This is a genomic window from Streptomyces hygroscopicus subsp. hygroscopicus (assembly GCF_030269125.1).
Classification (GTDB): Bacteria; Actinomycetota; Actinomycetes; order Streptomycetales; family Streptomycetaceae; genus Streptomyces; species Streptomyces hygroscopicus_C.
Window position 1 is genome coordinate 456992 of the sequence record NZ_BSSM01000003.1, and the last position, 113441, is coordinate 570432.

Sequence of the window (113441 nt, forward strand, 5' to 3'; positions counted from 1 at the left end):
CCGACCCCGACCGGGCCACCCCCGAACAGATCGACACCTGGCTGGAACGCATGCTTGCCGCCTGCGAGGAGGGCGCCCCCGGCCGGCTCCACCTGCACGCCGAGTACGACGCCACCTGGTACCAGCACGACATGCCGTTCACCCCGGCCCAGGCGGCCCGCTACGGCGGCGTCACCGCCGTGCACTCCTGGGTGTTCAACGGCACCGCCCAGCGCCACGGCCGTGCCTCCGTACCCAGCGAGCACCACGCCGCCTACCTGGTGGAACTCTCCAGGGCCTGGGCCGACGACCCGCACCGCCCGGTCTGGCTCCAGGAGGTCGGCGCCCCCGCCCCGCTGATCCCCGCCGAACACGCCGCCGCCTTCACCGAGGCGACCGTCGCGAACGCCCTGGACTGTCCCGACCTGTGGGGCATCACCTGGTGGTGCTCCCACGACGTCTCGCGGGACCTCGCCGACTTCCCCGAACTGGAATACTCCCTCGGCCTGCTGACCAACGACCGGCGGCCCAAGGACACCGCACGGGTCCTGGCCGACGCGGCCCGCCGGACCCACCCGGCCCCGGCACCCCGCACGACCGCCCTCGTCGTACCGGCCGACCCTGAGCAGCGCGCCTCGCTGGCTCCGGGCGGAACGGTGTACGACGCCTTCTTCCGGCTGACCGCCGACGGCGCCCGGCCCACCACGGTCCTCGACGTCCGCGCGGACGACAAGGATCATCTGCTGGCCCGCGGTATCACCGAGACCGTCACGGCCGAACAGACCCTCACCCCGCAGCACCGATGGAGCATCCCGCATGCATGACGACCGCACGCTGATCGAAGCCCGCCTCAAGCGTGTCCTGGACGAACGTATCCGCCCTGCCGTGTACCCCGAGTCCGTGCCGCTGGAGGTCGCGGTGTGGAACGCGCCGGGTGAGCCGGTCCCGGTCGAGGAGGGCCTGGCCGCCGAGGTGGAGCCGGTGGCGGTGGGCACCCGCTGGGGTGCTCCCTGGGGGACGAGCTGGTTCCGGGTGACCGGGGCCGTGCCGCAGGAGTGGGCCGGGAAGACGGTGGAGGCGATCCTCGACCTGGGTTTCGACGAGAACATGCCCGGTTTCCAGTGCGAGGGCCTGGTCTACCGCCCCGACGGGACCCCGGTGAAGGGGCTGAACCCGCGGAACCAGTGGGTACGGATCGGCACGCCGGTGGCAGGCGGGGAGGAGGTCCGCCTGCACATCGAGGCGGCCTCGAACCCGGTGATCCTGGACTACCATCCCTTCCTGCCGACGCGGCTGGGCGACAAGGAGACCGCCGGCAGCGAACCCCAGTACACCCTCACGCGCATGGATCTGGCCGTGTTCGACGAGACGGTGTGGCGGCTGGTGATGGACCTGGAGGTCCTGGGCGAGCTGATGGCGGAGCTGCCCGAGGACTCGGCCCGCCGCTACGACCTCCTGCGGGCGGTGGACCGCGCGCTGGACGCGGTGGACCTTCAGGACGTCAACGGCACCGCGGGCCGGGCCCGGGAACAGCTGGTCGGGGTGCTGTCGTCTCCCGCGGTGCCTTCGGCGCACCGGATCAGCGCTGTCGGGCACGCGCACATCGACTCCGCCTGGTTGTGGCCGTTGCGGGAGACGGTGCGGAAGGTGGCGCGGACGACGTCGAACATGACGGCGTTGCTGGAGGACGAGCCGGAGTTCGTCTTCGCGATGTCGCAGGCGCAGCAGTGGGCGTGGGTGCGGGACCACCGGCCCGAGGTGTGGGCGCGGGTGAAGGAGGCCGTGGCGGAGGGGCGGTTCGTGCCGGCCGGTGGCATGTGGGTCGAGTCCGACACCAATATGCCCGGGTCGGAGGCCATGGCGCGGCAGTTCGTGCACGGCAAGCGGTTCTTCCTCGACGAGTTCGGGGTGGAGAACGAGGAGGCGTGGCTGCCGGACACGTTCGGGTTCGCGGCCGGGTTGCCGCAGATCATCAAGGCCGCGGGGTCGAAGTGGCTGCTGACGCAGAAGATCTCCTGGTCGCAGACGAACAAGTTCCCCCACCACACGTTCCAGTGGGAGGGCATCGACGGGACCCGGATCTTCACCCACTTCCCGCCGGTGGACACCTACAACTGCTCGATGAAGGGCAGTGAGATCGCCCACGCGGCGAAGAACTTCAAGGACAAGGGGCGTGCCCGGCACTCCCTGGCCCCGACCGGCTGGGGTGACGGGGGTGGCGGCACCACGCGGGAGATGGTCGCCAAGGCCGCCCGGATGCGGGATCTGGAGGGCTCGGCGCAGGTGGTGTGGGAGACCCCGGGGGCGTTCTTCGAGAAGGCCCAGGCGGAGTATCCCGAGCCGCCGGTGTGGGTGGGTGAGCTGTACCTGGAGCTGCACCGGGCCACCCTGACCAGCCAGGCCAAGACCAAGCAGGGCAACAGGCGCAGCGAACACCTGCTGCGCGAAGCGGAGTTGTGGGCCGCCACCGCCGCGGTGCGGGCCGGGTACGCCTATCCGTACGAGGAGCTGGACCGGATCTGGAAGACGGTGCTGCTGCACCAGTTCCACGACATCCTGCCCGGCTCGTCCATCGCCTGGGTGCACCGCGAGGCACGGGCGACGTACGAGCGGATCGCCCGGGAGCTGACCGCGATCATCGAGGGCGCCCAGCGGGCGCTGGCCGGTGAGGGCAGCACCGAGCTGGTCTTCAACTCCGCCCCGCACGAGCGGGCGGGTGTGGTCGCGGGCGGTGCCGCCGCGCCGTCTCTCACGGGCCGCACACAGCTCGCCTCCCGCGAGGACGGCGGCTTCGTCCTGGACAACGGCCTGCTGCGGATCGGGATCGACGCCCGGGGTCTGGTGGTCTCCGCCTACGACCTGAGCGCCGAGCGCGAGACCATCGCCCCGGACCGGGCGGCGAACCTCCTCCAGCTCCACCCCGACTTCCCCAATATGTGGGACGCGTGGGACGTGGACGAGTTCTACCGCAACACCGTCACCGACCTCACCGGCACCGAGTCGCTCACGCCCGGCGAGGACGGCACCTCCGTGCAGGTCGTGCGGGCCTTCGGCGACTCCCGGGTGACCCAGGTGCTGTCCCTGCCGCCGGGTGAACGGCGACTGGTGGTGGACACCGAGGTCGACTGGCACGAGACGGAGAAGTTCCTCAAGCTCGCCTTCCCGCTCGACCTGCACGCCGAACGCTACGCCTCCGAGACCCAGTACGGCCACGCCTACCGGCCCACCCACACCAACACCTCGTGGGAAGCGGCCAAGTTCGAGGCCTGCAACCACCGCTTCCTTCACCTGGAGGAACCGGGCTGGGGGGTCGCCGTCGTCAACGACTCCACCTACGGTCACGACGTCACCCGGACCGTCCGCACCCACGGCGACCAGGGCACCACCACCACGGTCCGTGTCTCGCTGCTGCGTGCCCCGCGCTTCCCCGACCCCGAGACCGACCAGGGCGTCCACCGCTTCCGCCACGCCCTCGTCCCCGGCGCGTCGATCGGCGACGCGGTCCGCGAGGGCTGGCGGATCAACCTCCCCGAACGCCGCACGACCGGCGCCCAGGACGTCGCCCCGCTGGTCACCGTCGACGACGACGCCGTCGTCATCACCGCGGTCAAACTCGCCGACGACGGCAGCGGAGACGTCGTCGTCCGCTTCCACGAAGCCCACGGCAGCCGGGTCCGCGCCACCCTGACGGCCGGATTCGAGGTCGCCGACCTCGCCGTGACCGACCTGCTGGAGCGGCCCCTCGCGGACGCGAGCACCCCGCACCGCGACGGCGATCGGATCACCGTACGCCTGCGCCCGTTCGAGCTGGTGACACTGCGCCTGCGGCGGGCGTGACCGCGGGACCGTGAGGGGGAGCGGGCCCGGCACCGGGCCCGCTCCCCTGGGGAGGGTGACGCCGGGAAGCTTCGGGGGAAGAGCCCCCGAGGGCGCCCTCACGGCAACGGCACCATCCAGCCGGAGACCGACCATCACTCGGCCAATATCGAGTCACTGGGGTCGCGTCGACTGTGTCACATCCTATATTTCCGCTGACACATGAGTCGGCTGACCTTGACTGTCCCCGACTCACCCCAGTGCTTCCCTATCGGAGGTTCCTGTGCCCAACCTGAAGAGAAGCCTCGCATCCGCCGCCGTGGCCGCCAGCGCCGTCGTCCTGGCGCTGGGACTGTCCGGCTCTCCCGCCTTCGCGGCGGTGGATCCCGGCACGCCCGGCTACCTCACGTTCTGGCAGGGCGGGTTCACCGGCCCCACTCTGGAGTACTCGCCGTCCCAAGTCGACACGTCGTGCGTGACCCTGCCGTTCTCAGTGCAGGCCGACCTGAACTACAGCTACCGGACCGCTCTCGTCTACGACGGCACCGGGTGCACCGGTTCCACGCTCACGCTGCCCGCGGGGGACCTGCACAGCTTCGGCGGGTTCGTCGGGAAGAGCTTCCGCTTCGCGAGCTGAGACGCTTCCGGCCGGACCTGTGGCACTCAGGGGCTGACAGTCACGTGTTCCCCTCTGTACAGTAAGTGCCTGTTGGGTTCCGGCTGGATAGTGTCTGATCATGACGACTACAGAAGACGAGTCGACCATCAGTGTCTTCTCCAAGGACTGCCTGTCCCGGCAGGTGCTCCTGGACGTGACCGGCCGATGGGGCATCCTCGTCCTGTCGGCCCTGTACGAGCGGCAGTGCAGGTTCAACGTACTGCGGCGCCGCATCGAGGGCATCAGCGAGAAGATGCTGTCGCAGACTCTGCTCACGCTCCGCAGGGACGGTCTGGTCAACCGGCACGTCGAGGCCACGATCCCCCCCAAGGTCACCTACAGCCTGTCCCCGCTCGGGACCACCGTGGCGAAACGGGCCGTCGAACTCGTCGCGCTGCTGGAGGCCGAGGTGGACCAGTTCGAGCGGGCCTGCGCGGCCTTCGAGGAGTGACCCCGGCAAGCCGCGTTCCCCCCGGATGCCAAGCACGTCGGCCTCATGGGCTGACAGACCGGAACGTGTCCGGCTTCCGCGTGCCGCGGGGCGGGAGCCTCCCCGCCCGACTCCGGAGGACAAGGCTTCGCCATGCCTTCCTCCCAGCACGCCGGGCTCTGCGCGAACCAGCGACGCCCTCGCCCGATCCGCAGTCCCGGCACCACCCGTCTGGCTCCTCGCCGAAGTGGTGGTGCCTTCCCGCCCGCCGTCCGGCCGCGGATCGATCGCTCCACGCGGATACTCGACGCCGGCCCCCACCGGCCCGCCCTGGCCGTGCCCCTTCCCCGCGGCAGACGGGTCACCCTTCGCCCGCGCCGGCTTCCTGACGGCATCCGCGGCCGGGCCCTGGGCGGCTCGATACGCGGCTCGGCTTCCCACGTTTGCCAGGGGGACCTCGACTCCCACGGCCCCACGCGCGGAACCACGTTGTACCGCGAGAGCGGGCAGGCCGTCCGGGGCCGGAAGGGCGCAGCCCGCGTGGACCACCCGTGAGCCGCGCTACGGGCCGACCGTCCGGCGGGCAGCCCTCCAGCGCCTTCCCGGGCCCTGTCCGCCGCTCCCGCCCTGCCCCGCCCTGCCCCGCCCTGCCCCGCGCCGCGTTCCCGCACCGCGTTCCCGCACCGCGGGACGCCGCCCGGTGCGCGTACCTGTCCATTCGGACGGCCCTGGGCCACCGGCCGCGCGCCCAGGCGAGACCCCTCGCTTATCGGTTGCCGGAAGTTTCATGGCACGGCAGGGTGGTTCCCCAGGGGGTCGTACCGCGTCACCGCCGACGGCCACCCGATCTCAGTTCACCTGGGACTCACCCAGCACGACCGAAGGAACACAGCATGGCCAGCGGCACGGTGAAGTGGTTCAACGCGGAGAAGGGCTTCGGATTCATCGAACAGGACGGCGGGCCGGACGTCTTCGCCCACTACTCGGCGATCTCCGGCACGGGCTTCCGTGAGCTCGTCGAGGGCGAGCGGGTCACGTTCGACGTCACCCAGGGCCAGAAGGGCCCGCAGGCGGAGAACATCATCCGGCCCTGACGCGCGACGCACCGGCCGATCCGGTGCCCGCGACGTACGGTCCGCGCACCCGGCGCCGGGGCGCGGACCGACGCGCCGAGTGGGCACGAAGCACCGAGTCAGCATCCACCATGTACAACCGGCACCTGAGTCACACGTGACAGTCACGTCTTGCCTCATCTTGACAGGTACGATCTTCACACTTCGAATGCGCGCTACGGCGCGCTCGTGCAAGGAGTCGTCCTGTGAGTTCAGTATCCGCGGCGGTCCCTCAGCCGGGGCGTACCAAAGCCTTTCTGCGGCTGGTGATGATCGAACACTCGGTGTTCGCGCTGCCCTTCGCCTACATCGCCACGCTGTCGGCGATGTACGAGCACGACGGCGGCGTCGACTGGGTGAAACTGCTGCTGGTCACCGTCTGCATGGTGGGCCTGCGCACCTTCGCCATGGCCGCGAACCGGATCATCGACCGTGAGATCGACGCCCGCAACCCGCGTACGGCCCACCGGGAACTGGTCACCGGTGCGATGTCCGTGCGGCACGCGTGGACGGGCGCGCTGGTGGCGGTCGTCGTCTTCCTCGGCGCCGCGGCCCTGCTGAACCCGCTGTGTCTGGCCCTGGCGCCCGTCGCCGTCGTCCCGATGGTGGTCTATCCGTACGCCAAGCGGTTCACCAACTTCCCGCAGGCGTTCCTGGGTCTGGCCCAGTCCATGGGTCCGGTCGGCGCCTGGCTCGCGGTCAGCGGCTCCTGGTCCTGGAAGGCGGTGATCCTCGGTCTCGCCGTCGGCATCTGGATCGGCGGCTTCGACCTGATCTACGCCTGCCAGGACGTCGAGACCGACCGGCGCGTCGGCGTCAAGTCGGTCCCGGCCCGCTTCGGCATCCCCGCGGCGATCTGGGGCGCGCGGGTGTGCCACACGATCACCACGGCCCTGTTCGTCTGGTTCGCCCTGGCCACCCACGCCGGCGCCTTCTTCTGGCTTGGCCTGCTGATCGTCGCTGGCGCGTTCGGCTACGAACACTCCATCGTCCGCCCGCACGACCTCTCCCGCCTCAACCGCGCCTTCTTCCAGGTCAACGGCTTCATCGGGATCGCGCTGTTCGTGTGCGCGCTGCTGGATCTGCTGGTGCGGGGCCTGTCCCCGCGCTGAGGAAAGACGGGGAGGCAGGCGGGGCGGTCACTCCCCGCCTCCCTCCTCGTCTCCGCCTTCCTCCCTGCCTTCGCCTTCTTCTCCGCCCTCGTCTTCGCCGAGCAGCGTCATGTGATCGGCGACGTACGCCACGGCGCTCGCGGGGTTCAGTTACAGCTCGTGCCCGAAGGGAAGGTCCGGAAGCAGGTCCTCCACCCGCACCCGCCGGTGTCGCAGCACGCCCACGCGGTCGAGCTGGGCCTGTGAGGACCGGACAGGCACCCATCCCGGGCCGTAGGCCAGGGCGTTCTCCGCCCTGCGGATGCCGACCGCGATATCGTCGGCCGTGCGCGCCGCCCGGACGGGCCGGCCGCTGCGGCCTCGGCCCGGGACGGCTCGGGGAGGGGTTCGGGTTCGGGTTCGGCGGCGTCCAGGCGCTCCAGCCCGAACAGGGCTATCAGAAAGGTCGACGGCTCGGCGCCCGCCGGAGTCCGGCCGGCGCGCGTGCGTACCGTCAGATCAGTCCGGAGCGGATGGCGAAGGACACGGCGTGGGAGCGGTTGCGCAGCCGGTGCCGTTTGATGACGCCGTAGAGCACGTTCTTGATGGTGCGCTCCGAGTAGCCGAGTTGGTTGCCGATGTCCTGCAGTTCATGGCCGTCCGCGACCAGTCGCAGCACCTTCGCCTCGCGCTCGGTGAGCCCGCCCGGGGTGAGGCCGCGCGGCACGAGCACCTCCCGGTAGGTGTACTGCATCTGGTCCATCAGCCGGCCCTGGAGGGCGGGCGGCAGGTCCGCGTGGCCGGCGCGGACCTGCCGCACCGTCTGGGTGAACGCCTCCCAGGTGAATCCGGCACGCGGCAGCACCGCCCGCACCCCCAGTTCGATGGCCTGGTGGAGGCTGGCCCGCCACTCCCCGCCGACCACGAGGACCAGGGCGCTCCGCTCGCCGGCGTGCGTGCGCAGCCGGGTCACGGCGCCGGTGTCGGGGCTGTGCAGCGACGCCACGGCGACCTCGGCCGTCCTGGCGTCGCCGGTCCACAGCAGATACGGGCACTGCTTGACGAAGCTGTCCAGGGCCAGTTCCGAGATGGCGTCACCGGTCGGCAGGACGCCGACCACCGGGCGGCTCGTCGCGGTTCGCTCCGGCCCGCCCGCGACCGCCGGGTCGGGACGGTCCGGGCGGGGCTGTTCGGCGGCGGATAAGCCGAGGTCGTCGACCGTCTCGTGCGACCGCGGCCGACCGCGGAGCGGTCCCGTCTCCCCCGCCTCGTCCGTCCTCACAGGTTCCCTGGTCACGCGTGCCGTTCGGCCCGCGTGACCGCGGCCACCGTGGGCTGTCTCCGCTTCACACGCGTGGGATGCGCGCATGCTGTCCTCCCTTCCGCGGAACCGGGGTGCGCTCCCGGCCGCCGGGCCGTCGGGCCGGCCGGCCGGAACGCTCACGCCCCGGTGGGTGCGGAGACGGGCCGGATGTTGTGGTTGCGGCGGAAGACGTTGTGCGGGTCGTAGGCTCGCTTGGCCGCGGCGAGCCGGCCGTACCGCTCGGTGCCGTACAGCCGCCGCACGTCCGCCTCGGCGGTGGCCTCGTCCGGGGCGACGAAGTTCACCACGTTGCGCGGGTCCGCCCACGGGGCCAGGGCCGCCGCGTACTTCGCCAGTTCCTCGTCCATGGCGGGCAGCTCGGCGGGGCCGGCGACACCGAAGGCGAAGCTGACGAACGGCAGTCCGCGCGAGGGCACCGCGTTGGCGGTCGCCGGCTCCCGGTCGAGGGCGCCGCCGAGGGCCCGCACCTCCACGGTCACCAGCCGGCAGCCGGATTCGGGGCCGACGGCGTCCACCAGCGCCTCCAGCGTCTCGGCGGAGAACTCGCGCAGGCCGAAGCCGGTCTCGACGTACGGCAGCGGATCGACCGGGTCGACGTGGACGGCGCCGATCTCCTGGACCGGGCGCGGGGCGAGGGAGTCCAGCACGGGGGTGCCGGCGGCCCGCAGCGGGGCGACCAGGGCCTCACCCGCGGCGGCGGTGCCGAGGTGGGAGAAGCGCACGTGCAGGACGAAGGCGCCGCGCAGCGGCTCGGGCAGGGCGTCGTCCTGGGGCAGCCGCTGCACCGCGAAGGACGTGCTCGCCGCCTCGGGCAGGGTCGGCGCCCAGGTGCGCCAGACCTCAAGCACCTCGGCCATGTCCTCGCCGCGGAACCACAGACCGCCGCCGTAGAATCCGGGTATCTCCACGGCGGTGAACTCGATGCGGGTGACCACTCCGAAGTTGCCCTTGCCGCCCAGCAGGGCCCAGAACAGCTCCGGTTCCTCGGTCGGGGTCACGGTGCGGATCACACCGTCGGCGGTGACGACCTCCATCCGGCGCACCCGGTCGGCCGCGTAGCCGTAGGCGCGGCCGAGCAGCGGGCTGAGGCCGCCGCCGAGGGTGTAGCCGACCACGCCGACGCCCGGGGCGGAGCCGGCCAGTGGCGCGAGGCCGACCTTGTCGGCGGCGGCGAGGGCCTCGTGCCAGCGCACTCCGGCCCCGACGACGAGGGTGCGGGCGATCTCGTCCACCTCAAGGCCCGTCAGGCGGGTGGTCGTGATCAGCAGGGTGTCCGCGCCGACCGACGGCACCACCTGGTGACCGGCGTTCTTGACCGCGACCGCGAGGCCGTGCCGGCCGGCGAAGGTGACGGCGTGGGCCACGTCCGCGGCGCTGGTGACACCGACGACGACGACGGGCGACGTCGGCTGGGCGAGGTTGTACGTGGCGCACTCGGCCGCGTAGGCGGCGTCGGACGGCTCCAGGACGGGGCCTGCGACCGCCATGCGCAGGTTCGTCACGTCGTCAGCGGTGAAGGGAGCACCAGCCGCAGCGGCAGCATTCTGGGACATCGCATCCATCTCGATCGTGGGGGTGGGCCCGCCCACGCAGCCCGGGGACTCGGACTGGACGGCGCATGGGTGGGCGGGGCGAGGTGATGCCTCCGGGGTCGGAACCACACTGCCCCCTGGACTTTAAACCCTTGAGACAACTTCTTGAGTAGCCGTGAGACGTTCAGTCAGCTTCCCAGCTGAGGGACTCAAGTAAGCAACTAACAAGCCTTTATGACACTCTCAGGCAAGAGGGAAACCTAACTTACTTTCACGACGACGGAGCGATCATGACATGTCCTCACGGACTGCGCCGCACCGCCCTGTTTGCCGGCGGCGCGGTTCTGGCAGCCCTGTTGACCGCCTGCGGAAGCAGCGGCAACGGTTCGTCGGCGGCACCGGGACCGGCCTCGGACACGGCCACGACGGGGTCTGCCGCGTCGTCCGCGGCAGGCACGGAAGCGCCGGTGGCGGGCGGCTCCTCCGCCGCCGGCGGCACACAGTCGTCCGCCGGCGCGTCCGCGGGTGGTTCCTCCGGCGGGCGGTGCCACACCTCCGAGCTGCGCGCCTCACTCGGCTCCGACGACCCGGGCGCGGGACAGGAGCACTACCCCTTGGTGCTCACCAACACTTCCGACCGCGTCTGCACCGTGACCGGCTATCCGGGAGCAGCGTTCACGGACGCGGCGGGCCGGCAACTGGGCCCCGATCCGTCCCGCACGCCCGGCGGGGTGTCACCGATCACCCTCGCTCCGGGCCTGAGCGCATGGTCGGGGCTCTCCTTCAGCAACCCCGGGGTCAGCGGCGCGAAGTCGGCCAAGGCCGCCTGGCTTCTGGTCACCCCGCCCAACGAGCGGGACTCCCTGCGGGTCCGGTGGACAGGCGGCGCCGTGCCGGTGGCCGGCACCGACACCCGGGCGTCCCTCACCGTGCTCGCGCCGGGCACGGGCGCTTGAAGAGACCTGTTCCCGAGTGAGGCCGGACGGGGCCGCGGATCGCGGCCGTGCGGTCTCGGACGCACGATGCGGTGCGGCCCGAGGCACCGGCCCCATCCGCTGGAGGGCATCTGTTGCCGACGTCACCGCCCTCACCGCTCCTGAGCACTGCCACGGCTTCGCGGGCACGTCGTCGCCCGGCCGGTACCTCCGGTGCCCCGGTCCGCCGCGCGGTTCCCGTCCGCTGACGCTCACGCGCCACAGCGGCTCTTCGCCGCCGCGTAAGTGCGCAGGAAGTGCGCCTCCGCCGTGGCCAGTCGGCGCAGTTCGTCGACACTGACGCTCTCGTCGACGGCGTGGATGTTCGCCTCGGGTTCGCTGAGGCCGATCAGCAGGATCTCGGCCCTCGGGTAGAGGTCGGCCAGGGCGTTGCACAGCGGAATGCCGCCGCCGAAGCCGCCGAGACGCACGGCCTGCCCGGGGTACGCCACGGCCATGGCCTCCTCCATGGCCCTGTACGCCGCGCCCGAGGTGTCGGCCCGGAACGGCTCGCCCTGCCCCAGCGGCTCGACCGACACACGCGCGCCCCACGGAGTGTGCCGCCTGATGTGCGCGGTCAGCAGCGAGGTCGCCGTCACCGCGTCCTGGCCCGGTGGCAGGCGCAGGCTGATCGCGGCGCGTGCCGTCGCGTGCAACGTCGGGGTCGCGCCCGCCACCGGTGGGCAGTCGATCCCCATCACGCCCACGGACGGGCGGGCCCAGAGCCGGTCGCCGACGCTGCCGGTGCCGGTCAGGCGCACGCCGTCGAGCAGACCGGCGTCCCGGCGGAAGTCGGCCTCGGGATAGTCCACGCCCGGCCAGGTGCCGTCGGCCGACAGTCCCCGCACCCGGGTCGCACCGTCGTCGCCGGTCAGCGAGTCGAGGATCTTCAGCAGCGCCAGCAGGGCGTCGGGCGCCGGCCCGCCGAACTGCCCGGAGTGCAGGTCGCCGCGCAGCGTCTCGACCCGGACGCGCAGCATGGTGATCCCGCGCAGCGCCGCCGTGACGGTCGGTACCCCGCAGCGGACGTTGCCCGCGTCGGCGACCAGCACGGCGTCGGCCGCCAGCAGTCCGGGATGGGCGCGTGCGTAGTCCTCGAGGCCCCCCGTGCCCTGTTCCTCGGAGCCCTCCACGATCACCTTCACGTTCACCGGCGGCCCGCCGTGCGCCCTGAGCGCGCGCAGCGCGAGCAGATGCATGAGCACCGCGCCCTTGCAGTCCGCCGCGCCGCGCCCGTACCAGCGACCGTCCCGTTCGGTCAGGGTGAAGGGGGGACTGGTCCACGCGGACTCGTCGAGGGCGGGCTGGACGTCGAAGTGGGCGTAGAGCAGGACGGTCGGCGTGCCCGGCGGGCCGGGCAGGAAACCGTACACCGACTGCCGGCCGTCGGACATGTCGACGACGCTGACGTCGGTGAACTCCTCGGCGCGCAGGGCGGCGGCGATCCACCGCGCGGCCCGCTCCGACTCACCGAGCGGGCTGACGTCGGGGTCCGCCACGGACCGGAACGCCACCAGTTCGGCGAGTTCCGTCCGTGCTGCCGGGATCATCGCGGCGATCGCGTCGGCGATCGGGTCCTGCTTCACGGAGACTCCTCTCACGCTGCTGACTCAACCCTTGGAACATATGACAGTTACCTGTGTCATGCGTCCTCTGTCCGGCCACTCGGAGGTGAGTTACTTTTGCCTCATGACACTGCTGACGACCTGGCCGGACACCGGTCCCGAGCTACTGATCCGCCGCACGTCCGACCCCGTCGAGATCGCCGCAGCCCTTGCGCCACTCGGTGTGCGCTTCGAGCGGTGGCCCGTGCGCAGGGACGTGCCGGACGACGCCGACACCGAGACGGTGCTCGCGGCGTACGGCCCCTGGATCGACCGGCTGAGCGCCGAGGATGCCTTCACCACGGTCGACGTTCTCGGCCTGCGTCCGGACGGCGACGACCCCGGACACCCCGCGAAGGCTCGGGCCGCACGCGAGAAGTTCCTGCGCGAACACACCCATGGCGACGACGAGGTCCGCTTCTTCGCCTCCGGCTCCGGCGTCTTCTACCTGCACATCGACGGCGAGGTGCACGCGGTGCTGTGCGAGCGGGGCGATCTGCTGGGCGTGCCGCGTGGCACCACCCACTGGTTCGACATGGGCACTCGCCCGTCGTTCACCGCGATCCGCTTCTTCCACCAGGCGGACGGCTGGGCCGGCGACTTCACCGGCTCCGCCATCGCCACTCTCTTCCCGGATCACGACGCGATCGTCGCCGGGAACGCCGCCGACGGGCCACGAACCGTGTGACGAGGTCCTCACCGGAACGCGCTCGTACGCCGCAGTCCGTACGACACCCCGCTCGCTGCGGTCTTCGGGAGGCAGCACATCGCTGTGACGGTGCCCCGGGCCTGGGTGTCCAGGCCCGGGGCACCGTCACAGCGGTGTTGCCGGTCGTCCGGCGCCCCGCCGGGGTTCAGCGCTCGCTGTCCAGCGTGGCCAGCAGGGGGGCGGCGTACCGCTCGCCGGACGCGGCGCCGGCCGGGACGGCCTCCTCGATCTCCTCCAGCGCCGCCGCGTCGAGGACCAGCGAGGCGCCGCCCAGCGACTCCGTCAGGCGCTCGCGGCGGCGGGCCCCGACGAGCGGCACGATGTCGTCGCCCTGGGCCGCGACCCAGGCGATGGCCACCTGGCTGGTGGTGGCGCCGAGGCGCTCGGCGACCCGGCCGAGGGCGTCCACCAGGCGCAGGTTGGCCTCCAGGTTCTCGCCCTGGAAGCGCGGCGAGTGGGCACGGAAGTCGTTGCCGCTCAGCTCGCGCGAGGGCGACCAGTGGCCGCTGAGCAGACCGCGGGAGAGAACGCCGTACGCGGTCAGGCCGATGCCCAGTTCCCGCAGGGTCGGGATGATCGACTCCTCGGGGCCGCGGGAGATCAGCGAGTACTCGATCTGCAGGTCGCTGATCGGGGCCACGGCGGCGGCCCGGCGGATGGTCTCGGCACCCAGTTCGGACAGGCCGATGTGGCGGATGTAGCCGGCCTGGCGCATCTCCTCCAGCGCCCCGATGGTCTCCTCGACCGGGATGGCCGGATTCAGCCGGGCCGGACGGTAGATGTCGATGTAGTCGGTCTCCAGGCGCCGCAGGGAGTAGGCGAGGCGGTCCTTGACGGCCTCCGGCGAGACGTCGTAAGGAACCGGCTGGAAGGCGCCGTCGGGGGTGCGGCGGGAGCCGAACTTCACGCTGAGCACCACGTCCTCGCGCCGCCGCTCGCGCAGGGCACGGGCGATGAGCATCTCGTTGGCGCCGGAGCCGTAGAAGTCGCCGGTGTCGATCAGGTTGACGCCCGCGTCGATCGCGGCGTGCAGCGTGGCGATGCTCTCCGCGTCGTCGGCCGGACCGTACAGGTCCGACATGCCCATGGCGCCCAGGCCGATGGCGGAGACCTCGGGGCCGGAGTTGCCGAGCTTGCGCCGGTTGACAGTCATGACGTTCTCCTCATGGGAAGCGTGGTGCGTTCAGGATTGGACGAAGGTGGGGTTCCTGGCGCGAGGAACGCGAGGCGGTTCAGATGCGGTCGAGCAGACGGGTGACGCCCATCCGGCGGGCCAGGCGCAGCCGCAGTTCCTCGGCGGCGCCGTTGATGATCTCGGCGCCGTAGTCGGAGCCGTCGGCGACCGTGCGGCGCGGCCGCCGGCCGACCGGGAGATCGACGACCCGGACCACCTCGTCGGCGACGATCTGCGGGTCGGCGCTGACGCCACCCACCATCATGCGCTCGGTGTCCTCGCCCATGGAGGCCAGGAAGGGCGCGATCTTCTCGTACGCGGCGGTGCGCTCGGTGTCGGCGGGGAAGGCGGCGTTGGCGAAGTGCGCCGTACCGTGGGTGAAGACGCCGGGCATCAGGACGGTGGTCTCGATGCCGTAGGCGGTGACCTCCCAGGCGGTCGACTCGGCGAAGGCGTCGAAGGCGGCCTTGGCGGCCGAGTACGGGGCGAGGAAGGGCGGGATGGCGCGAGTGGTTCCCGAGCCGATCCACAGCAGCAGGCCGGACTCCTGACGCCGCATCACCGGCAGGACGGCGCGGTTGACCCGCAGGGCGCCGACGGCGTTCACGTCGAAGGCGCGGATGACCTCCTCGGGGCTGAACGCCTCGGTCACACCGACCAGCAGGTGGGCGGCGTTGTGCACGACGACGTCGATTCCGCCGGCCTGCCGCACGACCTCCTCGACGGCGCCGGCGGCGGACTCCTCGGAGAGGACGTCGAGTTCGACCACGGTCAGCTCGCCCGGGACGTCCTCGGTCTGGGTGAGGAGGGCCTGTGCCTTCTCTGCGTTGCGGCCCCGGGGGTCGCGCATCGAGGCGAAGACGCGGTGGCCGGCTCGGGCGAGCGAGACGGACGAGAGGGCTCCCATACCGGTGCCGGCACCGGTGACCAGAACGGTGTGCGAGGTCTCAGCAGACATTGATCCTCCTCTTGGTCGAGGGCGCCGGCAGCCGGTCCTCGACGGACGGATTGGCGCTCACGAACTTGATACATCGACGATAACACAGCATCGATCACGGTCAAGCGTTATCATTGATTGCATGACAGTCATCGACACGACCCCGCAGCCGCGCGAGCGCATCCTGCGGGCAGCGGCGGACCTGCTGGCCCAAGGCGGACGGGAGGCGGTCTCCACCCGCTCCGTCAGCGCGGCCGCAGGAGTACAGGCACAGACGATCTACCGGCAGTTCGGCGACATGCAGGGACTGCTCGACGAGGTCGCCCGGCGTGGTCTGGAGACCTATCTCGCCGAGAAGCAGGCCAACCTCGCCTCCGGCGACCCGGTGGAGCAGCTGCGCCGCGGCTGGGACCTGCACGTGGCCTTCGGACTCGCCAACCCGGCCCTGTACCGGCTCCTCTACACCGACCACCGGCCCGGCGAGGGCGCCGCGGCGATGAACGAGGCCTACGGCATCCTGCTGCATCTGGTGACCCGGGTCGCCGAGTCCGGCCGGCTGCGCATGGGCGTCGAGGCGGCGGCCGAGATGATCCAGGCCACCGGCATCGGCGTCACGGTCACCCTGATCGGCGCCCAGGAGGCCGGGCGGCTCGCCGAGCACGAGGCCCTGTCGCCGAGCACGCGGGAGGCCGTACTCGGGGCCCTGGTCACGGAGGCGGAGCCCACCGCGCAGGCCGAGGACACGCGTGCCGCCCGCGGCGCCCGGCACGCCGTGGCACTGAAGGCCCTGCTCGACGAGGCCGGGGACGAGGGGAACTTCACCCCGGGCGAGCACCTGCTCCTCGCGGAGTGGCTGACCCGCCTCGCCTCCGGCACGCCGTCCGGCACCGACTAGCCCGCCCCTCGCCCGCGCCGGGGCGGAACCCCGGCGCGGGAACGAGCGCGGCCACTCCCCCACACCCGACCACCCAGCCGCCCCACCGAAGAACACGCGCCGCCGCCGCACAGCTTCGCGGCACCTCCGCACCCCGGCCGATCCGCACGACGCCACCCCGGTGCGACCGGCCGCCGGCGCCGGCCGTCCCGGCATCCGCCCGGCCGCGCCGGGCAAGGCCCCGTCCGGGCGGCCGCTCCCGGCCGGCCGCCTGTCCTGGTGCCCGCCGGATGCCTCCGCCGCCCCCGCTCGCCGGTCCTGTACCAGTCCGGCCCGGCGGCGTCCGGCGGGCCGGACACCCTGCGCACGCCCGGCCCCGGTCGCCCGCCCCCGCCGCTCGCCGGCGCAGCGACGGGTCACCGCTCGCTCCCCGCGGCCGTCGACGGCAGACCGGCGATGCGGTACGCGTCCGGTTCGTCCAGCGTCTCGTGTTCCAGCAGGGCGGCGGCCAGGGCGTCGAGCTGGTCCCGGTGGGCGCGCAGGGTGGTACGGGCCTCCTCGTAGCACTCCTCGACGATCCGGCACACCTCGGCGTCGATCACGTCCAGGGTGCGAGGCGCGGCCAGCAGGCCGTACGGCTGCCGGCTGTCGCCCGGCAGCGCCGACAGCCGGCCCACCCTCTCACTCATGCCCCAGCGCGACACCATGCCGCGCGCGATGCCGGTGACCTGCTCCAGGTCGTTCTCGGCACCGGTGGTGACGACCCCGAAGACGACCTCCTCGGCCGCCATACCGCCCAGCGCGCCGATGATCCGGCCGCGCAGGTACTCCGCGGTGTACGCGTACTTGTCCGTGTCCGGCGTGGACAGGGTCACCCCCAGAGCCCGGCCGCGCGGCACGATGGTGATCTTGCGGACCGGGTCGGCGCCCGGCTGGAGCATGCCCAGCAGCGCGTGCCCGCTCTCGTGGTACGCCGTCCGGCGCCGCTCCTCCAGTGGCATCACCAGCGGCCGTTCGGCACCCAGCTGCACCTTCTCCAGGGCCTCGGAGAGGTTCTTCTGCGTCACCCGGTCCTGCCCGTGCTTCACCGCGAGCAACGCCGCCTCGTTGGCGAGGTTCGCCAGCTCCGCGCCGGTCATCCCCGGAGTGGAGCGGGCGATCCGCGCGAGGTCGACGTCGGTGGCGAGCGGCATGGCACGGGTGTGGATGCGCAGGATGGCCTCACGGCCGCCCCGGTCCGGCGGTACCACGCTCACCACCCGGTCGAAACGCCCCGGCCGGGTCAGCGCCGCGTCCAGGACGTCCACCCGGTTGGTCGCGGCGATGACGATGACGCCCTCGGACCCCGAGAAACCGTCCATCTCCGTGAGGATCTGATTGAGCGTCTGCTCCCGTTCGTCGTGACCGCCCACGCTCGATCCGCCGCGCGCCCGGCCGATGGTGTCGATCTCGTCGATGAAGACGATCGACGGCGCCACCTTGCGCGCCTCGGCGAACAGCTCCCGCACCCGGGAGGCGCCCACACCCACGATCATCTCGATGAACTCCGAGGCCGAGGCCGAGAAGAACGGCACGCCGGCCTCTCCGGCCACCGCCCGCGCCAGCAGCGTCTTGCCCGTTCCGGGCGGGCCCGCCAGCAGCACACCGCGCGGCATCTTCGCGCCGAGCCGCCGGTAGGCGTCGGGGTTCTTCAAGAAGGCGACGACGTCGTTGAGTTCGCCCTCCACCTCGTCGATGCCGGCCACGTCAGCGAAGGTCGTGCGCCCGCCGTCGGGCCGCATTCCGACGGGTTTGGGCGGCTTGCGGCCGAGCACACCGCCGAGGCCCCCGCCCAGGCCGCCGCCCATGCGCCGGGCGACGAACACCCATACCGCGATCAGCAGCACCGTCGGCAGCAGCGACACCAGCAGGGTTTCCCCGAGGCCCGGCCCCTGCGCGAGGGGCTCGGCGGCCACCGCCACCTTCTGCCGGGTGATCTCGGACCACAGCTGCGCGTCGTCGGCGAAGGCCGGCTTGTAGGTCTTGAAGTGCGTGTACGTGCCGCCCTTGCCGCCTCCGGGCACCTCACCCGGCTTCTTCAGGGTCCCCTGGATCTCGGAACCCCGGGAGTAGACGCTCGCGACGTTGCCCGCGTCCAGCTGCTGGGTGAAGACGGTGTAGTCGACCGAGGTCGTGCCGTCCCCGCGCACACCGCTGTACAGGAAGCCGAACGCGGCGTAGACGAGGACGAGGACGAGGAGCTGGACCAGGCAGCCGCGCCCCGCCCCGCGTCCGTCCGGGGAGGGTGACGATCCGCCCGGCACTCCTTCGGTGCGCCAGTCCTGCCGAGGATCGTGACGCGGCGGAACGGGATCGGTCATGGGGCTTCTTCTCCTCGGAGAGCGACGTGTCAAGAACACGGGGAACCGCCTGGTCACAGAAGTCGGTTGGCGCGGCGGACCATGGCCAGGGACACCACTCCCAGCGCCAGGGCGAGCGCGCCGCAGATCGTCCCGTCCAGGACGGCGGGACGGCCCGGGTGCCGGCCCACCACCCACGGCGACGCGCCCGTCCAGAAACCGATCACCACGAGCGCGCCGCTCATACTGGTCATCCGCTCCGGGGCCACCGTGAAGCCCAGCGCCAGGAGGCAGACGGCGCCACCCACGATCAGGGCGTGCACCGCGAGATCACCGCTCCGCGCGGCGAAGTGCAGGATCCACGGGGAAGCGGCGTAGAACAGCCCGACCAGGAAGACCGGCCCGTTCACCAGGGCCACGTCGTGCGCCCCGAGCACACGGGCGTAGCGCCCACGCATCTCGAAGGCGTCCGGGTGGTCCGCCATGTCGTCCTTGCGATGCGGGTAGCCAGACATCCGAGGTCTCCTCACTGCTGTCCGGGACCTCATGCTGTCGTGCAAGCAGCGGAACGAACATCACACATTCACGCGATAAGGCACTCCTCCGCGTATCTCACATGCGGGAGCAAGTGACATCACTTCTGTCATAGATCACGCTTATGAGCTGATACAGGGAGACCCTCTACCAGCGCTCCTCGCTCTGATGGATGTTTCCTATATGACTACTTCTCTCAGCCCTGTAACCCAGGCATCGCAGCCCCGCCATGCCCCCCGGCGGCTCCTGCCGGAGCTGGACCGGCCCTCGGACATGTTCCGCAACCTCGGTCCCAACTGGTATGCCTCGGTTATGGGTACCGGCATCGTCGCCAACGCCGCCGCAGTCCTGCCCTTCCACGTGACCGGCCTGCGCGTGTTCGGCACGGTGGTCTGGGCCCTCGCCTCCGCGATCCTCGTGGCACTGACCGCGGCTTGGGCCGTGCACTGGACCCGGCACCGCGACCTCGCCCGCCGCCACGCCCACAACCCGGTGATGGCCCACTTCTGGGGCGCACCCGCGATGGCCCTCATGACCGTCGGCGCGGGCACCCTCACCCTGGGCCGGCAGTGGATCGGCATGCAGCCGGCCGTGCGCATCGACGCCGTGCTGTGGACCGCCGGCACCCTGCTCGGCCTGGTCACCAGCGTGTGGATCCCCTATCTCGCCATGACCGAGCACGAGGTGCGGGAGGACTCCGCCTTCGGCGGCTGGCTGATGCCGGTCGTCCCGCCGATGGTCTCGGCGGCCACCGGCGCGGCCCTGGTCCCGCACGTGCCCGCGGGCCAGGAAAGGCTGACCCTGCTGCTCGCCTGCTACGCCATGTTCGGCATCAGCCTGTTCACCAGCATCGTCATCATCACCCAGGTATGGGGCCGGCTGGTGCACCACAAGCTCGGGGCGGCGGCGATGGTTCCCACGCTGTGGATCGTGCTCGGCCCGCTGGGCCAGTCGGTGACGGCGGCGAACGCGCTCGGTGTGGTGGCCCACGACGCCCTGCCGGCCCCGTACGCGACCGGTGCCGCCGTCTTCGGAATCGTCTATGGCCTGCCCACCTGGGGCTTCGCGATGATGTGGCTGATGCTCGCCGCCCGCCTGACCCTGCGGACCATGCGCCGGCACATGCCCTTCGCGCTGACCTGGTGGAGCTTCACCTTCCCCGTCGGCACCTGCGTCACCGGCACCTGTGCGCTGGCCGTCCGGCTGCACTCGGACGCCCTCGACGTCGCGGCATGCGCCCTGTACGTCCTGCTGCTCACCGCATGGGCGGTCGTCGCCCTGCGCACTCTGCGCGGCAGTTTCCGCGGGACCCTGTTCCTGCCGCAGGCTCCGGCACCCGCCGTCGGCCGGTGACGGCAAAGGAAGGCGCGGCGGCCGGACCCGCGACGACGGGTGCCCCGGCCGCCGCGCCGTCGTGTGTGTGGGGGTCAGTCCGTACGCGGTACGCGCACCCTGCGCCCCCGCAACCAGCGGGCGTGTGAGATGGCGTCGTCGACACCGGGGTGCGGGCCGCGACCGTAACGCCGCGTGAAGCCGTAGACGGACTCCCCGGACATCTCCCAGCCCGCCGCGGTCAGGGCCGCCGCGGAGTCGGGCCGGGCGTCCCCGCTGAACAGCCCGCCGAGATGGACGCCCACCTTCTCCTCGGTGTCCGCGTACAGAGAGTTGTTGCGGATCTCGTCGGTCTCCTGACCTCGCAGGATCTCGTAGCCGACGACGCTGCCCTCGGCCGACAGGGCCGAGACGGTGGCGAGGAGGTCGCGTTCCACGGAAGCGGGCAAGTAGGGGATGACACCTTCGATCACCCACGCACTGGGCTGCCGCGGATCAAACCCGGCTTCCCGCAGCTTCCGGGCCCAGTTGGTCTCCAGATCCGCGGCCACGAACCGGTACGGCACCGCCGGCCTGGCGCCCGCGGCGGTGAGGACGTCCTGCTTGAAGTCGAACAGGTCGCACCGGTCGACCTCGAACACCGTGGTGCCGGGCGGCCAGTCCAGACGCAGGGCACGGGTGTCCAGCCCCGCGCCGAGCAGAACGAGCTGACGGATGCCGTCGTGGTGCGCGGCGTCTTGGAGGAAGTCGTCGAACACCCGGGTCCGCAAGGCGAAGTACTGCCCGCCGCGGCCCCACACGGGGTCGTCGTCGCCGTCCGGGACCTCCTCGATCGAGACGGGCAGCGGCACCGGTGTCTCGGCGGCCCGCACGAACACCTCGGCGTAAGGATCCTTGATCATGCCCTGCGGGTGCCGGGTCTCGATGGCCCGTGCCGCCGCCACCAGCAGCGCCGTGAGCGTGACGCCGGCGGAGAAGCGGAAGGGGCTTGCCCCGTCCTTCATGTGCGCTCCGTCTTCTCGTTCTCGGGCGTCGGCGGACCATCCGGCCCGTCGGCGGGCTTCGCGCCGTACCGCAGCCCGTCCAGCAGGACGGCCAGGGCGTGTTCGCGCTGGGTCCTGGTCAGCAACGGCGACACCCCGAGGGAGACCACGGTGCGCAGGAACTCGTCGACCGCCATGCCGCACCGGGTGGGCAGCGCCGCTCCGGTCCGCGTGATCAGGCCCTCGACGGCCTCGGACAGCGTCCGGCGGCACGGCGACAGGCACAGCGCCTCAGGGCTGAAGACCTCGCGCAGCGCGGCGTCCTCGGCGACGGTCCGTACGAACCGGTCCAGCCAGTCTTCCAGCCTCCGCCAGGCGTCCTCACCATCCGCGCCGTTCGCGCGGCCCGCCGCGGCCGCGCTGCCGCACAGGGCGTTGACCGTGTCGTTCACGTCGTCGGCGTAGACCGCCTCCAACAGACTCGTACGGGTCGGGAAGTTGCGGTAGAGGGTGGCGATCCCCACGCCGGCGCGTCGGGCCACCGCCTTCAGGGAGGCGTCCGTGCCGTTCTCCTGGAACTCCTCACGAGCCGCGGCGACCAGGGCGTCGTAGTTGCGAACGGCGTCCGTTCGGCGCGGGCGGCGCGACGGTGCCTCACCGGTGTCGGCGTGCACACGCTCGTCCACCGTCACAAGGTCCTCCTCACTGGTGTCCCGGCCTCGTCCGGCCGCGCGTAGCGGGCGTTCGCCCGGCAGGACCTGGGTGCGTCGCGACCGCCGCAGCCGAACGGCAGCCGCGACGCGGCTCGATGACGGACACGCCGGGACGGTGAGCACCCGGGCCGGCCCGCTCAGACAGCCGTGCCATACACCTTGCGAGCGTGCCGGGCATAGGCTTTCGGACCCACGACGGGCATCAGAAGCCGGGGGACGAGCGGCGCTGTCGACAGCATCAGCTTGACCGTCTCGTCATCGGCGAGCGAGGCGAGCATGCCGAAGACGATGGGCAGCTTGCTCTTGGGCAGCGCGTTGATCGCGTGGTCCCCCAGCTCGTGCCACTCCTTGGCCGTCACGTACTCGGGAACGATCGACAGGACGTCCTTCTCCTCGATGCCCAGATGCTCGGTGAGCACGAGGCCCAGTTGCTCCAGGGTGACGGCGAGCTGCTCACCGTTCTTACTGGTGGGCAGATCCCGCCAGAACGCGAGCCGTTCGGACGACTCGTTGAGCAGCGTCGCGATCTCCTCGTGCTGGGTCTCCAGCAGCCTCACCGTCTCCCCGAGCCGGTCGCCGGCGCGCTCCAGGAGCTTGGGCCACAGCAGTTCGTCCTCCCCCTTGTGGTGCAGGTGGAGGAACTCCTCGACGAGGTGCGCGTGGTCGGCGACGACGGCGGCACGCGCGCCGTCGCCCGAGGCCACTCCCCGAACCAACTCGGGCAGGCGCGCATAACTCTGCCGGAAGGCCTCGTGCACGACCAGCATGTCGCGGACGTCGGCACGGTCGGTCGAACTGTGAGGCATGTCGGAACTTTCTGGGAAGAACAGGAGAGCGCCGCGAGGCACGGGATGGCCGCGGGAGACACCCGGCGCGGCGGTTGTCGTACATAAGTGTACTGGAGGACGTCAATCCATATGCCAAGACTGGTGTTAAAGAGTGGTAGAGATTGACACACATCTGAGTCAGTTACTGAGAGAGGCAAGACATCCATGGCAGAACGTGATGCCGAGCAGCCCACCGCCGACATGGACCTCAGTGTCATGCCGGACCAGGTATGGGTGCACGATCAGGCACGCCTGGTCGCCGCGGCGACCGAGGCGGGCACGACAGACGCCATCGCGGTGGACTACGACGGCGCACACGCCCAGCTGGTGATCCTCACCACGCGGGGCGCGAAGACAGGACGGCAGCGGCAGACGCCGGTGATCCGGGTGGAGCACGGGGGCCGCTACGCGGCGGTCGCGTCCAAGGGTGGGGCGGCCACGAATCCCGCCTGGTACCACAACCTCCTCGCGCACCCCCAGGTGGAGGTCTGGGACGGCACCGAGCACCGGTCCTACCGGGCGCGGCGGACGACGGAGGCGGAGCGGCAGGAGTGGTGGAACCGTGCCGTGCGCGCCTGGCCCTCGTACGAGGACTACCGCTCCAAGACCGACCGGGTCATCCCGGTGCTGCTCCTGGAGCCCATGAACTAGCGGCCTACCGGGGCTCGTACCCTTGGGCAACCCGCTGACTGTACGTATCGCGTCCCTGCACACCCCGGCCCACGGTGCCTAAGCTCGGGTGGCGGTGACGTCGTCGCGGATCGGTCGCGGCGGCTTCGCCTGTTCCACTTGGGTCAGGCACTGTCGTAGGGGGCGTCCATGCACAGGCCAGTACGCTCAAGCGGCAACCCGACCGGTGGGTGCGGGCAGCGCTGCGGCTCTCCGTTGTCCGCATCCGCCGGTCTTCTGTGAACGCTTCTCCGACTTTGGCGTTATCCCGGTCAGGGCTTTTCCCGCCGGGCCCTCAGCGTGTTGTTGTACAGCCGGCGCAGGTGTTTTTCCGCGGCGCAGGGGTCCCCCGCCGCACACGGTCGGCAACGGTCCAGATGCCGCTGATATTCGCGATGAGCTGCTTCTTGCGCGCCGGAATCCATAGTCTGCGCATTCACTCTCTCCGCCTTCCGCCCAGCGACTGAAGCGACTGAAGCGACTGAGTTTCGAACAGATGCGCTCGACGGGCGGTCGTTCACCGTCCATCCCCCCAGGCACGCGCGTGTTACTTGACTACACATGACTCGGCGTGCGGGTCATGTTGACATAAACGTGTGATGCCGAACGGTCGTCTACGGGCACACCCTGGGGTGTTCAACGCGTCTCCTGGGGAGGAATCCGTGTCCGTGTCCCTCGTACAAGAGTCTGCCGGCAGCGAGCAGGGCCGACTCCTCCGGTTCGGCCGTCGCTGGGGGTGGCTCGCCGTCCTCCTGGTGGGCCTGCTGCTCTTCTGGCTCATCCACTCGGCACTGATCTCCACCCGCAATCCCAACCTGGTCCCCGCCCTGATCTTCTTCGGCGCGGCCCTGGTCCCGGCGGCCTTCGTCACGTTCGTCGCCGGCCGACGCCTGGACTTCGGGGTGAGCATGGGCGTCGTGGGGGCTACCGCGCTGGCCGGCGGGGCGATCGGCGTGACAACAGCCGGCTTCCTGGAGTACCGGACGCTCCGGCTGATGGACTTCCTCCCTATGGTCGCCGTGGGCCTGATCGAGGAGGCCGCGAAGCTCATCGTCCCCGTGGTCCTCGTATGCCTCATCCGTGCCCGGCATCCCGGAGACGGGCTGCTCGTCGGGGTGGCCTCCGGCGCCGGGTTCGCCGTGTTCGAGACGATGGGCTACGCCTTCGTCGAGCTGATCGAGTCCAACGGCGATCTGGCGGCCGTCGACCACCTGCTGGTGGTGCGGGGCCTGCTGAGCCCCGCGGCACACATGGCGTGGACCGGGATCACGTCCGCCGCCCTGTGGTCGGCCGCAGCGGCCCCGCGCGACCGGCGCAAGCGGGCGATCTGCGTCTTCGTCCTGGTGTACGCCATCGCGGTGGCGCTGCACACGGCGTGGGACAGCTTCGACAACGACACCGTCTACGTGATCCTGGCGGCCCTCAGTCTGTCCTTCCTCATCTACGCGACCCACCGCCTGGCCTCCCCGCGCGCGGCGCACGCCCGTACCCCCGTGTGGTCGTGACGGGCCCCGCCCGTGACGAAGCCCCGCCCGCGCTGCGCGGGCGGGGCCTTCACCGGAGGGTGGTGGAGTCGGTCAGCGGTGGCTCAGCAGTTCCGACTCCAGGATCGCGCGGGTCTTCTCGGTCCACGGCGCGGGCACGGCGGTCTCGGGATCGATCTTGACGATGACCCGCCGTCCCCGCGCGTGCGTGGCGCCCCGCGAATGGAACCGGAAGCCGAACTGCGCGCTCGTCCCGCCCAGGTGGTCGAGCCAGAACGTCACGTCGACCGGACCGATCCGGGTGACCGGCCGCTCGAAGGTGACGAGCAGTTCCCGCACCACCACGTTGACGTCGGGATGGCCCAGCGACATCCCCAGGCCCGCGAAGTACCGGGTGATCGCGCGCTCCAGCAGGGCGGCGAACCGCCCGTGGTAGAGCATGCCGAAGGCGTCCAGGTCGTCGAAGAACACCTCGACGGCCTCGGTGTGCTCGTAGGTATCCCCGTGCGGCGCCTGCGTGCCGGATGTGCCAGTCATGTCGCCCTCCGTTGCCTGTGTCCTCCAGGGCGGGTCAGCCCTGGCCGGTGATCTCGGACCAGGACCGGAAGACCGCGGCCTGTCCCTGTTTGCGTCCGCTCTCGTCCACCAGGTCCCACATGCAGACGTCCTCGATCCAGAACAGGCTGCCGTCCTTGCGGACTCTGCGGCCCCGGTAACCGTCCGCGAAGCCCTGCCGGTTCACCGCGGCGACGAACGCGTCGCGGTCTTCCTGGGCGTCGGGCGCGGCGGACAGGCGGGACGGCAGAGCGGCGAACTCCTCCGGCGTGTAGCCGAAGCAGCGCTGTGCGGTGCGGTTGGCGTAGACGAAGAGCGGGTCGTCCGCGGTGTCGTGTGCCAGCAGTCCGAAGGGTGCCTCCTCGTACAGCCAGCGGGCGGCCTCCGCCTCGTCCGCCCACGTCCCGGGGCACAGCGGACTGCCCACGAGGCGCTGGTGGCTGTCGAGCAGAAGCGCGGCGAACCGCGTGTCCCGGGCCCCGTGCACGTCAGTCTCAGGCATCGGCGTCCTGCACCCAGCTCATCAGCTTGCGCAGGTCCTTGCCGGTGGTCTCCAGCAGCAGCTGGGAGTCCTGCTGCTTGTACTCGTTGTACTTCTTCAGACCGCCGTGGTACTCGTCCATCCAGTTCCTGGCGAAGGAGCCGTCCTGGATCTCGGCCAGGACCTGCCTCATCTCGGCCTTGGTGGCGTCGGTGATGATGCGCGGACCGGTGACGTAGTCGCCCCACTCGGCGGTCTCCGAGATGGACCAGCGCATCTTCTCCAGGCCGCCCTCGTACATGAGGTCCACGATCAGCTTCATCTCGTGCAGGCACTCGAAGTACGCGATCTCCGGCTGGTAGCCGGCCTCGGTCAGGGTCTCGAAGCCCGCCTTGACCAGCCCGGTGAGACCACCGCACAGGACGGCCTGCTCGCCGAAGAGGTCGGTCTCGGTCTCCTCGGTGAAGGTGGTCTCGATGACGCCGGCGCGGGTGCCGCCGATGCCCTTCGCGTACGACAGGGCCAGCGCGAAGGCGCTGCCGGAGGCGTCCTGCTCGACGGCGACCAGGCACGGAACGCCGCGGCCCTCCTCGTACTGGCGGCGCACCAGGTGGCCCGGACCCTTGGGGGCGACCATGCAGACGTCCACACCGGCCGGGGGCTTGATGAAGCCGAAGCGGATGTTCAGGCCGTGGGCGAAGAACAGGGCGTCGCCGTCGTTCAGGTTCGGGGCGATGGACTCCTCGTAGACCTGGGCCTGGATCGGGTCCGGGACGAGGATCATGATGACGTCGGCCTCGGCCGCGGCTTCCGCGGGGGTGACGACACGCAGGCCCTCCTCCTCGGCCTTGACCTTGGACTTCGAGCCCTCGTGCAGACCGACACGCACGTCGACACCGGAGTCGCGCAGCGACAGGGCGTGCGCGTGACCCTGACTGCCGTAACCGATGACCGCGACCTTGCGGTTCTGGATGATGGACAGGTCGGCGTCAGCGTCGTAGAACAGCTCGGCCACTGGGTTCCTTTCACTGCCTCGCCAGGCGAGGCGAACATGTGCAGGGTGTTCTCCGCTCCCGGGCACCGGGGCGGGATCGTCTACGCGGCCGGCCGTATGTTGTGGTTGAGCCGGAACATGTTGGCCGGGTCGTAGACGCGTTTGAGGGCGGCGAGCCGGGCATAGCGCTCGGCGCCGTAGAGATCGCGGACATCGGCCTCGCTCGGGGCGTCGTCCGCGGACAGGAAGTTGACGAGGTGGTGCGGGGCCCGCCAGGGGGCCATGCCACGGGTGTACCTGCCGATGAACGCGCTCGCGGCGCGCAGTTGCACCGGCGAGCCGCTGCCCACCGCGAAGGTCATGTAGGGGGTGCCTCGGGAGGAGACCGCGTTGGGCCGGGCGGGCTCCCGGTCCAACGCGCCGCCCAGCGCCCGCACCTCCACGTTCTTCAGCGGGCAGCCCGAGTCGGGGCCGGTGAGTTCCACGAACCGGTCGAGGGTCGCGGCGGAGAACTCCCGCAGGGCGAAGCCCGCTTCGACGAGCGGCATGGCGCGCACCGGGTCCCTGTGGATCTCGCCTATCTCGGCGAAGGGCCGCTCGGCCAGCGTGTCGAGGACGGGCGTGGCGGCAGCCCGCAGCGGCTCGGCGATCCGGGCGCCCTCCGCGCCGTCGCCCAGATGCCCCAGTCGTATGTGCAGGACGAAGGCTCCGCGCAGAGGCTCGGGCAGCGCGGCGACATCCGGGAGCCGCTGAACGGAGAAGGAGGTGGTGGTGTCCTCGCCGAGGGCCGGTGTCAGGGCGCGCCACGCCTCGAGGACCGGTCGCATGTCCTCGCCGCGGAACCACAGGCCGCCGCCGTAGAAGCGCGGCACCGGGAAGACGTCGAACTCGATCCGGGTGACGACGCCGAAGTTGCCCTTGCCACCCAGCAGCGCCCAGAAGAGGTCCGGAGCGCTCTCGTACGTCACCTCGCGGACGGCGCCATCGGCGGTGACGACCTCCATCCAGCGCACGTGGTCGGCCGCGTAGCCGAGTCTGCGGCCGAGCAGCGGGCTCAGTCCGCCGCCCAGGGTGTAACCGACGACGCCGACATGCGGAGCGGAACCCACGATGGGTGCCAGTCCGACGCGGCCCGTGTGGGCGAGTACCTGGGCCCAGGTGACCCCGGCGCCCACCCGTACGGTGCGGCGCCCGGAGTCGAGGGATATCTCCTGGAGGCGGTTGGTGGTGATCAGCAGGGCGTCCTCGGCCGTCGGTAACACCATCTGATGGCCCTGGTTGCGCACCGCGACCGGCATGCCGAGACGGTCCGCGTGGCGTACGGCGGCAGCCACGTCGCGCGTGGACGCGGCACCGACGACGACGGCCGGAGTCAGTGCGCGGGAGAGGTTGAACGTCCGGCACTCCTGCCCGTAACCGATGTCGTCGGGCAGCAGCACGGGGCCTTCGACTGCAGCACGCAACGGGGCATGACCCGGCGCGGTCGGCGTCTCCGTACTGCTGCCGACGTTCGATCCGTTGTAGAGCATAGATTCACCACGAGTCGCCAGAGGGGGTCCGGAAGCCAAAGCCGCGCTGGCCGCTGGAACGGCGGTTTCCTCGCCACTTCCGAGGGGATGACGGAGTGAGGGCGCGGCATGCTTGCTTCCGCGAACGACCCTAGGCGATGCCGATGCGTGTTCAAACCAATTCCGGGTGGGTGTACGTAACGCGTACACTCACCTGTCGCCGCGCGAGGTCTTGCCGACGCTCAGGATGTCCTGGCGCTCACCGGCAGACATCCCGCCCCACACCCCGTACCGCTCCTTGTAGTCGAGGGCCATGGCGGCACACGCCTCGATCACCTCGCACCGGTCGCATATACGACGGGCCCGCTCTTCGCGCCTCTTGCGGTCGCGACCCTTCTCCCCCGAAGGGGAGAAGAAGACGGTACTGCTCATTCCACGGCAGGCAGCTCGCTCCTGCCATTCCCAGTCGGTCAGCAAGGGCAGCAGTCGGGTACGCATCTTCTTCCTCCTCTCCCTCCCCGCGCGGCTCGAACTACCTGCCGCTGTGCGGGGTTTCACTCCGTTTATGCTCCTTTCGGCGACCGTCCCGGTGCATCTGTCAGATGACTGACACTGCAACCACCCCAAGATTGTCATATCCATGACAATCTTGGGAGCTCCTGTTTTCGCTGGTGGGGAGGGGGACCACGCGCAGCGCACGCGCCAGAACGTGGTCCCCGTCAGGACTCGGAACGCGAACCTCAGCGGTCAGCGGGGAACCGCTCGCCGGAGGGGTCGTCACCCTCTCCACTGTCGTCCGCGTTCTGGTCCCCGTCCTTCTCCAGGCCCAGGTAGAACACCGAGTGCCCCTGCTTCAGCCGCTGGGCACTGCTCCGGGCGACCAGGCCTTCCAGCGTGGTACGCACCACGGTCGTCTTGATGACACGGTCCGGGTGCGCCTCGCTCAGCGCGGTCGCGATCTCCGCCGCGGAGCAGGGCTCCGACTGCTTGGCGAGGTACGCGCGGATCAGGGCCACCAGGGTCGGCGTCTGCTGCTTTCTCCGCGCGCCGCCGGCCGCGGAGGCAGCGGGCAGGTCGTAGCCCTGACCGGTCGCCGACACGGGGACCTGCTGGAGCGGGATGCCACTTTCCAGAGCCTGCTGCATGGTCGCGAGGACGGTGTGATCGTGCTGGAGAGTCAGCAGGCGGGACTGCAGTGCCTCGATCTCGTTTCGAACCTGATCCTGCTCTTGGACATTGCGTTCGAGGTCTTTTGTCAACTGTGAACTGTATTGTGTCAACAGCTCAGTGGTGGTCAGGCTGGCGTCAGGCATGCCGCAGACCCTCCTTGGTTCGGCTCTCGGACGAAGGCTCTATGTCGATGTGTGTCACGCGTTGCTGAGGGGGCGTGTCTCAGACGCTCCCCCAGATACTACGCCTTGTCCCATTGCCTGGCCGGTCCGGCGTCACGACCACTCTTGCACTGTCTCCACACCGACCGAAAGTGAACCCATGGCTTGCTTCGCGAAGTCACTTGACTTACTCGCGGTACATACGCCCCTGAGTTTTACTCACTCGGCCATTTGATCGAACTGTAGTGAGATCACTGGATGAGCTGTGCCAGCTTGTCCCAGTTCACCTCGGCCATCTCCCGGCCCCGCGGGACCAGCGCATAGGAACTGGCAAGCCACTGGGCGATGGGCTGGGCGGGCATCTCGAAGAACGCGGTGCGGCGGGTACGGGCGTTTGCCACCCGGACCCACAGAGCGCGCTGTCCCTCGCTGTGGGTCGGCCAAATCTCCACCTCGCCCTGACCCGATCGGGCGGTAAGCCCCTCGGTCATCAGCTCACGAGCGAACACCCAGCGCACCGGATACTCTCCATCGGAGTCGAGGATCATGGTGACGGCAAGGGGATCCGCGGAGTCGTACGAGAACTCACACGCTATCGGCACCGGAAAGCGCCGGCCGACCCAGTGGGTGATCTGGACGGTGATGCCGCACTTCGACATTTGAAACCTCCTGTAACCCGAGCGGATCGCGCGCCGTATCGTGCTGGAATTGCCCGACACAAAGTGGCGAATCGCTCCCTGGAAAACCACGGATTGCAGTGAGCCGCTTAATTCAGTGCAGAGGACGCAGCATCCTGCTGGGACGACGCGAAGCACCAACAGCCTCCACCAGACCGGTGAAAGCCAGGACAGAACCGGCTACGTAGGCCAGCTGGCCCAGGGATGAGAAGGGGAAAGCGGTCATGAAGAGGCCGCCGGAGACGATCACCGCGTTCAGCAGATCGTCGTACGCAACGACATGGCTGACCGAGGACGGCGTCATCGAGACGGCCATCGTGAAACCACGTAGGAGCAGTCCGAAACCCGTCCACAGCCCGAGAAGGAACACCGAGTCGGCATGGCCGCGGAAGAAGGAGACAGCCAGAAAGAGGACGACGAGCCCGCCGGCAGTCAGCAGCCAGCGCACGGGGCGCGGCACGTTCGCCTCCTGCGCGGAGGACAGCTGGAGCAGACCCTGCACGGCGAACTGCACACCGAAGACGATCCCCACGGTGGTCGGGGTCAGCCCTGGTGTCGCCAGGAGAGTGGTACCGACGCTCACCGAGATCAAGGCTCCGGCCAGCATCGAGGCAGGGCGGCCCACACGGATCCCGCGGACCACGCTCACCATCGCCCGGCGAGGAACAGACTGATCCTCGAACCGCGCAGTGTGCAGCTGTGCCATCTGTTCACTTCCCATTTCTCCGGGCCGGGTGCGGCCGGCACGTCCGGCAGTGCTCTCATCGACATACCGGCGTCATCGTCCTTGTCGCCGGACCGACCGGCCACCGTCCGCCGAGCGACGGTCACGTTCCGGTGTACGGCCGCCTCCAGTGTCGCGACGTCTTCGTGGCCGCGGCTGTAGTGCGGCCCGGACAACACGCGTGGGACATCCCGGCGGCCGGTCTGGGGAAGACCCCACAGTCACGCTGCGGGACCTGCGGAAACGCATGCCCTGGGAAACGTCTGTTCCCCTCAGTCGACGGGCCTGGAAATCCGGAGCGGGGGCATTCTGTGGGGTTGTCCCGACATCTGTCCTGGGGAACGCCCGGACCAGCTCTCAGGTGGTCTCGACAGCCAGAGCGGCGTGCGTGTGCCGACTATGTGGGATGACGCGGGAAGGCCGCCCTCCCGGCAGTGGGGATTGCGGTCTTGTGCCCGACCGGTCGGCGACGGAGTGTCGTGCGCCCCGTCGCCGACCGATCGGTTGCCGGCTCCCCCGGCACTGATGCCTTGCGGTTTCGCGCCCCGTCGGTCGCAGCGAACACGGACCCCTGGAGGTTGCCTTGAGCCAGGCGATTGACACCCTGTGGACGACGTCCAACGCCGTCGAGACGGTGACCTCGCTCCCCGTGCGCGGGCGCAGAACGGAACAGGAACGGCTCACCCAATGGGTACGCCGGCACGTCCACCGCAACGGTGGTGGGATCCTGTGGATCGAGGGAGCGGTCGGAGCCGGAAAGTCCCGTCTGCTGGCCTGTGCCGGGAACGAGGCGGCTCTGGCCGGAGCCCGAGTGCTCACCGGTGCCGCCGTGGCAGGCGGGCCGATGACTCCCCTCGCACCGCTGCTGGACGCACTCACCGTCGAGAGTGACGACCTCACCGAAGACCTGAGTACCCGTGCCCGCCAGGAACACGCCTCCTACCGGGTGTTGCGCGAAGTCGCCGCTCGGCTGCGCGAACTCACCCGTGACCGGCCGGTGGTGCTGCTCCTCGACGACGTACACGACTGCGACGATCTCACCGTGCTCGCGCTGCGCACCCTCAGCACACAGCTCGCCGGCCTTCCACTGCTGTGGGTGCTCACCTCGCGGGCGCACCCGGACCAACCGGCCGTACAGTCCTTGCGCCGCGACCTGTTCAGCCGGCAGGCCACCCAGCTCGAACTGCCCCCGCTCGCCCCAGAAGCCGTGCGGCAGATGACGCAGGACCTGCTGGGGCCACAGGCCGCCGCTGCCGGACCGTATCTGCGCTACCTCGACGGGCTGCCCGGAACGGTACGGCAGTTGTGTGCATACCTCCAGGACGTCTCCCCCACCGACCCATGCGGACCCGCGGGCCCGGCCGAAGTACGGGAGGTGCTGACCTGGCTGGTCACTCGCCGTCTCGACCAGCTCACCGGCGACGCGCGGGAGCTGGTACTGATCGCCTCGCTGCTGGGTGACTCCTTCACCGTGCAGCACCTGTCCCAGGTACTGGCCCGTCCCGAAGCCGCACTGCTCGCGCCCCTCAGCGAGGCTCTGGCCGCCCGGCTGCTGCACGCCGGAGACGACCGGCTGTCCTTCTCGCACGCCCCGCTGCGCGAGGCGGTCGCGGGCACCATCCCCCGGCCCGTCCGCCTGTCCGTCCGCAGGCGCTCGGTGGAGGTCCGGTTGAAGGCCGGCGTGCCGACGGTCTCAGTGGCCGCCGACCTGATCGGCGCCGTCGAACCCGGCGACGCCTGGGCGGCCCGGATCCTTCGGAACGCCGCACAGGAGCTTGCCTTCGTCGCGCCGGGCACCGCTGTCCGGTACCTCGCGCATGCCATGCAACTCATCGAGGACATATGCCCCGAGCGTCAGCGCCTGTCGGCAGAACTCCTTCCTCTGCTCTGGCAGACCGGCGAGATCGCCGAGGCGCGTGATCTGGCCCGCGAGGTGGTCCAGACGCCGCCCGACCCGGTGACCTACGCCCAGGTCTGCCTCGAACTCGCCCGTATGGGAAGCCAGTTCGTCGTTCAGCAGCCGGAGGCTCACGTTCGCCACGTCCATCGCCGTCGTGACGTTCCGGTCTCCCTGAAGGACCAGTTGCTGTCCATCACCATGCTCAACCGCCTGCTGACAGGCGAGGTCGAAGAAGCCGGCGGCGCCATCGCGGAATCCCTGATGCGCACGCGTGGTGTGCACCCGGTCGGCGAACTGACCCACCGCACCCTGCAGTCGATGAGTGCCGCCCACCGGCAGAACTGGGCGGATGCGGTCCGGCATGCGGAGGCGGCGGCAGCGGGCATCGCGCACCTCGATCCGGCTCAGGCAGCCGCGCTGCCCGAGGTCGCCCTCACCACGAGCTGGCGCGCCTCGCTCCTGAGCCTGTCCGGGAACGACCACGACGCCCGGGACCTGGCGGAAGACGGGCTCGAAGAGGCACAGCAGCACGGCCGGCAAGCGCTGCTGCCTTTGTGGCACACCGCCCATGCCCGGCTCCTGCTGGAAGCCGGGCGGTTGGCAGCGGTGAGTCGGGAGCTGGCAGCCGCTGAGGAAGTGATCAGGGCCACCGGCCTGGCCTTCACCGGAGAGGCGACAGCCCTGTACATCAGGGCGAACGTGGCCTTTCACACCGGCGACGACGCGGGCATCGACGCATGCGCCGCGCAGGCCGACGCCTTCCTGGAGAGTGGCACCCCACAACAGCGCCGCATCGGAGCATGGATCACCCTGCTCACGTCGGCCTACCGGGAGGAAAGACTGACTGACCGTCAACTCATCCTCGCCTTGCATCACTTGCGGCACGGCTTCCTCCATGCGGCTGTCGTCGACCCCGGAGACGCCGTGCTGCTCGTCCGGGCGGCGCTGGCCTCTGGCTTTCCCCAAGTCGCCTTGACAGCCGTCGAGTTCGCCGAGTATCGGTCACAACGCAACCCCGCCTTCCCTCTTTTCGCAGCCGCAGCGGCACATGCTCGTGGTCTCCTGGACGGGGACCCGGCTCGGCTCACGGACGCGGCCGAGGGATATGGGAGCACCCGGCCTCTGCTCGGGGCGCAGGCATGGGAGGACGCCGGGGCACTCCTGTCGGCAGGCAACGCCGCCGAAGCCCGAGCCTGCTTCGGGCGGGCGCTGGAGCAGTACGAGACATGTGGCGCGGAGCGGGACATCCGGCGCGCGCGCAGCCGACTGCGCAAGATGGGCATCAAGCCCGCCGCGGGGGCCGCCGCATCGGACGCCGGATGGCGCGGACTGACCCCGTCCGAGCTGGGCGTCGTGCGCCTGATCGCGCATGGGGCGACCAACCGGCAGGCAGCGGAACGATTGTTCCTGTCGCCACACACCGTGAACACGCATGTACGTCACGCCTTCGAGAAGCTGGGCATCCGCTCACGGGTCCAACTGGCTCGCCTTTATCTGCAGGAAGTCGACCAGCCTGCCGAGGTCGCCTCCTGACCAGCTCGGGGCGGGTCGGTGCACAAGCTGTCGGGTTATCCCCATGGGAGTCGTATGGGCAGCACTCGACCGACTTTGGAGCCGTCTCGACAGATCGCGGAACAGCACCTCAGCAGACTGTAGAACACCGTTCAGACAGGAAAGCGAGAACACCATGTCCCACCATCTCGACTCCCCCATCGCCCGCCAGGACCCCCGCCTGGACATCACGGATCTGTATGTGTTCCGAGGTGAGCAGGGCACCGTGTTCATCACGGATCACAGCCACTCCCTCGCCGGCGAGGACATCCCTCGGGGCCTGCACCCGGAGGGCAAGTACGAGTTCAAGATCGACACCAACAAGGACGCCGTCGAGGACGTCACCTATCGCTTCACCTTCGCTGACGCCGACGCGAACGGCGTGCAGACCTACGAGGTTCGCCGCCTGGCCGGGCCGGACGCCCATGACGGCTTCGCCGAGGGCACGGTCATCGGACACGGCCGCACCGGCGAGACCCTGAAGCTCCCGGGCGGAAGCCGCGCCTGGGTCGGCAAGGCCGGCGACCCCTTCTGGATCGAGCCCGACGTCCTGCACGCCGTCGGTCACGCCTTCCAGGACGGCACCACGGTGGATCTGTCCGCGTGGGACCCGAAGCAGGCGACGAACCTGTTCGCGGGCCACACCGTCTATTCGATCGTTCTGGAGATCGCCGACGAGGCACTGCTGCCGATCGCCGGTGCGGACCGCAAGATCGATGTGTGGGCTGTCGCGTACCTGGCCACCGACGCCGGCGGCTGGCGTCCGATCAACCGGGCCGGCCTGCCGATGATCCACCCGCTCTTCACCCAGTACAACGAGTCCCTCGGCGACCGTCTCAATGAGAACGGGCCGGCCGACGACGTCGAACTGTACGGAAAGGCACTCACCGAATCGGTGGCAGGAGTCGTCCGCGCCTACGGCACCTCCGACGACCCCGAGGCCTACGCTCACACCGTCGTGGACAGAATCCTCCCCAACGTGCTGCCCTACGTGGTCGGCACCACGGCGTCCTACGGGTTCGCCCAGTGGAACGGCCGTACGCTCACGGACAACGCCCCGGATGTCATGTTCTCCTTCGCGAGCAACACACCGCTGAGCCTGGGCATCGGCAAGGAATCGATCACGGCCAAGCCCTCGAAGACCTTCCCCTATGTGCCGCCCGCGGCGTGAGGGCTGACGACAACAAGCCGTGCGGGGCTGTTCGCAGGTCCGCACGGCTTTTCCATGACCGCTCCTCGGCACCCGGCAGCACGCATAGGCACGCACCCCGAAGAGGTACGACAATGTCCGCTCCCGTTCCGACGCTCGGCCCCCTCCCCTCCCCCAGTCGCATGTCCACGGTTCGGGGCGCGTTGACCAGAACGGAGTGGTCGCGGCTGGCAGGCGTCTTCGCCGTGGTCACCGCGCTGCACGTCATCGGGTGGGGCATCCTCCTCACCGTCGTGACACCCCACCACTTCACCGTGGGACAGAAGGGATTCGGTGCGGGCATCGGTGTCACCGCGTACGTCCTGGGAATGCGGCACGCCTTCGACGCCGACCACATCGCGGCCATCGACAACACCACGCGGAAGCTGATGGACTCCGACAGACGCCCCCTGTCAGTCGGCTTCTGGTTCTCCCTGGGGCACTCAAGCGTCGTCTTCGTCCTGTCCCTCCTCCTGGCCACCGGCGTCAAGGGACTCGCCGGCCCCCTCCAGAACGACAACTCCACACTGCACACGTTCGCCGGCTGGCTCGGCACCCTGGTCTCCGGTGCCTTTCTCTACGTCATCGCGATCATCAACCTGCTGGCCATGATGGGCATCTGGAAAGTCTTCCGTGGCATGCGCACCGGCCGGTACGACGAGAGCGAGCTGGAGGAGCAGCTCAACAGGCGGGGGCTCCTCAATCGTCTCCTCGGCCGGCTGATGAAGTCCATCACCAAGCCCTGGCAGATGTACCCGCTGGGTCTGCTCTTCGGCCTAGGCTTCGACACCGCCACCGAGATCGCCTTGCTCGTCCTCGCCGGCTCCGGCGCGGCCTCCGGGCTGCCCTGGTACGCCATCCTCTGCCTGCCGGTCCTCTTCGCCGCCGGTATGTCGCTGCTGGACACCATCGACGGCTCGTTCATGAACTTCGCCTACGAATGGGCGTTCTCCAAGCCCGTCCGCAAGGTCTACTACAACCTCACCATCACCGGCTTGTCCGTCGCCGTCGCCCTCGTCATCGGCTCCGTCGAACTCCTCGGCCTGCTCACCGACAAGATGAACCTGCACGGCGCCTTCTGGGACTGGATCTCCAGCCTTGACCTCAACACGGTCGGCTTCATCGTCGCCGGCCTGTTCTTCGCCACCTGGGCCATCGCCCTCGTCGTATGGAAGTTCGCCGATGTGGAAGCGCGATGGACGCAGGGCCTCACACACCGCCGCGTCACAGCGGAAGGAACCACCACCGGCCTAGTCCAGTGAAACTCCGGACCCTCTCTCCTCGGTCGAGGTGTCCCCGTCATCGTGGGAAAGCGCAGCATTGAACACCTCCACCAGTTGAGTCGGCATGCGATAGCCCTGCACCTTCCCGAAGCCAGGCCCCACAGGGACAACTGGCGCTGACATCCCACCAGGCCACCATCCCAAGCGGACTCCTCGCTCCAACGTCTGCTTCAACGCTCCGGCGTGACCTCGGAGACTGGCACCGGGACTATGACGCAGCGCCTCGGCGGATACGAAGCCTCCGCCTGCCACGGCACCCTGAACGATTCGACGAGCCCTTCCGGGCAACGCCTCATAGAAGCGTGCGGCACGCTCCACATCCCATTCGGTGTCCACTCGCACCTGCCCCGCATGCCTCGCCAGCAGTTGCAACAGGTCTCGCTGGAACTCCTCGCTGGGCTCCTTGACGGTCAGGACGATTTCCATCGCGCACGCCACTCCCGGTTTCTTCTCGTCTATTTACGTCTACTGTAACGGCTGCACAGACCAGGGGATGGGGCAACGGCAAGGAAACCAGGAGTTGAGCGAGGGGGAAGCGCCAGACCGAGAGTGGGATGCCAGAGCCTCCCCCGTGGGAGCCGCGGACCGAGCGTGCTATTACGGCGTAATAGTCAGGGCGTCCGCCAACACCTCCCACCCCACCATCTTGGTGCGGGGCGAGGGGATCTTTCTGACGAGCAGTGGTCGGTGCTGGAACCATTGCTGTGGCGGAACCTGCCGACGGACCACGGGCCGTGGCAGACGGTCTATACGCCGCAGACGCCCGGCGTGCCGGCCAGACACAGGAGGAACCGCCGAGCGGGAGCACGGCCTGGGCCAGTCCAGGGAGGCTTCCCCACCAAGATGCACCAAAGCGCGGGATCGGGTGCACGATCTCGGAGTCGGCCTCGGTCGCCGTCGTAGACAAAGGCGGCTATGAAGTCGTCCGCCGTGACGCCACCCGACAAGCACGAGGTCACCACCCCGACCAGCCGCAACATCGCCCGCAGCCACACCATCGGGTTGGCCGCCCGTCACCACCCCGGACGACCAACCCGAGACGAACGCCCGCTGCTCGCTATTACGTCGTAATAGCGACCTCATCATCCTGTCCAACAGCGCGGCGCGGGACACTGGTGCATAGGGGAGTGCACTGCGTCGAAGAGGCGGCCCGCACTAGAAGTATCCCGCGCCTGGGCTCCGCCACTCCGCTATTACGCCGTAATAACCGGGCACCCGTCACTCACACCCGAGATCCCGATCGGCGCGGCGCACTGCTGCGCCGACAGCTATTACGCCGTAATAGGCAGCAGTGTTCCGGTGGCGGGGTGCAGTGATCACATTTATCGTGCTGTCGGCAACGCCCCCAAATGTACCGCTTCCAGCGGATGGAAGGTGGCCCGCCCGGAAAGCGTCTGGCTCGTGGACGGGTGATCAGCGTGGAGGACTGGGCGGAGATCCGGCAGCTGCATCGGTCCGAGGGCATGCCGATCAGGGCGATCGCTCGGGACCTCACGGACGACGGTACGGCGGGCAGTGTGCAGTGACCGGCCGCCGAAGTATGACGGGGCGACGAAAGGATCGATCGTGGATGAGGTCGAGCCGAGGGTTAGGGAACTGCTCGATGTCTGGCAAGACATGACGACGACCGTGGTGGTGGGCGAGCAGATCGGAGGGCTGACGGTTCATGATCTCTGCGGTGTCCCGAGTACATGAGGTATGCCCAGGACGGTGGTCTGACCGGCGAGCGCCGGTTCTCCCATGAGAAGTTGCGGTTGGAGGCGGCCGAGTGCTTCCGGCACGGCGACGAGAACACGGTCATCGCGCACGACCTCGGGCAGCGTCCGGTCCGTGCAGCGCTGGCGCAAAGCCTGGTGATAGAGCGGGCCGAGAGCCCTGGCCTCGAAGAGCCCGGCCTCGCTGCCGCTGCTGAACGACGACCTGTTCGCCGTGCTGGAGCGTGAGCTGTTCAGGGATCCGGTGGCGCACGGCTGGCCGGGACCAGACCTGGACCCTGTCACGGATCAAGACGCTGATCGGGCGCCGGTTCCACAAGAGTTACACCGTGCAAGGAGTGACAGCCCTGCTCAAGCGGCACGGATGAAGCTGCCAGGTTCTCGCTCGCCGCGCGATCAAGCAGGACGAGAACATGGTGGCTGGCTGGGTGAAGGAGACCTGGCCACAGGTGGAAGGACCGTGGCGGCGCTCGACGCCTGTCTCGTCTTCGAGGACGAGGCCGGCTTCTCGATGACGCCGCCGACCACCCGCACCTGGTCCCGCCGCGACTACGCCCCCGTCATCCGCGTCAGAGGCCGCTCCCGCCGCCGCTCATCGGTCGCCGCCCTGGTCTGCTACAAGGCCGACGAACCCTCGATGCTGATCTACCGGCCCTGCCCCGATGCCCGGTCCGACGGACGCCCGGTATGCGCCGCAACATCGCCGATCCCGACGATCTGATCACCGCCGCCCGGCGCGGCCCACGCCACCTCCAGTACCGACACGACGTACTCGACGGCTGCTTCGCCGACACCGGCCTTCCCACACCATCGCGACCACATCACCCTCTAGAGGTCAGTAACCGGCTGGGGACGGTTCCGAAGGCTCTGGTCTGGGACAACGAGGGGGCGATCAGTTCCTGCCGGTGCAGCAGGCCCCGGGACTTCGCCGCGCTCACGGGACTGCTGGGGATCCAGATCGTTCAGTACCGGCCGGGTACCCGGGAGCGAAAGAGCTGAGCAAGCGGGCAAACAGCTATCGGGAGACCTCGTTCCTGCCGGGCCGTGTGTTCGCCTCGACATCCGTTTTCAACATCCAGCTGAAGGACTGGCTGCGGCCGGCGAACCGCGACACCTGCGGCTACTCGGTCCACCCCTTTTCCGTCGGCCGCCGGATCAAGGTCAAGGCCGGACTGGACGAGGTCCTTGTGTTCCGCGAGGGCACCGAGGTCGCCCGGCACCTCCGCTGCTGGGCCCGCCACCTGACCATCACCGACCCGGCCCACTCGGTGGCGAACCTCGGCGGCGAACCTACGACCGGACCTTCGGCGTCATCGAGGGCTGCCGGGCAAGGAGGAGATCGCATGACCACCACCACGGCCGCGTCGTCGGGCCGTGACGTCACCTCCGAACTCGCTACCTGACCCGGGGGACTGAAAGCTCCCGCGCTGCGGGAGTCAACGTCGAGGCCGGCCGAGCGGGCGAAAGCCGAGCAAGCTTCGATGAGTATCGTCTGGCCGCCTGCCTTCGGCGGGGGGCACTGCCCGCGACGCGCAGGAGCCGAGAGCCGCATCCACGCGGCCCGCTTCTCTTCCCGCAAGTCGCTGGAGGACCTGGACCTCGACTTTGACCTCGACCATCAGCGTTCGGTGAAACGGGAGACGAGCACCTCTCTGGGGAGCCTCGACTTCGTCGCCGACAAGGAGAACATCATCTTCCTCGACCCGCCCGGAGCGGAAAGACCCACCTGGCCACCGGCCTGGCACCCAGGCCTGGTCCGCCTCGCGGAGGCTCACGAGACCAGCCGCCTGGACGACGAGCCGGTACGGCTCGGCCGGATCCCATTGATCGTCGTCGACGAGGTCGGCTACATCCGAGAATGATGGACATCAACTAACAGACGGTCCACTTTTCGTCCGTTGCCTCCGGTCCACGATTGCGCTGCTACCAACAACCCGGGCACCCGTCACGCACACCCGAGGGCCCGATCGGCCCGGTGCACTGTTGCGCCGACAGCTATTACGCCGTAATAGGCAGCAGCGTCGCGGCCGTCGAGGCGGCGGGGAGAAGCCCACCTCCGTTTGCCGAGCTGGTGTTGCTGACGCACGCCGAACCACTGCTTCGTCCGCTCTACCTCCTGGCTGGGATGTGGGAGCCGCACTTCAGCACGTGCACACAGATCCGCCACTCCTCGGACGTCCCCGAACCAGTCCTCGCATCGTCGAGACGGGCGGCGCCCAAGCTGCAGTAGCGATGGTCATCGATCACCTGCTGGCACACTGCGTCCCGGCCTTCATCAGCAATGAAGAGGAAATGACCCGCCTACGCCCAGGCCAGTGGCCGGACCGGGGGAGCTCCGGCCTTCCCGGAAAGTTGTGGAGGGAGGCTATCGAGCGACTCCGGTACGACGAGGAGAGCGCGATCATCGCCCACGGCCTGCGGAGCAGCGTCCGGTCAGTGCAGCACTAGTGCACAAAGACTGGTCACTGAGCGCTGAGACTCATGGCCACGACAAGCCCGGCGCGGCTGCCGCTGGTGAGCGATGGTCTGTTCGCCATGCTGGCGCAGGAGTTGCACAAAGAGCCAACGATGCACGACTGGCCAGACCAGACCTGGGCTCTGTCGCGTCCCAAGGCCCTCATCAGACACCGATTCCACAAGAGCTACCCCGGGCAAGGTGTGGCCACCCCGCTCAAGCAGTACAACTGGAGCTGTGCTGCCAGGTCCCCGCGCACCAGGCGCTCAAGCACAACGAGGCAGAATGGCCGGTGGGGGAGAAGACGGTAAAGGCGACCTGGCCCGAGCGGGAAGGACCGTGGCGGTGCTCGGTGCCTGGCTCGTCTTCGAGGACGAGACCGGCTTCTCCATCAATCAGCTGACCACCCGCACTTGGTCCGCTGTGACCGCCCCCATGACTCGTACCCGAGGCCGCTCCCGCCGCCGCTTATCGGTCGCCGTCGTCGTCTGTCACAAGGCTGACCCAGCCTCCCGGCTGATCTACCGGCCCCCGCCCGGATGCCTACCCCCGACCATCGCAAAGCTTCTCCTGGAAGGACTACGGCGACCTGATCCAGACCGCGCACCGGACAGCTCGGCGGTCCGGTCGTGCTGGGCGGGACCGACGACCTGGTCACTGCGGTCCGGCGCGGCTTACATCAAATCCAGTCCAGCCCGACGTCTTCGACGGTTGCCTCATCGTGCTGACGGCGGCCTGCCGCAGGGGGCGAGGTCGGGGTGGGAGAGTAGTGCCGCCAAAGTAGCAGCGCCCGGCGAAGGAACGCCCACAGCCCACAGCCCGGGGGCCGCCGACGGATACCTCCGCACTTGAGAAGTGTCCGGCGTGTTACACTTATAGGCTTCCGTCTTGGTTGCGTTGACCAGCCAGAGGGGCGCCCCGGTACCCCAACCGTTGCTGCGCATGAACCTCGTCCCCCTACCACCGATTCATCTGTCCGTCTTCAGACAGCATCCCCTCGCCGGTATCAACTCCCGAGCGCGCCTGGAGGTTACGCATCCGGTGGGAGCTGGTGCGACATCAACGGGGACGCAGCGACTAAGCGACCGAAGCGACCCAGATCCAACATCTGTGCAGTGCATACACCTTGGCCGACCGGTGTGGGGGTTCAGTCGCTGCCCTTCAGTCGCTGCCCACCTCGGGTCGTGAGCCCGTCACCTCGCAGCGACTGAAGAACAGCGACCGGGAAAAGCGTTCAGTAGCTGGCTCAGTAGGGCAGAAAAGCCCAGGTCAGAGGGGGTGTGCTGGGCAGTGCAGCGACCGAAGCGACCGAAGGTCCCTATATATGAGGGGATTATGCGTGTGCGCGTGGGCGTCATAGATAGAAGGCTTCAGTCGCTACAGTCGCTAATTGGATCTGCCTACCCCATCTGACCTGCGGTTTTTTGAGCGACTCAACAGCAGCGACTGAAACTTCTCAGTCGCTGGCCCCACTGCCTCAGTCGCTTGGCGCCTCGGCGAGCACGCGAGCGTTCCCACGCGTCCGCGTCCCACGGGTGGGCATTCCATGCTCCCTGCGCTTACGTTCGCTAGTCTGTGTGCGTCACTGGGTAGCTTCGGTCGCTGGTAGGGGGTCTGTATGTCCGCTGAACTGGGCTTTTCAACCAGCGGCCCAAGCCAGGTGCGCCGGGAACGTTCAGTCGCTTCCTCCTCCCTCGCGACGGCCCGCTGGTGTGCCCGCCGGGGCTGGCCCGTACATCCGCTGGCTCCTGGCCGCAAGACACCGGCCGCCAACTGCGCGGCCTGCCGCGCCACTCCGCACACGGCTGCCGAATGCGTTTGTCTGCCTCTCGGTCGCTGGTGCCATGGCTTCCACGCAGCGACCCTCGACCAGCGCCGTATCGACCAGTGGTGGGGTACGAACCCGGACTTCGGTGTCGGAGTCGCCTGCGGGCCCGCCAACCTGGTGGTCATTGACATCGATGCCCACGCTGTCCAGCCGCCGGACCGCAATCGCATTCTCCCGGGTATCACCATCGGTGAGCAGATCGACCTCAGCGGGCTGTCGAACGGCTTCCATACCCTCGCGGTGCTCGCGGCGCTCCGGGACCAGGAGAGCCCCGCCGACGACGACACGACCCTGCGGGTGCGCACCCCGTCGGGCGGGATGCATGTCTGGTACCGGGCCGTGGACTACCGCCGCTGGCAGTGCTCGTCCGGGTCAAGCAAGGGACGCGCCCTCGCCTGGCAGGTGGACGTGCGTGCGCACGGCGGCTACATCGTGGCGCCGGGCACTGTGACCGACAAGGGCACGTACACTGCCATCGGCAGCGTCCGGGAACCGGCGGAACTGCCCAAGTGGCTGGCGCAGGAGCTCGAGCGGACCGGGCACCTGCCCGCACCCAACATCCCGGCGCCGCGTCCGGTACCGCCGAGGGCCCAGCAGGCGGTCCTGGCGGCGGGTGGGGCAGCGACCGGTGCCGAAAGGGCTCTGAAAGCCGTTCTGGCGCCCGTGTGGGCGTGTGGGCGGCTGGCGGAGGGCGCGGGCTTCTCGGAGGCCCTCAACCGCGCCGCGTACACCCTCGGAGGCCTGGTGGCGGCCGGACGTATGACGAAGGCGGAGGCCGAACACATCCTCACCGAGACCGCCGAGGCAGTCCGGCCTGGACAAAGCCGTCGGGCTGAACAGATCATCAGCAGCGGCCTCACGGCCGGCTCCAAACGGCCCCTGTACAACAGCGGGGGACACCTGTGACATCGTTGAGCAACCCGAAACTCTTCGACTTCGATCCCGCCGCGGTAGCGGCCCAGATCCGCAGTCAGGTCGCCGTGCCCCTGCCGGCACAGAACGACTCCGGTCGTGTCAGCGACCCGAGTGTCACCGCTGCGGGTCTGCTTCCTGACACCTTGTCGGACCGCGGCAACGCCAAACTGTTCGTGAAGCTGTATGCCAACGACTACCGGCATGTCCCGGGCATCGGCTGGTACAGGTGGGACACGACCCGCTGGCAGATCGACGAGGACGACACGGTCCTGTGGGCCGCCGGGGACCTGGCCGAGAACATCGCGCTCCAGGACCCGCGGGGTGCCTTCACGGCGGCCTCCCTGGTGCAGCACCGCAAGCGTTCGCTGTCCACGGCGGGCATCAACGCGATGCTGGCGCAGGCCAAGTCGGCCCCTGGCATGGTCCTGAACGCGGCGCGGCTGGATGCCGATCCCTACGCGCTGTGCACCCCGGACGGGATCGTGGACCTGAAGACGGGACTGATCAAGGCTCCCGATCCGAACAAGGACTTCCACTCCCGCTCCACCACGGTCGGCCCGCAGCACGTGGCCACCCCGAGGTGGAACCGGTTCCTGACCGACACCTTCGGCGACGACGCCGAAGGGACGGAGATGATCCAGTTCTTGCAGTTGTTGCTCGGTTATTCGGTCACCGGCGACGTCGGCGGCCAGGTGCTCCCGTTTCTCTTCGGATCAGGAAAAAACGGTAAGTCCGTCCTCCTGGACGTGTTGATGAGGCTTCTCGGGGATTATGCGGACGCAGCGCCGCCCGGATTTCTGATGGCGAGGCCCTACGAGGGACACCCGACCGATCTGGCCGAACTCCACGGACGCCGCGTCATCGTCTGTTCGGAAGTGAAACCCGGGGACAAGTTCGACGAGGCGCGGGTGAAGCTCCTGACGGGTGGTGACCGCATCAAGGCCCGGCGTATGCGCCAGGACTTCTTCAGTTTCCAGCCCACCCACAAGCTCTGGCTGCTCGGTAACCACCGTCCGGAGGTCGGGACGGGTGGCTTCGCCTTCTGGCGGCGTATGCGGCTCATCCCCTTCGAGCGGGTCGTCTCCGACGACCGGAAGATCGACAACCTGGCCGACATCCTGGTCACGGAGGAGGGCCCCGGCATCCTCGGCTGGTTGATCGACGGCGCGCGTGGCTATCTGAAGGGCTCCAGGGATCTGACGGGCCCGGAGCGGGTAAGGATTGCCACGAACGCCTACGCGGAGACGGAGGACCACACGGGCCGCTTCTTCGAGGAGTGCTGTGTCCTGGCTCCCGACCTGCGGGCCGAGCAGACGGGTCTCTACAAGGCGTACAAGGACTGGTGTCACAATGAGGGAGTGCCGCCCATGTCTTCTCGTGCCTTCGCCACCCGGGCCCGGGAGCTCGTCGGATTGGCGTCACCGAAGGAGATGATCCTGTCCAACCAGCGGAAGTACTACCCGGGTATCGGTCTGCTCACCGACGAGGAGAGGGAAGCCGTCGCATGAGCTCCTTGATCACCGAAGACGAGATCAGCCACGAGACGGCTCTCGTCTGGCTGGAGGACATCGCGCAGCTGGACTACGTTCGGCAGAGTCTCGACCGGCTGCCCACCCGGCGGGGGAAGCCGGCCTACCATCGTGACGGACGAATGGTGGGGTACGCCTGCCTGAGCATGGAGGCAAAGCCGTCACGCTCCTCGGGGACGTTCCGCCGCCGGGTGTTCTGGCTGCTCCCGCACGACCGCGACAGCGAACCGGAAGGTCTCTACGCCAAGGGAGCGCCCGCCGAGGCCGTGGACCCGCGCACCTTGTCGGCACGGGTCAAGGGCTACAAGACGGAACGCTCCGAAGGCGGGCCGCCCTCCAGTGCCATGCAGGAACTCGGGATAACTCTCCCGATTTGAGAGCGTGGTGTACGTACGGCGTCCTGTTTGGCGGAGCCGTCATCCGGGCCTGCGGCTTAGCATGCTCACCAAGAGGACCGAAGAACTTGATCCCGTTACGCCGGTCCCATGGTTCCTCCGGAGGAGATGCTCAATGGCACGGGCCACCGTCACCATCTACACGGATGATCTCACGGGGAAAACCGGCGACAACATCTCGGCGCATTCGTTCAGTGTCGACGGCGTCAGTTACGACATAGACCTGGCTCCGGAGAGCTATCAGCGACTTCTTGACACACTCGCACCCTTCGTCCAGGCAGCCCGCCGCCAGGGCGCTCCCAAAGGCCGCCGGACGCCGCAGCGCGGTGACACGTCGAAAGCCGCCCGGATCAGGGAATGGGCCCGGAAACAGGGCATCGAGGTCAACACCCGGGGCCTGGTCCGCCAGGACATCGTCGAGCGGTACGAGGCGGAGGCGGCCACGGCCGACCGGTAGGCCCTGTCACTCGGTGAGCGGTGACAGGGGACCGGATGGCTCAGCCCGGGTGGGCCTCGTCGGCCGAGGGCGGAGGCGCCGCCTGCCGTCCCTCACGCCGATCGGTACGCCAGTCCGTCACCGCCAGTGCGAGAGAGACCAGGACCGCGAGAATGCCGGCACTCACCGACAGGGCGACCGCGGCGGACGGGCCGTCGTGGTCACCCTTCACCAAGTAGTACAGCCCGGGAAGAACCGCCGTACCGACGGCCGCGCCCAGCCGCTGGCCGGTCTGGAGCGCGCCGCCCGCGACCCCCGCCATGCTGACCGGCACCTCGCGCAGGGTCATCGTCACATTGGGGGAGATGACGAAGCCACTGCCGATACCGCTCACCAGGAGCGCAGGCACCAGCGCCCAGATCGCTGTTCCCGGCGGTACCAGCCACAGCAGCAGCGCGACAGCCGTCAGGCCTGCCGTCACCGCGACCAGCCCCAGCACCGTCAGCAGCCTCCCCAGGCGTTCCACGAGACGGCTGGCCACCACCGCGGCCACCGTGCTGCCTATGGCGAACGGAGTCACCGCGAGGCCCGATTGCAAAGGGGAGTACCCCAGTGCGTCCTGGAAATAGAGCGCGAACACCAGCCAGATGCCGCTGAAACCCACGAAGTACACGGTGGCCAGCGCGGCTCCCGCCGCGTACCCGCGGACGCCACGGATCAACCGGGGTGCCACCAGGGGTTCCAGACCGCGTGCGGAGACCCGGTCCTCCCAGCGGGCGAAGCCGTAAAGCAGTAGCACACCGACGGGGAAAAGCCACCACAGCCGGCGCGGACCTCCGGAGTCGGCCTGTACGAGCGGCAGCATCAGCGCGAGGACACCGGTGCCCAGCAGACCGACGCCGGCGAGGTCCAGGTGTCCCCGGGTACCCGGGGACGACCGGGGCAGCAGCCGGCGGCCGAGGAGCACCGCCGCCACACCGATGGGGACGTTGACGTAGAAGATCCAGCGCCAGCCGTGTGTGCCTGTGGCCAGCGCGAGGATGACGCCGCCCGTAATGGGTCCGACAGCGCTGGAGATGCCCACCGTCGCGCTGAACAGACCGAAGGCCCGCGCCCGTTCCGAACCCGTGAACAGCTGCTGGATCAGGGCCGAGTTCTGTGGTGCCATGAAGCCGGCCGAGACTCCTTGGAGCAGCCGTGCGAGCACCACGAGACCGATGCTGGGGGCCGCGCCGACCGCCGCGCTGCACACCACGAAGGCCGACAGGGAGACGAGGAAGATGCGGCGTCGGCCGACGGCGTCTCCGAGCCGCCCGGCCACCACGAGGGCGAGCGCGAAGGTGAGCGCGTACCCCGACACGACCCATTGGACGGATGACGGTGTTGCGCCCAGGTCGCGCTGCACGGACGGCAGGGCCACGGACACGATCGTCACATCAAGCAGGATCATGAAACCGGCCACCAGCGTGACCCAGAGGGCGTGCCACCGTTTTGGGTCCTGGCCGGTGGCACGTTGTGCGTCCGGCTGGACGGTGGTGCGAAGCTGGGGACTCACCGCGACTCCTTTCGCCACTGTCCCGCAGTGTGTCCGCCCGGGGCAGGTGCGGGCATCGCACGAATATGTGCTTCGTCCGGTGGTGGCCGGGTGCGGTGCGTCCGGCGCGGACGCCGTCAAATGACGGATGCCCGTGCGCCGGGTCCCTGCCTACGTTGACGGGGTACGACGCAGTGCTCGCCGTGCTCCGTGGGAGGGGCCGGGTTGTCCAGGGAAGCGTGATCCCCGTCCACGGTGAGGCAGGCGGTCGCGCGGCAGGCTTCTTACGCCACGACCTCTCCGGCCGAAGAGACCGGCGGTAACCAGTCCGGCAGGTACGCACGTAAGCGCCGGACGCCCGCTGTCTCACCACGCCCGGACCCCTACGGAGACGTGCCGAGTGCGTGCGAAGGCCATTCGACACATGGTGAGGACGTGCCGGTCATGGGGAGAGCCGCGATCAACCGCAAGGTCGTCAGGGTGCGCCACGGGAATGTCTCGGTATGGGCGGACACGGTGGCCGTCGAAGAGCCGCTGGAGATCCGGCTGAACGGGGAGGCCCTGGCCATCACCATGCGCACCCCCGGCGACGACTTCGCGCTGGCGGCCGGTTTCCTGGTCAGCGAGGGGGTGCTCAGTTCGGTTGAGGACCTGCGGACCATCACCTACTGCGCCGGTGCCACGCAGGACGGACGCAACACGTACAACGTGGTGGACGTACGGACAGCCACCGGAGTCTCCGTCGAGCGGTTCACACTGCAACGCAACTTCTACACGACGTCCTCGTGCGGCCTGTGCGGCAAGGCAAGTCTCGATGCCGTACGGACCACCGCGCGCTGGCAGTTGTCCGACGATCCCGCCCTCGCCCTGTCCCCGGAACTGCTCGCGACCCTGCCGGACCGGCTGCGGGAGGGGCAGAAGGTGTTCTCGCGGACGGGCGGGCTGCACGCGGCAGGGCTCTTCGACGAGCGAGGTGTCCTGCTGGACCTCCAGGAGGACGTCGGCCGGCACAACGCCGTGGACAAGCTGGTCGGGCGGGCTTTTCAGAAGGGGCTGCTGCCGCTGTCCCGGGCCGTCCTGATGGTGTCGGGACGGGCGTCGTTCGAGCTGGTGCAGAAGGCCGTCATGGCCGGCATTCCGGTGCTCGCGGCGGTCTCCGCCCCGTCGTCCCTGGCGTGCGAGCTGGCTGGGGAGGCCGGGATGACGCTCGTGGGCTTCCTACGCGGCGACTCCATGAACATCTACAGTGGCGAACGGCGGGTTCTGCTCTGAAACCGACGTCGCGCACGGATCGCTCAACGGCGGCACCGTGGTCAGGACACTGCGACCGTCGAGGTACTGGATCGTCCAGGACGAGCAGAGCGAGCCACCCGTCGACTCGCCGCGGAGCACGAGGAATCGCAGAGCCTGGCGGTCGACCACGGTGACGCTCAGCCCGGCCACCGGGCCCGCGAACAACTCGTCGAAGTACTGACGCGCGTAGTGCGGGCCCGCGCTGTCGGTGCGGAAGAGCCGCTCGAAGGCGGCCGCGTCACGGTTCTGCACGGCCGCGGCCGCCTCACCGCGCAGCCGGGACACGGAGGTTGAACCACGCGGGGCGGGAGCACGTCCGTTCTGCTGCCCGATGCAGTAGCAGATCACCCCCAGCCATAGGCCGAAGACTGCGAATACGGCCCATGTCCACGGAGTTCTCGACACGCGGGGCATGCAGGTTTCTCTCGGTGCGGTGGGGGACAGGTGGATCGCATGAACAGGGCGGGTCGCCCTAGTACATGGGGAAGTCGTGATCGGGGCCGCGCTCGGCCTCCGACCGTGGCCCGAAGAAGCGCCGGTCGGACTCGGGAATCTCCACGTCGTTGATGCTGGCCTCACGCCGGCGCATCAGTCCGTTGTCGTCGAACTCCCACAGTTCGTTGCCGTAGCTGCGGAACCACCGGCCCTCGCGGTCGTGCCACTCGTACTGAAAACGCACGGCGATGCGGTTGGCGTCGTACGCCCACAGACTCTTGCGCAGGACGTAGTCCAGTTCGCGCTCCCACTTGGTGGTGAGGAACGCGATGATCGCCTCACGTCCCGTGACGAACTCGTCCCGGTTGCGCCATATCGAGTCCGGGGTGTAGGCGAGGGCGACCTTGCGCGGATCCCGGGTGTTCCAGGCGTCCTCGGCGGACTGGACCTTGGCCCAGGCGCTGTCGCGGTCGAACGGTGGGAACGGCGGACGCGATTCCGTCATGGCTGGTCTTCTCCTTCGGAGGGGGAGGGAGGCGGGTCGGATGGAGGGGGTCACCGGGCACCCTTCCCTTCCCTCACGAGTGCCCGGTGACCCAAGCCGCGGAAGCCCAGGTGTCCCCACTGTGCGCCGCGGCCGACGGTGGGTCAGGCCGCTGTCGGCGGCTGGCCGTGCGGTTGTCCGGAGGCCCGGGTGAGCCGGCCGTCCTCGGCGGGGAGCCGCCAGTCGGGCCGTATCCAGTGGCAGGTGTAGCCGCCGGGGTGCTTGCGCAGGTAGTCCTGGTGCTCCTCCTCGGCCGACCAGAAGGGGCCGGCCGGTACGACCTCGGTCACCACCTTGCCCGGCCACCGGCCGGAGAAGTCGACGTCGGCGATCGTCCGCAGAGCGGTTCGGCGCTGTTCCTCGCTCGTGTAGAAGACGGCCGAGCGGTAGCTGCGTCCGATGTCGTTGCCCTGCCGGTTCATGGTGGTCGGGTCGTGGAACTGGAAGAAGAACTCAAGGAGTTCGCGGTAGGTGAGCACCTCGGGGTCAAAGACGACCTCCACTGCCTCCGCGTGGTCACCGTGGTTGCGGTAGGTAGCGTTCGGCGTGTCACCGCCGGTGTAACCGACCTGGGTACGCAGGACACCGGGAAGGCCCCGCAGGAGTTCCTGGGCGCCCCAGAAACAGCCGCCGGCCAGAAGAGCGCGCTCAGTTGGCATGGTTGAACACCTTCGATCCCTCGCTCGTACTTGGTGACGACCGGCTGCCGGGTCGGGGAACGCTCCGGCAGCCGGACGCCTTCGCGCGGCCGACGCGATGGATTCCAGGATTCCTCGCGGACCAGCACCGTGCGATGGGGCAGGCCCTATGGGTGCCACGGCCTTCTCCTGGGGACATCCCCAGGAGGGGGATGGTAACCACACTTGACAATCATGCGGCCAGAGAAAGACACGTGACATCAATATCAGTCGTCCGAGTGTACGTATCACGTACACTCACCAAGTGATGTCTCGGCCCTATGCTTCATGCAACGGCGGAACGTCCGGACACCCCCCGTCCGGGTCGTTCCGCCGTCGCCGAGTTGCGGTGTTGTCGTGGGGGCAGCGCCCACCTCGGTGTGCGACGGGTCGGCGGACAGCGCCCCCGCGAGGTGTACATCTCGTGCTGTCCGGCGACTTGTCCCGTCCGTTGGTCCGTCTGCCGAGGGCGGCCGTGCCAGACGTTCTCCCGCGGGTACAGGTGCGCCGAGGCACACGAACGAGCGGGAAGAGGACGGCGGGACATGCACATCGATCTCACGGGCCGGACGGCTCTGGTCACCGGCTCCACCCAGGGCATCGGCGCCGCCATCACGAAGGAACTGGCGAGGGCCGGCGCACGGGTGGCCGTCAACGGCCGCGGCGAGCAGCGGGTCGAGGAGGCCGTCGACCGGCTGACCCGTGAGGTACCGGGGGCGGACCTGGTGCCGGCCGTCGCCGACGTGAGTACCGAGGAGGGCGCCGGTCGGCTCGCCGAAGTCCTTCCACAGGTCGACATCTTGGTCAACAACCTGGGCGTTTTCGGCTCCGCCGACCCCCTGGAGATCGACGACGCCGAGTGGCGGCGCTATTTCGAGGTCAACGTGCTGGCCGCGGTACGGCTCACCCGGATGTACCTGCCGTCGATGACCGAGCGCGGCTGGGGGCGCGTCCAGTACATCGCCAGTGACTCGGCCGTGGTCGTCCCCGCGGAGATGATTCACTACGGCATGACGAAGACGTCGCTGCTCGCGGTCAGCCGCGGCTTCGCCAAGAAGGCGGCCGGGACCGGGGTCACGGTCAACTCGGTGATCGCCGGACCCACCCGTACCGGGGGAGTGGAGGACTTCGTGTACGGGCTGGTCGACCGCTCGCTCCCCTGGGAGCAGGCGCAGCGCGTGTTCATGCGCGAGTACCGGCCGCAGTCCCTGCTGCAACGGCTGATCGAACCCGAGGAGATCGCCCACATGGTCGTCTACCTCAGTTCCCCGCAGGCATCGGCGACCACCGGCGGCGCGCTGCGTGTCGACGGTGGTTACGTGGACGCCATCCTGCCCTGAACCGAGCCGCCTGGGCGAGGGTTTGTGCAGGAGAAGCAGATGTCGGGCGGCCTAGGAAGGTGCGGCCTGGTCTTGTGCCGGTTGTCGCGGTATGTCTTGAAAGTCCGCGGCTGAGCAGAGGAGTTCCAGAGTGCAATCGATCCAGATGGTCCTGCCCGCCATCCTGGACAGCGTCTCGCAGGTCGTCTGGGTCGTCGATCACCAGGGGCGCATCCTCTACACCAATCCTGCGGGTGTGGCGGCGCTCGGCTATGACGACGCCGAGGAACTGGTGGGTCTGTCGAGCCACGAGACGCTGCACCCCCACCGGCCGGACGGCACCCCCTTCCCGGCTTCCGAGTGTCCGATGCTCCAACCGGCGACGACCGGAATCCCGGCTCACGGCAACGACGAGTGGTTCAAGCGGCGTGACGGCTCCTTCTTCCCCGCCTCCTGGTGGGCCGCTCCCATCGATCTGCGGGAAGGGCGAGGGGTCGTCTACTCGTTCTTCGACGCGACCGAGAACCGTGAGTTGGAACGAGCCCGGCGGGAACGGGACGCGGCCCGCATCCGTGCCGACGAGTCGCGTGCCGCGCAGCGCCGGATCATGCAGAGCATCGAATCGGTGCGCCGGCAGACCGCCCGTGATCTGCACGACGGGGCTCAGCAACGGCTGGTCAGCCTGCTGATCGGCCTGCGCCTGACCCGTGACCTGCTGCCGGACGCCGCTACCGACGCCGCCGCGCTCCTCGACCAGGCCGTCACCGACGCCCAGACCGCGATCGACGAGCTGCGCGAGCTCGCCTACGGCGTCTACCCTTCCGTTCTCCAGGCCAAGGGACTGATGGCGGCAGTGGAGTCCCTGGCCGAGCGCTGCGCCGTGCCGACGACCGTGGAGGGGGAGTACCTGCGCCGGCTGCCGGTCGAGGTCGAGTCGAACGCGTACTTCGTGATCGCGGAGGCACTGACCAACGCGGTGAAACACGCGGACGCCTCGCACATCCGCATACGGATCGAGCTGGGGGGTGTCCTGCGCATCGAGGTCGCCGACGACGGAATCGGAGGCGTGGCGCACGGAGCCGGCAGCGGTCTCACCGGCCTCGGCGACCGGGTGAGCGCTTTCGACGGGATTCTCGTCATCGACTCACCGCCGGGTCGGGGCACCTCGGTACGTGCGGAGATTCCCGTACCGGAATGAACCGCAAACCGTGGGGCTGCCCCTATGGCCCGGACCGCGCGACGCCGGGCATCCTGGATGACATGTCCGTCAACATCGTGGTCGTCGACGACGACCCTGGGTTCCGTCGCATCGCGAAGATGCTGCTGACGGCGCGCGGTATGCATGTCGTCGCCGAGTCGGAGGACGGCGTCTCGGCCCTGGCAGCGGTACGCGAACACCGGCCGGACGGTCTTCTGCTTGATCTGCACCTGCCTGATCACGACGGAGTGGCTGTCGCCCGCATGCTGCGGGCGGAGACACGGCCGCCGCGGATCGTGCTCACCTCCACCGAGCAGTCGTTCTGGTCGGCGGACGAACTGCGCCAGGCGGGGATCGAGTCCTTCATCGCCAAGGACCGGTTGTTCGACGCCGACCTGAAGGCGATCTTCGGTCCGACCGCCTGAACTCCGCGCGGCTCGGCTCTACTGCTTGAGATAGCGCAGCACGGCCAGCACCCGCCGATGCTGGCTGGACGTCGCCTGGCTGAGACCGAGCTTCATGAAGATCCCCGTCACATGGCGCTCCACGGCGGGTACGGTCACCACGAGCTTGCGGGCGATGCCGCTGTTGGAGTGTCCCTCGGCCATCAGCGCCAGCACCTCCCGTTCCTTGGGCGTCAGTGCCGCCAGCGGATCTTCCTTGCGCTTGCGCCCGACGAGAGTGGAGATCACGTCGGGGTCCAGCGCAGACCCGCCGGCCACCACCCGCTCCACGGCGTCGGTCAGGACCTGTGGGCTCGCGACCTTCTCCTTGAGGAGATAGCCCACGCCGCTGGGATCGTCACCGACCAGATCGAGCGCGTAGGAGGCGTCGAGGAACTGGGAGAGCACGATGACGGCGGTCTCCGGCTGCGCGCTGCGGATCTCCTGTGCGGCCTCCAGGCCGTCCGCCGCGAGGTTGGGCGGCATCTGGATGTCGGTGATCACGACGTCCGGGCGCTCTTCCTTGGCGACCCGCACCAGGTCCACCGCGTTGTCCACCGCCGCGATCACGGTGATGCCGGCGTTACGCAAAATGGTCGCGATGCCCTCGCGCACAATGGCCTGGTCTTCTCCGAGCACGGCTCGCAAGGGTTCACTCATGACAGCATCCTAGTCCGTGACGGTTCAACTGATGAGAGCAAGTGTGATGCGGATACGGCACTCATATGACGTCTGTACCAGTCAGGTCTTGCTCCACCCAGATGCACTTGCCGTCCGAGGTGTAGCGGGTACCCCAGCGGCGAGCCAGCGCCGCCGCGATGAACAGCCCCCTGCCGTTCTCCTCCTGGGTCCGGGCATGCCGCAGATGGGGCGCGGTCGCGGAACGGTCGGAGACCTCCACGGTCAGGCCGCTGTCCTTGATGAGCCGGACCTGCGGCGCCCCGGAGGCGTGCCGCAGCACGTTGGTGACCAGTTCGCTGACGATCGTCTCGGTCGCGAAGGAGTGATCGGCCAGCCCCCAGTCGGCCAGTTGTGCGCGAACCCGCCGTCGGGACGCGGCCACGTCGGCCGGTTCGCGGGAGCCCGTCCACGTGCTGACATTCTCGGCGGGGAGCCGGTGTGCCACCGCGGTGAGCACGGCGGCGCCCCGCTTGCGTGAGCCGCTCATCGTCCGGTACACGACGGAGTCGCAGGTGTTCCGGGCGTCGCCCGGCGCGGCTGCCGCCGCCTGTCTGAGCAGGGCGGCGGGATCGTCGTGCGGCGACTCGGGCAGGAGTGAGGCCGAGTAGAGCGTCAGCACGCTGCCCGGTTCCAGTCGCGTGCGGGCGACCTCGTAACCGGTGCCGCCGCCGAGCGCCGGGCCAGGGGGTACGGGCAGTTCGCGCACCCTGCCGTCGGGCGCCGTCACCAGCGGGGCGGGCCACCCGGCCGAGGCCACCGAAAGGTCACCGGAGACGGGGTCGTAGACGCAGTACTGGCAGCGGGCTCGCTCTGTCCGCAGTCCCATGTCCGGGTCGGCGTCCGTCGTCCCGGTCAGGGCCAGCCGCGGCACGACGTCGTCGAGATGGGCGAGTACCTCCTGCGGTGGCAGTTCCAGGGCCGCGAGTGTCGTCACCGCGGTCCGCAGCCGCCCCATGTCCACCGAGGCGTCCAGCCCCTGCTCGGGAACGTCCCCGATGACCAGCGCGACCCGGGCGCTCGACAGCGGCAGGACGTCGAACCACGCGGTCCGCCGGGGTTCCGGCAGCCAGAAGTGGGCCGTGCTCACCGCCGTCACCTCGGGCAGCGACCGGGGGAGCAGCCGCTGTTGCAGGGTGACCGCCGTGGTGTGCTCGCGCATGTACCTGCGCGCGTTCTCGACGTGCGCCGACGCCTTCGCCATGACCTGCTCGACCAGTGCGACGTCCTGCGTGTCGAAGGGCGCGGGATGCCGCGGCCCGCGGTAGAGACAGACCAGCCCCAGGACCCGGTGCTGGTGGGTGAGCGGGGCGACGATCAGCGAGTGGATATGTGCCGCGCGCAGCGCGCCCGCGCGCGCGGCGTCGTGCATGAGCCAGTCGGAGAGGGCGCCGGAGGGGTCGACCAGCCGGGGAGTGAGGTCGGTGAGTACCTGGGTGTAGGGAGTGGGGAAGACGAAGTTGCTGGGCTCTCCCACGGTGTAGACGCCGGCCAGCCCGCCGGGGGCGGCGAACGCCGTACGGCGCAGGGGGGTCGAGGCGTCGAGCGGCGCGCCAGGCGGATCCGCCCCGTGCAGGACCGCATCGACCAGGTCGACCGACACGGCATCGGCGAAGTCCTGGGTGAGGGTCGTGGCCACTTCCTGGCTGGTGCGGACCGCGCTGAGCGTTGTGCCGATCGCGCGGTGCGCCGCCGCCAGCAGCCGTTCCGCCGCGCGCGAGCGTGCCTCACTCGTCACGTCGTGGAAGAGCGTGGCAGCTCCGACCACCGTGGCGCCGTCGCGCAGGCACAGGGCGGTGACCCGGTGGACGCGGTGTCCGCCGCCCTTGGTCGGCACGCTCACGAAACGCTCGGCCACCTGCTCGGGGCCGTTCAGCACCTCGTGGAGCAGACGGCTCGTCGGCAGACTGGGGTCCAGGTCGGCCGCGGTGCGGTGCAGGACCTCGGAGGCGGGTCGACCCCGGATGCGCAGAGCGGCCGCGTTGCTGCGCAGCACGCGCAAGTCCGTGTCGTACAGCTCGATTCCGGCGGGCGCGTGCTCGAACGCCGAGCGTGCGTAGGCGGCTTGGGCGCGCGCGAACTCGGTGGTGGGCGCCGTTCCTGCGACGGCGACGTGCGTGTGCAACGTGTCGCGCCAGACGTCGAGTTGCAGCACCGCGGACGCGTCACAGCCCGCCCGGTCGAGCAGTTCGGCGAGGAAGAGGTGGGCGGGCGCTTTCCCGAGCCCGTCCCCCGGCAGCCCGCCTCGCGTCCCGACCGATCTCCCGTGCCCGTCGAAGGCGAAGGTCCGCTCCTGCGCGCCGGAGACGAAGGGCTGCTCGCGGGTCATGTCGAAGAACCTCCTCCGCCGGCCGTACGGTCCGGTGTGCGGTGTTTCCCTGGACCACGTCGCCCGGTCGGCGTCTCTCCACGGTGACCAGCACCGGAGTGTCGGGCAACCTGGTGCCCGCAGAATGAGACGGCGCCGCCCGCGCCTGGAGGCGCCTTCTTGGACCGCCTCGCCAAGCGCCTTCCAGGCCACCGTGGGCGACGTCATCCACCACGCAGGGACTCCGGCCCGTCGTCTGCCCGGCCGGTGTCATGCGTGCGTTTGTCATGCATATTTTCTCCACCGGTGACTCGTGGCCCGAGTAGCCTGGCGCACATGGACAGCGTCAACCAGCTCGGCCGCTTCCTGCGCGCCCGCAGGGCTGCCGTCTCCCCTCGGGAGGCGGGGCTGCCGGACGACGCCACGCGCCGTACCCCCGGACTCAAGCAGCAGGAGGCCGCCCGGCTGGCCGGCCTCAGCGAGGGGTACTACGCCCGCCTGGAACAGGGCAGGGAGAGATACCCCTCGGACCAGGTGCTCCAGGCCCTCGCCCACGCGCTGCGGCTGAATCCCGACGCCGTCCGGTACATGCGCGCTCTGGTCCGGGACCAGGGTGAGCCCGCCGTGCTGGACGCCGAGGTCTCCGCGCACGTGACCCGGCTGATCGACGCCTGGGAGACCACCCCCGCCCTGGTCCTCGGGTCCTGCCTCGACGTGCTCTGCGCCAACGCCCTCGGGCGTGCCCTGTACGGTCCGGTCCTGCCTCACGGGAACCTCGTTCGGTTCACCTTCCTCGACAGGGCGGCCCGCACCTTCTACCGGGACTGGCAGCTGGTCGCCGAGGCGGGCGTCGCCTGGCTCCGTGCCACGGCGGGCGCCTCCTCGAACCACCCCCGGCTGGCCGAACTGGTCGGGGAACTGTCCGCCGACGCCGAGTTCCACCGCTTGTGGTGCGGTTTCGACGTCCGGGACAAGACGAGCGACGTCAAGCGTCTGCACCATCCGCTCGTCGGCGATCTCAGTCTGGGCTACCAGATCTTCGACATCGACGGCGCTCCCGGACAGCATCTGTTCGTCTACCAGACGGAGCTGGGTTCCCCGAGCGAGCGGGCGCTGAGGCGGCTGCGGGAGCTGACCGCCGCGGGGTGAATCCTGCGCTGCCGCCTTACGCCTTCGACTGCCCGACTGTCGGGCCAACCCCACACAGGAATGTGGGCAGGCCACACATCCGCTGCACGGTCTGCCTGATGGTGGCCGGAAAGTGACCAAGGAAGACTTGGTCGTGCGCCGAGGGGCTCGGATCCAGCATCTTCCGGACCCTCCACTCGACGTTGTTATCGGTGCTCACGGAAAGCTGTTGTCGCCGATCCGTAGCTCTGTTATCGTTGTTCACGTCAAAGCGACAGCAGCGATGACGAAGCGCGAACGCGTGCCGAGCAGCTGCCACATCACTCGAAGGACTGGTTGATATGACGGACACCAACACCCGCGTCGCGCTGGTCACCGGCGGTACCGGTGGCATCGGCCTCACCGTGGTCGACCGCCTGGCGAAGGACGGCTACGCCGTCGCCGTCCACTACGTGGGCAACAAGGCCAAGGCGGACGAAGCGGTGGCGGCCATCAAGGCCCAGGGCGGCAAGGCCATCGCCGTCAGCGGCGACGTGGCCGACGAGGAGGCCATGGCAGCGGCCTTCGACGCCACCGAGGCGGAGTTCGGCGGTATCGACGTCGTGGTCAACACGGCGGGCATCATGCTCCTCTCGCCGATCGCCACGCTCAACCTGGACGACCTGGACCGCATGCACCGCACCAACATCCGCGGCACCTTCGTCGTCTCCCAGCAGGCGGCACGGCGGCTGCGTGGCGGCGGTGCCCTGATCAACCTCTCGTCGTCCCTCACCCGCCTGCAGTTCCCCACCTACGGCGCCTACGCCGCGAGCAAGGGCGCGGTCGAGGCGATGACCCTGGTCCTCGCCCGCGAGATGCGCGGCAAGGACATCACCGTCAACGCCGTCTCCCCCGGCCCGACCGCCACCCCGCTGTTCCTGGAGGGCAAGGACCAGGCGGCGCTCGACAACCTCGCCAAGGCGGCCCCGCTGGAGCGCATCGGCACCCCGGACGACATCGCCGAGGCCATCGTCTTCCTGGCCGGCCCGGCGCGCTGGATCAACGGCCAGACCATCTACGCCAACGGCGGCATCATCTGACCGAGGGCTTCCGCGCCTGACTCGCCGGCTCACCGGTACCCGACCGGCCGCCCCTGCCGGTCCCCGCGGAGCCGTCCGGCGAGTGCCGGCCGATCCCACCGGCTCCTGGTCCCACGGGCTCCTGCCTGCCGCCTCCCACGGCCGCCCCCGCCGGCCCGGGGCCGCGTCCCACCCCCTCCGCGCTCGCTCTCTCAGCGACGTCCTCCCTCACTTCCCTGACAAACCGCCTTCGCGGTCAAGGAGATTCCCATGAGCAACATCGTCGTCATCACCGGTGCTTCCAGCGGTTTCGGCGCCCTCACCGCCCGCGCCCTGGCCGACGCCGGCAACACCGTCTACGCCGGTATGCGCGAGACCGCCGGCCGGAACGCGCCGCAGGTGCAGGCGGCCGCCGACTACGCCGAGGAGCACGGAGCCGACCTGCGCTCCATCGAACTGGACGTCAACTCCGACGAGTCCGTCGACTCGGCGATCAAGCAGGTGATCGAGGAGCACGGCCGTATCGACGTCGTGATCCACAACGCCGGTCACATGGTCACCGGGCCCGCCGAGGCCTTCACACCGGAGCAGTTCGCCCAGCTGTACGACATCAACGTGCTCTCCACGCAGCGGGTCAACCGCGCTGTGCTGCCGCACCTGCGCGAGGCCGGCCGCGGCCTGGTCGTCTGGGTCTCCAGCTCCAGCGTCAAGGGTGGCACTCCGCCCTACCTCGCCCCGTACTTCGCCGCGAAGGCCGCGATGGACTCCCTCGCCGTCAGCTACGCCGGTGAGCTGGCCCGATGGGGCGTGGAGACCTCCATCGTGGTTCCCGGCTCCTTCACCAGTGGCACCAACCACTTCGCGCACTCGGGCCACCCGGCCGACGGCGCCGTCGAGGTGGAGTACGAGACCAAGTACCCGGGCCTGCTCCAGCAGGTCTCCCAGAAGCTGGCCGCGCTCGCCCCGGAGGGCGCCGAGGCATCGCTGGTCTCCGACGAGATCGCCCGCATCGTGGCCCTGCCCGAGGGCAAGCGTCCCTACCGCGTGCACATCGACCCGGCCAACGACGGCTCCGAGGAGGTCTCGAAGGTCGCCGACCGGATCCGCCGCGAGTTCCTCACCCGCATCGATCTGGCGGACCTGCTGACCGTTCACCCGGCCGGTGCGTGACGCCACGCACCGTTCCAGGCGAGGGGCCGCCCGGCTGGTCGGCCCCTCGCCCTTTTCCCTGCCTCAAGCGGCTAACCTGATGACAACTAGGTTACCCATGTCAACTACACTGCGTCCTACCTAAGACATGTTCTGGCGAGTATCCAAGTCAACTAGCTGCAGTATTGATAGGTACTGTACGTTGTTGCCAGGGGTACTCCATGTGGGATCAAGAAGCGGCGAAGGTGCGGCTGTTCGGCCGTGACGCGGAGCTGCGCGTGCTCGGCGTCTTCTTCTCCCGCGCCCGCCGAAAGGGGGGCGTACTGCTGCTCAGCGGGGAGGCGGGGGTCGGCAAAAGCCTTCTGCTGGATGCCGCGGAGGCCGGCGCGGAGGCTGTCGGCGCCCGAGTCATCCGGGTCACGGGCGTGCAGTTCGAGGCCGACGTCAGTTACGCGGTGCTCAACCAACTGCTGCTGCCTCTCGCCGCGGGCTTCGCCCGTCTCGGTGAGGACGAGCGCAACGCGCTGATGGTGGCGCTGGGCCTGCGGTCCGGGCGGGTGCCGGATCGCGCGGTCATCGCCCGCGTCTGTCTCGACGTCCTGCGGCACGAGGCGCGGCAGCGCCCGCTGCTGCTCATCGTGGACGACCTGCCGTGGATCGACCGGCCGACCACGATCGTCCTCGAACACCTTGCGCACCACCTCGCGGGCAGCCGGATCGGACTGCTCACAGCGTCCCGGACGGGCGAGGACAGCCGCTTCGACCCCACCGGTCTGCCCGCGCTGCGCGTGCTGCCGGTCGACGACGCGGCGGCCGACGCGCTGCTGCGCAGCGCCTTTCCCGAGATGGCGCTGCGGGTACGGCGGCGCATCCTCACCGAGGCCAGGGGCAATCCGCTCGCGCTGCTGGAACTCGCCGAGGCCCTCGACCCCACCCAGATGTCGGCCGGTGCCGCGCTCCCCGAGGTGCTGCCCCTCAGCGACGGCATCGAGGCGCTGTTCGCCTCACGCATCCGACAACTGCCCGAGTCCACCCGGGACGCCCTTCTGCTGGCGGCACTGGAGGGCAGCGGCGATCTAAGGCTGCTGCGCACCGCGACCGCGGACACCGAAACCACTGCGCTCCTCCCGGCGCAGACGGCGAAGCTGATCGAGGTCGACGGGACAGCCGGCCGGGTCCTGTTCCGCCACCCGCTGGTGCGTTCCGCCGTGGTCGAGTCCTCGACGAACGTGGAACGACGACGGGTGCACCGCAGGCTGGCCGACTTCTTCACCCGTGACACCGAGCGCCGGGCCTGGCACCTGGCGGAGTCGTCCGTGGAGCCCGACGAGGCAGTCGCGTCCCTCCTGGAGGAGGCGGCCCGCCGCAAGCTGCACCGAGGGGACGCCACTGGCGCGATCGCCGCCCTCACCCGGGCGGCGCATCTCAGTCCCCGTGCCGCCGACCGAGGCCGCCGGCTCGCCGAGGCCGCCTACCTCGGCGCTGACGTGACGGGCGAACTGGGCAGTGCCTCCCAGTTGCTCGACCAGGCCAGGACCTTCGACCCCGGCCTCGGGAGTTCCCTGCACGCCGCCGCGGCCGCCGCGTTCATCCTGATGAACGGGGACGGCGTCATCGAGACCGCCCACAGCCTGGTCGTCTCCGCCATCGAGAACGGCGACCACGGGTACGACGCCACCAACACCGACCTGACCGACGCCCTGTACACCCTGCTGCTCATCTGCTGGTGGGCCGGACGAGAGGAGTTCTGGGCGCCGGTGTTCGACGCCATCGACCGGCTTGTCCCGGCCCCACCGGAGATCATCCTGGTGATGAGCAAGGCGTTCCCGGACACGGCTCGGGCCACGGCGGAGACCCGGCGGCGGCTGACCGCGCTCATCGACCGCCAGAGCACCGAGTTCGATCCCGCCAGTATCGTCCGGGTCAACACCTCGGCCGTCTACATGGACCTGCTGGGCGGCTGCCGGGCCAGCGCCTGGCGGCTCATCGAGAGCGGCCGGGCGGGCGGCACCGTCCGCAGCAGCCTGGCCTGCCTGATGCATCTGTGCCTGGACGATTTCGCCACCGGCCGCTGGGAGGAGGGGCAGCGCCTCGCCGACGAAGGTCTCGCCCTCGCCAAGGCGCACGGCTACGACTTCATCAGCTACTACTTCCTCTTCCACGAGGCACTGCTCGCCGCGGTCCGCGGTGAGGACACCGCCATGCACAAGTGGGCCGACGAACTGACCCGCGTGACCACCCAGCGCCGGGCCTACGGCGCGGCCCGCTTCGCCCACCACGCCAGAACCCTGGGCGCGATCGGGCGGGGGGACTTCGAGGCCGCGTTCCACCATGCCTGCGACCTCAGCCCGGCCGGCACACTCGCCGCGTACACCCCGCACGCCCTGTGGGTGGCGCTCGACCTCGTGGAGGCCGCCCAGCGCACCAACCGGCGTGAGCAGGCCGAGGCCCACGTACGGGCCATGTGCGAGGCCGCCCTGTGGGAGGTGTCGCCTCGCCTGGGCATGCTCACGCTGGCCGCCCGCGCCCTCGTGGCCTCCGACGCGCAGGCCCCGGCGCTGTTCGAAGAGGCCGTCGGCGGCCCCGGCGCCCGGGACTGGCCGTTCGACTACGCACGTGTGTGCCTGCTGTACGGCGAACGCCTGCGCCGGGCGCGGGCGCCGATCGAGGCACGCCGACATCTGAACGCGGCCCTGGAGATCTTCGACGAACTGGGCGCGGCTCCGTGGATCGCACGCACCACTACTGAACTGCGCGCCGCCGGCCAGCCACAGCCGCACCCGGTCGTCCCCGCGGCCGCGGCCGCCGGGCTGACCGCGCAGGAGACCGAGATCGCGCTGCTGGCGGCGGAGGGCCTGACCAACAAACAGATCGGCGAGCGGCTGCTCCTCTCGCCCCGTACCGTCGGTTCCCACTTGTACCGCATCTTCCCCAAGCTCGGCATCACGTCTCGGGCGGCCCTGCGTGACGCCCTGTCCCGCTGAGCGGGGAACTGCCCGGGGGTACGCGGTTACGCGCGAGGGGCTGTCAAGCCCCGCACCCCCTTTGGCCGGAAGAGAAAAGAAGGCCCCTGATCTGGCCGGATTCTTACTGACGTCAAATGACGGATGCCTTGCGTGGGCGCCGGCTGCGACAGTCGTGTCATCAGCGGCGAAGAGGCCGGGCACCACGGATCAGCCGGGCAGCGGACGTGACCGACACGGGGACGGGGGCCGGATCGCGGTCGGGGAACACGCCTGATCCGTCGGGGCCGTGATCGAGGCACGTTCTCGGAATCCCTAGGGGAAGGGGCAGCGCGATGACGTCAATCGCTGATGATCTGGGAAACCTCCTTGACGTCATTCAGCAGCCGGCGTGGGCGGTGGACGCCGATCACCGGGTGTCCTACGCCAATCCACCGGTTGCCGATCTCATGGGCTACGAGCGTCCCTCCGACCTGCTGGGCAGTGACGGCAGGCCCGCCGAGCACCGCCGCGCCGGGGAACGGTGGCCCTCCTGCCCCCGCCGTCGCGGCACCCTGACCCACGCGGACGGCTCTCTTCTTCCGGTCGAGTGGTCCGTGATCTCCCTGGCCCGGCCGTGCGGCCTGGTCGCCGTGTACGTCTTCCACACCGGTGACGGCATCCCCACCGCCACCCGAGAGCCCAAGGTGGAAGAGACACAGCGGGCACTCGGCGCGCGGATCGGCGCCGGCCGGCAACGCGCCGCCGCGAACGCGCTCCAGCACGGTGCCCAGGAACGGCTGACGTCACTGCTGCTCGGCCTGAACCTGGCTCGCGAGCACCTCGGCGACGAAGCCGTCTCCTCCCGGGCGGCCACGCTGCTCGACGACGCGATCAGGGACGCCGAGGAGGCACTGGCCCAGGTGAGGGACGTCACGGCCGAGCTGTATCCGGGCCTGCTCCGGCTGCGCGGACTCCCGGCCGCGCTCGGCGCGCTCGCACAGCGGTGGCCGACGCCTGTCGGTATCGCCGGAAACCTGCGGGAACGGCTGCCGGACGCGGTGGAGATGCACACGTACTTCCTGGTCCGGGAAGCGCTCGACAGGGCGGTGCACGCGGCCCAGGCCAGCAGAGTGCAGGTCGTGACCGACCTCGATCTGGATCTGGTGGTCACCGTGGCGGACGACGGCGTCGCTGCCGACCCGAGACCGGACTCGGCGCACCTTGCGGCCATGGCCGACCGGGTGGCCGTACTGGGCGGGTCGCTCAGCGTGCGGCACGCGCCGGGGGAGGGCACCACCGTGTGTGCCGTCATACCCGTCCAGCCTCACAGCGACTTCTGAGCCTGCCCCCGTGATGGCACCCGTTTCAGGGAAACCTGCTTTCCCAAAGTGGCGTGGTTTCGCAGACGTCGACCCGTACGGGCAAGGAATTTCTCACTATGCCGTCAAATGACGGATGACCGGCAGCGGTGCTTTGGACAGGCTGGGTCCCGTGGTCGTCAGGAGAGCGAACGGAGCAGATGATGGACCAGCATCGTGAGCACGTGGCACGTCCGGCCGGCCCGACACCGAGCGGCGATCCTTCTGCCACGGTCCGTCATGAGATCTGGGTGTGGCTGGCCCCGGCCGGCACACTCCGTGTCCCCGTCCGGGCGCACCTCGACTACGACCGGTCCGATCCGCTGGCGGTGCGCGTCTCCTTCTTCCTTCCCCACCAGCGCCAGGTGACCTGGGTCTTCGCCCGGGACCTGCTCGCCGACGGACTCTACTTCCCCGTGGGTGCCGGGGACATCCACATGTCACCCGACGCCGCCTCGGCCGGCCGGAAGGCCCGCATCACCCTGAGCCCGCCCTCCGGCGCCGTGCTCATCGAGGTGCGCAAGTCCGCCGTCCGCGACTTCCTGCGGGCCACCGAACGGCTGGTGCCCCGCGGGCAGGAGGACATCGATGTCGACGCGTTCCTCAGGGAGTGCCTCGGCGACGACTGAACCGGCCGTACGCATGACGGGAGTGTTCCTCACACGTTCATGTGATGCGAGACCGGGCCGATGACACCAAGCTGGGCCTGAAATCGACGAAAGGTGTGTGTCATGTCGTTCGTTACGGTGGGGCAGGAGAACCACGGCTCGATCGAGCTGTACTACGAGGACCACGGCACCGGTCGCCCGGTGGTCCTGATCCACGGGTATCCGCTGAACGGGCATTCGTGGGAGAAGCAGGAGCGGGTGCTGCTGGAGGCCGGATACCGGGTCATCACGTACGACCGGCGGGGGTTCGGCCAGTCGAGTCAGCCGACCGTGGGGTACGACTACGACACCTTCGCGGCGGATCTCAAGGTGCTGCTGGAGCATCTCGACCTGCGGGACGTGGCGCTGGTGGGATTCTCGATGGGCACGGGGGAGGTGACGCGCTATCTGGGCCGTTACGGGTCCGAGCGGGTGTCGAAGGCGGCGCTGCTGGGGGCCATTCCTCCGTTCCTGCTGAAGACGGAGGACAATCCGGAGGGCGTGGACGCCTCGGTGTTCGAGGGGATCAAGGCGGCGATCCTGAAGGATCGTCCGGCGTATTTCAAGGACTTCCTCGACAACTTCTACAACGTGGACATGTACGCGGGGACGCGTATCAGTGACCAGGCGTGGCAGAACAGCTTCAATGTGGCCGTGGCGGCGTCGGCCTGGGCGGCGCACGCGTGTGTGGACACGTGGCTGACGGACTTCCGTGAGGACCTGCCGAAGATCGACGTGCCGACGCTGCTGGTGCACGGCGACGCGGACCGCATCCTGCCGTACGAGAACACGGCGAAGCGGCTTCCCGGGCTGATCGACGACCTGACGTTCGTCACCGTCGAGGGCGGCCCGCACAACATCGCCTGGACCCACCCCGAAGAAGTCAACAAGGCCCTGCTGGACTTCCTCGCCAAGTGAGCGCAGAGCCGGCCCCCTGGCCGGGGCACAGTGGTACCACCCGGTACCTGCTGACCCTCGCGGCCGGCGCGGCGAACGCCTTCGGATTCCTGGCCCTCGGCGTCTTCACCAGCGTCGTCACCGCCAATTCCGCGCTGCTCGGCCTGCGTCTGGGCAGCGCGGAACCGGCCACCGCCGGCTCCGTCGCCGTAGCCCTGCTCGGCTACCTCGTCGGAGCGGCGGCCGGGACAGTGGTGTCGGCGGGCCGGGGGCGCGTCCCCGGGTCGGGCATCCGGGGCGGGCTGCTCCTGGAAGTCTTGTCGTTGTGGCTCGTGACCGGCGGATGGCTGATCTGGCACGGGGCGCCGCACGGCGGCGGGCGCGTCCTGCTGCTGCTCCTCACCGCCATGGCGATGGGCTGCCAGAACGCCGGCGTCCGGGTCACCGCCGGCGGTGACGTCACCACGGCCTATCTGACCGGCCTGCTGACCTCGATCGTCACCGCGTTCGTCGGCCAGGGACGCCTGTCGGTCCGCAATGTCGGCGTCGTGCTCTCGCTGGTCGCCGGAGCGGCCGCCGAGGGTGCCGCGTACCGCTGGCTGCACACCGGAGCCCCGCTGGTGCCGGTTCTGCTCGTCACCGCCGCTCTGGCAGCCACGTGGGCGGGCTCGACGGCTCGCGTCACCGCCGTACCGGTGGAGCCCTGAACTCCACCGACTCGACCTCATCCGTCCCCGTGTCATCCCTCAGTCACGGACCTTCCAGGAAGAGAGCGCACGACATGACCGCATCCGAAGTCGACCCGACGCCGAATCCGCGGGACGGCGCCGTCGGCCGCTCAACCACCGGCGGAGACGGACCGGCCGACGACAAGCGGCCCCGCCACCGTTCCTATCACCACCCCGCAGCCGGCTGGGGCGCCGCCAAGAGCGTCGGCCGGGTGCTGATCAAGGAACGGGCGCTGTTCGACGGGCCCCGTGCCATCCACAAGATGAACCACGAGAACGGCGGCTTCGACTGTCCGGGCTGCGCCTGGCCGGACGACACGAAGGGCCTCAAGCTCGACATCTGCGAGAACGGCATCAAGCACGTCACCTGGGAGATGACGGCCAAGCGGGTCGGCGCCGACTTCTTCGCCCAGCACACCGTCGCGGAGCTGGACGAGTGGTCCGACTTCGCGCTGGAGGACCGGGGCCGGCTGACCGAGCCGCTGGTCTACGACGCGAGCAGCGACCGGTACGTGCCGATCACCTGGCAGGACGCCTTCGACCTGATCGGCCGCGAACTGCGGGCCCTGGCAAGCCCCGACGAGGCCGCCTTCTACACCTCGGGCCGGCTGAGCAACGAGGCGACGTTCCTCTACCAGCTGATGGCCCGCGAGTTCGGCACCAACAACCTGCCCGACTGCTCCAACATGTGCCACGAGGCCTCCGGCCGGGCGCTCCAGGCGGCGCTCGGCACCGGCAAGGGAACCGCCGACCTCAAGGACTGGGAGGCCGCCGACGCCCTGTTCATCATGGGTGTCAACGCCGCCTCCAACGCGCCCCGCATGCTCACCGCGCTCGCCGAGGCGTACCGCCGCGGCGCACAGATCGTGCACGTCAACCCGCTCGTCGAGGCCGCCGCGACCAGCACCATCGTGCCGCACGAGTTCACCGACATGGCCCTGTTCAAGGCCACCCGCACCAGCACCCTCAACCTCCAGGTGCGCGCGGGCGGCGACATGGCCCTGCTGCGCGGCATCGCCAAGGCGGTCCTGGAGCAGAGCAGCACCGACCCCAAGGCGCTCGACAAGGAGTTCATCGAGCGCTACACGCAGGGCTTCGAGTCCTACCGCGCCCTGTGCGAGGCCACGTCCTGGGAGGAGCTGGAACAGCAGTCCGGTCTCACCCGGGCCGACATCCTCAAGGCCGCCGAGATCTACTCCCGCTCGGACCGCACCCTGATCAGCTGGTGCCTCGGCCTCACCCAGCACGAGCACGGCGTGGACACCGTACGTGAGATCGTCAACGTCCTGCTGCTGCGCGGCAACCTCGGCCGCGAGGGCGCCGGTCCCTCCCCGGTGCGCGGGCACAGCAACGTACAGGGCAACCGCACCTGCGGCATCGACCACCGGCCTCGACCGGAGTTCCTGGACCGGCTCGCCGACGTCTGCCGTATCGACCCGCCCCGCGAACACGGCATGGACACCGTGGCCGCCATCGAAGCCATGAACCAGGGCCGGGTGAAGGTCTTCGTCGGCATGGGGGGCAACTTCGTGCTCGCCGCGCCCGACACCGCGTACACCGCCCAGGGCCTGCGCAACTGCGAGCTGACCGTGCACGTGAGCACCAAGCTCAACCGCAGCCACCTGGTGCACGGCCGGAAGGCGCTGATCCTGCCGTGCCTCGGCCGCACCGAGAAGGACCACCAGCGACGCGGGCCGCAGTCCGTCTCCGTCGAGGACTCCATGAGCATGGTGCACCTGTCGGCCGGCATGAAGAAGCCGGCCTCGCCGCACCTGCTCTCCGAGCCGGCCATCATCGCAGGCATGGCGCGCGCCACCCTCCCGGACAGCGGGACGCCCTGGGAGTCGTACATCGAGGACTACGACCGCATCCGCGACACCATGGCCCAAGTGCTGGACGGTTTCGAGGACTTCAACCGCCGGGTGCGGCTCCCGCTGGGCTTCCGCATCAAGCAGCCCGCCCGCGAACTGGTCTTCCTCACTCCCTCGGGCCGCGCGGAGTTCTCGGCCGCGCCCCTGCCCGAGGCCCCTCCGCAGGACGACGTGCTGATCCTTCAGACCATGCGCAGCCACGACCAGTGGAACACCACGATCTACTCCGACAACGACCGCTACCGCGGCATCAGCAACCTGCGCACCCTCGTCCTCATGAACGGTGACGACATGCGCGCCCGCGGCATCAAGCCCGACGGCCTCGTCGACATCACGGCCACCGCCCGGGACGGCAGCAAGCGGTATCTCAAGCGCTACCGGGCGATCGAGTACAGCATGCCGCGGGGCTGCGCGGCCGGATACATGCCGGAGATGAACGTGCTGATCGCGGCCAGTGACTACAGCCGGCAGAGCAACCAGCCCCTGATGAAGAACATCAAGGTGCGAGTCGCGCCCAGCCCCGAGGACTGATCCCGGCCATGACGACAGCCGAGTCGCTCGCCCACCTGCCCGCCCTGGCCGCCGCCGCGGAACCCGCGCAACTGCTGCCCGCCCGCGAGCAGATGGCCTTCACCCTCGGGTTCCACATCATCCTGGTGCCCTTCGGCATCGCCCTGACCACGCTCATGCTCATCGCCCACCACCGGGGGCTGCGCAAGGGCGACGCCGAGGCGCTGCTGCTGGCCCGCCGCTGGTCGAAGGCGGCCGCCGTGCTGTTCGCGGTCGGCGCCATCACCGGCACCGTCCTCTCCTTCGAACTGGGCATCCTATGGCCCAGGTTGATGCGCGACTACGGCTCCGCCTTCGGCTTCCCTTTCGCGATCGAGGGCCTGTTCTTCTTCCTCGAAGCCATCTTCGTCTCCCTCTACATCTACGGCTGGGGCCGGATGCGGCCCTGGGCGCACTTCTGGACCGGCGTTCCCGTCTGTCTGGCGGGCATCGGCGGCACGGCCTCGGTGGTCGCCGCCAACGCCTGGATGAACCAGCCCGGCGGCATCACCGTCGAACACGGAAAGGTGGTCGCCGTACGTCCCGCTGAGGTGTTCTTCAACGGCGCCTTCTGGCTGGAGTTCTGGCACATGTTCCTCGCGGCGTACATCGTCGCCGGCTTCGTCGTGGCCGGGGTCTACGCGGTGGGCATGCTGCGCGGCCGGCGCGACCGCTACCACCGGGTGGGCTTCCTCACCGGATTCGTCACCGCCGCCTGCGCCCTGCCGCTGCAGATCCTCGTCGGGGACACCATCGCCCGGCAGGTCTTCGACGACGAGCCCGCGAAGTTCGCGTCGATCGAACTCCTGCCCGTCACCGGCTCCCACGTGCCCGAGACCCTGGGCGGCGCGCTGGTCGACGGCAAGGTGCGCTACGGCATCAAGGTGCCCGACATGGCGTCCTTGCTGGCCGGCTTCAAGCCGTCCACGACCATCAGGGGACTGGAGGCCGTCCCGGCCGACGTCCGGCCCGACGACGCACAGGCGAACATCGTCCACTGGGCGTTCGACGTCATGGTGGGCACCTCCTTCCTGATGCTCGCCGTCGTCCTGTGGTTCGGCTGGCTGTGGTGGCGGCGCCGCTCCCAACTCACGGCCGGCCGTTGGTTCCTGCGGGTGGCCTCCGTATGCGGGCTCGTGGCGGTCGTCTGTCTGGAGAGCGGCTGGGTGGTGACCGAGGTCGGCCGCCAGCCCTGGATCGTCGTCGGTCACCTCCTCACCCGGGACGCGGTGGCGACCAAGGGTGACCTGTGGCCCTTCTTCGGCGCCGTACTCCTGATCTACCTGGTCGTCGGTGCCGCCGCCCTGTGGGTGCTGCGGTCCATGACCCGGCGCTGGCGACAACAGGGCGACGAAGCCGTGTCCGTGCCGTACGGGCCGGAACGCTTCGCCGGTACCAGCACGGGAAAGGCGTCCTGAGATGGCCGACCTGGTCGCGGTGTTCCTCTTCGTCGGGGTGATCGCCTACTGCGTCCTGGGCGGCGCCGACTTCGGGGCGGGGTTCTGGGACCTGATCGCGGGCGGGGCCGGCCGCGGCCGGGAGCCCCGCCGCCTGATCGACGACTCCCTCGGCCCCGTCTGGGAGGCCAACCACACCTGGCTGATCTACTGCCTGGTCATGCTGTGGAGCGGCTTCCCGACCGCGTTCGCCGCGATGACGTCCACTCTGTACCTGCCTCTGGGGATCGCCGCACTCGGCATCGTGCTGCGCGGAGCCGGTTTCGCGTTCCGCAAGGCCTCGATCCGTACACCGGAACAGCGCGTGTACGGAGCGGTGTTCGCGCTGTCCTCGGTGCTCACGCCCTACTGTTTCGGCTCCGTCGCCGGTGCCCTGGCATCCGGGCGGGTGCCCACCCACGGCAACGGGAACGCCGTCACCAGCTGGCTGAACCCGACCAGCGCCCTCGGCGGCGTGCTCGCCGTGTTGGCCTGCGCCTACCTCGCCGCCGCCTACCTGACGGTAGCCGCCCGGCAGCAGGCGGACCCCCACCTGCTCCGCTACTTCCGCGACCGGGCAGTCGCCGCGGGCGCCGTCACCGGTGTCGTCAGCATCGCCGGCGTCTTCCTGCTGCGGGCGGACGCCCCCCGCCTGTTCCACCAGCTCAGCCACCGCGCGCTGCCTCTCGCGCTGCTCGCCGCGCTGTGCGGACTACTGGGCCTCGCCCTGCTGCGTGCCGAGCGCACCCGGGGCCTGAGGGCGACGGCGGCGGCGGCCGTCGCCCTCATCGTCAGCGGCTGGGGCGTGTCCCAGTACCCCTACATGCTCGGCACTCACCTCTCCCTCCAGGACGCCGCGTCACCGGACGCCACCCTCTGGGTGCTCGTCGGCGTCGCCTGCGCGGCGGGCGTCGTCATCCTGCCGTCCCTGGTGCTGCTGTTCCGCGTCATGGACCGCGCCGAGGCGGCGGAGCCCGCCGCGCCCGAGACGCCATGAGCACGGGAACCCCGCGCCGAGGCCACCGCGCCGGGCGAGTTCCCGCGCACCGAGACGGCCGGCGGGGCGGTCCTGCTGCTGGCCGTCGCCACGGCCCTCTCCTGGGCGAATGCCGACCTGCACGGGTACGCGAGGTTCTGGGGCACACCGGTGACCGTGAACGCCGGTGGACGGACACGGTCTGCTGCTGACCGCGCGCGGCTGGACCGACAGCGGTCTGATGACGTTCTTCTTCGTGGTGGGACTGGAGGCCCGCCGCGAGTTCGACATCCCGGGTCGCCGAGGACGTGGAGTCCGTCGACCTGAGCGGTGTGGCGGGCACTCCACCTTCTTCGCCAACGGGCGGCGGCTCTACGGCGCGAACACGTTGAGGGCAACGCGCGCTTCATACGGCGGCGACTCAGCGCTCGCCGGGGGCCCGGCCGTCTTCCGGCTCCGCAGTCTCCTCGCCCGCCGGGTTCCCGGTCTCCTCACCCGTCCGGTCCGGGAGGCGCCCTGCGTTGGTCTCCGTGCGTGCCGCGTGGGCATGCGTCTTCCTACTCGGCGGGCAGCAGCGTGAGCAGCTCACGCGCGTAGGCGAAGGACTCCTCCACCGTCTCCGCCTCGTACATCGTGTCCACCATGAAGTGGTCGATGCCCGTCGCGTCGTACACGGAGCGGATCGCCTCCGCCACCACAGGCACGCCCGTTCCCGCGGAGACGTTGACGCGCAGCACGGTGTCGACGTCAGCCGGCTCCCGCCCCGAGGACCGGGCCCACTCGTCGAGCAGTGCGCGCTGGGCGGCCAGGCCGTCGACGTCGACGTAGTCCGGGACCACGCACAGCGGCAGCCAGCCGTCCGCGCGCCGAGCGACCCGGCGCAGCGCCCGCTCGGAGAGCGCCCCCAGGAACACCGGGGGACGCGGCACCCCGGCCGGCTTGAGTGGCGCGTGGTGCCGCGGCACCGACAGCAGCGACCCCGAGTACTCGGCGGGGTCCTCGGTCCACACGGATTCGAGCGCGTCGAGCAGTTCGTCCAGCAGCGCCCCGCGCCGGCCGAAGTCCCGGCCCGCCGCCTCGTACTCCTCCGGTGACCAGCCGATGCCGAAGCCGGCCAGCAGCCGTCCGCCGCTGATCAGGTCGATGGTGGTCAGCGCCCGAGCCAGTTGTACCGGCGGATACAGGGGCGCGATGAGCACATGGGAACCGAGGAGCACGCGTTCCGTCGCCGCGGCGGCCACTCCGAGGAGCACGAACGGGTCGGCGGCGGGGTTCAGCTCCGGCGGGATGGTGGTGCCCTGCCCGCCGTAGCCGACGCGGGGCTCCACCGCGGCCAGGTTGCGGTCCCCGACCCAGAGACTGGCGGCCCCTGCCCGCTCCACCTCCCGTGCGAACTCCGCGACCCGAGCGACCTCGAACGCCTGACGGTGGAACTGGGGAAGTGCGAATCCGATACGCATGACTGCCTTCGCGGAGTGAGTTTGGAGGCCGGAAGCAGCCTACAACGAGAGGGACACCAGCCAAGTCATCATCGGAACACATGTGATGTCACTGGAGGTTGACGTTACATGCCCTTGTCCGTTGTCAGTCGAGCAGACCGGCGGGCTGCGGCGGGGGAGTCCCGCCGGCCAGCACCGTGGTCAGCCGCGGTGCCCCCAGCCGCACGGCGAGCCCGGTGGTGAGGTGGGAGGCGTCGGCGAGACCGCCGTTGACCAGGCTGATCGCGCTGTCGCCGGACGTCATGAGCGCCACGTCGAGCGACATGGTGAACGGCACGCCCTCCGTCGTCCCCTTCGCGACGACTGACAGGGCCTGCCGCGTGCCGTCACCCTCCGGCACCGGCAGGGAGGTGACCCGCACGTCTTCGGTCCTGCCGTCGGGCCGGACTGCGGTGAAGACCCCGCACTTCTGCGGCAGGGCGCCGAACCAGCTTCGTGCCGAGCGGAGTTCCGCGGCGGGGTAGGTACCCACCTCGTAGCGCAACCGGTTGCCGTTGTCGGCGTCGAACACGGCCACCGCCTGTGTGCCGGCGAGCGGTGTGCCGAGTACCCGGCCGCCGCTGAGCCGGTCCAGCAGCTGCTGGCAGGCGGCGGCGTACTCCTCGTGGGTGAGGCAGTCCTGGGTGTCCACCGTGCCCCGCAGCAGACCGTCGCGTCGGTCACCGGAGTCCTCGGCCTCGGTCCACTGGGACCCCAGGTACGCCTCCGTGAGGAGCGCGTGCCGCGCCTGCCGCGAGGTGAGGCTCACGGCAGGCGCGGCGGGGCCCGCCGCCCGGCCCTCCTGGTTGTTCCCGGCATTCGGCCGCCCTTGCCCCGCACCGGCGCAGGCCGCCGCGAACAGCGAGACGCCGACGGCGAGGGCGGCGACGTAGCCGAGGCGGTTCCGGCGTGGCATGGTCATCCTGGTCATCTCCTCTGGTCCTCTTCCCTGCCCGAAGCCGCGGGACGTGCGGCGCGTTCACGGTCGTGCGACCCCCATGCTGACGACACCGATCTGTCGGAGCATCACTCGATCAAGCGATTCACGGAGAGCCGGTACTCACAGGGGGTTTCACACGTGTGGGGCTCTCCCGACGGCTGCTGTGGGGGGCGGGTGCCACGCCCCCTTTCCCGTCTCATGGGGAGGGGACGCGTTCTCATGCCCGCCGCAGGGTCAGTCGTGGGAGGCGACGACCTTGTTCTCGTGCCTGATGGGGCCGCCGACCGTGAGACAGGTGCCGCGCTCCTTGTGCTCGACCTCCACGACGCTGCCGCTGCTGCGCAACGCGGGATCGTAGGCGATCTCCTTCATGCTGAGCACCGGAGCGCACGGGACGCCGTACTGGCGCAGGATGTCCACGGCCTCGTCCTGGCGGGGCGCATCAGACCTCCCGACCCGCTGCCGTGACGCGCTCGCCCCCTACGAGGTACCGGAACGGCTTGCCGTCGTGGCCTCGCTGCCGCACGCCGCCAAGGGGGCTCTGGACCGGGGTGGGTGGCCGACCTGTACGGACACTGAGCGATGTCAAGGATCACTGTCAACATCGGTAATGTGTCGCGATGTCAGCGCGGCATGGCCACGCTATATGACTCAATATTGAAAGGTAGACTTCATGTCCATCGAGGACTACACCGGCGGATCGGCACATGACTCGGACATCGTGGTCGTCACGACCAACGATGTTCCGGGCCATGGCGTGAAGCAGGTGATCGGCGAGGTGTTCGGGCTGACCGTGCGCTCCCGGCACATCGGCGCCCAGCTCGGCGCCGGGCTCAAGTCCGTGATCGGCGGTGAGCTGAAGGGGCTCACCAAGACGCTGGTGCAGGCCCGCACCGAGGCCATGGAGCGGCTCGTCGAGGCCGCCCGTGCCCGCGGCGCGAACGCGGTCCTCGCCGTGCGCTACGACGTGAACACCGCCCAGGATTCCGGCACGGAGATCTGCGCTTACGGCACGGCCGTGGTTCTCGCCCCGGCGGCCTGACCCGAAGCACGCCTGTGTGGCGTCCTGGGGCGTGAGAGGACGACAGTCTCTCACGCCCCTCTCCCTTTTCCCTTCTTCCCGGAATTACCGGTACCGCTCCGGGATACCTTTCGAGGACTCCCCGTCCATGTACGTTCGCTGTCTCCGCACGGAAACAGCGGGTGCTTTCCAGCCATCCTCCGTTACGTTTCCCCGTCGACGGCCATCGCGTGGTCGATGGAATCGCCCCTGGCGAGAGCCTGTCTTGAAGATCGGTACCGGAACGCTCCCCCTGTCAGCCGAATAGAAACATGCTAACTTTTGGACACTGTGTTCGATTGGCCACCGCGGAGGTGAGGGTCGGGACGTCCTGACAGCGCCGGCTGCGTCGACGAGTGGACCGGCACCGCGGGAGAGACGGGAGCTGCTGGGGGACATGCTGTACGGGCGTGAGGTCGAACTCCGTTTGTTGTCGGACCTGATGACCCGGAGTTCCGCCGGTGCGGGCGGCTCCTTGGTGCTGCGCGGAGAAGCCGGCATCGGCAAGACGAGCCTGCTGCGCGCGGCCCGTGAGGCCGGTGTCGCCCAGGGGTGCCGAGTGCTGTCGGCGCTCGGCGTGCAGTCCGAGGCGTCCGTCCCCTTCGCCGGACTGCACCAGGTGCTCAACCCGGTCATGCTCGAGCACAGCCATTCCCTGCCGCCACGGCAGCGCCAGGCGCTGGCCACGGCCTTCGGCATGACCGAGGGCGCGGCCCCGGAGATGTTCTCGGTCGGGCTCGCCTCGCTCGAACTGATCAGCACGCTGGCCGGCGAGTCCCCTGTCCTCCTCGTCGTGGACGACGCGCAGTGGATCGACAGACCGAGCGGCGAGGTCCTCGCCTTCGTCGCCAGACGGCTGGAAGCGGAGCGGGCCGTCATGCTGCTGGCCGTGCGCGCGGGACACGACACCGTGCTGGACGACGCGGGGCTGCCCGAGCTGGAGCTGGCCCGGCTGGACGTCGACGCGGCCCGGGACCTGCTGCGGGCCCGCGCCCCGGAACTCACGCCGGCCCTGCGCGACCGGCTCCTGGCCGAGGCGGCCGGCAACCCGCTGGCCCTCGTCGAACTCCCGGCGGCCCTCGCCGACGAAGCGGACACCAACCCCGTCCTGTCCCCGTGGCTGCCGACCACCCGGCGCCTGGAGCGTGCGTTCCTCTCGCGGGCAGCGGCGCTGCCGGAGTCCACGCAGACCGCCCTGCTGATCGCCGCGGCCGACGACGAGGGCGACCTCGGCGAGATCCTCCAGGCCGCGGGACTGCTCGACGGCACGTCGCTGTCGGTCGACTCCTTGGAACCCGCCGTCGACGCCGGCCTCATCGACGTGCGCGGACACGAGGTCCGCTTTCGGCACCCTCTGATCCGCTCCGCCGTCTACCACGCCGCCACCCCCTCCCGACGGCTGGCCGGGCACGCCGCCCTCGCCACCGTACTGGCCGGACAGCAGGAACGCCGGGCACGGCACCGGGCGATCGCCACCCCCGGCGTGGACGACGAGGTGGCCCTGGACCTGGAGGCGGCCGCCGTCAGGGCCTTGCGCCGGGGCGCTCCGCAGGCCGCGGCCGAGGCGCTGCGGCACGCGGCCCAGCTCAGCTCCCCGCACACCCACCGCGGCCGCCTCCTGCTGCGCTCCGCGGAGATCAACTTCGAACTCGGCGACGTCACCACGGCCCGCCGGCAGCTGGCCGAGGTGAAGTCCGCGAATCTCGAACGAGGGCAGCGGCTCCGCCTCACCCTGTGGACCGAGGCCCTCAACGAGGAGAGCTGGTACAGCCCGGAGCGGGTGCGGACCTTCGCGGAGGTGGCCGACCAGCTGGCCGACAGCGAGAGCGACGGAGCCGGACTCGCGCTGCGCGCACTGTGGCCGCTGTCCATCAGCTGCTGGTACGGCAACCCGACCCAGGAGACCCGCGAGATCGTCGTCGCGACGGCACGGCGCCTGCAGACCCGGGACAACGAACCCATGGTCCTGTCGATCGCCGCCTGCGCGGACCCGGTGGGAGAGGCGGCGTGGGTCATCGACCGGGCCCGCCGGCTCACCCCGGAGGCCGTGGACGATCCCGCCGAGCAGCATGCTCTGGGAGCGTCGCTGACCGCCGTCTGGGCGTTCGACCTCTCCTGGCCGTACCTGTGCGCGGCCGTCGACGGTCTGCGCCGGCAGGGCCGCCTCGGCCTGCTGGGCGAGGCGCTGGCGTCCCAGGCGTGGGCGGCGATCCACCTCGGCAAGCACCGGCTGGCGAGGACTGCGGCGGACGAGGCCAGGCGGCTGGCCCGCGACACCGGTCGGCCCCGCTGGGCGCTCGTCGCGGACCTGGCCACCGCCGCGCTGGCCAGTGAGCGGGGCGAGCCGGACCTCGCGAACGAGATAGTACGGACGACCGAGGCGGAACTGCTGTCGGTGGGTGCCCAGTCGATCCTGGGCTTCGCCCAGCTCGCCCGGGGCCTCCAGGCGATCGTCAGCAACCAGTACAACGAGGCGTTCGAGCAGCTGGCGCGGTCTCTGGACCCCAATGACATCGCCTACCACCCGTTCGTGGGGTGCGTAGGCCTCGCCGACCTGATCGAGGCGGCGGTCCGCACCGGCCGCCAGGAAGAAGCCGAGCGCCAGGCCGCCCGCCTCGACGTGCTGGCGGAGCGGACGAACGCGCCGTACCTGCGGGCCATGGCCCTGTACGTCCATCCCCTTGTCGCTTCGGACGACACGGCCGAGGCCCTCTACCAGCAGGCACTGGACACAAGGCTGCTGGCGAGCTGGCCCTTCCACCGGGCACGGCTCCAGCTGGCCTACGGGCGGTGGCTCAGGCGCCAGCGGCGGGTCGTCGAAGCGCGCCGCCCGCTACGGGCAGCCATCGAGAGCTTCGACGCGCTGGGCATCAAGGCGTTCGGCGAGGACGCGCGGACCGAACTCCGCGCGGCCGGGGAAGTGGTGGGCCGACCGGGTCACGACACGCTGGACAGTCTCACTCCGCAGGAGTTGCAGATCGCGAAGATGGCCGCCACCGGGATGACGAACCGGGAGATCGGCGCACGGCTGTTCATCTCCCACCGCACGGTCGGCCAGCACCTGCACCGCATCTTCCCCAAACTCGGCGTCACCTCTCGCGGTCAGCTGCATCTGGCCGACCTCGGCGGCGACTGACGCCCCGCCCCTCGTACAGCTCCCGGGGCCGGTCGACACCGACCCGGTGCGGCAGGGCCGGAGCACCACGACGACAGCGGGCGGCCGACGGTTTTACGCACCTGCCCGTGAGCGCGCGGGCCACGGCACCGATGTTCGGGAGGAGGGGCGGCGGCAGCCTCCTCACCGGTGACGTGCCGTCCCCCACGGACATCCCCTCCGGCTGCCGGTTCCGCACCCGCTGCTGGAAGGCACGGGAGCGGTGTGCGCTGGAGGACCCGGTGCCGGCGGTCCCTGCGGAGTTGCTTCTCACTACCGGTCCGGCGGCCCATGACTCGGCCTGTCTCTTTGCCCACGAGGACGACAGGGTGCCATCGGAGTGACCGAATATGACTCACGTGGTGACTGTTAAAGTCCATGGCATGCAAACACCTGACATGGTGGATGAGGCTGCCCATGCCTGGCTGGAAGGCGTCGCAGCCATCGCCGGAGCCGTCCCGGGTGGCTTGCGGGCGCAGGCCCAGCCGGGACTCGCCCTGCTGGCCACCGGCGCCCCCCTCGCGTCGGTGAACGGGGTCTTCGACGTCCGCTCCGCCCCGCGCCGCGAACTGGTCGGCGACCTCGCCGCCCGCGCCGCCGAGGAGATCGGACGTTTCGGCGTGCCGTGGTGCATCCAGGTCAGAACCGGTCCAGACACCGAGATCGCCGAGATCGCCGCCGCACACGGGCTGGCGAAAGTGACGCGGACCCCCCTCATGGTGCGCGGGCTCGACGGGCCTGGCGCGACGCTCGACGGTTCCCTCCCGGCCGCGTTCGTCGTGCGGCAGCTCGGTCCGGGCGACAGCGCCGAGTTCGCCGCCGCCCTGGCTGCCGGTTTCGAGGCCCCTGCGCAGGTGATGAACCGGCTGGGCAGCGCCGAGATACTCGCTCTGCCCGGTGCGACCGGGTACCTCGCCGAAGCCGACGGCGCCGTGGTGGCGACCGGACTGGCGCTGCGCGCCGGGGGGTGCGTCGGCATCTTCAACATCTCGGTGCCCCCCGAGCGGCGCAGGCAGGGGTACGGCGCCGCCGTCACCTCCGCGATCCTGGCCGCGGCACGGGAGCGGGGAGCACGCCTGGCCTTTCTGCATTCGTCCGCCATGGGCCGTTCCGTGTACGAGTACCTGGGCTTTCGCACGGTCGAGGAGTGGACGCGCTACACATGAGAAGCCGCTCCTACCACCACGGTGACCTGCCCGCGACGCTCCTCGCGCGCGCCGAGAAGACGGTGCGCGAGCGAGGAGTGCAGGCCCTGTCCCTGCGCGAACTCGCCCGTGACATCGGGGTGAGCCCCGCCGCGCCGAACCGCCACTTCACGAGCAAGCAGGACCTGCTGGACGCCGTGGCGCTGCGCGGGTTCCAGCGGCTCGCCAGGGCGGTCGAGCAGGCGTGCGCGGACGCCGGCGAGACCTTTCCCGAGCGGCTGGGCGCCGTGGCCCGTGCCTACCTCGGCTTCGCCGCGGCCAACGGCACGCTGCTCGACCTGATGTTCGACGACCGCCGCGGCCCCGAGCGGCCACCGCGGCTGCACGAGGCCGCCCGGAACTGGTACGACCAGGTCGTGATGCTCGTCGCCGACGGACAGAACACCGGCGAGGTGAGACAGGGTGCGCCCGACCGCGTCGCCCTCCCGGTCCTCGCGGCACTGCGCGGTTGCGCCCGCCTGCAGAGCGACGGTGCGCTTCCGGGCGAGCTGATCGAACACGGGGTGGACGACCTCGTCACCGCCGTCGTCCGGGGCTGCGCGCCGTAGGTCAGGGGACGGACCACTCGCGCGGCCGGCGGGCGGTCCGGGGCACGCCGAGCGTGCCCGGCGCGGTGTCGCGCGCCAAGGCCACGGCGGCCCTCGGTAGGTGGTCGAGGTCGTGTCCGTCGAGCATCAGGTATGCGTCGGTGGCGTGCCAGGCGAACGCCTCGGCCGAGTGTTCCGAACACGGCCTCGCCGAGGTGAGCGGGAGCGTGACGTCCAGGGCGAGCGGTTCGGACTGCGTCACGTCGCGTGTCCCTCGCCCCAGCCGTCCCGGCTCGTACGGCGCCTCCCGCTCGGGCTCGCGCCGCCGTGCGGCGGGAGCGGCGCCGCCGGCGTCCTCGGCGAACGCCTGGCCACTGCTTGCCGCGGAGAGCCGGAAGCCTTCCAGGAACCGTGCTCCACCACCATGGCGCGCGCGTAGGCCGCCGACAGGATGTACTCCTGGAGGCTGACACCGGTCTGCCGGGCGGCGGCCTCGGTGGCCGCGCGCTGCTCGGGGTCGCGGAGGCGCACACACCGCGTCGAAGGCGGTGGCGGCACCCTCCTCCCGCCACCGGACCACGTGCGTGGGGCGGCGGAAGGCCGGCGTGGCCGTCAGCACCGCGCGGGCCGCCGCGGTGGGGCGCGTGCGTGGGCCCCCGGACGCGACACCGCCGGCGACGATGCGCGCACCTGCCCGGCGGGCCGTTCAGATGGCTGGTCACCGGCGAACAGCCCCGTCAGCCAGTCCCGCAGCCGCCTCCGCACAGCCGTCCCGGTGTCCAGGCAGCCGCCCGTCGCGCCGCGCGAGCCAGTCGGCGACGACCGTCTCCCACTGGGCCTGCTCGGCGGGGAAGTACCGGGAGACGGTGCCATGGCTCACCCCGAAGGTACGGGCGACGTCCGGCACGGCTGCCTTCTCCGTGCCATGCCGACGCGGTACGGCCTCGGCGGCGGCACGTACGGTCGTGGGTTCCAGTGCCGGGCCACGGGACATCAGCGCGCATCGTCCCCGCTCACCGCGGCGCCCCCGCCGGGCAGCGGACCCGAGGCCGGGGTGGTGCCCGGCACCGGTGCCCGGTCCGTCGTCTGCCAGCGGTCCAGCGCCCGTGACAGCACGGTGAGCGCGGGCGACACGGCGGCGCCGGGCCCGTCGGCACGGACCGAGCGGTCGCCGGTGGCCGGCTCGCAGGGGTCCACCACTTCCGCCAGGTGCCGCAACGCACGGGCCGTGCCTGCGGAGTCCGCGCGTACGGCGGCCGGCTGGTCCAGCACCTGTCCGGCAAGGGAGAGCGTGGCCGACGCCACCTCGTCCAGCGCGGACGCGGCGACCCGCACGCCCCGGCGCTCGCCCGCGGTGCGCTCGCTCACCAGCCGGAGGACGGCCACCGTGTCGCGTAGCTCCGCCTCCCGCCGCGGCACGGGCCCGGCCTCGACCAGTCCGGCCGCCGCCCTGAGCACGTCCGTCACGGCTTCCCGGCGGTGCCGGACCGCCCAGCGCCGGGTCACGAGTTGACCGGCCACGACGGCGGCGGCACAGCCCAGCACCGTCTCCAGGAGACGGTCGGCGGTGATGGTGAGGACGGCGGATGCGCCGGTCGCGGAGGTCACGAGGAGAACGGAGAGAGGGGTCACGAAGATCATGGCGATGGCGTAGTTGCGGGCCACGACCAGCTCGATGACGAACGTGAGCGCGGCGAGCACGACGGCGATCGCGACGCCCCTCGGATGCGTCGCGGCCAGGGCGCTGGCGAGCAGACAGCCCGCGGCGGTTCCCACCCCGCGCGCCGCGGCCCGGCTGTTCGCGCTGACGGCGTGGCTGCCGCGCGCGAGGACCGCCGCGGCGGCGGCCATGGCCCAGTACGGACGCCCCACCTGGCACAGCAGGGAGGCGGCACCGGCGAGTCCCACGGCCGCTCCCGTCCTGACGGCCATCCAGGGCAGGGGAGAGAACGGCAGGGACTTCGGGGCCACGAGCAGGTGGCTCCTCGGTTCCGCCACCTGTGAGGACGGACGTCCGACGGCGGACACCCTGGCGAGGAGCCAGGACAGCACCGTGGCGGCACAGCCGACGGCGGCCACGGCCAGGACCCGCTGCCCCGTGTGTCCGGGCGGCAGTCCGGTCCCGACCGAGCAGACCAGGACCGGCATGACGATGCCGGGCGGTCGAACCTGGGTGAGTGCGAAGAGCAGCGCGGCCACGGCGGCCCACAGGGCGGTGCCCAGCACGGCGAGCCGGGTGTGCCCGGCGAGGGAACTGCCGATCGCCATGCCCGTGGCGAGCGCCAGTGCGGCGCCTGCCACCGCGTCGGCCTCCTGCCGGGGCGTGCCACGGCCGCCGTACAGCGCGGCCAGCGCACCCGTGCTGGCGACGAGCCCGACGACCGGCTGCCCCAGCGCCTGCCCGGTGACGATGGGAGCGGCCGTGCACACGGCGGCGATCGCGGCGCTGCGGTGCCGGGAGGGCATCGGGCGCAGGACGAGCAGTTCCCTCACGGAAGGCGGCAGGGCCGGTCTGCTCCCTGGGTCGGCGTTCGAGGGGCGGGTGCGGGACATGGGACCAATTCCTCGCAGGGCGTGGGGCGAACGGCGGACACGCGGGGAGGCCGTTCCGAGGGGGGAGACGGGGAGGCATCCCCGCTCGGAACGGCCGGTCTGGTCAGAGCGGGTAGACGGAGTGCCGGTCGGTGAGGGTGACCCAGCGGGTCTCCGTGAAGAACTCCACGCCCCAGTCGCTGCCGAAGTGGCCGAAGCCGCTGTCCTTGACGCCGCCGACCGGCGCCTGCGGCTCGTCCGCGACCGAGTGGTCGTTGATGTGGACGTTGCCGTGCCGAAGCCGCCGGGCCACGGCGAGCCCCCTGCCGGCGTTCTCCGTGTAGACCGCGCTGGACAGCCCGTACGCGGTGTCGTTGGCCAGGTCCACCGCCTGGTCCACGGTGTCGACACGGAAGATCGTCGCGACCGGGCCGAAGACCTCCTCGGAGTAGATCCGCATGTCGGGCGTGACGTTGTCGAGGACGGTCGCGGGGTAGAACGCGCCCTGGGCGGGCCCGCCGCCGTGCAGCACGGTGGCGCCCTTCTCGACGGCGTCGGCGACCAGAGCGGCGACGCGTTCGGCGGCCCGCGTGTTGATCATGGGGCCGACGAGGGTGTGCTCGTCGCGCGGGTCACCCTGGCCGAGGGCGCGGACCTTCTCCAGGAAGGCCGCGACGAACTCGTCCGCTATGCCGCGCTGGAGGACGACCCGGTCGACGGACAGGCAGATCTGGCCGGCGTTCATGAACTTGGCGACGGTGACGCCGGAGGCCGCGTAGGCCGGGTCGGCATCGTCCAGCACGACGATCGGGTTCTTGCCGCCGAGTTCGAGGATGACGGGCTTCAGGTGCTCCCCTGCGAGCCGGCCGACGATCCGGCCGACCGGGGTGGAGCCGGTGAAGTTGACCCGGCGCACCCGCTCGTCCGCGATGAGAGCCTCGACCACGGCGGGCGCGTCCGCGCGGTCGTTGGTCACGACGTTGACCACACCGTCGGGCACGCCCGCCTCGGCGAGGATGTCGGCGAGGAAGTACCCGGAGGTCACGGGAGCGTCCTCGCTGGGGCGGATCACCACCGGGTTGCCGGTGGCGAGGGCGACCGCGATGGCCCGGGTGCACAGGATCAGCGGACCGTTCCACGGCACGAACGCGGCGACGACACCCGCCGGTTCGCGCACTGCCATCGACCACTCACCCGCGACGTCGCTGGCCAGCAGCGAACCCGTGGGCCGGGTCGCCATGGTCGCCGCCTGCCGCATGAGGTCCACGGACATACGGATGTTGAACGCGGCCCAGGTCCGGGTGCCGCCGGTCTCACTGACCATGATCTCGGTGAACTCGGCGACCCGCGCCTCCATCAGGTCCGCCGCCTTCTGGAGCAGCCCGCGGCGCACCGACGGCGCGGTGGCGGCCCACGCCGGGAATGCGGCGTGCGCGGCCTCCACGGCCCGGGTGACGTCCTCGGGGCCGGCGGCGGGCACCTTCAGATACACCTCGCCGGTCACGGGATCGACATCGTCGGTGCAGCGTCCGGACAGCGCGGGCACGTCCTTGCCCGCGATCAGAAGACCACGGGACGCGGTTGCGGTGGCGAGGTCGCTCATGTTCACTCCTTGGCATGCGGTACGTCGGCTGCCCCGGGCACGGAGCCGGCCGCGCGAGGATGTGACGACTGTGTCAACCGCGCGTCCTTCGTGGCTGTAAGGCCGCCCTCAGATCACGGTGCGGGGCTGTCTGCGGGCGGTCCGGGGCGACCCCCATGCCGGGGAGTGGGGACAGCCCGACAACCCGCTGCTCAGGCACGGTTCGTGTCGGTTCCGGGCGCCGTGGCGCCGGCGGGCTTCGACGGGGGGAACAGCACCGCGACCGCGATCGCGGTGAGCACCACGACACCCGCGGCGACGAGGTACGACAGCGCGTACCCGTCCGCCGGTGAACCAGCGTCGCCCGTACGCGCGGCCGCGATCGTGGCGAGCACGGCCAGCCCCACGGCCGACCCCAGTTGCTGCGCGGTCACGAACATGCTTCCGGCGAGCCCCCGTTGAGCGGTCGGGACGTCGGAGGTGATCGCAACCGAGCTGGTGGGAAAGGCCAGCCCCATGCCGATGGCCGTCAGCACGATGCCCGGCAGGACGTGGGTGGCGTAGGCGCTGTGCGCGGTGAGCGTCGACAGCCACAGCTGGCCGCCGCCGACGAACGCCAGCGCGACCAGCAGTGTCCGGCGCAGCCCCAGCCGGGGCTGGAGACGGCGGGTGAGCAGAACGGACACCGCCATCACGATCGCGGTCGCCGGCACCAGGGCCAGGCCCGTCAGCAGTGTGGACATACCGCGTACCCGTTGCAGGTACAGGGACACGAAGTACACATAGGCCGCCACCACTCCGCCCAGCAGCACCATCACGACCAGCGCGGTGCGCCGTGCGCGGTCGCGCAGCAGCGTGAGGGGCAGCATGGGCTCCGCGGAGCGGCGCTCGACGAGGACGAACCCACCGGTCAGCAGGACGGCGGCGAGGAGCGGCCCGAACGACTGGGCACTGCCGAAGCCGCGCTGCTGGCCCTCGCCGAGCCCGTAGATGAGCGCGCCGGCCCCGGTGGTGGCCAGCGCCGCACCGGGCAGGTCGAGCCGGCCGGCGGCGGACCCCGGGCGGTCGGCGGGGAGCTTACGGGCCATCAGCCACGCCAGGACCACGATCACCGGCGGGTTGACCAGCAGGACCGAACGCCATCCGAGGTACTCGGTGAGCACCCCGCCCAGCACGATTCCCGCCGTGGCTCCCGCGGCACTGCTGCCCTGGAAGACGCCGAGCGCGTGTGCGCGGGCCTGGGGCGTGGTGTAGGCGTCGGTGAGCACGCCGAGCGCGCCCGGCGCGACGAGGGCGGCGCTCGCGCCCTGGAACAGCCGAGAGACCACCAGCATCAGCCCCGAGGTGGCGAGGCCGCCGGTGAGCGAGCTGAGTCCGAACGCGGTCAGGCCGATGAGCAGCGCCCGCCTGCGTCCGATCAGGTCGGCGGCGCGCCCGCCTGCCAGCAGGAGCGCGCCGTACGTCAGCGCGTAGTCGGTCACCACCCACTGGAGACCGGCGGCGGTGAAACCGAGCTGGCGCTGGATCGCCGGTAGAGCGACGTTGATGATGCTGAAGTCGAGCTGGAGCACGAACTGCGCGGCGGCGGCCAGGATGAGCACCCAGCCCGCGCCGGCCGTCGCCGGGCCGGCGCCGTTCCGGGCCGCGTCGGGCCGGACGTCCGGCCCGACGCGACCGGAGGCGGGGAGGGACTCGGAGGTCGGGTGTGTCATGGAGAAGTCCGATCGAGGCAGGGTTCGCGGACGCGGTACCGGCGGATGCGGACGGCTCAGGCGGCGCGGCGCTGTCCGGCGACGAGCCGGCGTGCGGCAGGGATGACGCGCTCGCCGAACAGGCGGATCTGATCCGGGGTTTCGCGCTCCGGTACGAGGTTGACCGCGTCGAACCGCTGCTCGGTGACGAAGTGCGCGATGACGCGGGCCCACTGGTCGGGGTTGGCGTGCAGGGGGCGGCCGTTGGGCCCGGACAGCGGCACCTCGACCGGTGTCGTGGAACCGGTGACGGAGCCGACCAGCTGGATCACCCGGCGGATGTCCCGCGGGGAGCGGCCGGCGGCGCGCGCGGCGGCGTCGATGGCGTCCTGCGCGGCCGGCTTGGTCTCGAACGGCGTGGCCAGCGGCGCGATCCAGCCGTCGGCGCGGCGGCCCAGCAGATCCAGCATGCGGGGGCCGGAGGCACCCAGCCAGATCCCCACGGGATGGACGGGAGCGGGCCCGGTGGCGACGGCGTCGAGGGAGTACGTCGTGCCCGGGAGGGTGACCGACGGGTGCGGTTCCCACATGGCCCGCAGCACGGTGATCGCCTCGTCGATCGCGTTCACGGTCTGACCGGGGGTCCAGGTGGGGCCGCCGAGGCCCGCGATCTGCGGCCAGGACCGGCCGCCGCCGAGCCCGAGGTCGAACCGGCCCCCGGACAGCACGTCGAGGCTGGCCGCGGTCTTCGCGAGGAGGGGAGCCGGGCGCAGGGGCAGGTTGGCGACGTCGGTGAGGAAGCGCAGGGTGCTCGTGCGGGCCGCGAGATGACCGATGAGGACGTAGGGATCGAGGAAGTCCGGGACGTACGGATGGTCCTGGACGGCGGCGAAGTCGAATCCGCTGCCCTCGGCGGCCTGGGCGTTGTCGATGACGAGCGCGTTGTCACGGTGGGGGCTGAGGAAGACGCCGAAGCGGATGGCGGTCACGGGGATTCCTGCCTTTCAGGGTCTGGGTCGGCTTCAGGGGCCGGGCAAGATCGCGCGGCCCGCGGTGGTACGGGGCTCAGGAACCGGCGGTGAACCGGCGCCGTGGGAAGCGGTTCTGCTCCAGTTCGTCGACGAGGACCGCCGCGAAGTCCCCTTCGGTGACCGCGCTGTCGCCGTCGGCGTTGACGACGGCCTCGTCGCCCGCCCGCACGACGTGGCGGCCGGTCTTCTCTCCCGGGAGCAGGTATTGCGGCGGAGGAGTGAAAGTCCACTCGACGTCGTCCCCGGCGCCCTCCAGGATTCGCGGCGCTTCCGCCTGGGCCAGTGCCTCGGCCCGGTACCGCTTGGGGAACCCGGGCGCGTCCACGGCCCGCGGGCCGGGGGCGACGTGGAGGCTGCCGCCCCCGCCGACGAACGCGATGCGCCGGACGCCGGCCCGCGGGGCGGGCTCGAGCAGCAGGGCGGCCGTGGCGGGGATGCGCGAGCGGTCGGCGGTGGTCCGGTCGGTCACCGACGGGACGATGACGTAGCTGCCGGCGACGGCGTCGGCGATCGAGTCCCGGTCGTCGAGGCAGGCGGGTACCGCTCGGGCTCCCCTGATCGCGGCCGGCGCGGCCGGGTCGCGGCCGATGGCCATCACCTCGTGTCCTCGGGCGAGCGCCTCGCGGGCGATCGCTCCGCCGAGCCGGCCGGAGGCTCCGATGATGGCGATGTCCACTGCTGTGCCGCTCCTGTCGGGTGAAGAGGTGGGGTGTGACCGAGAGGTGAGGGGGCGGGTCAGGCGGTGGCCGAGCGGCGCCGGGCCAGGACGGCGACCGCGCCGAGCAGGACCACGAGCAGGCCGGCGAACCAGGTCATCACCGTGACCGCGGCGAAGGAGCGGGTGGCCACACCGATACCGACGGCCGGCACCGTCAGTCCGAGGTAGGAGATCAGGAACAGTCCGGCGAGGGCCTCACTGCGCTTGGCGGGCACGGCCAGTGCGGCGACGGTGCCGAGGGACGCCTTGAAGAGCACGCCCGCGCCGATGCCGGCGACGATTCCGCCCACGAGGAAGACGGCCAGAGTGGCGGTGTGCATCCCGATGACGAGCGTCACCACGCCGACCGCCTGGGCCGACATCCCCAGCTTCCGCTTGGCTGCGGTGGTCAGGCGGGAGGTCAGGCTCTGCGCGGCGGCCGCGGCGCCGAAGACGGCGAAGACGATCAGACCGGCGAGCGCGCGGGAGGAGTGGTGCAGCGAGCCGGCGACGAATCCCGGTGCCACGGAGGTGAACAGGCCGAAGACGGCGAAGGAGGCGAATCCGGCGGCCGCGGCGGCGGTGTATCCGGCCCGGTCGTCGACGTCCACCGAGATGCGCTGGGGCCGGTAGGCGGGCCTGACGAACTGTTCCTCGACCGTCTCGGGCGTCAGCGCGATCGCGGCGATGCTTGCCAGCAGCAGGACGGCGAACACCATGTAGGGGGTGCGCAGCGGGCCGGTGACCCACTGGGCCAGGACGCCGGCGACGAGCGGGCCGATGCCGAGGCCGCCGATGTTGGCGGCGGTCGACACCAGTTCGAAGCGCTGGGGGGAGGCGCCGGGCCGGTGCGCGGTGTGCAGTTCGTGCAGGTGGGCCGTCGCGGTGGCGGTGACCATGCCCACGCCGAGCCCGGTGATGACCCTGGCGGCGAGCAGGACGGGCAGCGACGTGTTCGTCAGGAAGAGCACGGCGGCGATCAGTTCCAGGCCGATCGCCGGCATGAGGATCTTCTTGCGGCCGACCCAGTCCGATATGTGACCGGCCAGCACCAGACTGATCACGACGCCCACCGCGTAGGCGGCGAAGACGACCGTGACCATGAAGGTGGAGAACCCGTCCTTCGCCATGTACAGCGGGTACAGCGGGGTGGGCACGGTGGAGAACGCCATCGAGGTCAGGAACGCGAAGGCGATGAGTGAGAACCCGATGCCGTGGCGCCGGGCACTGGCGCGGCGCCGGGCGGGACCGTGCGCACCGGCTGTCGCGGCGGGCTTCTTGTGGGACGCGGGGATCGACTGCGCCATGACGGGCTTCTCCAGACCTGAGGCGAGCGGTTGTTTGAGCGTTTAACAGAATGGCTCGCGAGAACCATCTCGTCCAACGAAAGTTGGAGACCGTGACCATCTCTATGGGAGATACTTGGTGGATGGAACTGCGTCAGCTCGCATGCTTCGTCGCCGTGGCCGACGAAGGGAACTTCACCCGCGCCGCGGCCCGGCTGCACATCGTCCAGTCCGCGGTGTCCAGCACGATCAAGAGTCTCGAACGTGAACTCGACACGCCGCTGCTGGACCGCAACTCCAAGCGGGTGCTCCTCACCGACGCCGGCGCCGCACTGCTTCCGCGCGCACGCGCCGCGCTGCACGCCGCGCAGGAGGCGGCGGACGCGGTCGCCGAGGTCCGCGGCGGGCTGCGCGGCACCCTGCGGCTGGGGACACTGACCTCGGTCCGGGTGCTCGATCTCCCGGCGCTGCTCGGCGAGTTCCACCGCCGGCACCCCGGTGTGCTGCTCCAGACCAGCGCGCTCCCGTCCGGCTCGCAGGGCCTGGTGGAAGCGCTCCTCGAACGGCGCCTCGACCTCGCCTTCGTCTCCCTGCCGGGCCCGCGCCCCGCGGGCATCACGCTGACCGATCTCACCAGTTCGGTCCTCGACCTGGTCGTCCCGGCGGGCCACCCGCTGGCGCGGCGCGAGAGCGTGTCCCTCGCCGACCTGAGCGGGCTCGACTTCGTCGACTCCCCGGTGGGATACGGCAATCGCACGGTCGCCGACCGCGCCTTCGCCGCCGCGTCCGTGGCCCGCCGGGTCGCCGTGGAGATCACCGATGTCGCCACCGGAGTGGACTTCGTACGGCACGGCCTCGGCGTGGCCCTGCTGCCCCGGTTCGCCCTCCGGGCGGCCGAGGACGTCGCCACGCTCACGGTGCACGACGCCGACCTGAACTGGCCGCTCTCGCTCGCCGTGGCGAGCGGGCACAGACCCGGCGCCGCGGCCCGCGCCCTGATCGAGATGGCCCGCGAGTTCGTGGCCTGACCGGGCCGGCCGGCGAGCAGCACCGGGCCGGCTCCGGCACCCCGGAGCCGGCCGATCGTCGTCGCGCTCACTCACCGGGGCAACGTATGGCCGTCACATGGACTGGGTCATGACATGAATGTGCGAGAACCACCGGCATACCCCGCGTACGCCGTCGGCCTCGGTCCGCCGCTCCCCGGGACTCCAGGCGAGGGAGTGGGCGGTGACCACCCACTGCCGGTTGCCGTTGCCGAAACGGAGGTCCCGCTGGGCCGAGGCAGCGCGATGTTCACGATGGTGGCGTCCAGCACCACCATCGGCCGGGCCAGGGCGATGACGCCGAGTACCGACCAGCGTCGGCTGTCCCCCCGCGCAGGAGGCGCGACCCCGTGGTCGGGCGCGGTGGCGGAGCGGTGGTCGTCATGACTCATCGAGGGCACGCCGGGAGCCGGCGGGACCTGGCGAGGGCACCGAACCGGCTGCTACCCCGCAAGCGGGCGTGCTCGCGGGGGAGAGGCGCACTGCCGCCCCGCCGGAGCCGGGCTCGGACCGTCTCCCACCCTCTTTTCCGCCACCGCGTTCAGCCATGGAGACCGCACCAGGACCGCGTACGGCGGTCCGTGGGGAGCGCCCCACAGCCGTCGGGGGTGTCAGGGCTCTCGCGCGCCGGGTACCGGAATCCAGGTGTGCGACCAGACGGCGAGCGCGTCCAGGACCGGTTCCAGCTCGCGGCCCTTGCGGGTGAGGCGGTACTCGACCTCGACGGGGGTCGTGGAGAGCACATGGCGTTCCACCAGTCCGTCGCGTTGCAGTCCGCGCAGGCGCTGCGCCAGCATGGTGTCGCTGATTCCCGGGATCGCGCCCCTGATCTGCGTGTAGCGCAGCCGGCCCGAGAACAGTGCCCGCAGGATGGCACCGGTCCACCGCGCACCGATCATCTCGATCGCCGTATGGAAGCGGGCGCAGACGGCATGGCCGTCCTCGCCCGTCGGCACCTGCCCCGGTGTCACGAAGCGGCCGACTCCCGCAGCGGGCGCAGTGCCTCGGTCATGCGCACCAGTTCGTCGAGCATGGCGTCGGCGGCGCCGCGCATGATGTCGTTGGGCACCAGCCGCTTGTCCTCGTCGATGAAGGTTCACGAACGGGATCGACACCGCCTCGAAGACCGGCGTCATCTTCAGGGTGGTGACCACCTGCTTGATCATCTGCGCCGCGCGCGTGCCCGCGGAGACGCCGCCGTAACTGACCATGCCGACCGGCTTGTACTGCCACTCGTTGTGCAGGTAGTCGATCGCGTTCTTCAGTTCGGCGTTGTAGCCGAAGTTGTACTCCGGCATCACGAAGACGAATGCGTCCGCCTCGGAGATCTTCGCACTCCAGTCGAGGGTGTGCTGGTGCGTGTAACGGCCGAGGCGCGGATGGTGGGGCTCGTTCATGAAGGGGAGGTTCACCTCCGCCAGGTCGACCACCTCTGTCTCGGTGAAGCCGCCGTGCTCCGCCGCCTCCTTCTCGATCCATTCGGCGACGCTCGGCCCGACCCGGCCGGGGCGCGTGCTGGCCACGATGATCTCAAGCTTGCTCATGTCTCCGCCCACTCTCTACATGACTGAGTGACAACACCTGAGATGAGCTTAGTCAATAAATTTTTCTTAGTGTGGAAGCATGGTCGAGAACTGGCCATATCTCCACGACATGTGGGTGAGGTGCAGGGACTCAATGCTGTCCCTCCGGACTGATGTTGTGTTCACGGGTCAGCCGAAGTGCTTCCTCGCGGTCTCGCCGGTCCAGGGCGTCCACCAGCGCGCGATGCAGCTCATGACGCCGTGCGACGTACTCGCCGAGCGGCTGATCGCCGTCGGGCAGTACGGACAGCGTGTGGCTCTCGATGAGCTCGAGCAGACTGGTGTAGAGCGAGCTGAGCAGGGCGTTCGGGCTGATGGCGGCGATGGCGGCGTGCAGCCGCCAGTTGGCGCGGACGAAGGCGGCCGCGTCCCCCTCGTCGGCGGCCGCCGCCATGGCGGCGAGGTGTTCCCGCAGCCTGGCGATGTCGGCGGGGGAGGCGTGCCACAGTGCGTCCTCGACGATCAGCGGTTCGAGTGCGTCCCGGATGCGTACGGCGTCGGCGACGTCGTTCTGCCGGGTGTCCAGGGCGAGGACGGAGTTGCCGAGCCGGACCATGGGCGACTGCTCGGCGCTGAACAGTCCGCCGCCGGGGCCGGGGCGCACGGTGACCAGTCCGCGGGCCTGGAGCAGTCGCAGCGCCTCGTTGAAGGTACCGACCGAGACCTCGCACAAGGTGCGCAGCTCCTCCTTCGTGCCGAGGCGGGAGCCTGGTGGCACGCTGCTGACCAGCTGCGCGACCCGTTCGGCCGCCCGTTCGGCCCGTCCGGAGGCCGCGGGGCGGCCGGGGACGACGGTCACCGCGGCCTCCTGTGGCTGATATCGATATTCATCATGATGATTTATCGCTCCGTCCTCTTGACGCCCGCATGCCGTGGGCGCAACATCAAGATAATCATCATGCTGAATTGCCGGCGGGCGCGGCAAGGTCCTGGACCGCCTGGTAGTCGGCGTGATCACCCAGCGTCGGCGGACGCCCGTCGCGCGTGTTCCTGCGAGTGCTGTCGCCTTCTGCCTCTGAGTTCGGGAGTCACCCATGCGCATCGCCAACCTCTCCGGCCGTCTCGTCCTGATCCACGACGGCCTGGCCGTCGACGTCGAACGGGCCAGCGACGGCACCTTCCCGGCCGATCCACAGGCCGTCTACGAACGTTGGGAGGAGTTCCGTTCCTGGGCCGAGCGCGCGGAGCTGCCGGCCGGCGAGCCCTTCGAGCAGGCCGCACTCGGCTCTCCGGTGCCGGCCCCGCGCCAGACCCTCGCGATCGGCCTCAACTACCGCGACCACGCGGCCGAGTCGGGCTTCACGGTTCCCGAGGGCCTGCCGCCGGTGTTCACCAAGTTCGTCACCAGCATCACCGGTCCCGTCACCGAGGTGAAGCTCCCGGCCGACGGGCACACCGACTGGGAGGTCGAGCTGGTGGCGGTCATCGGCCGCCGTGCCGAGGCCGTGCCGGAGGCCGAGGCCTGGGCGCATGTGGCGGGGCTGACGGTGGGGCAGGACATCTCCGAGCGGGTGGTGCAACTGGCGGGACCGGCACCTCAGTTCAGCCTGGGCAAGTCCCATCCCGGCTTCGCCCCGATCGGCCCGTGGCTGGTCACGCCGGATGAGTTCGCCAACCGCGACGACCTGGAACTGCGCTGCGCCGTCAACGGCGAGGAGGTCCAGAAGGGCCGTACCCGCGACCTGATCTTCTCCGTGCCCACGCTGATCGCACGGCTGTCCGCGGTGCTGCCGCTGCTGCCCGGAGACATCATCTTCACCGGAACCCCGGCCGGCGTGGGCCTCGGGCGCAATCCGCAGCGCTGGCTGGCGGCGGGGGACGAACTCGTCAGCACCATCGAGGGCATCGGCGAGCTGCGCCAGACCTTCGTCGCCTGAGCACCCACCCGATCGACGGACACAGGAGTCACCCATGGCACTGCACCGTCTGACCTCCATCACCATGGGGGTCCCCAACGTCGCCGAGACCGCGGCCTATTACACGGACTTCGGTCTCGCACCGGAAGCCGACGGCTGGTTCGCCACCCGCGACGCCGGCCGTCAGCTGCACATCGTGCACGCGCCCACGCGTCGCCTCGTCGAGGTGCGTGTCGGCGCGGACACCCCCGACGATCTGGCCGCCGCCGCCTCCCGCCTGCACCGCCTGGGCGTCGCATCCCGCGTCGAGGGCACGACGCTGACCGCGTGCGACAGGGCCACGGGCGTCCGCGCGGTCCTGGACGTCGTTCCCCGGCTGGTCCAGGACCCGGTGCCGGCACCCCTGTACAACGGCCCCGGCCGCGCCGACCGCACCGGCTCGCGGGCCGCCGGCGTGCTGCGCACGGGCCCGGTGCGCCCCCGCAGGTTAGGGCACGCCGTCCTCGGTACCACGGACTTCGAGACCACCACCGCCTTCTTCCGTGACGGGCTCGGCTTCAAGGCCTCCGATTACGTCAAGGACCACGGGGCGTTCCTGCGCTGCTCCACCGATCACCACAACGTCTTCGTCATCGCCATGCCCGTCACCTTCCTGCACCACACCTCCTGGCAGGTCGACGACATCGACGACATCGGCCGCGGCGCCTTCGCCATGCTGGAGGACCACCCCGAGCGGCACGTGTGGGGCCTTGGCCGGCACCACGCGGGGTCCAACTTCTTCTGGTACCTCAAGGATCCGGCCGGGAACTTCAGCGAGTACTACTCCGACATGGACTGCGTCGTCGACGACCAGCTGTGGACCCCCGAGGTGCTCGAAGGGACCAAGGGCCTGTTCGACTGGGGTCCGCCGCCCCCGCCGTCCTTCCTCGCCCCCGACGACCTCGCCGCCCTGATGACGGGCTCCCACAGCGCGGTGCGGTAGCCCTCGGCGCACCGCGCCCGCAGGCGGCTGAGATCGCGCGCGCTCCGGTGTCGACCGGCTCGCCGTTCGACACCGGAGCGTGGCTGTTCCGGCGCGCTTCCGCTCCGCTCCGGGCTCAGTCGCCCCTCGACGGGAGGGAGAACTACCAGCCGCCGCAGCCGTATTCGCCGCAGTAGCCGGCGGGCTGCACGCTGGCTCCCGTCGTGGTCGTCGCGGCGAAGCTGGAGGTGGCACCCAGCAGGGTGACACCGATGGCGAGCAGGCATGCGGCGAGTGCACGGCGCATGGGAATCAACTCCTCAGAGAGTTCGGACTGACTGTTCGAGCTGACCATGCCAAACAGGCGAAAGCAAAAGGAAACGGTCATGGTGCCCGTCCGTGCATGCCGCCTTTCCCGTTTATGTCTGATTGCTGCTCAGTTCGGCGAAGTGCCGCGCTTTTCCCGTGGGTGTGGCCCGCGCCGTGCCGACGTCGGCCCAGCCCGCGCACGAGCCGATCGTCGGCACCTGGCATCGGAAACCGGTGAGGCGGGCGACGACACCCGCGCGGGCCGCGTCCGGACCGCGGAGTCGTCCTCGACCGGAGCCATCGGCCTGAGCGGTCTGGCAAGGACCGACGACGGCGAGTGGAGGGTCTTCTCGTTCATCGAGAACGGCGCGACCGCCGATCCCACCGGAACCAAGGACGCGATGGACGGCCCAGCCGCCACCGTGAACGGCTGCTGGGCCTGAGCGGCGCACCGGAACACCTGGTCACCGGCCGGGTGTTCCGGGAACCGCCCGGCAGCGGTGTCACGTCGACGGGAGGGGCGCAGTGAGCGTACGGCGCCGTCGGCATCCGTGAGGTATGCATGCTGCAGTCATCCAGACCGTCCCGCACCGGATGAGCGACGGTGTCCGGCCGCTGTCCGGCCGCTGTCCGGCCCTGGGCGGCTCCGCGCGGCGGCAGCGTCCGACGGGCCGTCAGCCCACAGGGATCTTCGCCACGTTCTCGGTCAGCCAGTCCTCGAAACTGCGCAGCGCCGGGTTGATCGAACGCAGCCTGCCGAGATCGCGGGCACCGGTGAACTCGCGGTCGAAGTCGCCGTAGTACTGGAACATGTTGGCGATCTCCCGCGCCGCGGGAGTGTCGAGCGCGCGGAAGGCGTCATAGGGCACGGAGCGAAAACGGACGGGCTCGCCGAGGGCGGCTCCCAGCTTCTCTGCGTACTGCGCGCCGGTGAGGTGGTCACCGGCCAGACGGATGGTCTCGCCGACGAACCGTTCACCGCCCTTGAGGAGGGCGTGGGCCGTGCGGCCGATGTCGGCGACGTCGACGAGGGCCAGGAGCCTGCCGTCCTCAAAGGGCATGGTCACCGTCAGCGCACCGTCTTCGGCGCGGCGCGGCGCGAGGGGACCGAGGAAGCCCTGGTAGTACGAGGTGGTGCTGAGGAACGTGGTGGGCACGCCGGCCCGCCTGAACAGGTGGTTGCCCGCGCCCTTGGCGTCGAAGTGCGGCACGTTGTAGCGGCCTTGGAGCACCGGCATCCGTTCGTCGTCCAGGGGAAGCAGCTCGCGGGTGTCGTCGAGGGTCGACCAGATGACGTGCCGCAGGCCCGTCGTCTCGGCCGCCCGGACCAGGACGCCGATCTCCTCGGTCTCCTTCGCCGCCGAGCCATGCGCCCAGAAGTCGGTGACGAGGAAGGCGCCGTACGCGCCGTCGAACGCCGCGTGCACGGTCGGTTCGTCATGGAAGTCGGCCCGGACCACCTCGACGCCGAGCTCGGCGAGTTCCCTGGCGGCGGGCGAACCGGGGTTCCGGGTGAGCGCTCGGACCGTGAACCGCGTGTCCGGGTCGGAGAGGAGCGACCGTACGAGACCACCGCCCTGCGCGCCTGTGGCGCCGGTCACCGCTATCACTTTCCTGGTTCCCATGACAGCAGTCCTCATCGCCGGGAAGAACATGTGTGGCATGCACCAAGGACGCTAAGCATGGTGTCTCGGCGCGTCAACCGAGGTGGGTGGACGCGTGACGTCCTCCGACCGATGGTCCGCTTCCTCCCTGGGCCGACCCGGGGGCGCGTCCTGGGAAGTGGTGTACGGAACCCCGCCTGTCAGGGGCCGCTCCGGTCGCACCGGTGACCTCCGGGCCGAACGTGCTGCCGAGCGGCCGCTGCTGGGCGGGAGAACGCCCGCCCGTGGCGGTGTGACATCGAGGAGACCGCGATCCCCGGGATTTGCCTCCGCACACCGGAGGCGCTCACGGCTCATGGTGCGCGACCAGGCGATGCCTACCGTCGTCGGGGCACCCCCACCTCGTGCCCGCCCGTCAGCCTGCCCTGCGCCGACAAGGACGACCATGGCCTCGTACCTCCGTCGAAGACCTCGCGCGCGAAGGCGGGCCCACCCGCATCATGGTGTCGATCCACTGTGCGAGCCTCGGCGAGTCAAGGATCGACACGGCCCCCCGACTTTGCATAGGAGACACTGGATGAAGCTGTCGGAGCGGAGCGGACTTGACACCGGCCCTGAGGTCGTACGTGAAGCCTTGTTCGTGCTTCGCCGCCGCATGGTGAACCGACTGGAGAAAGTGAAGCCCGAGCAGTGGTCCGCCCCCACTCGGTGTGCTGAGTGGAGTGTGCAGGACGTGGTGCGCCACTTGGTGGACTTTGGACGCTATGACATCGCAAGGCTCACCGGTAGCAGGGAACTTGCCTTCTACGAAGAACAGGTGTTCGTCCCCAGCCGCACACCTACGGCGTGGCTGACTCGGAGTGCGGGGCAGACACCGAAAGAGACATTCGCGGCACTCGCGCGGCTCGGCCACGAGGAGTACGTGAGTTTCGGCGCCCGCATCGGCCGAGATGACACAGACCTGTCGGGTGCTGTACCCCAACGCCAGGTGCACTGGTCGGTTCGTTCGCTGCACGTGCTGTGGGACGCCTGGTTGCACGAACGGGATCTGGCGACGGTCTGCGGCCCGGCCGAACCGGAGGACACCGACCTATTTCGTCTGGTCATCGCCTACGGGCTGCTTCTGGCTGCGGCCGTCGCGGTGAGGACAGGCCCCCTGCCGCACGCCACGGTCCTGCTGGCGGGCGCTCCGGACGCGGCGTACAGAATCGGGGGAGATCTCTGGAATGTCGAGGTGGAGACGTTGACGGCACAGGACGCCGCTACGGCCGACGGTCCACGACTGGCCGGGACCGTGCATGTGGTGCTCGACAGTCTCGCAGGCCGGGGCGCACCCCTGGCCGCCGTCCTCTCGGGTCCGGCCCCCGTGCTCGACAGGCTGATGCAGTTCCCCCGTCTCATGGATCCTGAGACCTTCTTGAGCGCAGACGACATGGGGTGCGGAATCCTCCCGTCCTGCGGGTGCGGATCCCACGCGGTGGCGACCTGTTCGTGACGGGTCGTGGGACTGGCCGTCGGGTAGCACGACGCCGGGCGCACCGACCGTCCGGCACCTGGACACCGGGGTGGCCCCGTCGGCCGCTTCCCCAGGGAAGGGCCGTACTGCATGTTCGGCGACAGCGCCGATCAGGTCCCGCCCGCGACCTGTCCGATCGGCGGCTCCCGGCAGACGTGCCGGAACATCCGGGCACCAACCTGTGGCGCCGTGTCTGCGAGGGGCGGACCTGGCCCAGGTGACGGGGCATCGGATCCCACCGCGTCTCCGGCGCCGCCCCGGCCATCCGGGTCGCGACCGACTGACGCCGCCCCCACGAGCCTCGCGGCCGTGGGCTCGGCGGGTGTCACGGATGGCGTAGGAAATTTGCGGCAGGGGCGCCGCGTGCGGGCCCCGCCGGGGTGTGCGACTCACCCCGGACGGGCTCCGGCCCTTGAACCGTCGCAGCCCGTCCTCGCGTCGCGGGACCCGTCACAGACAGAGCGACTGGGGCTGGAGGCACCCGTTCAGTCCCGCCGTCCTCGTACGGCAGCACGCACAGCACCGGCCCGAAGATCTCTTCCTGTGCCAGGACGGAACCGTTGTCGACGTCGCAGTCCACACCGAACAGGAAGGCCCTCACCCGTTCGAGATCACTCAGCCGAGACCTGGCTCACCCGTCCACAACCTCCCCGGACAGAACACCTAGCGCCGGGCCTGATCGATGTCCGCGCGGCTTGCGGGTCGTCCCGGGCTGCACCACAGCATGCAGCCAGCGCCGTCCGTGACCATCATGCTCTCGTTGTCTCTGAACCGGGTGTCTGTGCAGGGGCGGTCTTCAGCGGCTGGAGGTGGCGTGACCGCCCTGGACGCGGATCGGGGCAGGCTTCAGGTCAGGGGACGAGGACAGTGAGGGAGGTACTGGTGAGCTGGAATCCGAGCTTCTCGTAGAGGTGACGGGCAGGGTTGGCGTCACTCACCACCAGCGCGATCTCTGTGAGGCCGCAGGCCGCGCCGTCTGCCAACGTCCGGCGAAGGAGCGCAGCGCCGAGGCCGGCATAGCAGGGGTCCGGTTGGCGGAAGACCGTTGCGATCCAGGGGAGGCCGTCGCGGTTCGTGACGATGACTCCAGCGGTCACATGGTCTGCTTCGTCAACCGCCAGTGTGCTGCAGGGCATGACCGGGCCCAGCGTTTGGCCAGTCAGCAGCGGGGTCAACTGCGCTTCAAGGGCTTGCTCGTCGCTTCCGTGGTAGTGATCCGGGTGTTCGGGCGAGAACGCGGCGCGCCACGCTGGAAACAAGTGATGCGCCTGACGAGTGCAGGGCGCGAAGTGGACCCCGTCCGGAAGGCTGATGTTCGACCACTCAGGTGGGGGAGGGTCTGAGATCAGGTCGCGCTGCATGCTGTGGGCGTGGCGCATGATGCTCGCGCCGTGCTGGATCAGCTGTTCGCCAAGTTCCACGGATCCTGAGACCGCCCATCCGGACATATGGGTGAGGATGGATGGCACGGGATCAGGGCCCACTACCTCGGCCAGGTCGGCCCAGGGATAGCTGTCGCGAGTGCCTCGGACGTAGGTCAGTACTGGCAGTCCCTCGGGGCCGGTGAGGGTCCGGCGTTGTTCATCGGGAAGCATCACTTATGGGTGCCTGTCGATAGAAAAATCGCTTTCAGTCGCCCTATGCTCCGGTGTTCGACTGGGATGTGCAAGGGAATACGGCTGCTCTGCTCAGCAGCTGAACGAGGGCTTCTCCACCCATGCAGCGCTTGGGCCGGACCGGGTGAGGCGCCTGGTCACGAGGGTGATCGCAGCCAAGGTGATCAGCGTCTCCGCGCGCTGGATAAGCCTCTCGTAGTCGCGCGCATGCCCACCGGCGCTCGTCTTCCGTGCCGGCGATTTCCTTGACAGTCGCGATCTCGGCGTGCATGAGGCGGAGGCGGAAGAGGACTTCCTTCCCGGCTGCGTCGTCGTGATGGGCGGCGGGGGTGACCATGACCAGCAGGGGGCAGACCGCGGGCGGCGACGACGAGGTGGCGCTTGCGGCCGTTGATCTTCTTGCCCGCGTCGTACTTGCACAAGGGCGAGGCGGGCCTGGCCGCAGCCGCCGACATTCCGCGAGCGGTCGGCTGGGATGCGGGCCTGGCTCGGCTGGTTGCCTCCGTCTACTCCGGGGTCTCTTGCTCCGCGGGCAGGCTGCGCCTGATCCGATTGACCATGTTGCGGGCATCGGGAACCTGCAGCCTGGGGAACTCGAAGCTCAACACCCCTTCTTCTGCCACCCCGAGGGAGACCCGGAGCGCCTGCGCTACACCGGTGATCAGTTCCGGCTCGGACACCCAGACGATCCTGTCCAGGGCGAAGGCGTGCAGCAGCTTCCTTGGTTTGCCGACGACAACGCCCCCGATCGAGAAGACCAGCAAGCGCTGATCGGTGAGCCCAACGATGTACCGCCCCGGGAGCTGCAGTGCCGCTTCAGGAACATCGGCCCCACCGCGCGTCGTAGCCATCGCCATAGCAGCCGCGCCGGCCACTCCGCCGATCCCGAGCGCACCGCCAACCATGGTCTTGCGCACTCCGCCGGTCTTGAAGCCGAGGACGCCGTAGAGCACGCGCTCCGTCGGCAACAGCTCGCCGCCCAAGCGCTTTTCGACCTTGTCAGCCAGGGTCATGTGTCGCCCTCCACCCGCCCGTCACCGGCACACGAGGCCATGGATTCTACGCAGGCCCGACGTATGCGATCAATGCCCCTCCACCCCGAGACGGTTGATGGCGTTTGGTGGGTAGGGGGCTTGTCGTTCCTCGCGACGTCAGGCCGATCTGCCGGCCACCCTGGTCGCGGTGGGCCCGGCCCCGGAGGGGTTCGACCCGGACCGGCTGCGGGTTCAGGCCAGTGCGCTGCCGGACAAGCGGCGCAGGGTGGTCGCGGCCCACCTGCCGGACCTGGCAGAGGCGTTGGGGGAGTGGATGTCCCGGCTCTTCGCCGGATACATCGACAAACGGCCGCGCCCGGCCGGGCGGGCCGCAGGCCGACGCGGCGGCCTTCACGGCGCACCTGCACGCTCGCGGCCGTCGCCTCCCGTGAGTCCGAGTAGCGGCCTGCTGCCCCGGAGCACCGGCCCGCACCCTTGGGCCACCTTCTGCGCTGCCTGCGCTGCCTGCGCCGCCTGCGCCGCCTGCGCCGCCTGCGGCCGGGGCGCTGAGGGGGCGCGGCCGGTGCCGTGTCCCTGGGCTGCGGCGCCTCGTCGATCCCCCGCCATCGCCAACTCGCGGGAATCACCCCGCCGCGGCAGGACGGGCCGGTGCTCAGGCTTTTCGGCACGCAGGACAGGGCCGGTTCCCGTCGGCCGCGCTCGCCGGGTGGCTCACCGGCGCGCTCCGGACGCGTCATGCGAGTGCGCCAATCTCCCTCCCCGCACAGCGAGTTGACCGGTCTCCCCTACACTCGTCCCGGTCACACAGTGGCACAGGCGCATGGTGAGGGGGGCTTCGTGACGTACGCGGCGACGCGAACACGCGCAGGGTGGCGACATGCGGCGCTGAGCGTCTGCGGGGTACTGCTCGCGGGCTGTTCCGGCTTGAACGAGGGCGGGCACCGGACCGGTCCGGCCGCTTCCTCCGCCGCGGTGTCCTCACCGGCCGGACAGCGCGGGACGGGCGACACCACCGCGCGCATCACGGTCGACCCCGCGCGCGTCCCCACCACCCGGTCCTCCGCCCTCGACCTGGTCCGCGCCATCACCGCGGGTCCGGACAGCTACGGCCCGGGTTACGTCAAGCGCCGCCCGTACGAGAGCGACCCGGCCGCCTGGCCCGTCCTCGGTACCGACTGCGTCTGGCGCCAGGAGTCCCTGCCCGGCGACGTCCTCGCCACCTTCACCCGTTACAGCCGGCTGCCCGCCTCCGACTCGAGGGGCGAGGTCCGCACCGCCGCCACCGTCACCCTGCACCGCACCGTCGCGCAGGCCGACCAGGAGATGGCCGAGACACTGGAGGAGGCGCTGCGCTGCCCCGACCAGCAACTGCGTGCCACCGAGCGGATCAGCGGTCTGAACTCGGTCGGCTCCGGCTACGGCACGAACGGCAACACCACCGCCGACGACTACCTCCTCGAGATGGGCACGTACGACGATCCGGCGCTCGGCAAGGGGGCGTCGTACTACGTCTGGAACCAGGTCCGGCTCGGTCCGGTGACGATCGCCGTCGTCGTCGAGGGCGGCAAGGGCTTCGCCCAGGGCGACCTGCTGACCGTCCAGGCACGGGCGGTGGCCGGTATGGAGACCAAGGTGCACGCCGAACTGGGGGCCCAGAAGTGACCGACCGCTCCCTGCACCCTTCCGACCCGTCCTTCGTCGGCGGCCACCGCCTGCTCGCCCGGCTGGGCGAGGGCGGCATGGGCGTCGTCTACCTCGGCCGTACGGAGTCGGGCGCGCTCGCCGCCGTCAAGGTGATCCAGGCGGGGTACGCGCACGACGAGGCCTTCCGCGCCCGTTTCCGCCGCGAGGCGAACGCCGCGCGACGCGTGGACAGCCCGTGGGTGGTCAAGGTCACCAGCGCCGACCCCGACGCCGAACAGCCCTGGCTGGCCACCGCTTTCGAGCCCGGCCCGCCCCTCGTCGACGTGGTGGGCCGGCGCGGCCCACTGCCCGTGCGGACGGTACGTCTGCTCGGCAAGATGCTGGCCCGCGCGCTCGCCGCCGTGCACGACGCCGGCCTGGTGCACCGGGACGTCAAACCGGCCAACATCCTGCTCGCCGCCGACGGCCCTCGCCTCATCGACTTCGGGATCGCCCGCTCCCTGGACGACACCGCGATCACCTCCGCGGACCTCGTCGTCGGCACTCCCGGCTTCCTGTCCCCGGAGCAGGCCACGGCCCGCGGCGACCGCCTCGGGCCCGCGAGCGACGTCTTCTCACTGGGCTGCGTGCTGGCCTACGCGGCGACCGGCCGGCCGCCCTTCGGCGGCGGCGCCGTCGACGCCCTGCTCTACCGCGTCGTCCACGACAGCCCCGACCTCGACGGCATGGACGAGGAGCTGGAGGCCGTCCTGCTGCGCTGTCTGGCCAAGGACCCCGCCGAGCGGCCCACCGCGGCCGAACTGGACGCCGCCCTCGTGGAGGACGCGTCCCCGGGCACCGCCGAGTGGCTGCCCGCCGACGTCGTCCGCATGGTCGTCGAACGGTCGGCCGCGATGCTGGCCCTGCCCGACATCGAGGCCACGCTCGCCGAGGCGCCGCCCGAGCCCGCCCCCTCGCGCCGCAGGTTCCTCGCCGTCGCCTCCGGTGGTGCCGCGGTGCTCGCCGCGGGCGGAGGCGTGGCCGCCTGGGCCGCGCTGCGCCACGAGGCGGGCACCGGGAAGAAGCAGCCCGCCGCACCCGGCTGGGCGCTCGGTGTGCAGGCCGACCTCAGCGGTGCCGGCCGGGCGGCCGGGCGGGCCCAGGAGCAGGGAGCACGGCTCGCGGTGGAGGAGTTCAACGCCCGCCGCGACAAACCGTTCACGCTGAGGCTGAGGACCTCGGACGACGCGGGCCTGGCCGACCGTGCCGCCGCCGCGGCCCGGCGGCTTGTCGACGACCCGGACGTGCTGGCCGTGCTGGGTTCGAGCACCGACGAGACGACCCAGGCCGCGCTGCCCGAGTACGACGCGGCCCTGCTGCCCGTGATCAGCATGTCCGCCGGGCAGAACCTGTACCAGAACATCCGCTCCTTCGTACGAGGCCGTCCCCTGCACGGCACCGTCGCCATGAAACTGGCCTTCCAACTGGAAGCGACCAGTGCGGCCACCCCCGTCGGCATCCTGCTGGACCGCACCGCCGGTGACGTGTCCTGGCAGACCGTCCAGATGGTCAACTTCATCATCCGGAAATACGGCGACGCCACCCACCCCCGCGTCGTCCCCGCCGGCACGACCGACTTCGGGCCCGTCCTGAAGGACATGCACGGGGCCGGCATCAAGGCGTTCGTCTACGCCGGGCCGTTGGAGGGGGCGATCCGGGCGGCCAAGGGGCTGGCCGGCTTCGACGGGCCGAAGTACGCGGCCGAACCCGCGCTCGACCCCCGGTTCGCCGCTGAGGAGAGCGCGGTGGGCTGGACGGTCGTGGCGGCAGCGATCGGGCCCGGCGCGGCTGAGGTCCGCTCCTTCGCCCAGGCGTTCCGCAGGCGGTACGGCCGGCCACCCGGGTTCTGGGCTGCCGAGGGTTACGACGCGGCGAACCTGCTGATACGGCAGCTCACCGCCACCAAGGGCAAGCGCCCGGCGCGCAAGGCGCTGATCGCTCCGCTGAGGGCCGCCAGGTACCAGGGCATCACCCGAAACTTCGCCTTCGACCCGAAGCTCTCGCAGCTCAGCACCCCCGCCAGTTTCGTCCACCAGGTACGCGACGGCGCCTTCCACTACCTCGGGCCCGCCCCGGACAGGGCGCCGCAGCCGAAGGGGAAGTGACGGTGCGTCCGCTCACCGCCCAGGACCCGGAGTCGGTCGGCGGGTACCGCCTGCTCGCGCGGATCGGCGTGGGTGGCATGGGCGTCGTCTACCTCGCCCGTTCGCAGGGCGGTTCCCTGGCCGCCCTGAAGGTGATCCGCGCCGAGCACGCCGCCGATCCGGGCTTCCGGGCCCGCTTCCGCCGCGAAGCACAGGCCGCCGCGCGGGTCGACGGCCGCTGGACCGCGCCCGTCACGGCCGCCGACCCGGAGGCGGCCCAGCCCTGGATCGCGACTGCCTTCGTCCCCGGGCCCTCGCTCGCCGAGACCGTCGCGGGGCACGGGCCGCTGCCCCCGGCCACGGTGCGGGCGCTGGGGACCCGGCTCGCCGAGGCGCTCACCGCCGTCCACGCGGCCGGTCTGGTGCACCGCGACGTCAAGCCGGGCAATGTGCTGCTCGCCCTTGACGGGCCCCGTCTCATCGACTTCGGCATCGCCCGCGTCGGCGGAGCCACCGCCCTGACCGCGACCGACGTGGTGATCGGCACGCCCGGCTATCTCTCACCGGAACAGGCCCGCGCCCGCGACGAGGAGGTGGGCCCGCCCAGCGACGTCTTCTCGCTGGGCTGCGTCCTCGCCTACGCGGCGACCGGTCGGCCGCCGTTCGGCGGCGGGCCGGCGCCCACCGTGCTCTACCGCACGGTCCACGAGCACCCCGACCTCGGCGCCATCACGGAGGATGGCCTGCGGAGCCTGGTCGCCCGCTGTCTCGCCAAGGACCCGGCCGCCCGCCCGACCGTGCCGGAACTGCGCGCCGGACTGGGTGACTTCGGCACCGACGACTGGCTGCCACCAGGGCTGCCCGCAGTGATCGCCGAACGCTCGGCCCAGGTGCTGCGCCTGCCCGAGCCTGAACGGCCTACGGCGCCCGGCACGCTGGTGGACGAGTCGCCCGCGCCGAACCTCAGGCGCCTGCTGGTTCTGGGAGGTGTGGCCGCCGGCGTGCTGGCCGCCGGCGGCACCGCGGCCGCCTGGCTGACCGGTCGCGGCGACGGGCCGTCCACCACCGCCCCGCGCCGGCGCCGTACCGTCGCCGTTCAGGCCGACCTCTCCGGTTCCGGCAGGACGCTCGGTACCTCGGTCGAGCGCGGGGTCCGGCTGGCGGTGGAGCAGCACAATGCGCGCGCGGACCGTCGCTTCGACCTGGACCTCACGGTCGTCGACGACGCGGGGGACGCCGGCCGGGCCAAGGAGGTGGCCCGGCGCCTCGTCGCGGACGGCCGCGTGTGCGCGGTGATCGGGCCGACGTCCGACGCCACGGCCCTGGCGGCCGCGGACCGGTACAAGAAGGCGTTGCTGCCGATGGTGACGGCCTGGGCGGGCTCAGACGCCCTGTACGCCGCCGTGGACACGCAGAACCCCACGTCGTCCGTGTTCCAGCTACGCCCCTCCGACACCGCGATCGGCGCGCCCCTGGTCCGCTATCTCACCAGCCTGCGCCCGGCCCGCCGCACCTTTCTCGTCGAGGACCGGGCGGCCCGGGACTACAGCTGGCTGATCGCCCAGAACCTGGAGGCGAACCCTCCGTCCCACGGCACGGTCATCCGGCACCAGGTCGCCGCCGACACCGGTGACTTCGGCCCCGCCGTCGCCGCCGCCCTCGCGGCACGCGCACAGGCCGTCGTCTACTGCGGTGACTCCTCGCGGCGCGCCGCCTCCTGCGCACGGGCGCTGCGGGCGGCGGGGTTCACCGGTACCCCCGCCGCGACCCAGGCCGTCCTCACACCCGAGTTCCTGCGAGCGGCCGGCGCGGCGACCGAGGGGTGGGTCTTCTCGGCGACGTTCGTGGACCCGGCGCGTCTGACGCCGGCCGCCGGTTTCGTGCGGTCGTTCACGAAGCGGTATGGCGTCCAGAACGTCGGCTGGGGCGCGGCCGAGGCCTACGACGCCCTCGGTCTCGTCGCGCGCGTCCTCGCCACCGCGGGAACGGGCCCCGCGGACCGGAGCGACCTCACCCGACGGCTGCGGGCCGTGTCGTACCGGGGCATCACCCGGACGATCGCCTTCCGGACGCACACGGGGCAGGTGGAGGAGGAACCCGGGCTGTTCCTGTGGCGGGTGGAGCACGGGACGCCGCTCTTCCTGGGCCAGTACCAGGAGGTGAGGGCCTAGGACAGTGATCACGACTGCCCGCCAGGACGTCCTGCAAGGCTTCCGGGTACCGGCGGAAGGCCCGGCCTTCTACGTCGATCGCCGAGCTCACGAGCCTGCTCGCGCCCGCGGGCAGCAACCGCTGAGCCGCGTTCCTTGGTCCTTCTCAGTGGCAACGGCGGTGGCGGAGAGCAACGTCGTAGCGGCGAGGCTGCCCCAGAGGACGGCCTGGCCGTGGGAGGCGAGAGCGGTGATGACCGCCGGGGAGACGGCGAGGCCGAAACCTGTGGAGAGCTGGAAGCGGGCGAGGGCGCGTCCCAGGACATGGGCCGGGGCGAGGGCGGTGACGAGCGCGGTGGCGCTGCCGGCGTAGGCGATCTCGCCGACGGTGCAGAGCACGGACACCGCGGCGATGACCGGGGCACGCCAGCCGTGTCCCAGTGAGGTGGCCGCGAGGAAGCCGAGGTAGGACGCGGCGATCACCACGCCGGCGAGGGCCAGCACGATGCGCCGGGAGAAGCGGGACAACAGGACGGTAACCGGCACCTGCAGGATGACCACCAGCGCCGTGTTCGCCACGAAGATGGCTGCCGACCACACCGGGGATGCGTGCAACTGGGTCACCAGGACCAGGGGGAGCGCGATTTCGGGGACGTTGAGGCAGAAGACGTAGACGACATTGGCGGCCAGCAGCGTGCGCATCCGAGGTGCGGGCACATGGGCCCTGTCCTTGGCCGGGGTAGCAGCCGGCTGCGTGCGCAGGTGGACCGACCATGCCAGGGCTGCCGCGGTGAGATAGGCGAGCCCGGTGACGGCTGCCAGCGCCTGCAGTGCGGTGGTGCCGCCCGCCAGACAGGCGGTGGCGACGAGGGCGCCCGCGCCCATGCCGGCGTTGCGCAGGGCACGGCCTGCCGCGAGAGCCGCGTCGCGTTCGCGGCCGTGGGCGACCGTGGCCACGAGGGCTGCGTGGGCGGCCGGCCATGCCTGGTTGCCGATGCCGAGGAAGAGTGCCGCCGCCGCGAACAGCCGGACGTGCCCCGCCGGGGTGGCCAGCAGCAGCGCCACGCCCAGCACCCGTATCAGCATCGACGCTGCCACGACCGTGCTGCGTGCGCCCCGGTCCAGCCATCGGCCGACAGCGGGCATGCACGCCAGCCCTGCGACGATGCCGGCCGTCATGGCGATGCCGGTGGCCGACGCGGACAGCCTCAGCACCGTCACCCCGTAGAGCAGCAGAAAGGGCCGCAGCAGGCCGGTGCCGAGCGCGTCCACGGCCACGGCGACGGCATAGCGGGGGCCTCCGGAGGCACGGACGAGGGCGCGCAGCTGGACCTTGGTGGTGGTTGCCATGGCGTCAACGGTGCGTCCGGCCGCCGGGCCGCCCATGTCGGTTGACGGACATCGTCAATCGACGCGGTCGTCGGCCAGCCGACCAGCGATAATGAGGGGATGACGTTGAGGATCGACATCGGCGGCCTGCCGTCCGGGCGACTGCGGTTCGCTGCCTCTCCGCTGGCCGAGCTGACCGCGATGCTGCACGTGCTGGCCGAACCCGCGCATCACCCGCAGTTCGCCGGCTGGGCCGGGGACGTCTGGGCCGGGCTGCGGCCGGAGCTGGCCGAGCGGCTCAGGGAGGCAGAGTTCCTCTGGCGTTCCTCACGAGCCGACTTCCTGGTCCCCGCTAGCCCCCGGCTTGCCCTCGCCGAAGAGTTGGACGATGTGGACCGGATCGACGATGAAACGTATGTGACCGCCGCGCTCATTACCACGTGCGGCAGCAACCGGGTCCACTTCGCCGCGCCGTCGCCGCTCGCCGACGCGACGGCGCGTGAGCGCGCCCTGGACCTCGCCCAGGCCCGCGGCGCGCTCCAAGAGGCCTTCGCGGAAAGGCTGCTCGCGGACCCGGCGGCCGTACGGGCACGGGTGCGGGACACCCTCGAACAGTGCGCCGAGGCCTTCTTCGACACCGCCTGGGCGGGCGTCGTCCCGCAGCTCGCCACCGACCTGCGCCTGAAGAACGACCTGCTGAAGCGCCAGGGCACCGGGGCGGCACTCGCATCGGTCTCCGGCGCCGTGGCCCTGGCGCCGGACGGCGACCGCATCGTCGTGGACAAGCTGCAGGACAATGCAACCGCCGCCCACGGCACCGGGGTCACCTTCATCCCCAGTGTCTTCGGCCGCCCGCACCTGGTGGTGGTCCACGCGCCCGGATGGCAGCCGGTGGTGCAGTACCCCGTGGCCGAGGCGAGTCCATCGGAGCCGGTATCGCTGGAAACGGTCACGCTACGGCTGGAGGCACTCGCGCATCCGGTACGGCTGCGGCTGCTGCGCACCCTGGCCCGCGGCCCGCACACCACCGGTGAGTTGGCCCACGCCTGGGAACTTTCATCGCCCGAGGTTTCCCGCCACCTCGCTGTCCTGCGCCGCGCGGGCCTGCTCACGGCCCGGCGGCAGGGGCGTTACGTCCGTTACACCGTCAATCTGCCCGATCTGACGGCGCTGGGAGCCGACCTGCTGGCAGCCGTACTGCGCTGAGTAGCTTCGGTCTGCCAGAACGCGAGCGACCGCCGCCTTCGCGACATCGTCCAACTCGGCAGACCGCCGAGCGGTACCGGCGCGACCGCCTGCTGCCCTCGGGCAGCCGGGCAGCGGACTGGCTGCACCGCCGGACGTTCCTCCTGGCCATGCCTCCAGGTCCTCCCATCCGGCGGCGCAGGCCAGGCCGGGTCACTCCTCGTCGGTGGCGTCCGGGCCGCGCAGCGGACGCGGGCCGCCGGGCGGCGGGGTCAGCTCGAACAGCGCGGCGATCGCGGCCGCCAGCTCGTGACGCGGCACCACCTGCTCGATCCCCGCCCACATCGCCTCCAGCGTCTCCGCCTTCGGAGGGCTGATCTCCCCGGTGTCGGTGTCGACCTGCTCAGCCGTGGTGTCGAACAGGACCCGGAAGGCGGTGGCCAGCCGTATCCCGGCCCGCTCGACCCTGGGCAGAGTCTTCAGCTTCTCCTTCGCCGTCTCCCGCTCCGCCCGCGCGAGCAGCTTCGTCGCGATCAGCACCTCCAGTGGATCCAGGGCGTCATCGACCGCGCGGGACGTCAGGTAGACCGCGGTGGCCAGCAGCGTGGCCAGGCGCCGGGACTCGCCGTGCCGCTTGAGCAGTGACGCCTCGCCGTCGACGCCGTACCGCGACAGCTCCGCCAGCCGCCGCGGCGGTATCCCGGACACGTCCACCTCGCCCATTCCGAGGTCGGTGCCCCCAAGACGCTCCGGGTGCATGCGGCGATCGCGACGGCAGGGCAGGCGAGGGCGATCGTCCTCAGCCGGTCGGGGCGGCTGATGGCTACTGGTCGGGGTGGACGGCTTGGACGCCGGTACCCGCGTACGCCTTGGGGGTGAGGGTGAGCAGGTACCGGCCGGTGGGGTGTGTGGGGGAGGGGCGGGCGGCGTGGATGGCGTGGACGGCGGCCCAGGAGTGTCCGAAGCGCAGCAGTTCGGTGGCGGTGACCGCGGCGTCGGTGTCGAAGGCCTCGATCCGGATGAACCGCAGGCCCTTGATGTAGCCGAGCAGCCCAGGCCGGTCGGTGTCGCCGGCCGTCAGGGAGAGCACCGGCGCGTACAGGTCGCCGAGTCCGCCGGATGCCTGGACGTAGAACGCGGCGACCGCCTCGTTGAACGGGTCCTTCGGGTCGTACAACGCACCCGCGGTCGTGTGGTCCAGGACGACCGCGATCGTCGCCACTATGCGGCCGCCTGCGAGCTGTGCGCGGCGCCGCCCAGACGCTCGAGCAGGGCCTTCGCCCTCGCCTCGGCTTCCGGGCTCGGCGCGCTGCCGAGGGCGGAGGCGAGCTCGGCTCGGGCCAGCTCGGCCCGCTCGGCGTACTCGGCCTGCGTGGGCGTGCCCTGCGCGAGGTCCTCCACCAGGCTGCGAATGGTGGTGCCGTGCTCGGCCGCCAGCTGGGCGAGCCGGTCCCGCGCGGCCGTACTCACCTTGATGCTCGTCTCGTCTGCTGCCATACCCCTCACTCTACCGCGCCCCTCTACCGCGGGTAGAGGAAACGGCGGCACCATGCCTCGGTGGCCCCGCCCACGCGCGCGGAAGACAGCTCTCGAGACGCTTCGTGTCCGGGCGAGGGTGCTCCTTCCGCGCACGGTCCTCCCCGGGAGCCCCCGTCAAGGTGGTGAGGCGGGAGAGCCCTGCCGGACGCGGGTGCCGCTGTGATCGTTCGATTCGCGGGTGGCCCCAGCGCGCCGCCCCCTCCTTCGACGTCCAGGGGGCCGATGCCGGCGACCAGGAACTTCAGCAGGTCGCCGCCGAGGCACTGCGCGAGGTGTACTTGCAGGACAGCGGCCGCCGCGCCGGCAGCCTGAAAAGGAGGGTGCCGCCCGTGCTCTGGTTCGACCGCCGCCGCTGCGTATCCGGGCAGCACGCCGGTTCGGTGTCGGCCATCGAGCTCCGCCCGGTGCTGCCCCGGAGCCGCGGTGCCGAAGCGCATCCGGTCTACGGCGGGGAGCCGGCCCATCTCCGCCGGACAGGCCCCAGAGCGGTTTTCGAGGGTGTCGATGACGGAGTCGATCCGTTACCGGCGCCTGAGGGGCCGGCGGTGGGGCAGGTTCCATCCGTGACCGTGGCGGACAAAGTGACGGTCGCGGAGATCAGGTCGTGGCCGGGAGTCTTGAGAGTCGTGGTGACGTGCATGCAGAAGGCGAGGCCAACGTCTTGGCTGGTGACTTCGTAGTCACCAGCGTTGCTGTCGCTGACGGTGCCGTCGCTGTCGGTCTTCGTAACGTGTTTCACCGAGGGTGTGAATCCGTGGGGTGGCCCTTTGCCCGACTCGTCGATGAGCTGTGCGATGTAGCCCTCGAGAGGTGCGTCGGCGAACTTCGGCCGTTTGCCCAGCTCCACAGCCGCTCGCTGCACCGCCTCTCGGAGGTTGTCCTTGTCCCAGTGCGTCTCCGCGTCCAGCCAATACCATCCGATCAGTCCGGCCAGCGAGAAGCAAAGCAGCAGCCACGCCCCCGCCGGAATGTGGAGCTTCACCTTCGGACGCCGGGGCCGCGGCGAGGCTGGGACGCCGCTTTGGTGCCACAGGGGCAGAGGCGGAGCAGAGGCGCCAGGGTCTGTCCACGCGGTGGGAGGCGGGTCGCCCACAGGGGCAGGGCGAGGCGCAGTGGGATCAGGGGGACGCACCAGGACGAGATTGCCGGCGTTGTTGACCACCCGGCGCTGAGGTCGCGGCATATCGCGCACTGCGAGATCGCGTCGCACCTCGTCGAAGAGGTCGTCCAGGCTCAGCGCCACCGGCCCTCTCAGGGCTTTGAGCAGGGCGCCGGTGAATGCCGTGTGCGTCGCGCCTTCGGGCGCGTAGGCGACGGCGTTCGCGGAGGTGGAGGCGAGCGTGTAAGTGCCGGCAACGTCGATCTGCCCGGCGACCGTGCTGTGCCCGCTCGTCATCGCTTCGATGGCCCGTCCGGAGAAACAGCAGTCCAGGACCAGCACTCGGATCGCCGCCGGGCTGTCGAGCAGTTCCTCCCGCAAGGTTTCGAACGGCAGCGCGGTCCAGCGGATGTCTGCTGCATCGGTGCGGGGTAACGCGAGGTGGAGCCTGCCCCGGTCGTCCACCAGTCCGTGCCCGCCGTAGTACACGAACAGCAGGTCGGTCGCTTCCGCGGCCGCGCGGGCGAGGAGGGTACCCACCTCGCCCGCGGTGGCGGGATCAGCTGCGGTGATGCAATGCTCCACCGGCAGGGAGCCGGTGGCCGGATCGGTGAGCACCTGCCGCAGGTCTGCGAGGTTGGCGCCGATGGCGGGCAGACTGGGCAGACCGGATCCGTCGGCGTGGGTGCCGGTGCCTATGAGAATGGCGCGCGAGCGGTCTGGGTCAGGCAACCGCGTCACTGCGGATTTCCCTCTGCTTCATCGCTGTTGAGCATGCGCTCGATATCCCGCGCGAGCGCTTGCGGGTCGACGCCCTTGGCGTCCACCTCTACGGTGCGGCCGTCCCGCGTGCTCACCGTGATCCGCACGTCAGAGCGTCGCTGGCTGATCCAGGTGGACAGGCAGTTGGCGAGCACCGCGCCCATACCTCCGGATCCGACGGCCACCGCGAGCGCGTCCAGCGCTCCGCCCATCTCCCCCGGAGAGAGCGGGGACTGGAATGCCCGCACCCTGCCCCGCAGTCCGTCCTCATGACGTAACCAGTCCCTCAAAGACCGCAGTTCGTCTTCCGAACTTGATACGCGCAACCACAGTTCCCGTTCGCCTTCGCTCATCACGGGTCCATCCTGGCCCAGATTCCGTCCCGTCAGTCCCGGACTACGGAAAAGTAGACCAGCGAGGTCGGAGGGTGGACAAGCGGGCCAGGAACTGTCCACGCACGTGAAGGGCGCAAAGCGCGCCGCACTCCGGGCAGGTCAGCAGCTGATCATGCCGGTGCCGCCGTTTCACTCGGCATGGGCAAGCGTCATTGCAAGGGTCATGATCCGGTCGGACGCCTGCCGGGCCCGGTACGTCTGGGCCCGGCACACGTCGTACCGGCGCCGGGCCGACGCGTTCCTCGGCAGCCGGGCCCGCAGGAGGCGCGGAAGCGAATGCGGACCACGCTTCCAGCGTTGCTGACCGGGCCTCTCCCGCGGGCCCTTGCTGTCGAAGCTCGTTTCCGGCACAGACCTGGGGAGCGGTCGTGGAAAGTGACCCAAGGCGGTTGACGTCTGAAACGCCGTTCGTTTGTGGTTCCGGAGCGAGATTCACTCTTCGAGCCGGGCAGTGCATGCCACGATGAGCCCATGAGTGACGAGCGCCGCAGCTTACTTGCCGAGAAGACGCCCTTCCCCGACGACCTCGATGATCGACTGCATGCCCAGTTCACCTTTCTCGTCGAGATCGACCAGCTCAAGACCATCCTTCGTCAGTCTCCCCTCGCCGCGGCCGACCGCCGTGAGAACGACGCGGAGCACTCGTGGCACCTGGCGATGATGGTTGCGATCCTCGCCGAGTACTCCGACCGGCCTATCGATGTAGGCCACACCATCCAGCTCGTTCTCCTGCATGATCTTGTGGAGATCTATGCCGGCGACACGCCCCTGTACGACAGTGCTGCGGGGAGCGATCAGAACGAACGGGAAGTTG

Annotated in this window: 102 protein-coding genes and 10 pseudogenes (2 of these 112 running past the window's edge); 60 read left to right on the forward strand and 52 right to left on the reverse strand. The window is 70.3% G+C overall.

The features are described 5' to 3' along the window. The 6 genes from QSK45_RS10170 to mqnP form a co-directional block, all read left to right on the forward strand. Window positions 1–803, forward strand: the 3' portion of a protein-coding gene (locus tag QSK45_RS10170) for a glycoside hydrolase 5 family protein (protein ID WP_285555326.1). The gene continues 460 nt to the left of window position 1, outside the view; 803 of the gene's 1263 nt are visible here — the last part of the coding sequence; its start codon lies beyond the left edge, outside the window; the stop codon is at window positions 801–803. After that, window positions 796–3816 carry an alpha-mannosidase gene (locus tag QSK45_RS10175; protein WP_285555327.1) on the forward strand — a complete coding sequence of 1007 codons (3021 nt, stop codon included), beginning with the start codon at window positions 796–798 and terminating at the stop codon, window positions 3814–3816. The genes QSK45_RS10170 and QSK45_RS10175 overlap by 8 nt, the downstream gene beginning before the upstream one ends. Before the next feature lie 262 nt (window positions 3817–4078). Next, complete coding sequence (locus QSK45_RS10180) at window positions 4079–4432, forward strand: hypothetical protein (protein ID WP_285555328.1); 354 nt, start codon at window positions 4079–4081, stop codon at window positions 4430–4432. Between the two features lie 100 nt (window positions 4433–4532). Then, window positions 4533–4904: a winged helix-turn-helix transcriptional regulator gene (locus QSK45_RS10185; RefSeq protein WP_285555329.1), complete on the forward strand. Its 372-nt coding sequence runs from the start codon at window positions 4533–4535 to the stop codon at window positions 4902–4904. 872 nt (window positions 4905–5776) lie between these two features. Then, on the forward strand, window positions 5777–5977 hold the full coding sequence (locus tag QSK45_RS10190) for a cold-shock protein (protein ID WP_285555330.1): 201 nt from the start codon (window positions 5777–5779) through the stop codon (window positions 5975–5977). A 224-nt stretch (window positions 5978–6201) separates the two neighbouring features. Then, window positions 6202–7107: a menaquinone biosynthesis prenyltransferase MqnP gene (gene mqnP / locus QSK45_RS10195; protein ID WP_285555332.1), complete on the forward strand. Its 906-nt coding sequence runs from the start codon at window positions 6202–6204 to the stop codon at window positions 7105–7107. A gap of 493 nt (window positions 7108–7600) precedes the next feature. Here mqnP and QSK45_RS10200 read toward each other — a convergent pair whose 3' ends face one another. Together QSK45_RS10200 and QSK45_RS10205 are read right to left on the reverse strand one after the other, a co-directional pair. Beyond that, window positions 7601–8368 (reverse strand): helix-turn-helix transcriptional regulator, encoded by a 768-nt coding sequence (locus tag QSK45_RS10200; protein WP_285555334.1) that lies wholly within the window; start codon window positions 8366–8368, stop codon window positions 7601–7603. Between the two features lie 158 nt (window positions 8369–8526). After that, window positions 8527–9897 (reverse strand): FAD-binding oxidoreductase, encoded by a 1371-nt coding sequence (locus tag QSK45_RS10205; protein WP_285555336.1) that lies wholly within the window; start codon window positions 9895–9897, stop codon window positions 8527–8529. A gap of 512 nt (window positions 9898–10409) precedes the next feature. Here QSK45_RS10205 and QSK45_RS10210 point away from each other — a divergent pair. After that, window positions 10410–10898, forward strand: coding sequence for a DUF4232 domain-containing protein (locus tag QSK45_RS10210; protein ID WP_490993527.1), 489 nt, complete (start codon window positions 10410–10412; stop codon window positions 10896–10898). Between the two features lie 230 nt (window positions 10899–11128). On the opposite strand, the gene QSK45_RS10215 is transcribed toward QSK45_RS10210, so the two are convergent. Next, complete coding sequence (locus QSK45_RS10215; protein WP_285555342.1) at window positions 11129–12502, reverse strand: dipeptidase; 1374 nt, start codon at window positions 12500–12502, stop codon at window positions 11129–11131. Between the two features lie 103 nt (window positions 12503–12605). On the opposite strand from QSK45_RS10215, the gene QSK45_RS10220 reads away from it, so the two are divergent. Continuing rightward, window positions 12606–13208: a 1,2-dihydroxy-3-keto-5-methylthiopentene dioxygenase gene (locus QSK45_RS10220; protein ID WP_285555344.1), complete on the forward strand. Its 603-nt coding sequence runs from the start codon at window positions 12606–12608 to the stop codon at window positions 13206–13208. A 166-nt stretch (window positions 13209–13374) separates the two neighbouring features. Here the strand turns inward: QSK45_RS10220 and QSK45_RS10225 are convergent, their stop codons facing one another. Both QSK45_RS10225 and QSK45_RS10230 read right to left on the reverse strand, forming a co-directional pair. Further along, a complete protein-coding gene (locus tag QSK45_RS10225; protein WP_285555346.1) occupies window positions 13375–14382 on the reverse strand; it encodes an aldo/keto reductase in 1008 nt (335 codons plus the stop codon). A gap of 79 nt (window positions 14383–14461) precedes the next feature. Further along, window positions 14462–15361 carry an SDR family NAD(P)-dependent oxidoreductase gene (locus tag QSK45_RS10230; RefSeq protein WP_285555348.1) on the reverse strand — a complete coding sequence of 300 codons (900 nt, stop codon included), beginning with the start codon at window positions 15359–15361 and terminating at the stop codon, window positions 14462–14464. A gap of 121 nt (window positions 15362–15482) precedes the next feature. Here QSK45_RS10230 and QSK45_RS10235 point away from each other — a divergent pair, with 121 nt between their 5' ends. Then, window positions 15483–16235 (forward strand): TetR/AcrR family transcriptional regulator, encoded by a 753-nt coding sequence (locus tag QSK45_RS10235; protein WP_285555350.1) that lies wholly within the window; start codon window positions 15483–15485, stop codon window positions 16233–16235. A 395-nt stretch (window positions 16236–16630) separates the two neighbouring features. Here QSK45_RS10235 and ftsH read toward each other — a convergent pair whose 3' ends face one another. Then, entirely contained in the window at window positions 16631–18574 is a 1944-nt protein-coding gene (ftsH, locus tag QSK45_RS10240; protein WP_285555351.1) for an ATP-dependent zinc metalloprotease FtsH, read from the reverse strand. Between the two features lie 53 nt (window positions 18575–18627). Continuing rightward, complete coding sequence (locus QSK45_RS10245; protein ID WP_285555353.1) at window positions 18628–19068, reverse strand: SPW repeat protein; 441 nt, start codon at window positions 19066–19068, stop codon at window positions 18628–18630. A 202-nt stretch (window positions 19069–19270) separates the two neighbouring features. On the opposite strand from QSK45_RS10245, the gene QSK45_RS10250 reads away from it, so the two are divergent. Then, window positions 19271–20440, forward strand: a complete 1170-nt coding sequence (locus tag QSK45_RS10250; RefSeq protein WP_285555355.1) for a TDT family transporter — start codon at window positions 19271–19273, stop codon at window positions 20438–20440. A 74-nt stretch (window positions 20441–20514) separates the two neighbouring features. Here the strand turns inward: QSK45_RS10250 and QSK45_RS10255 are convergent, their stop codons facing one another. From QSK45_RS10255 to QSK45_RS10265, 3 genes are all read right to left on the reverse strand, one after another. Next, complete coding sequence (locus QSK45_RS10255; protein WP_285555356.1) at window positions 20515–21423, reverse strand: SAM-dependent methyltransferase; 909 nt, start codon at window positions 21421–21423, stop codon at window positions 20515–20517. Further along, window positions 21420–22094 carry a TetR/AcrR family transcriptional regulator gene (locus tag QSK45_RS10260; RefSeq protein ID WP_285555358.1) on the reverse strand — a complete coding sequence of 225 codons (675 nt, stop codon included), beginning with the start codon at window positions 22092–22094 and terminating at the stop codon, window positions 21420–21422. Before QSK45_RS10260 ends, QSK45_RS10255 begins: the two co-directional genes overlap by 4 nt. Window positions 22095–22252: 158 nt before the next feature. Next, entirely contained in the window at window positions 22253–22921 is a 669-nt protein-coding gene (locus tag QSK45_RS10265; RefSeq protein ID WP_285555360.1) for a hemerythrin domain-containing protein, read from the reverse strand. 186 nt (window positions 22922–23107) lie between these two features. On the opposite strand from QSK45_RS10265, the gene QSK45_RS10270 reads away from it, so the two are divergent. Together QSK45_RS10270 and QSK45_RS10275 are read left to right on the forward strand one after the other, a co-directional pair. Next, window positions 23108–23593 carry a nitroreductase family deazaflavin-dependent oxidoreductase gene (locus tag QSK45_RS10270; protein WP_285555362.1) on the forward strand — a complete coding sequence of 162 codons (486 nt, stop codon included), beginning with the start codon at window positions 23108–23110 and terminating at the stop codon, window positions 23591–23593. Between the two features lie 686 nt (window positions 23594–24279). Next, entirely contained in the window at window positions 24280–25116 is an 837-nt protein-coding gene (locus QSK45_RS10275; RefSeq protein WP_285555364.1) for a PrsW family intramembrane metalloprotease, read from the forward strand. Window positions 25117–25188: 72 nt separating this feature from the next. Here the strand turns inward: QSK45_RS10275 and QSK45_RS10280 are convergent, their stop codons facing one another. From QSK45_RS10280 to QSK45_RS10315, 8 genes are all read right to left on the reverse strand, one after another. Then, the gene (locus QSK45_RS10280; protein ID WP_285555366.1) at window positions 25189–25632 is read right to left on the reverse strand and encodes an acyl-CoA thioesterase; all 444 of its coding nucleotides are present in this window, start codon (window positions 25630–25632) and stop codon (window positions 25189–25191) included. 34 nt (window positions 25633–25666) lie between these two features. Further along, window positions 25667–26152, reverse strand: coding sequence for an MEKHLA domain-containing protein (locus QSK45_RS10285; protein ID WP_285555368.1), 486 nt, complete (start codon window positions 26150–26152; stop codon window positions 25667–25669). Beyond that, complete coding sequence (ilvC, locus tag QSK45_RS10290) at window positions 26145–27146, reverse strand: ketol-acid reductoisomerase (protein ID WP_285555369.1); 1002 nt, start codon at window positions 27144–27146, stop codon at window positions 26145–26147. Before ilvC ends, QSK45_RS10285 begins: the two co-directional genes overlap by 8 nt. Window positions 27147–27226: 80 nt before the next feature. Continuing rightward, entirely contained in the window at window positions 27227–28588 is a 1362-nt protein-coding gene (locus tag QSK45_RS10295; protein WP_285555371.1) for an FAD-binding oxidoreductase, read from the reverse strand. 255 nt (window positions 28589–28843) lie between these two features. Further along, complete coding sequence (locus QSK45_RS10300) at window positions 28844–29131, reverse strand: WhiB family transcriptional regulator (RefSeq protein WP_285555373.1); 288 nt, start codon at window positions 29129–29131, stop codon at window positions 28844–28846. A gap of 242 nt (window positions 29132–29373) precedes the next feature. After that, entirely contained in the window at window positions 29374–29946 is a 573-nt protein-coding gene (locus QSK45_RS10305; RefSeq protein WP_285555374.1) for a hypothetical protein, read from the reverse strand. Between the two features lie 269 nt (window positions 29947–30215). Beyond that, on the reverse strand, window positions 30216–30623 hold the full coding sequence (locus QSK45_RS10310) for an SsgA family sporulation/cell division regulator (RefSeq protein ID WP_285555376.1): 408 nt from the start codon (window positions 30621–30623) through the stop codon (window positions 30216–30218). A gap of 112 nt (window positions 30624–30735) precedes the next feature. Continuing rightward, window positions 30736–31347: a DUF308 domain-containing protein gene (locus tag QSK45_RS10315; protein WP_285555378.1), complete on the reverse strand. Its 612-nt coding sequence runs from the start codon at window positions 31345–31347 to the stop codon at window positions 30736–30738. Between the two features lie 652 nt (window positions 31348–31999). Here QSK45_RS10315 and QSK45_RS10320 point away from each other — a divergent pair. The 15 genes from QSK45_RS10320 (at window position 32000) to QSK45_RS10375 (ending at window position 46582) form a co-directional block, all read left to right on the forward strand. Continuing rightward, window positions 32000–34798, forward strand: a complete 2799-nt coding sequence (locus QSK45_RS10320) for a helix-turn-helix transcriptional regulator (RefSeq protein WP_490993541.1) — start codon at window positions 32000–32002, stop codon at window positions 34796–34798. A gap of 154 nt (window positions 34799–34952) precedes the next feature. Beyond that, on the forward strand, window positions 34953–35987 hold the full coding sequence (locus tag QSK45_RS10325; protein WP_285555379.1) for a DUF4331 family protein: 1035 nt from the start codon (window positions 34953–34955) through the stop codon (window positions 35985–35987). 182 nt (window positions 35988–36169) lie between these two features. Further along, the gene (nicT, locus tag QSK45_RS10330; RefSeq protein WP_490993528.1) at window positions 36170–37267 is read left to right on the forward strand and encodes a Nickel transporter NicT; all 1098 of its coding nucleotides are present in this window, start codon (window positions 36170–36172) and stop codon (window positions 37265–37267) included. 1587 nt (window positions 37268–38854) lie between these two features. Then, window positions 38855–38983, forward strand: a complete 129-nt coding sequence (locus QSK45_RS38390) for a hypothetical protein (protein ID WP_395485511.1) — start codon at window positions 38855–38857, stop codon at window positions 38981–38983. Further along, complete coding sequence (locus QSK45_RS38395; RefSeq protein WP_490993529.1) at window positions 38980–39231, forward strand: hypothetical protein; 252 nt, start codon at window positions 38980–38982, stop codon at window positions 39229–39231. The genes QSK45_RS38390 and QSK45_RS38395 overlap by 4 nt, the downstream gene beginning before the upstream one ends. Then, a complete protein-coding gene (locus tag QSK45_RS38400) occupies window positions 39228–39371 on the forward strand; it encodes a helix-turn-helix domain-containing protein (protein WP_490993530.1) in 144 nt (47 codons plus the stop codon). Before QSK45_RS38395 ends, QSK45_RS38400 begins: the two co-directional genes overlap by 4 nt. A gap of 92 nt (window positions 39372–39463) precedes the next feature. Next, a complete protein-coding gene (locus QSK45_RS10345) occupies window positions 39464–39724 on the forward strand; it encodes a hypothetical protein (RefSeq protein WP_490993531.1) in 261 nt (86 codons plus the stop codon). Beyond that, window positions 39691–40002: a hypothetical protein gene (locus QSK45_RS38405; RefSeq protein ID WP_490993532.1), complete on the forward strand. Its 312-nt coding sequence runs from the start codon at window positions 39691–39693 to the stop codon at window positions 40000–40002. Before QSK45_RS10345 ends, QSK45_RS38405 begins: the two co-directional genes overlap by 34 nt. A 47-nt stretch (window positions 40003–40049) precedes the next feature. Then, entirely contained in the window at window positions 40050–40406 is a 357-nt protein-coding gene (locus tag QSK45_RS10350; RefSeq protein ID WP_285555383.1) for a Mu transposase domain-containing protein, read from the forward strand. 78 nt (window positions 40407–40484) lie between these two features. Further along, entirely contained in the window at window positions 40485–40865 is a 381-nt protein-coding gene (locus QSK45_RS10355) for an ATP-binding protein (RefSeq protein WP_285555384.1), read from the forward strand. Between the two features lie 113 nt (window positions 40866–40978). Next, window positions 40979–41233: a DUF6193 family natural product biosynthesis protein gene (locus QSK45_RS38410; RefSeq protein WP_490993533.1), complete on the forward strand. Its 255-nt coding sequence runs from the start codon at window positions 40979–40981 to the stop codon at window positions 41231–41233. Between the two features lie 1843 nt (window positions 41234–43076). Continuing rightward, window positions 43077–44192 carry a bifunctional DNA primase/polymerase gene (locus QSK45_RS10360; RefSeq protein WP_285555386.1) on the forward strand — a complete coding sequence of 372 codons (1116 nt, stop codon included), beginning with the start codon at window positions 43077–43079 and terminating at the stop codon, window positions 44190–44192. Continuing rightward, window positions 44189–45709, forward strand: coding sequence for a DNA primase family protein (locus tag QSK45_RS10365; protein ID WP_285555388.1), 1521 nt, complete (start codon window positions 44189–44191; stop codon window positions 45707–45709). Before QSK45_RS10360 ends, QSK45_RS10365 begins: the two co-directional genes overlap by 4 nt. Beyond that, complete coding sequence (locus tag QSK45_RS10370; protein WP_285555389.1) at window positions 45706–46107, forward strand: DUF6009 family protein; 402 nt, start codon at window positions 45706–45708, stop codon at window positions 46105–46107. Before QSK45_RS10365 ends, QSK45_RS10370 begins: the two co-directional genes overlap by 4 nt. A 133-nt stretch (window positions 46108–46240) precedes the next feature. Further along, window positions 46241–46582, forward strand: coding sequence for a histone-like nucleoid-structuring protein Lsr2 (locus QSK45_RS10375; RefSeq protein ID WP_285555391.1), 342 nt, complete (start codon window positions 46241–46243; stop codon window positions 46580–46582). Between the two features lie 40 nt (window positions 46583–46622). On the opposite strand, the gene QSK45_RS10380 is transcribed toward QSK45_RS10375, so the two are convergent. Continuing rightward, window positions 46623–48116 carry an MFS transporter gene (locus tag QSK45_RS10380; RefSeq protein WP_285555393.1) on the reverse strand — a complete coding sequence of 498 codons (1494 nt, stop codon included), beginning with the start codon at window positions 48114–48116 and terminating at the stop codon, window positions 46623–46625. Window positions 48117–48539: 423 nt separating this feature from the next. Here QSK45_RS10380 and fdhD point away from each other — a divergent pair, with 423 nt between their 5' ends. Continuing rightward, window positions 48540–49367: a formate dehydrogenase accessory sulfurtransferase FdhD gene (gene fdhD, locus QSK45_RS10385; protein ID WP_285555394.1), complete on the forward strand. Its 828-nt coding sequence runs from the start codon at window positions 48540–48542 to the stop codon at window positions 49365–49367. On the opposite strand, the gene QSK45_RS10390 is transcribed toward fdhD, so the two are convergent. The 3 genes from QSK45_RS10390 to msrA form a co-directional block, all read right to left on the reverse strand. After that, the gene (locus tag QSK45_RS10390; protein WP_285555395.1) at window positions 49314–49673 is read right to left on the reverse strand and encodes a hypothetical protein; all 360 of its coding nucleotides are present in this window, start codon (window positions 49671–49673) and stop codon (window positions 49314–49316) included. The two genes, fdhD and QSK45_RS10390, sit on opposite strands and share 54 nt — an antisense overlap. A 187-nt stretch (window positions 49674–49860) precedes the next feature. Next, the gene (locus tag QSK45_RS10395; RefSeq protein WP_285555397.1) at window positions 49861–50328 is read right to left on the reverse strand and encodes a nuclear transport factor 2 family protein; all 468 of its coding nucleotides are present in this window, start codon (window positions 50326–50328) and stop codon (window positions 49861–49863) included. Between the two features lie 143 nt (window positions 50329–50471). Then, window positions 50472–51026 (reverse strand): peptide-methionine (S)-S-oxide reductase MsrA, encoded by a 555-nt coding sequence (gene msrA / locus QSK45_RS10400; RefSeq protein WP_285555399.1) that lies wholly within the window; start codon window positions 51024–51026, stop codon window positions 50472–50474. 563 nt (window positions 51027–51589) lie between these two features. On the opposite strand from msrA, the gene QSK45_RS10405 reads away from it, so the two are divergent. The 3 genes from QSK45_RS10405 (at window position 51590) to QSK45_RS10415 (ending at window position 53986) form a co-directional block, all read left to right on the forward strand. Then, a complete protein-coding gene (locus tag QSK45_RS10405) occupies window positions 51590–52384 on the forward strand; it encodes an SDR family NAD(P)-dependent oxidoreductase (protein WP_285555401.1) in 795 nt (264 codons plus the stop codon). A 130-nt stretch (window positions 52385–52514) separates the two neighbouring features. Further along, on the forward strand, window positions 52515–53561 hold the full coding sequence (locus QSK45_RS10410) for a sensor histidine kinase (protein WP_285555403.1): 1047 nt from the start codon (window positions 52515–52517) through the stop codon (window positions 53559–53561). Between the two features lie 62 nt (window positions 53562–53623). Then, window positions 53624–53986, forward strand: a complete 363-nt coding sequence (locus QSK45_RS10415) for a response regulator (protein ID WP_285555405.1) — start codon at window positions 53624–53626, stop codon at window positions 53984–53986. Window positions 53987–54004: 18 nt separating this feature from the next. Here the strand turns inward: QSK45_RS10415 and QSK45_RS10420 are convergent, their stop codons facing one another. Both QSK45_RS10420 and QSK45_RS10425 read right to left on the reverse strand, forming a co-directional pair. Continuing rightward, window positions 54005–54664, reverse strand: a complete 660-nt coding sequence (locus QSK45_RS10420; RefSeq protein WP_285555407.1) for a response regulator transcription factor — start codon at window positions 54662–54664, stop codon at window positions 54005–54007. A gap of 61 nt (window positions 54665–54725) precedes the next feature. Beyond that, window positions 54726–57011, reverse strand: a complete 2286-nt coding sequence (locus QSK45_RS10425; RefSeq protein WP_285555409.1) for an ATP-binding SpoIIE family protein phosphatase — start codon at window positions 57009–57011, stop codon at window positions 54726–54728. Between the two features lie 315 nt (window positions 57012–57326). Between QSK45_RS10425 and QSK45_RS10430 the strand changes: the two genes are divergently transcribed. The 12 genes and pseudogenes from QSK45_RS10430 to QSK45_RS38415 all read left to right on the forward strand — a co-directional run. Then, the gene (locus QSK45_RS10430; protein ID WP_285555410.1) at window positions 57327–58139 is read left to right on the forward strand and encodes a helix-turn-helix domain-containing protein; all 813 of its coding nucleotides are present in this window, start codon (window positions 57327–57329) and stop codon (window positions 58137–58139) included. A gap of 320 nt (window positions 58140–58459) precedes the next feature. Further along, entirely contained in the window at window positions 58460–59197 is a 738-nt protein-coding gene (locus QSK45_RS10435; RefSeq protein ID WP_285555412.1) for an SDR family oxidoreductase, read from the forward strand. A gap of 249 nt (window positions 59198–59446) precedes the next feature. Beyond that, window positions 59447–60346, forward strand: coding sequence for an SDR family oxidoreductase (locus QSK45_RS10440; RefSeq protein ID WP_285555414.1), 900 nt, complete (start codon window positions 59447–59449; stop codon window positions 60344–60346). Window positions 60347–60546: 200 nt separating this feature from the next. Then, window positions 60547–63309, forward strand: coding sequence for a helix-turn-helix transcriptional regulator (locus QSK45_RS10445; RefSeq protein WP_285555415.1), 2763 nt, complete (start codon window positions 60547–60549; stop codon window positions 63307–63309). Between the two features lie 314 nt (window positions 63310–63623). Further along, window positions 63624–64610 (forward strand): sensor histidine kinase, encoded by a 987-nt coding sequence (locus QSK45_RS10450; protein ID WP_285555418.1) that lies wholly within the window; start codon window positions 63624–63626, stop codon window positions 64608–64610. A gap of 182 nt (window positions 64611–64792) precedes the next feature. Next, complete coding sequence (locus QSK45_RS10455) at window positions 64793–65257, forward strand: SsgA family sporulation/cell division regulator (RefSeq protein WP_285555420.1); 465 nt, start codon at window positions 64793–64795, stop codon at window positions 65255–65257. Window positions 65258–65359: 102 nt separating this feature from the next. Beyond that, complete coding sequence (locus tag QSK45_RS10460) at window positions 65360–66193, forward strand: alpha/beta fold hydrolase (RefSeq protein ID WP_285555422.1); 834 nt, start codon at window positions 65360–65362, stop codon at window positions 66191–66193. After that, window positions 66190–66879 carry a YoaK family protein gene (locus tag QSK45_RS10465; RefSeq protein ID WP_285555424.1) on the forward strand — a complete coding sequence of 230 codons (690 nt, stop codon included), beginning with the start codon at window positions 66190–66192 and terminating at the stop codon, window positions 66877–66879. The genes QSK45_RS10460 and QSK45_RS10465 overlap by 4 nt, the downstream gene beginning before the upstream one ends. A 74-nt stretch (window positions 66880–66953) precedes the next feature. After that, the gene (locus tag QSK45_RS10470) at window positions 66954–69302 is read left to right on the forward strand and encodes an FdhF/YdeP family oxidoreductase (RefSeq protein ID WP_285555426.1); all 2349 of its coding nucleotides are present in this window, start codon (window positions 66954–66956) and stop codon (window positions 69300–69302) included. Window positions 69303–69310: 8 nt separating this feature from the next. Continuing rightward, window positions 69311–70738: a cytochrome ubiquinol oxidase subunit I gene (locus QSK45_RS10475; protein ID WP_285555428.1), complete on the forward strand. Its 1428-nt coding sequence runs from the start codon at window positions 69311–69313 to the stop codon at window positions 70736–70738. Window position 70739: 1 nt separating this feature from the next. Further along, on the forward strand, window positions 70740–71753 hold the full coding sequence (locus tag QSK45_RS10480; RefSeq protein WP_285555430.1) for a cytochrome d ubiquinol oxidase subunit II: 1014 nt from the start codon (window positions 70740–70742) through the stop codon (window positions 71751–71753). 51 nt (window positions 71754–71804) lie between these two features. Further along, window positions 71805–72059, forward strand: a pseudogene (locus QSK45_RS38415) (hypothetical protein); the annotation flags it as partial. A gap of 230 nt (window positions 72060–72289) precedes the next feature. Here the strand turns inward: QSK45_RS38415 and QSK45_RS10485 are convergent. From QSK45_RS10485 to QSK45_RS10495, 3 genes and pseudogenes are all read right to left on the reverse strand, one after another. Then, the gene (locus QSK45_RS10485; RefSeq protein ID WP_285555431.1) at window positions 72290–73192 is read right to left on the reverse strand and encodes a TIGR03619 family F420-dependent LLM class oxidoreductase; all 903 of its coding nucleotides are present in this window, start codon (window positions 73190–73192) and stop codon (window positions 72290–72292) included. A gap of 124 nt (window positions 73193–73316) precedes the next feature. Then, window positions 73317–74132: a hypothetical protein gene (locus tag QSK45_RS10490; RefSeq protein ID WP_285555433.1), complete on the reverse strand. Its 816-nt coding sequence runs from the start codon at window positions 74130–74132 to the stop codon at window positions 73317–73319. A gap of 252 nt (window positions 74133–74384) precedes the next feature. Next, window positions 74385–74573: pseudogene (locus QSK45_RS10495) on the reverse strand (CoA transferase); the annotation flags it as partial. Between the two features lie 250 nt (window positions 74574–74823). Between QSK45_RS10495 and QSK45_RS10500 the strand changes: the two are divergent. From QSK45_RS10500 to QSK45_RS10520, 5 genes and pseudogenes are all read left to right on the forward strand, one after another. Then, a complete protein-coding gene (locus tag QSK45_RS10500) occupies window positions 74824–75192 on the forward strand; it encodes a YbjQ family protein (RefSeq protein WP_285555435.1) in 369 nt (122 codons plus the stop codon). 415 nt (window positions 75193–75607) lie between these two features. Further along, window positions 75608–78346: an ATP-binding protein gene (locus tag QSK45_RS10505; protein WP_285555437.1), complete on the forward strand. Its 2739-nt coding sequence runs from the start codon at window positions 75608–75610 to the stop codon at window positions 78344–78346. Between the two features lie 158 nt (window positions 78347–78504). Next, window positions 78505–78708: pseudogene (locus QSK45_RS10510) on the forward strand (ABC transporter ATP-binding protein); the annotation flags it as partial. A 39-nt stretch (window positions 78709–78747) separates the two neighbouring features. Beyond that, window positions 78748–79530: a GNAT family N-acetyltransferase gene (locus QSK45_RS10515; RefSeq protein ID WP_285555439.1), complete on the forward strand. Its 783-nt coding sequence runs from the start codon at window positions 78748–78750 to the stop codon at window positions 79528–79530. Then, window positions 79527–80117 carry a TetR/AcrR family transcriptional regulator gene (locus QSK45_RS10520; protein ID WP_285555441.1) on the forward strand — a complete coding sequence of 197 codons (591 nt, stop codon included), beginning with the start codon at window positions 79527–79529 and terminating at the stop codon, window positions 80115–80117. Before QSK45_RS10515 ends, QSK45_RS10520 begins: the two co-directional genes overlap by 4 nt. A gap of 1 nt (window position 80118) precedes the next feature. Here QSK45_RS10520 and QSK45_RS10525 read toward each other — a convergent pair whose 3' ends face one another. The 10 genes and pseudogenes from QSK45_RS10525 to QSK45_RS10565 form a co-directional block, all read right to left on the reverse strand. Beyond that, a complete protein-coding gene (locus tag QSK45_RS10525) occupies window positions 80119–80358 on the reverse strand; it encodes a hypothetical protein (protein ID WP_285555443.1) in 240 nt (79 codons plus the stop codon). Continuing rightward, complete coding sequence (locus QSK45_RS10530) at window positions 80355–80627, reverse strand: hypothetical protein (protein WP_285555444.1); 273 nt, start codon at window positions 80625–80627, stop codon at window positions 80355–80357. Before QSK45_RS10530 ends, QSK45_RS10525 begins: the two co-directional genes overlap by 4 nt. 58 nt (window positions 80628–80685) lie before the next feature. Then, window positions 80686–80778 (reverse strand): annotated as a pseudogene (locus tag QSK45_RS38420) (hypothetical protein); the annotation flags it as partial. Between the two features lie 36 nt (window positions 80779–80814). Beyond that, window positions 80815–81090, reverse strand: a complete 276-nt coding sequence (locus tag QSK45_RS10535) for a TetR family transcriptional regulator (RefSeq protein ID WP_285555446.1) — start codon at window positions 81088–81090, stop codon at window positions 80815–80817. Continuing rightward, window positions 81090–82649: an FUSC family protein gene (locus QSK45_RS10540; protein ID WP_285555447.1), complete on the reverse strand. Its 1560-nt coding sequence runs from the start codon at window positions 82647–82649 to the stop codon at window positions 81090–81092. Before QSK45_RS10540 ends, QSK45_RS10535 begins: the two co-directional genes overlap by 1 nt. Before the next feature lie 103 nt (window positions 82650–82752). After that, window positions 82753–84231, reverse strand: a complete 1479-nt coding sequence (locus QSK45_RS10545; protein ID WP_285555448.1) for an aldehyde dehydrogenase family protein — start codon at window positions 84229–84231, stop codon at window positions 82753–82755. Window positions 84232–84422: 191 nt separating this feature from the next. Then, entirely contained in the window at window positions 84423–85922 is a 1500-nt protein-coding gene (locus QSK45_RS10550) for an MFS transporter (protein ID WP_285555450.1), read from the reverse strand. Window positions 85923–85978: 56 nt separating this feature from the next. Continuing rightward, the gene (locus QSK45_RS10555) at window positions 85979–86890 is read right to left on the reverse strand and encodes an LLM class flavin-dependent oxidoreductase (RefSeq protein ID WP_285555451.1); all 912 of its coding nucleotides are present in this window, start codon (window positions 86888–86890) and stop codon (window positions 85979–85981) included. 76 nt (window positions 86891–86966) lie between these two features. Then, complete coding sequence (locus tag QSK45_RS10560) at window positions 86967–87608, reverse strand: NAD(P)-dependent oxidoreductase (RefSeq protein WP_285555452.1); 642 nt, start codon at window positions 87606–87608, stop codon at window positions 86967–86969. Between the two features lie 59 nt (window positions 87609–87667). After that, window positions 87668–88936, reverse strand: a complete 1269-nt coding sequence (locus QSK45_RS10565; RefSeq protein ID WP_285555453.1) for an MFS transporter — start codon at window positions 88934–88936, stop codon at window positions 87668–87670. A 122-nt stretch (window positions 88937–89058) separates the two neighbouring features. On the opposite strand from QSK45_RS10565, the gene QSK45_RS10570 reads away from it, so the two are divergent. After that, window positions 89059–89943, forward strand: coding sequence for a LysR family transcriptional regulator (locus QSK45_RS10570; protein WP_285555454.1), 885 nt, complete (start codon window positions 89059–89061; stop codon window positions 89941–89943). A 183-nt stretch (window positions 89944–90126) separates the two neighbouring features. Here the strand turns inward: QSK45_RS10570 and QSK45_RS10575 are convergent. From QSK45_RS10575 to QSK45_RS10585, 4 genes and pseudogenes are all read right to left on the reverse strand, one after another. After that, window positions 90127–90353 (reverse strand): annotated as a pseudogene (locus QSK45_RS10575) (MFS transporter); the annotation flags it as partial. 219 nt (window positions 90354–90572) lie between these two features. Beyond that, window positions 90573–90860, reverse strand: a complete 288-nt coding sequence (locus QSK45_RS38425) for a winged helix-turn-helix transcriptional regulator (protein WP_490993542.1) — start codon at window positions 90858–90860, stop codon at window positions 90573–90575. A 68-nt stretch (window positions 90861–90928) separates the two neighbouring features. Next, window positions 90929–91505 (reverse strand): annotated as a pseudogene (locus QSK45_RS38430) (NADPH-dependent FMN reductase). Window positions 91506–91635: 130 nt separating this feature from the next. Then, window positions 91636–92343 (reverse strand): FadR/GntR family transcriptional regulator, encoded by a 708-nt coding sequence (locus QSK45_RS10585; protein WP_285555456.1) that lies wholly within the window; start codon window positions 92341–92343, stop codon window positions 91636–91638. A gap of 235 nt (window positions 92344–92578) precedes the next feature. On the opposite strand from QSK45_RS10585, the gene QSK45_RS10590 reads away from it, so the two are divergent. Continuing rightward, window positions 92579–93421, forward strand: coding sequence for a fumarylacetoacetate hydrolase family protein (locus QSK45_RS10590; RefSeq protein ID WP_285555457.1), 843 nt, complete (start codon window positions 92579–92581; stop codon window positions 93419–93421). Between the two features lie 34 nt (window positions 93422–93455). Next, complete coding sequence (locus QSK45_RS10595) at window positions 93456–94382, forward strand: VOC family protein (RefSeq protein WP_285555458.1); 927 nt, start codon at window positions 93456–93458, stop codon at window positions 94380–94382. Between the two features lie 142 nt (window positions 94383–94524). On the opposite strand, the gene QSK45_RS10600 is transcribed toward QSK45_RS10595, so the two are convergent. Beyond that, window positions 94525–94668 carry a hypothetical protein gene (locus QSK45_RS10600; protein ID WP_285555459.1) on the reverse strand — a complete coding sequence of 48 codons (144 nt, stop codon included), beginning with the start codon at window positions 94666–94668 and terminating at the stop codon, window positions 94525–94527. Window positions 94669–94747: 79 nt separating this feature from the next. Between QSK45_RS10600 and QSK45_RS10605 the strand changes: the two genes are divergently transcribed. Beyond that, complete coding sequence (locus QSK45_RS10605; protein WP_285555460.1) at window positions 94748–95113, forward strand: D-alanyl-D-alanine carboxypeptidase; 366 nt, start codon at window positions 94748–94750, stop codon at window positions 95111–95113. A 231-nt stretch (window positions 95114–95344) separates the two neighbouring features. Here QSK45_RS10605 and QSK45_RS10610 read toward each other — a convergent pair whose 3' ends face one another. Next, window positions 95345–96295: an NmrA/HSCARG family protein gene (locus tag QSK45_RS10610; protein ID WP_285555461.1), complete on the reverse strand. Its 951-nt coding sequence runs from the start codon at window positions 96293–96295 to the stop codon at window positions 95345–95347. Between the two features lie 556 nt (window positions 96296–96851). Between QSK45_RS10610 and QSK45_RS10615 the strand changes: the two genes are divergently transcribed. Next, window positions 96852–97769, forward strand: coding sequence for a maleylpyruvate isomerase N-terminal domain-containing protein (locus QSK45_RS10615; protein WP_285555462.1), 918 nt, complete (start codon window positions 96852–96854; stop codon window positions 97767–97769). 872 nt (window positions 97770–98641) lie between these two features. Here the strand turns inward: QSK45_RS10615 and QSK45_RS10625 are convergent. From QSK45_RS10625 to QSK45_RS10635, 3 genes and pseudogenes are all read right to left on the reverse strand, one after another. Continuing rightward, on the reverse strand, window positions 98642–99385 hold the full coding sequence (locus QSK45_RS10625) for a GNAT family N-acetyltransferase (RefSeq protein WP_285555463.1): 744 nt from the start codon (window positions 99383–99385) through the stop codon (window positions 98642–98644). 108 nt (window positions 99386–99493) lie between these two features. Beyond that, window positions 99494–99819, reverse strand: a pseudogene (locus QSK45_RS10630) (transposase); the annotation flags it as partial. 93 nt (window positions 99820–99912) lie between these two features. Further along, window positions 99913–100419: a hypothetical protein gene (locus QSK45_RS10635; protein WP_285555464.1), complete on the reverse strand. Its 507-nt coding sequence runs from the start codon at window positions 100417–100419 to the stop codon at window positions 99913–99915. A gap of 145 nt (window positions 100420–100564) precedes the next feature. Here QSK45_RS10635 and QSK45_RS38435 point away from each other — a divergent pair. The 4 genes and pseudogenes from QSK45_RS38435 to QSK45_RS10650 all read left to right on the forward strand — a co-directional run. Continuing rightward, window positions 100565–101176, forward strand: a pseudogene (locus QSK45_RS38435) (SCO6045 C-terminal-like domain-containing protein); the annotation flags it as partial. A 197-nt stretch (window positions 101177–101373) separates the two neighbouring features. Beyond that, the gene (locus QSK45_RS10640; RefSeq protein ID WP_285555465.1) at window positions 101374–102063 is read left to right on the forward strand and encodes a hypothetical protein; all 690 of its coding nucleotides are present in this window, start codon (window positions 101374–101376) and stop codon (window positions 102061–102063) included. Continuing rightward, on the forward strand, window positions 102060–104189 hold the full coding sequence (locus tag QSK45_RS10645; protein WP_285555466.1) for a bifunctional serine/threonine-protein kinase/ABC transporter substrate-binding protein: 2130 nt from the start codon (window positions 102060–102062) through the stop codon (window positions 104187–104189). Before QSK45_RS10640 ends, QSK45_RS10645 begins: the two co-directional genes overlap by 4 nt. Window positions 104190–104191: 2 nt before the next feature. Further along, window positions 104192–106339 carry a bifunctional serine/threonine-protein kinase/ABC transporter substrate-binding protein gene (locus QSK45_RS10650; protein ID WP_285555467.1) on the forward strand — a complete coding sequence of 716 codons (2148 nt, stop codon included), beginning with the start codon at window positions 104192–104194 and terminating at the stop codon, window positions 106337–106339. Between the two features lie 87 nt (window positions 106340–106426). Here the strand turns inward: QSK45_RS10650 and QSK45_RS10655 are convergent, their stop codons facing one another. Beyond that, window positions 106427–107668, reverse strand: coding sequence for an MFS transporter (locus QSK45_RS10655; protein ID WP_285555468.1), 1242 nt, complete (start codon window positions 107666–107668; stop codon window positions 106427–106429). A gap of 99 nt (window positions 107669–107767) precedes the next feature. On the opposite strand from QSK45_RS10655, the gene QSK45_RS10660 reads away from it, so the two are divergent. Further along, on the forward strand, window positions 107768–108853 hold the full coding sequence (locus tag QSK45_RS10660; RefSeq protein WP_285555469.1) for a helix-turn-helix domain-containing protein: 1086 nt from the start codon (window positions 107768–107770) through the stop codon (window positions 108851–108853). 243 nt (window positions 108854–109096) lie between these two features. Here the strand turns inward: QSK45_RS10660 and QSK45_RS10665 are convergent. The 3 genes and pseudogenes from QSK45_RS10665 to QSK45_RS10675 form a co-directional block, all read right to left on the reverse strand. Then, a pseudogene (locus QSK45_RS10665) lies at window positions 109097–109561 on the reverse strand (Tn3 family transposase); the annotation flags it as partial. Between the two features lie 94 nt (window positions 109562–109655). Further along, complete coding sequence (locus QSK45_RS10670) at window positions 109656–110054, reverse strand: PIN domain-containing protein (protein WP_285555471.1); 399 nt, start codon at window positions 110052–110054, stop codon at window positions 109656–109658. Beyond that, on the reverse strand, window positions 110054–110329 hold the full coding sequence (locus QSK45_RS10675; protein ID WP_285555472.1) for a hypothetical protein: 276 nt from the start codon (window positions 110327–110329) through the stop codon (window positions 110054–110056). The genes QSK45_RS10670 and QSK45_RS10675 overlap by 1 nt, the downstream gene beginning before the upstream one ends. Before the next feature lie 224 nt (window positions 110330–110553). Between QSK45_RS10675 and QSK45_RS10680 the strand changes: the two are divergent. Continuing rightward, window positions 110554–110685, forward strand: a pseudogene (locus QSK45_RS10680) (telomere-protecting terminal protein Tpg); the annotation flags it as partial. A 128-nt stretch (window positions 110686–110813) separates the two neighbouring features. On the opposite strand, the gene QSK45_RS10685 reads toward QSK45_RS10680, so the two are convergent. Together QSK45_RS10685 and QSK45_RS10690 are read right to left on the reverse strand one after the other, a co-directional pair. Beyond that, window positions 110814–112211, reverse strand: coding sequence for a caspase family protein (locus QSK45_RS10685; RefSeq protein WP_285555473.1), 1398 nt, complete (start codon window positions 112209–112211; stop codon window positions 110814–110816). Then, a complete protein-coding gene (locus QSK45_RS10690) occupies window positions 112208–112585 on the reverse strand; it encodes an effector-associated constant component EACC1 (RefSeq protein ID WP_285555474.1) in 378 nt (125 codons plus the stop codon). Before QSK45_RS10690 ends, QSK45_RS10685 begins: the two co-directional genes overlap by 4 nt. 513 nt (window positions 112586–113098) lie before the next feature. Between QSK45_RS10690 and QSK45_RS10695 the strand changes: the two genes are divergently transcribed. Next, window positions 113099–113441: the 5' portion of an HD domain-containing protein gene (locus tag QSK45_RS10695; protein ID WP_285555475.1), read on the forward strand. The gene runs 314 nt beyond the window's last position; 343 of the gene's 657 nt are visible here — the first part of the coding sequence; its start codon is at window positions 113099–113101; its stop codon lies off the right edge, out of view.

Excerpts from the sequence above, each read along its gene's own strand:
- QSK45_RS10600 (WP_285555459.1), bottom strand. The coding sequence starts at position 94,668 with ATGCGCCGTGCACTCGCCGCATGCCTGCTCGCCATCGGTGTCACCCTG.
- QSK45_RS10595 (WP_285555458.1), top strand. The coding sequence starts at position 93,456 with ATGGCACTGCACCGTCTGACCTCCATCACCATGGGGGTCCCCAACGTC.
- fdhD (WP_285555394.1), top strand. The coding sequence starts at position 48,540 with ATGGGGAGAGCCGCGATCAACCGCAAGGTCGTCAGGGTGCGCCACGGG.
- QSK45_RS10605 (WP_285555460.1), top strand. The coding sequence starts at position 94,748 with ATGGTGCCCGTCCGTGCATGCCGCCTTTCCCGTTTATGTCTGATTGCT.
- QSK45_RS10550 (WP_285555450.1), bottom strand. The coding sequence starts at position 85,922 with ATGACACACCCGACCTCCGAGTCCCTCCCCGCCTCCGGTCGCGTCGGG.
- QSK45_RS38425 (WP_490993542.1), bottom strand. The coding sequence starts at position 90,860 with ATGATCGGTGCGCGGTGGACCGGTGCCATCCTGCGGGCACTGTTCTCG.
- QSK45_RS10610 (WP_285555461.1), bottom strand. The coding sequence starts at position 96,295 with ATGGGAACCAGGAAAGTGATAGCGGTGACCGGCGCCACAGGCGCGCAG.
- QSK45_RS10440 (WP_285555414.1), top strand. The coding sequence starts at position 59,447 with ATGAGCAACATCGTCGTCATCACCGGTGCTTCCAGCGGTTTCGGCGCC.
- QSK45_RS10315 (WP_285555378.1), bottom strand. The coding sequence starts at position 31,347 with ATGGCACAGCTGCACACTGCGCGGTTCGAGGATCAGTCTGTTCCTCGC.
- QSK45_RS10590 (WP_285555457.1), top strand. The coding sequence starts at position 92,579 with ATGCGCATCGCCAACCTCTCCGGCCGTCTCGTCCTGATCCACGACGGC.
- QSK45_RS10655 (WP_285555468.1), bottom strand. The coding sequence starts at position 107,668 with ATGGCAACCACCACCAAGGTCCAGCTGCGCGCCCTCGTCCGTGCCTCC.
- QSK45_RS10305 (WP_285555374.1), bottom strand. The coding sequence starts at position 29,946 with ATGCCTGACGCCAGCCTGACCACCACTGAGCTGTTGACACAATACAGT.
- QSK45_RS10460 (WP_285555422.1), top strand. The coding sequence starts at position 65,360 with ATGTCGTTCGTTACGGTGGGGCAGGAGAACCACGGCTCGATCGAGCTG.
- QSK45_RS10205 (WP_285555336.1), bottom strand. The coding sequence starts at position 9,897 with ATGGCGGTCGCAGGCCCCGTCCTGGAGCCGTCCGACGCCGCCTACGCG.
- QSK45_RS10325 (WP_285555379.1), top strand. The coding sequence starts at position 34,953 with ATGTCCCACCATCTCGACTCCCCCATCGCCCGCCAGGACCCCCGCCTG.
- QSK45_RS10185 (WP_285555329.1), top strand. The coding sequence starts at position 4,533 with ATGACGACTACAGAAGACGAGTCGACCATCAGTGTCTTCTCCAAGGAC.
- QSK45_RS10450 (WP_285555418.1), top strand. The coding sequence starts at position 63,624 with ATGACGTCAATCGCTGATGATCTGGGAAACCTCCTTGACGTCATTCAG.
- QSK45_RS10625 (WP_285555463.1), bottom strand. The coding sequence starts at position 99,385 with ATGCTTCCCGATGAACAACGCCGGACCCTCACCGGCCCCGAGGGACTG.
- QSK45_RS10570 (WP_285555454.1), top strand. The coding sequence starts at position 89,059 with ATGGAACTGCGTCAGCTCGCATGCTTCGTCGCCGTGGCCGACGAAGGG.
- QSK45_RS10415 (WP_285555405.1), top strand. The coding sequence starts at position 53,624 with ATGTCCGTCAACATCGTGGTCGTCGACGACGACCCTGGGTTCCGTCGC.
- QSK45_RS10430 (WP_285555410.1), top strand. The coding sequence starts at position 57,327 with ATGGACAGCGTCAACCAGCTCGGCCGCTTCCTGCGCGCCCGCAGGGCT.
- QSK45_RS10360 (WP_285555386.1), top strand. The coding sequence starts at position 43,077 with ATGTCCGCTGAACTGGGCTTTTCAACCAGCGGCCCAAGCCAGGTGCGC.
- QSK45_RS10225 (WP_285555346.1), bottom strand. The coding sequence starts at position 14,382 with ATGACTGTCAACCGGCGCAAGCTCGGCAACTCCGGCCCCGAGGTCTCC.
- QSK45_RS10475 (WP_285555428.1), top strand. The coding sequence starts at position 69,311 with ATGACGACAGCCGAGTCGCTCGCCCACCTGCCCGCCCTGGCCGCCGCC.
- QSK45_RS10245 (WP_285555353.1), bottom strand. The coding sequence starts at position 19,068 with ATGTCTGGCTACCCGCATCGCAAGGACGACATGGCGGACCACCCGGAC.
- QSK45_RS10455 (WP_285555420.1), top strand. The coding sequence starts at position 64,793 with ATGGACCAGCATCGTGAGCACGTGGCACGTCCGGCCGGCCCGACACCG.
- QSK45_RS10285 (WP_285555368.1), bottom strand. The coding sequence starts at position 26,152 with ATGCCTGAGACTGACGTGCACGGGGCCCGGGACACGCGGTTCGCCGCG.
- QSK45_RS10515 (WP_285555439.1), top strand. The coding sequence starts at position 78,748 with ATGCAAACACCTGACATGGTGGATGAGGCTGCCCATGCCTGGCTGGAA.
- QSK45_RS10370 (WP_285555389.1), top strand. The coding sequence starts at position 45,706 with ATGAGCTCCTTGATCACCGAAGACGAGATCAGCCACGAGACGGCTCTC.
- QSK45_RS10635 (WP_285555464.1), bottom strand. The coding sequence starts at position 100,419 with ATGACCCTGGCTGACAAGGTCGAAAAGCGCTTGGGCGGCGAGCTGTTG.
- QSK45_RS10485 (WP_285555431.1), bottom strand. The coding sequence starts at position 73,192 with ATGCGTATCGGATTCGCACTTCCCCAGTTCCACCGTCAGGCGTTCGAG.
- QSK45_RS10310 (WP_285555376.1), bottom strand. The coding sequence starts at position 30,623 with ATGTCGAAGTGCGGCATCACCGTCCAGATCACCCACTGGGTCGGCCGG.
- QSK45_RS10490 (WP_285555433.1), bottom strand. The coding sequence starts at position 74,132 with ATGACCATGCCACGCCGGAACCGCCTCGGCTACGTCGCCGCCCTCGCC.
- QSK45_RS10220 (WP_285555344.1), top strand. The coding sequence starts at position 12,606 with ATGACACTGCTGACGACCTGGCCGGACACCGGTCCCGAGCTACTGATC.
- QSK45_RS10505 (WP_285555437.1), top strand. The coding sequence starts at position 75,608 with ATGCTGTACGGGCGTGAGGTCGAACTCCGTTTGTTGTCGGACCTGATG.
- QSK45_RS10690 (WP_285555474.1), bottom strand. The coding sequence starts at position 112,585 with ATGAGCGAAGGCGAACGGGAACTGTGGTTGCGCGTATCAAGTTCGGAA.
- QSK45_RS10565 (WP_285555453.1), bottom strand. The coding sequence starts at position 88,936 with ATGGCGCAGTCGATCCCCGCGTCCCACAAGAAGCCCGCCGCGACAGCC.
- QSK45_RS10500 (WP_285555435.1), top strand. The coding sequence starts at position 74,824 with ATGTCCATCGAGGACTACACCGGCGGATCGGCACATGACTCGGACATC.
- msrA (WP_285555399.1), bottom strand. The coding sequence starts at position 51,026 with ATGCCAACTGAGCGCGCTCTTCTGGCCGGCGGCTGTTTCTGGGGCGCC.
- QSK45_RS10230 (WP_285555348.1), bottom strand. The coding sequence starts at position 15,361 with ATGTCTGCTGAGACCTCGCACACCGTTCTGGTCACCGGTGCCGGCACC.
- QSK45_RS10535 (WP_285555446.1), bottom strand. The coding sequence starts at position 81,090 with ATGTCCCGTGGCCCGGCACTGGAACCCACGACCGTACGTGCCGCCGCC.
- QSK45_RS10280 (WP_285555366.1), bottom strand. The coding sequence starts at position 25,632 with ATGACTGGCACATCCGGCACGCAGGCGCCGCACGGGGATACCTACGAG.
- QSK45_RS10375 (WP_285555391.1), top strand. The coding sequence starts at position 46,241 with ATGGCACGGGCCACCGTCACCATCTACACGGATGATCTCACGGGGAAA.
- QSK45_RS10405 (WP_285555401.1), top strand. The coding sequence starts at position 51,590 with ATGCACATCGATCTCACGGGCCGGACGGCTCTGGTCACCGGCTCCACC.
- QSK45_RS10250 (WP_285555355.1), top strand. The coding sequence starts at position 19,271 with ATGACTACTTCTCTCAGCCCTGTAACCCAGGCATCGCAGCCCCGCCAT.
- QSK45_RS10660 (WP_285555469.1), top strand. The coding sequence starts at position 107,768 with ATGACGTTGAGGATCGACATCGGCGGCCTGCCGTCCGGGCGACTGCGG.
- QSK45_RS10540 (WP_285555447.1), bottom strand. The coding sequence starts at position 82,649 with ATGTCCCGCACCCGCCCCTCGAACGCCGACCCAGGGAGCAGACCGGCC.
- QSK45_RS10300 (WP_285555373.1), bottom strand. The coding sequence starts at position 29,131 with ATGCGTACCCGACTGCTGCCCTTGCTGACCGACTGGGAATGGCAGGAG.
- QSK45_RS10675 (WP_285555472.1), bottom strand. The coding sequence starts at position 110,329 with ATGGCAGCAGACGAGACGAGCATCAAGGTGAGTACGGCCGCGCGGGAC.
- QSK45_RS10545 (WP_285555448.1), bottom strand. The coding sequence starts at position 84,231 with ATGAGCGACCTCGCCACCGCAACCGCGTCCCGTGGTCTTCTGATCGCG.
- QSK45_RS10235 (WP_285555350.1), top strand. The coding sequence starts at position 15,483 with ATGACAGTCATCGACACGACCCCGCAGCCGCGCGAGCGCATCCTGCGG.
- QSK45_RS10425 (WP_285555409.1), bottom strand. The coding sequence starts at position 57,011 with ATGACCCGCGAGCAGCCCTTCGTCTCCGGCGCGCAGGAGCGGACCTTC.
- QSK45_RS10395 (WP_285555397.1), bottom strand. The coding sequence starts at position 50,328 with ATGACGGAATCGCGTCCGCCGTTCCCACCGTTCGACCGCGACAGCGCC.
- QSK45_RS10265 (WP_285555360.1), bottom strand. The coding sequence starts at position 22,921 with ATGCCTCACAGTTCGACCGACCGTGCCGACGTCCGCGACATGCTGGTC.
- QSK45_RS38395 (WP_490993529.1), top strand. The coding sequence starts at position 38,980 with ATGAGGTATGCCCAGGACGGTGGTCTGACCGGCGAGCGCCGGTTCTCC.
- QSK45_RS10190 (WP_285555330.1), top strand. The coding sequence starts at position 5,777 with ATGGCCAGCGGCACGGTGAAGTGGTTCAACGCGGAGAAGGGCTTCGGA.
- QSK45_RS10470 (WP_285555426.1), top strand. The coding sequence starts at position 66,954 with ATGACCGCATCCGAAGTCGACCCGACGCCGAATCCGCGGGACGGCGCC.
- QSK45_RS10355 (WP_285555384.1), top strand. The coding sequence starts at position 40,485 with ATGAGTATCGTCTGGCCGCCTGCCTTCGGCGGGGGGCACTGCCCGCGA.
- ftsH (WP_285555351.1), bottom strand. The coding sequence starts at position 18,574 with ATGACCGATCCCGTTCCGCCGCGTCACGATCCTCGGCAGGACTGGCGC.
- QSK45_RS10520 (WP_285555441.1), top strand. The coding sequence starts at position 79,527 with ATGAGAAGCCGCTCCTACCACCACGGTGACCTGCCCGCGACGCTCCTC.
- QSK45_RS10420 (WP_285555407.1), bottom strand. The coding sequence starts at position 54,664 with ATGAGTGAACCCTTGCGAGCCGTGCTCGGAGAAGACCAGGCCATTGTG.
- QSK45_RS10255 (WP_285555356.1), bottom strand. The coding sequence starts at position 21,423 with ATGAAGGACGGGGCAAGCCCCTTCCGCTTCTCCGCCGGCGTCACGCTC.
- QSK45_RS10480 (WP_285555430.1), top strand. The coding sequence starts at position 70,740 with ATGGCCGACCTGGTCGCGGTGTTCCTCTTCGTCGGGGTGATCGCCTAC.
- QSK45_RS38405 (WP_490993532.1), top strand. The coding sequence starts at position 39,691 with ATGCGCCGCAACATCGCCGATCCCGACGATCTGATCACCGCCGCCCGG.
- QSK45_RS10615 (WP_285555462.1), top strand. The coding sequence starts at position 96,852 with ATGAAGCTGTCGGAGCGGAGCGGACTTGACACCGGCCCTGAGGTCGTA.
- QSK45_RS10270 (WP_285555362.1), top strand. The coding sequence starts at position 23,108 with ATGGCAGAACGTGATGCCGAGCAGCCCACCGCCGACATGGACCTCAGT.
- QSK45_RS10175 (WP_285555327.1), top strand. The coding sequence starts at position 796 with ATGCATGACGACCGCACGCTGATCGAAGCCCGCCTCAAGCGTGTCCTG.
- QSK45_RS10435 (WP_285555412.1), top strand. The coding sequence starts at position 58,460 with ATGACGGACACCAACACCCGCGTCGCGCTGGTCACCGGCGGTACCGGT.
- QSK45_RS10445 (WP_285555415.1), top strand. The coding sequence starts at position 60,547 with ATGTGGGATCAAGAAGCGGCGAAGGTGCGGCTGTTCGGCCGTGACGCG.